The organism is Paenibacillus sp. FSL R5-0527, assembly GCF_038008055.1.
GTDB lineage: Bacteria > Bacillota > Bacilli > Paenibacillales > Paenibacillaceae > Fontibacillus > Fontibacillus macerans.
In genome coordinates this window covers 2,444,800-2,560,142 of record NZ_JBBOYI010000001.1, presented here as the reverse complement: position 1 = coordinate 2,560,142, position 115,343 = coordinate 2,444,800, and the positions used below count along the sequence as shown (strand labels likewise).

Genomic DNA, 115,343 nt, shown 5'->3' with positions numbered 1-115,343 from the left:
GCACCAAAGGCCATGCCCTGAAATTCCTGGCCGGCCATTTCGGCTGCGACCTGTCGCAAACGATCGCCATCGGCGACTCCTGGAACGATCACGAAATGCTCGAAGCCGCCGGACTCGGCGTGGCGATGGGCAACGCCATCCCGGCCCTCAAAAAAATCGCCGATTACGTGACGCTAAGCAACAATGAGGACGGCGTCAAACACGTCATCGACAAGTTCGTGCTGAATCCGGTAGCTCCGGAAGCTTAAATCCGCCCCTAATGAAAGAGGTTATCCTAGTAAAGCGCCGCGCATCCAATACGGCAAAACCAAGGATAACCTCTTTTTGATCTTGTCCGCCTAGCACAACTTCCTCCAAAAATAAGGACATAAAATGTCGCTAATGGAGATCAACATGCCAGGCTTCGGATAATAAGTACATAAATTGCCGCTATTTTGATGGCCGATCATCGGTCATTTCACTAGCTAGTCGTTTTCATTAGCAGGCCATTCCAACAGCCGGTCATTCCACTAGCAGATCGCTCCACTAGCAGGCCGTCCCTAGAGCTTGCCGTCAAGCGCCGCTTCCAGGTTGACCCCTTCTTACCGCTAACGCTGCCCCTCTTCAAAATTCCAATTCGATTATTCGCCAAGCCATACGCTCATCCCCGTTCTCGCAAACGCTACGCCGGCCGGCAAGCCGTAATCGCGGCGGAGGTCGATATCGTGGGACATGTGGGTGAACAGCGTCCGCTTCGGCCGGGTTTCGCGCAGCAGCTCCAGCGCTTCGGTGACGTCATATACCGATCTGGTGGAAAATTCGGCCTCTTCCCGGTAAAAGCTCGTGCCCAGCACCAGCAGATCCAAACCGTGCAGCGGGGCACGCTGTTCCTCGGGCAAAGCGATCGAATCGGAGCAGTACGCCCAGGCGAAGCCGTTTTTCTCGAAGCGGTACGCGTACGAAAACCCGTTTTTGCCGTGAAACACCTTCCAGCCGCGGATTTGCCATCCGCCGAGGGTGATCCCGTCATCCGCCGCATGCATATCGAGATTTCCGCCCAGCCAGGGGTACTGCCGGACGATCATGTCCAGCACCTCACGCGGCGCGTACAGCTGCCCTCTCCGGTTCAACCAGCGGCAGGCGTCGGCCCATTCCGGCAGCCCGCCGATATGGTCAAAATGGGCGTGAGTCACCAAAATCCGCTCGGCAAAACGCTGGCCTCTCCGCTCCATTCCCGTCCGCCAATCCGGGCCGCAGTCGATCAGAAAGCTCCCTTCTTCCCCCTCGACCGAGACGAGCGAACGGTACCTCCGATTGACGCCCGAGCTTCGGGCCTCCCCGCAAACCTCGCATTCGCAATATACTCTCGGAACCCCCATCGCGTCGCCGGTGCCGATAAATACAAGCTGATCCATGCAGGAGTCCGCTCCTTTCCAGCTAAATTTCCATACCCCCATTTTATCCCTTTCGATATATTCGCAACAAGCAAAAACGCCTTTTTTTATGCCGGGTAGTGGAAATCGACCTTACGGGCCGTGCGGCAATATCGTAAAATAAACCATGTCCCTTTCGAAGGAAATAACTATAAATGGTACAGAGCAGACTTGAATGCTAAAATAAAACAGAAATCATTAACGAGAAGAGTGAAAGCAGTGAGAATAGGATTTTTGGATTCCGGGATCGGCGGGATTACCGTGCTTCACCAGGCGCTGCGGCTGCTGCCGAACGAGGATTACATCTTTTATGCGGATACCTTGCACGTCCCGTACGGCGAAAAACCGAAGGAAGAAGTTAAAGAGTATATTTTTGATGCGGTGGACTTTATTGTGGGCCAAGGCGTGAAGGCGCTGGTCGTGGCCTGCAACACGGCGACCTGCATCGCGATCGAGGATCTCCGCCGGAAATACGATCTTCCGATCGTGGGCATAGAACCAGCCGTAAAACCCGCGGTACAAAAATGGGAGGGACGGCGGAAAAAAGTTTTGGTGCTGGCGACACAGTTAACGCTGAACGAGGAAAAGTTCCATAATCTAGTCAAAAGAATCGACCATGAGGACATCGTGGAGAGTTTGCCTCTTCCGGGTTTGGTCCGTTTTGCGGAGAAGTTCGAATTCGCCGAAGAGGTCGCCGTGCCCTATTTAAAAGAACAATTGTCTCCCCTGGATCTTACCCAGTATGGAACCGTTGTTCTGGGTTGCACGCATTTCCCTTATTTCGAAAATAGCCTTAGACAGCTGTTTCCGCCGGAAGTGGACATCATTTCGGGGAGTTTCGGAACCGCCAAAAACTTAAAACGCATCCTCGAAGCAAGAGGGCAATTGCACGAAGGTACGGGCGATATCGTGTTTTACCAGTCCGGCGCGAAAGTCGAAGATCAGGAAACGTTGACGAATTACAAAAATTTGCTGGCCATGCTGGACGAATTATATTACCATCCGAAACATGTCTGATTACCGAAAAGCGCGAGCCGTCAGGGTTATCCCCTTGCGCTCGCGCTCTTTTTGTGTCTATGCCCCATCCGGCCGGCGGCTACCGCCCCAGCAAATCCAAAGAGATTGTATGCAAAAGCGGCTTTCCTTCCGGCGCTCCGCCCGCCGGTTCGATCGTAAGCTCCAGGTTGTCGGCGTCGCTTAATGTTTTGTCCTTGACGTAAAGATGGGCCCGGTTGGCGTGATACTGCAAGAGGCCCAGGCTGTCGCGCATGCCCTCCTTGACGATCCATACCCTTACCAGTTGATTTTTATCCGGGACGAGCCCGCCGACCAGCATCAGCATCTCCCGGGAATCGGCATTATACCAAACCATGCCGCCATCCTGCTCCAGCCGCCCCATATCGATCTGATAAGATATCGTCCCCGGCTTGGACATTACCGGCAGCGCCTCGGGCTCATAGGTTTGTACATAGCGGTCCCACTTAGCATCCGGCTGCGTCAAGCGGCCGATACCAACCCCCATCCCAATCAGCACCATCAAAACAGCGGCAAACGATACCGTCCATTTCCAGCGGTGCGCAAAAAAACGGGAAACGCCGATCCGCCACCCGGTCATTTGTACCCGAAGGCGCAGTTTTCTGCGGATCGAGTCGGAAGGGACCTTGGCCGGCAGACCGTAATCTTCGCCGGCGTACGCCAGAGCATAAGCCGGTTCTTTCGTCTTATCCGCGGCGTCTTGGCCGCCGCCGCGAATATCCAAAATTTCTTCCCAGCGCCGCTTATGCTCAAGGCAGACCGCGCAGGAGGTTAAATGAGCCGCCATCTCCGAACGTTTCACCGCCGCCAGCGAGCCCAGCAGCCAGTCGATCCACTCTTGCTCCGAATACAAGCGGACGCAGGTACCCGGGTCGTCCTCTTTCCGTTTCGCCGCGCTGGTGCTAGGATCGATGTGTCGTCCGATCATGCGGATTCCCTCCCTCCAGTTGGTCTACCCAGCCCTGTTTTTCCAATTGCTTGCGCAAATTGTGCAGCCCGTACCGGACCCACGATTTCACCGTGCCGATCGGCACGCTCCAGGCCTCCGACATTTGGCGCTGGGTCTGCAGCGCGTAATAGGAGCCCATGATCGCTTTTTTCTGCGGCTCCGGCAGCGTATAAATCGCGGTGCGGATCGCTTCGCGCTCCAGCCTGGACAACACCTCGTCTTCGCCCGAACCGCCGGCCCCTTCCGTTTTCCGCTGCAGCGCCTCATCCCCAGGGTACTCCAACCGTGCCTTGCGCCGCATCCGGTCGAGGCTGCGGCTTCGCGTCATGACGGCCAGCCATGCCTTGATCGAGCCGCGGGCCGGATCGTAATCTTTGCCTCGGCGGAGCACTTCGATGAATACTTCGTGGCAAACATCCTCGGCTTCCATCCGTTCTCCGACCAAACGGCTGGCCACCTGCATCACAAATGGAGAAAACTCAGCGTAAAACGCATCAAACGCTTGCACCGAACCGCCGCACATCTCGCGCAGGCGCCGCGTCATCTCTTCATTTTGCAGGTCCATTCCCTTCCCTCCCGCAAGTTGTTCTCCTCTTCCTATTTAATTTTCGTTTTACCAAAAACGCTTCCTTTTGAAAACCCTAATTTTTTTTCGGCTCAAAACCGAGATCATTGCTTGACGAAATAAATGATGACTTTAGGCGGCTGTCCTGAGGGGCTGTCTATAGCGTTCGTGTCTTGGTGTCTTTGCCTGCTGCCTGCCTTTGCACGATTATCCCCTTCATTCAGGAGCAGGGACCAGGGGGTGGGGGCTAGAGCAAGGGTTCCAAAAAAATAGAAGAAAAAAACAAAAAAGATGAGGAAAAAATGAGGCGGTTCAGATGAGATTTTCGGCTTGATAAGGGAACATACGTTTGCTATAATGTAATAAATGGAACCTATGTTCGTACATTCTTGATTCGGGGGCGAGCGGATATGGAAGCCAATACGGGAACGGAACTTCAACCATTGAGCAGCCGTTTTAACAGCGAGCAGGACTGCATGGAGGCGTTGATCGCGATGAAATGGCCAAGCGGCTTCGTCTGCCCGCGCTGCGCTCACACCCGGTGCAACCGTCTGACTTCCCGGCATATCCCCTTATTTGAGTGCGGAAAGTGCAAGCATCAAACATCGCCTTTGGTTGGCACGATTTTTGAAGGAACGCATCTCCCCTTGGTGAAGTGGTTTCAGGCGCTGGAGTTGTTCCTGCTGGAGGGCGGCATCTCGGCGCTGCGGCTGAGCAAGGTGATCCAGGTCACCTACAAGACCGCCTGGTTAGTGCTACACAAAATACGTCATGCCGCCGGGGAGTTCGATGCCCGGGAGCTGCTCTCTGGAGACGTGAAGGTGAACAGCGATCAGTATGGGCGTAATCCGTCCCGGTGTCAGCTTTCGCATCCGTACGCCTCGGCGGTCGTAGCCGGCTGCACGGTCACGGAGTCGGGCGAGCCGGAGCAGGTCAAAATCCGCCTGTTGCCGCATAAGCGGGGAGGCGAAAAAAGGGCGAACCGTCACGAACTCGATGCGTTCATCAACGGGCATGTGGATGTCCGTACATCGACGGTGCAGTCCTTCCCTCTGGCCTTTCGGCTGTACACTCCCTTGCGGAAAGTGGTGAGAGAGGCGTGGGAATCGCTGAAAAGTACGTATGGAGCCTTGGGACTGAAACATCTGCAGGCGTACCTGAACGAGTACACCGTACGCCGCCGGCTGCGCCTGTCCGAAGCGGAAGAAACGATGCGGCAGCAGTTGCTGCACATGTGTGAGGCGGTGCAGGTGCTTCCCTACCGCCGGCTAATCGCGGGCCAACCGAATCAGCCCCTTGCGGCTGCAGCCTGATAGAAATGCTTGAACGGTACAGACGATGCGGCAAACGGATTTCAGGCTGCAGCAAGATCACGGTCTTTTCATTTTTCCCGGTGTCTCGCCCTATCCCTCCTGTCAGATCTGCTTCACTTCTCCTAAACCTTCATCCCCAAAACCTGTCTAATGATCTCGAACATAACTGCTTCTCCCGAACATTGCTTCTCCTAGACATATCTGCTTCTCCTAAACACATATCTACTTTTCGCAAATATATCTCCTTCACCTGAAGTTATCTTCTTCCCTGCTTCCTGATCAAACGGGATAATCGTGCAAAGCGTCCTGACAACGGATGTTGATTTGCCTTCAACGCTCTTCCGCCATTTCTTACCACAATCGGTTGCCTGCTTGATTGTCAAACACTGATTATTAGGTTGAGTTTTTTTCCCGGCGAATAAATCCAACCCGTTTTCCCGTTCGTATCCTTAATGAAATAACATTTTAACCATAGGGGGATCAAAGAGATGCTTCTATTTTTTCGAAAAGCGTCGCTGACGCTGCTCATCTTGTTTACCGCGCTCGGGGGCAGCGCTCTGACCGGCCCGGGCAAAGCTTCCGCAGCCGGCTCGCTGGAGCTGTACACCCCGTATCTCGAGTGGTCGGCCGCTCCCGGCGAAACCGTCTCTTATTCGATCGACCTCGTCAACCACGGGTCGTCCACCACTTCCGCCAGCCTGTCGCTGGAGACCGCGCACAAGGACTGGACCTATGACATGTCCGCAGGCGGGCGGGCCATTTCCCGGCTTGCCGTAAAACCCGGAGAATCGCAAACTTTTACCCTGGACTTGGAAGTGCCGCTGAAGGTCGATAAGGGCCGTTACGCCTTTAATTTGAAAGCCGATCAGACTACGCTTCCGCTCGTCGTCAACGTCTCGGAGCAAGGCACCTTCAAAACGGAGCTGACCTTGGATCAAGCGAACATGGAGGGCCATTCCGACTCCACGTTTACGTACAGCGCGGTGCTGCGGAACCGGACGACGCAAAAACAAACCTACGCCTTAACCGCCCAGGCCGAGCAAGGCTGGGACGTCCGGTTCAAAGCGGATTCCAACAGTGTGACCTCCGTGGAAGTCGAACCGAACGCGGAAAAAACGATCTCGATCGAGGTCAAGCCGCCGGAGCAAATCAAAGCCGGCACGTACGACATCCCGATCGCGGCCGCCAGCGGCGACTCGACGGCGAACGCAAGCATCGAAGCGGTCGTTACCGGTACCTACGATATGAAGTTTACGACATCCAATGAAGTCCTCAGCACGGATGTTAGAGCGGGCTCCGAACGCAAGCTGACGTTTGTGGTGCAAAACACCGGTTCGGCCGATCTGCAGGATCTTTCTTTTTCGTCGAGCGCGCCAACCGACTGGGAGGTTTCCTTTGAACCGTCCGCGATCAATGCCATCGCCCCTGGGGAGAGCAAGCAGGTCCAGGCCACGATCAAATCGAGCGAAAAAGCGCTGGCCGGAGACTACGTCGTCAGCCTGACCGCTTCTTCCGCCAATAAAAGCGCGAACGCCGATCTGCGGGTGACGGTGAAATCGTCCGTATTATGGGGATGGGTGGGAGTTCTCATCATACTGGCCGTCTGCGCGGGGATTTACTATTTGTTCCGGAAATACGGGAGAAGATAAACGATGGTGACCGGCATGAATCCCACAGCGGTTGCCGCCGATGATCAACCTGTCGTGCAGCTCAGCCAGTTAACCAAGAAATACGGAGAAGCCACCGCCGTAGACCACCTCGACCTGAGCATTTCGCGCGGGGAAATTTTCGGATTGCTTGGCCCGAACGGCGCCGGCAAAACGACAACGATCCTCATGATGCTGGGGCTGACCGAGCCGACTTCCGGGCACGCCCGGATTTGCGGCCTCGATCCGACCCGTGAAGCGCTCCGCGTAAAACGGATTGTCGGCTACCTCCCTGACGACATCGGCTTTTATGAGGACCGAACCGCGCTGGACAATTTGGTATACACCGCCAGACTAAACGGAATTCCGGAAAAAGAAGCCGTCCGGCGGGCCGGAGAGCTGCTGGAGAAAACCGGCCTTACCGCACACAGCGGCAAAAAGGTCGGGGCGTTCTCCCGCGGGATGCGGCAGCGTCTGGGACTGGCCGACGTTTTGATCAAAAACCCGGAGGTCATCATCCTCGACGAACCGACGCTCGGCATCGACCCGGAAGGGGTCCGCGAGCTGCTGGGGCTGATCTCCTCGCTGAGCCGCGACGAGAAGCTGACGGTGCTGTTGTCTTCGCACCATTTGCATCAGGTCCAGCAAATCTGCGACCGGGTTGGCCTGTTCGTTCAGGGCAAGCTGATTGCCGTGGGCGATATCCAAACGTTGTCGAAGCAGCTGGACGAAGACGGCAAAACCTACATCGAGGTCGGCACCAAAACCTGGCCGGAAGCGCTCGCGGACCAAATCAAGCAGCTGGACGGGGTGCAGGAAATCCGTTATCCGGAGGCGGGTGGCGCGGAGCATGACCAAGGCGTTACCGCGACGGTCGTCTGCAGCCGCGACCTAACGGCGCAAATCGCCGAAACCGTCATCCGCGCCGAAGCGGAGCTCGTGTATATCCGGCGCAAAGAGTATGGTTTGGATGACATTTACCATCGATACTTCGAAAGGAGAGGAGAGCGATGATGCCTAAGGGCAAGATGGCGTGGAACCTTTCCTCCATGAAGGAAACGCTGCATCTGAAAGACATACGGAAGCGGATGCAAAAAACGCTGCATGAGCTTCTTCCCCGCCGCGATGCGGAAGACGGAAGCGGCGCCCGGGTGCGCTCCTCTTCCTCGTTTTGGGTGATGGTGCAAAAAGAAATCGGCGATCATCTCCACAGCTGGAGGTTCGGCATCCTGATGGGGATCATCGTCCTGGCCTGCATCGGCTCGATTTATTCGGCGGTCACCGCGATCGCCGGCGGCAGCGCCACTAGCGACAGCGGGGGCGGAGACACCTTTTTGTTCCTGAAAATGTACACGCTGACCAGTTCCTCTCTGGCGGTGCCGTCCTTTGCCACCTTCCTGTCCTGGCTGGGGCCGCTGATCGGCATTACGCTCGGGTTCGACGCCGTCAATTCCGAGCGGAACAAGGGCACCTTGGGCCGGCTGTTGTCGCAGCCGATCTACCGGGACGATTTTATCAAAGCCAAGTTTGTGTCATCCCTATTCATGATCGGGATCGTGGTGTTTTCGCTTGGATTTCTGGTGATGGGGCTGGGCCTGATGACGATCGGGTATCCGCCGACGCCGGAGGAATTCGGGCGAATCCTCATCTTCCTGCTGATCGCGGTCGTCTATATCGGCTTCTGGCTGTGCCTGTCGATCTTGTTCTCGATCCGCTTCCGCCAGGCGGCCACCTCGGCGCTTTCTTCGATCGCTGTCTGGCTGTTCTTCACGATTTTTTACAGCATGATCATCAATATGATCGACAGCGCCACGGCCGTTTCGCAAATGGCGGCGGCGGACGTGCAGCTGCGGCAAATGAACTTTGTCCTGACGCTGAACCGGCTGTCCCCGACGGAGCTGTTTTCGGAGACGATCACAACGATGCTCTCCCCCGGCGTCCGCTCGCTGGGGCCGCTGACGATGGATCAGCTCATCGGGGCGATCGCCAGCCCGTTGTCGCTGGGGCAAAGCCTGCTGCTGATCTGGCCGCAGCTCACCGGTTTGCTCGCCGCCACGATGATCTGCTTCGGCCTGTCCTACGTGCTGTTCATGCGCCAGGAAGTGCGTTCGAGAGTGTAAATTTTGGAACAGATAGATTTGAAATAGATAGATTTGGAGTAGAGGTGTTTGGAGTAGAGGTGTTTGGAGTGTGCGGGAAACTTTGGTGCGGAATATTCAAAATAGAAATGGCGGCTTAAAAACACGCGGTTTCCGGGCAAATAGGCGGCCCCACACCGGCTTCTTAACGGGTGTGGGGCCGTCTATTTGTGCCTGCTAGGCGGGCAGGGTACGACGCCTGATTGGAAATATCCAATAGATTAGAAACTGAACGGAAAATACAGCAACTAGATTGGATATTTCCAATAGATGGGCTCGGCAAGATAATAAAACGGACAATTTGAGCGAATTCTATTGGATATTTCCAATGAGAGATCAATTTGTCGTTTGATATCCGCCAATCTATTGGATTTCTCCAATGGAATAATGTCAGATAATGACGCTAAGCGGGTTGCCTTTCAGCGGGTTTTCCAAGATCCAGCTGCGCTCGTCATTGAACAGATAAGCCCGGTGGACGAGCACGCGCACCTCTTGCCCGGGTTTCAGCGTCTCTTTTTCCAGCGAGCGGAAGGTCGTTAAAGTGTGGCCCCCGACTTCAACTTCCACCAGCCATTCGCTGCCGCGGAAATGCAGGTGCTTCACGATCCCCGGAGCCGTAGCGGAAAGCAGCGTAAACTCATGTTCGGCTCCCACCTCGATGTATTCCGGCCGGATCAGCGCACGCGTCCCGGGTCCGCCGCTTTCTTCCTCAAACCCTTTGAGGTCGGCCGCCCGCTCGACCAAAGTCGATTGCCCGATAAACGAGGCGACAAACGGGGTTTGCGGCTCCTTGTAAATATCCCAGGGCGTGCCTTTTTGCTCGAGGCGTCCCTGGTTAATGATCATGATTTCATCAGCCACTTCGATCGCTTCGTCCTGGTCGTGGGTGACGAAAATGGACGTAATGCCAACCCGCTCGATCAGCTCCCGCAGCCAGGAACGGAGCTCCTGGCGGATTTTCGCGTCGATTGCCGCAAACGGCTCGTCAAGCAGGAGCAGCTGCGGCTGGGGTGCCAAAGCGCGGGCAAAAGCGACCCGCTGCCGCTGCCCGCCGGACAGCTGATGCGGATAACGGCTCTCAAAGCCCTTGAGCCCGGTCAGCTCGACAAGCTCCATCACCCTGCCCCGCACCTCCGCTTTAGGTGCTTTTTTAACCTGCAGGCCAAAGGCAATATTATCAAAAACGGTCATATGCTTAAATAAAGCGTAACTTTGGAATACGAAACCGATGCCCCGTTCCTGGGGAGCGAGTTCGTTCACCCGTTTTCCATGAAACAGAATCTCCCCCGCATCCGGCTGCTCCAGTCCGGCCAGCATCCGCAAAATCGACGTTTTGCCGCCGCCGCTGGGCCCCAGCAAACCGATCAGCTGCCCCTTCTCGATCCCGAAGCTGACATTTTGTACGGCATGAAAAGCGCCGAAATGTTTATCCAGATTTCGTACTTCAACATGCATGTAAAGCCACATCCTTTCCAGATTCCGCAAGCCACCCGTGCCGTCAAACCGTTTCCCGAAAAAACATGAACCCCTTCATTATGTCTATTCTGATGTAAATACTCGGCTTTATATATATGGATAGATTACCAAACCCCTGGCCTTCCGTCAATCCGTAAATGGGCTAAGGCCAAGCGCTATGAGAAACATTTTTATGGCAAAAAATAAAACCGGCTGCTTGCGAAATGAGCTGGTTCATTTCACGTCCACCGGTTTTGTAAAGTAATGTTATAAAGTATTGATGCTATGATAGTGTAAATGATTAAAGCGTTAATTTAAAACAAAAACGCCTCATGACGTTATCCGGTAACAGCTGTGACTCAAAATTTTCACATGGGCCACCGCTGCGGGCTTGATTTCCTCAAAGGTCAGCCGATCCTGGATGTAGTAAGAGATAAATCCATGCATCCCCAAAAACATGCTGAGCGGAAGAGACGGATTGTCTTCCAGCGGGTGCTTTTCCTCCTGCAAAAAACTGCGAACGATGGATTCGAACATGTTAAAGCATTTGGTTTGCTCGCTGCGGCAATACGCCAATATTTCCTCATCCCTCAGCATGAACATGATTTCGTATTGGTGCGGATGCTCCAAGCCGAACTTGATGAATTCCAGCATCAGCTGCTCAGTCTTGGTCAAACCCTCCGCAGGCGGACGTTTGGCCACCTGCTCGCACAGATGGGCTAAAGATTCGAAATCCTTGACCACGATAGCGTAAAATAATTCGGCTTTTTCCTTGAAGTGATAATACAACGAGCCGTGACTGTAACCCAAATGCTGACCGATGCTCCGCATGGAAATTCCGCGGTACCCTTTTGTAATGAATAAATGCCGGGCCGCTTCCATAATTCTTTCTCTCGACAACTCCTGATCTACTGCTCTTCTTGCCATAGGCGTTATTCCCCTTCGATAAAGTAAACCTGGTCACCTTCCGCCATCAGCGCTTGTCCCCCCGTCAGATCCGTCATCCAAGCGATGAAGGCCTGCGCTTCATGATGAAGCGGCAGACAGCAGAGCGTCACCTTATCCGCAAACACCGTATCCCCCGTACGGATTCCACGGTTTCGCAGCTCATTTTCCACCTTGCCCAGCCAAGTATATTCCAGTTCCACAAACACTTCCTGGTGCAGTACCCGGGTTATGGCTTCCCCCGCTTCGATCGCCGCAACCGCCCCGTCCGTATAAGCGCGGATGAGACCTCCGGCCCCCAGCATGATGCCGCCAAAATACCGGGTAACGACGATGGCGACGTTTTTGAGGCCCTGATTTTTGATTACTTCCAAAATGGGCTTGCCGGCGGTGCCGCTCGGCTCCCCGTCATCCGACTGCTTCTGGATTTCATCCCGCTCGCCGATCATATAAGCGGAACAATTATGCGTGGCGTTCCAGTGCTTTTTCTTGATTTCCTCAATAAAAGCTATCGCTTCGTCTTCCGTTTCCACCGGCCTGACGTGTCCGATAAACCTCGATTTCTTGATGACGATTTCTTTCTCGCCGGCTCTTCGAACCGTCTTATACCGTTCCAGCATATGAATCCATCCTTATGAATGTGCCAAGAAGCAGCCCGGCCGAAACATGCGGCGAACTGCTTCCTGGCGCTGTATCTTTCCTTCGAAAAGGGGACCTGCTTCCGAAAAGCCGTTATTCGGAAAGTCTTGCTTCCAGTGCGGCCTTTTCCTTTTCGTATCCCGGTTTGCCGAGAAGCGCAAACATGTTTTTCTTGTAGGCCTCAACGCCCGGCTGGTCGAACGGATTGACGCCCAGCAGGTAACCGCTGATGCCGCAGGCTTTCTCAAAAAAGTACACGAGGTAGCCAAACGAATACGGCGTCAAATCAGGCACGTTGACGACCAGGTTCGGAACCTGTCCGTCCGTATGTGCGAGCAAGGTGCCTTGGAACGCCTTCTTATTCACGAAATCGAGCGTTTTGCCGGCCAGGAAATTCAGCCCGTCCAAATCGGCCGGATCGGATTCGATCGTGATGTGGCTCGGCACTTCCGTCACCTGAATGACCGTCTCGAAAATATTCCGGTTGCCTTCCTGGATAAACTGCCCCATGGAGTGCAGGTCCGTGGAGAAGTCGACCGATGCCGGGAATATCCCTTTAAAGTCCTTGCCTTCGCTTTCACCGTACAGCTGCTTCCACCATTCCGACACATAGTGCAGGGAAGGCTCGTAGTTCACGAGAATTTCCGTCACTTTGCCTTTGCGGTACAAAGCGTTGCGGACGGCCGCGTACTGGTAGCTGGCGTTCTCGGCCAGGTTCGGGTTGCTGAACTCTTTGGCCGCGTCCGCCGCGCCTTGCATCATTTCGTCGATGCTGATGCCGGCGGTCGCGATCGGGAGCAGGCCGACGGCCGTCAGCACGGAGTAACGTCCGCCCACGTCGTCCGGAATGACGAACGTTTCATAACCTTCCTCGTCGGACAGCTTCTTAAGAGCGCCTTTGGCACGGTCGGTCGTGGCGTAGATCCGTTTGCGCGCTTCTTCCTTGCCGTATTTCTTCTCCAGGGCCGCGCGGAAAATCCGGAAAGCGATCGCCGGTTCCGTTGTCGTTCCCGATTTGGAGATAACATTGACGGAGAAATCCTTGCCTTCGATCAGCTCCAGCAGGTGATTTACGTAAGTCGAACTGATGTTGTTGCCGGCAAAATAAATTTCCGGCGTTTTGCGCTTGTCCTTCGGCAAAATATTATAGAACGAATGGGACAGCGATTCGATCGCCGCGCGCGCGCCCAGGTAGGAGCCGCCGATGCCGATGACGATCAGCACGTCGGAATCGCTTTGGATCTTGGCTGCCGCCTTCTTAATGCGGGCGAACTCTTCCTTATCGTATTCGGTCGGAAGGTTGATCCATCCCAGAAAGTCGGCCCCGGCCCCCGTACCGTTATGTAACTGCTCATGAGCCGTTCGGACCTGCTCGGCAAGATAATCCACTTCATGCTGTCCGACAAATTGCAGGGCTTTGCTGTAGTCAAAGGTTACTTTTTTCGACATGTTTGAAAATACCTCCGTCTATTTATTTAACCCACTTTCCTATCCTAAGAGGCAACATTCAAAAGCTGAGGCGTGATCATTTTAACGTCTTGAGCTGAACTTTCCTCTCAAATAACTTAAACCTAGGATACTGTAAATTTCCAGCGAAAACAAGGGCACATTATACAGGTTTTAGGCCCTCTATGCTAAAATAATTAAATGCTGTTCAATTTTTCTTGAAAGGTGATCGTTTATGAAAAAAATCGGATTTATCGGACTGGGCACGATGGGCGCTCCGATGGCCTCCAACCTGCTGAAGCAGGGCTATGAGGTTGCCGTCTACAACCGCACCGCGTCCAAAGCCGCTGCTCTCGCCGAACAAGGCGCCGCCGTGGCCGCCTCGCCGAAGGAAGCCGCTGCCGCCGCCGACGTCGTCATCACGATGGTCAGCAACGACGCCTCCATCGCCGCCGTTTACGAAGGGCCCGAAGGCGTGCTTGCCGGCCTGCGCCCCGGGACTAAAGTCATCGACTGCTCCACGATCTCGCCCGCGCTCGTAAAACAGCTGGCGCAGCAGATTTCCGTGCTGGGCGGAGCTTTTCTCGACGCGCCGGTCACCGGCAGCTCGCCGGCCGCCATCGCCGGCACGCTCGTCTTTATGGTCGGCGGGCCGGCCGATACGCTGGCCGAGGTCATGGATATCTTTGAGACGATGGGCCAAAAGGTGCTGCATATGGGCGAAAACGGCAGCGGCGCGGTGGCCAAGCTGGCCCATAACACCATCGTCGGCATCAACAACTTGGCGCTCGCCGAAGGCTTCGCCATCGCCGCCAAATCCGGCCTGCCCGCCGGCCTGTTCCTGGAGCTGGTGCAGCTCGGTTCCGCGGGCAGCAAAGCGGCCGAGCTGAAAGGCCGGAAAATCATCGAACACGATTTTTCCAACCAGTTCTCCCTGGCGCTGATGCTCAAGGACCTCAAGCTGGCCTCGGCGCTGACCGACGGCTCGGGCATTCCCGCGCCGATGCTGAACCAGGCCAAAAGCCTGTTCCAGGCGGGCGAAACGCAAGGCTTCGGCGAAGAGGACCTCTCCTCCGTCGTGAAGCTCTACGAGGCTTGGATCGGCCAAAAAATCGGCGATAAAAAGGTGTAACGGTCGATCGGACTCTCCACGATATTTGTAAAAAGGCAGGTACAGCGCCATAACGCTGTTAACCTGCCTTTTTATTTGCTTTTTGCGGCATGCGCGCACCCGCCGCTAGACGTACGAGCAGCAGTAATCCGTGACGCTCCGCACTTCCAGCTTGAAGGAAGACTTGGCGGGAACGGTAAACGTTCCGCGGCCGCTGATTTCTCTCCACAATGTTTCGCCCGGAAGCAGGACCTTCAGGTCCCCGGACAAAATGTCCATCACTTCCAGCGAATCCGTTCCGAACTCGTATTCCCCGGGGAGCATGATCCCCAGCGTCAATTTGCTGCCGTCCTGAAGCCATACGGTCCGGCTGGTCACTTTGCCGTCAAAATAAATATTGGCGTTCTTCTCTACGGTAACATTTTGCAATTGCTGCGCCACGTTCCCCTCTCCCTTCGCGACCCGGCCGCCGAGATTATTTGTTCAATTGCGCTTTTACGTGCTTAACGACGTTTTCGATGGTGAAGCCGTATTCGGCGATAACTTTGTCTCCGGGAGCGGACGCGCCGAATTTATCGATGCCAAGCACGGTTCCGCTTTCGCCGACGTAACGTTCCCAGCCGAACGGATGCGCCATTTCCACGGCGACGCGGGCTTTGACGTTCGGCAGGATGACGGAGTCTTTGTACCCTTGATCCTGCTGGTCGAACAGATCCCAGCTCGGCAGGCTGATGACGCGGACGTGAATGCCTTCTTCGGCCAGCGCGGCTTGCGCTTTAACCGCCAGCTGCACTTCGGAGCCCGTCGCGATGATCTGCGCCACCGGCTTGCCGTCCTTCGCGTCGGATACGACGTAGCCGCCGCGTTTTACGCCGTCGCGCGCCAGCTCTGCCGTGTTCTCGAGAATCGGCAGGTTTTGGCGGGTTAATACGAGCGCTACCGGATTCGCTTTGTTCTCAACCGCATAAGCCCAGGCTGCGGAGGTTTCGTTGCCGTCGGCAGGACGGATGACCGTCAGGCCCGGAATGATGCGCAGGGAAGCGAGCTGTTCGATCGGCTCGTGGGTCGGGCCGTCTTCGCCGACGGCGATGCTGTCGTGCGTCAGCACGTAAGTTACCGGCAGCTTCATCAGGGCCGACAAACGCACCGCCGGACGCAAGTAGTCGGTAAATACGAAGAACGTGCCGCCGAACACTTTCAAACCGCCGTGCAGCATAATTCCGTTCATGGCCGCGGCCATGCCGAATTCGCGAACGCCGAAGTACAGGTTGCGGCCGTCGCGGGTTTCCGGCGTGTACATGGCAAGGTCGTTCAGATGCGTCATCGTCGAGCTTTCCAGGTCAGCGGAGCCGCCAAGCAGCTGCGGTACGTTCGGCGCCAGGCCGTTCAGCGCGTTGCCGGAAGCGACGCGGGTCGATACCGCCTTATCCGAAGCGCCGTATTTCGGCAGCTTCGCATCCCAGCCTGCCGGCAAATCCCCGGCTACCGCGCGTTCGAATTGAGCCGCAAGCTCCGGATATTGGGATTTATATTGGGCGAACGTTTCTTGCCAAGCTTTGTAAGTAGCGATGCCCCGTTCTTTGACTTTGGCAAAATGCTCGCGCACTTCTTCAGGGACATAGAAGTCTTCTTTATAGACCCATTTATAGAACTCTTTCGTCAATTGGGCTTCTTCCGCCCCCAGCGGGGAGCCGTGCGTACCGCCGTGGCCGCCTTTGCCCTGCTTGTTCGGGCTGCCGTAGCCGATGATCGTCTTCACTTCGATCAGCGTCGGGCGCTCCGTATCGCGTTTGGCCTCTTCGATCGCCGCTTCGATCGCGGCCAGATCGTTGCCGTCCTTAACGAGCAGCGTTTGCCAGCCGTAAGCATCGAAGCGCTGTCTTACGTTCTCCGAGAAGCTCAGGTTCAGCTTGCCGTCGAGCGAAATATCGTTGGAGTCGTACAGGAAAATCAATTTGCCCAGCTTCAGGTGGCCGGCCAAAGAAGCCGCTTCGCTGGCCACGCCTTCCATCAGGTCGCCGTCGCCGCAAATGCCGTAAGTATAGTGGTCGACGACTTTCAGATCGCCTTTATTGTAAGTCGCCGCAAGCTGCGTTTCCGCCAAAGCCATGCCGACGGCCATCGCCAGACCTTGGCCCAGCGGTCCCGTCGTGGCGTCTACGCCCGGAGTATGTCCGAATTCCGGGTGGCCCGGCGTTTTGCTGCCCCATTGGCGGAACTGCTTGATTTCTTCCATCGGCAGATCATACCCGCACAGATGCAGCAGGCTGTACAGCAGCATCGAGCCGTGTCCGGCGGACAAGACGAAGCGGTCGCGGTTGATCCAATTCGGAACGTCCGGGTTATGGTTCATCGTTTTGGCAAACAGCTGGTAACCCATCGGTGCGGACCCCATCGGCATGCCGGGATGGCCGGACTTCGCCTTTTCGATCGCGTCGATCGCCAGCGTCCGAATCGTCGTAATCGACAAATTATCGATCGTGTTGTTCTCTGAAATTGGCATTCATTTTCCTCCTTAATCATCAAAAGATCCTTGAAAACCATGAAAACTTAACTTTGCGATTACAAAACAATCAAATTGAAAAAATCATTTTGACTTTATTTATTGTATCATCATTTGTAACCCATTACCATATCATTATTCCCAAGGTGTTCACTCGAAATTACTTTGTAATCATTTTTGCCGCTCTTTCATGCAGGCGGCAATCTCCCCCCTCGAAACGTCACCATTAAATAAAAAAAGCCCCTTTAGAGAAAAGGACCTTCTATACGGCCTATTACTCAAAGGAGCTAAACCTGGTTATGGCCAATCCTTATTAAGGAGGTACACTCCTAAAAACACCGATAGATTGATAAAAGCAAAGATCGCCCTTTTAATTCTGTTTTTCAGTAAAACTCGAAAACTAAGAAATGTTCTAGCTATGATGAACGTAAACAAAAGACAGCCCTCCATATTGCTACATCTCGTAGGTTAAAATGGATAGTGAAAACCAAACCATTTCAGAGCTACATAGCAAAGGAGAGCTGATACTATGCAGTCTACCACAAAATTCGTCGGTTTAGATGTATCCAAAGAAAAAATTTCGGTTGCTATTGCAGATGCAAGCGGTGAAACTCCTCGCTATTACGGGAGCATTCCTCACACTCCGGCGGCGCTGCGCAAGCTGATCAAAGAACTGGGACCGGCCGAAACGCTATCGTTTTGTTATGAGGCAGGTCCGACAGGTTACGAAACCTATCGCTGGATCACCTCCATGGGAGCCCATTGCGTTGTCATTGCTCCGTCGCTTATTCCCAAACGCCCTGGTGATCACGTGAAGACGGATCGACGGGACGCCGAGCAGCTTGCCCGTCTGTTTCGTGCAGGAGAATTGACTCCTGTCTACGTCCCGGAGCGGGAAGACGAGGCTTTGCGGGAGTTGGTTCGCGCCCGGGAGGCCGCCAAAGAGGACGCGCATCGGGCACGCCAGCGGATATTGAAGTTCCTGCTCCGCCATCAAATCGAACCGCCGGCTACGATAAAGCGTCGTTGGACCCGGAAGTACCGTTCCTGGCTGGAGCAACTGACATTCCCTTATGAGCCCATGCAAGTAGCCTTCGACGAGATGCTCCATACCTTAAATGAGATCGAGCAGCGGATGGGGCGTTTGGAAAAAGCCTTGGTTCAGCAAGCCACGGTCGGCTCCAAGGCAACTCTGATTCGGGTGCTTCAGTCCCTGCGTGGGATTGGACTACTGACGGCCGTCACTCTAGCTGCTGAGATCGGTTCATTTACTCGCTTCCGCTCCCCGGCCCAACTCATGGCGTATTTAGGGTTGGTTCCTCGTGAGAGTTCAACCGGCCTGAGTACTCGGCGCGGAAGTATGACCAAAGCCGGTAACGGGCGCTTGCGCCGATCCTTGGTGGAATCCGCCTGGAGCTACCGTCATCGGCCTGCGGTGAAAGGAGATCTCGCCAAGCGTTTGGATGGCATGCCGGCCGATATACAACTGTTGTCGTGGAAAGCGCAAGAAAGATTGCATTACAAATACCGTCATCTCATTTTTGGAAAGAACAAACACAAAAATGTGGCCGTAGGCGCGGTGGCCAGGGAGCTAACCGGGTTCATATGGGCTGTTGCTCGAACGGTGGAACAACCGGTGGCTAACTAACGCCCCTTCCGTCCCCTTTGGGGAGACGCAGGGAGCGTTGCCCCCTGCACCCCCACACTCGCCGTGAGGCGTTCCTCATTTCCAATGAGGAATAGGAAAAGTGTTGATTTGAACCTAACCGCTTGTCAAGAAAAGCGCTTGACAAGCTCACGCCTGAGCACGAGGCCCGGGAGCAAACGAAGGTTCCGGGAGAGAATTTGCGTCAACCGTTTGCACTAGGTGAGTAACTGAACGTGCGCTTCTAGCTTGCAAGAGCTCTCCTTGACGAAGGCATAACATGTGGTACCAACCCACGGATAGCAGCGTGCCGACCGTCGCTCGCATTTTTGCTCTCGCGCCACGTGCTCAGGCACCTCTCACACGGAGGGCTTGACAAAAACGTTCATAGCAACGGTTGTGAGCGACGCTAATACGGCATAATCAAGGGGTTTTCCATTCTAACGGCACTAGCGCCTGCATTAAATCCGACAAGATACAATTTCTCGCCACCACATTCTAACGGTTGCCACAGCCGCTATTTGCTCTAATATCGCCGTTTTCAAATTCTAACGGTTGCCATAGCGCTTATTTAGCTAAAACCCGGCGATTTGGGCTCAGATTTGAGCAGATAACACCGCTCACAACCGTTAAAATTTAGAAACGGGCTTTTTTGGCAAAATAGCGACTATTACATCCGTTGCTATGAACGTTTTTGTCAAGCCCTCCGTGTGAGAGGTGCCTGAGCACGTGGCGCGAGAGCAAAAATGCGAGCGACGGTCGGCACGCTGCTATCCGTGGGTTGGTACCACATGTTATGCCTTCGTCAAGGAGAGCTCTTGCAAGCTAGAAGCGCACGTTCAGTTACTCACCTAGTGCAAACGGTTGACGCAAATTCTCTCCCGGAACCTTCGTTTGCTCCCGGGCCTCGTGCTCAGGCGTGAGCTTGTCAAGCGCTTTTCTTGACAAGCGGTTAGGTTCAAATCAACACTTTTCCTATTCCTCATTGGAAATGAGGAACGCCTCACGGCGAGTGTGGGGGTGCAGGGGGCAACGCTCCCTGCGTCTCCCCAAAGGGGACGGAAGGGGCGTTAGTTAGCCACCGGTTGTTCCACCGTTCGAGCAACAGCCCATATGAACCCGGTTAGCTCCCTGGCCACCGCGCCTACGGCCACATTTTTGTGTTTGTTCTTTCCAAAAATGAGATGACGGTATTTGTAATGCAATCTTTCTTGCGCTTTCCACGACAACAGTTGTATATCGGCCGGCATGCCATCCAAACGCTTGGCGAGATCTCCTTTCACCGCAGGCCGATGACGGTAGCTCCAGGCGGATTCCACCAAGGATCGGCGCAAGCGCCCGTTACCGGCTTTGGTCATACTTCCGCGCCGAGTACTCAGGCCGGTTGAACTCTCACGAGGAACCAACCCTAAATACGCCATGAGTTGGGCCGGGGAGCGGAAGCGAGTAAATGAACCGATCTCAGCAGCTAGAGTGACGGCCGTCAGTAGTCCAATCCCACGCAGGGACTGAAGCACCCGAATCAGAGTTGCCTTGGAGCCGACCGTGGCTTGCTGAACCAAGGCTTTTTCCAAACGCCCCATCCGCTGCTCGATCTCATTTAAGGTATGGAGCATCTCGTCGAAGGCTACTTGCATGGGCTCATAAGGGAATGTCAGTTGCTCCAGCCAGGAACGGTACTTCCGGGTCCAACGACGCTTTATCGTAGCCGGCGGTTCGATTTGATGGCGGAGCAGGAACTTCAATATCCGCTGGCGTGCCCGATGCGCGTCCTCTTTGGCGGCCTCCCGGGCGCGAACCAACTCCCGCAAAGCCTCGTCTTCCCGCTCCGGGACGTAGACAGGAGTCAATTCTCCTGCACGAAACAGACGGGCAAGCTGCTCGGCGTCCCGTCGATCCGTCTTCACGTGATCACCAGGGCGTTTGGGAATAAGCGACGGAGCAATGACAACGCAATGGGCTCCCATGGAGGTGATCCAGCGATAGGTTTCGTAACCTGTCGGACCTGCCTCATAACAAAACGATAGCGTTTCGGCCGGTCCCAGTTCTTTGATCAGCTTGCGCAGCGCCGCCGGAGTGTGAGGAATGCTCCCGTAATAGCGAGGAGTTTCACCGCTTGCATCTGCAATAGCAACCGAAATTTTTTCTTTGGATACATCTAAACCGACGAATTTTGTGGTAGACTGCATAGTATCAGCTCTCCTTTGCTATGTAGCTCTGAAATGGTTTGGTTTTCACTATCCATTTTAACCTACGAGATGTAGCAATATGGAGGGCTGTCTTTTGTTTACGTTCATCATAGCTACTAATCCCAGCCAAGCGCTACGTGACCTCCCATTTATGTTACGAAACTAAAGGGAAGGCTAACGCCTGCTTCGCCGCTTGGCCTCTAGCAGACGGCCAAGCGGCGAAGCCCCCGGCCCGCTGTCCTGCGGCGGGCCGGCAGGCGCCGAACCGGCTCCCTCCCGCGGGGGAGCCGGCGCTTCGGCCCGCGGCGCCTCGCTCGCGGGCCCCTGGCCCCCGCCCGCCCCGCTGCGCGGAGGGCGGGCCGGCGGGGCAGGCGCCGCTGGCGCCCTGTCGGCGGCATTCTCGCCGACAGCGCCGCCGCGGCGGGCGCCTGCCCCGCCGTAAAACGCGGCCGCGCGCGACTTGCGCGCCGCGAGCCGGGCCAGCCCGGCGTCCGCCTCCGCGGACGCGCCGGGCGCGGCCCCGTCCGCCGCGGTGCCCGGCGCGCGGCGGCGCCAAGGCATGGCGGCGCGCACCAGCGCCGCCGCCATGCGGTCCCACGGCAGCGCAAGGCGGCGGATCGCGATGTCCGCGAGCCATAGCAGCAGCGCTGCCGCCAGCAGCGGCCGCTGCAGATCATGCGGCGACGGGTAAGGCTTGGCCGCAAATTGAAAGGCCGCTTCGGGCTTGTTCCAATCCAGCACGCGGCCCCCCGTGCTGTCCGCAATCTTCCGCAGCGTGTCCGGCGGCGCCCCGCTCGGCAGCCGGTACTCCGGGGAATAAGGGATGACAAAACCGGTGCCGGTCCCACCATCCACCTGTTCCCCTTCGCTTTGGCCCTGCAGATGAACGAGGAACGAACCGGGTTCATCGGCTGGCATCGTTCCCCGGTAAACCCCCGGCGAGGTTTGGGCCAGCGGCACCCGCTCCTCCCGCAGATTTTCGCCGCTGACCACCGCTTCAAGCTCTTCCGGAGGAGCTTCATCCTCGGCGGTAACCTCAAATTGAACCTCGTTCCCGCGAATCGTCGTGTTTACCTCAAAAGGAGACGCCGAAAACTGCGGAAACGTCCATTTCACCATTTCTGTGAACAAGCCGGCATAGGACGGCCAATTCACCCAATCCCGCGACCATTTTCCGGTCAGATCGCTGGTCCAGGCCACGCTGCGGCCGGAGCCGTACTGCCATCTAACCAGCAGCGGGTCCGGCTCGGGGCTGGACAGCACCGTTTGAGCCGTCGCTTTAGGCGTTGCGGCCACATAACCGTAAATTTTCGGCACCCCGCCCGCGAACCATTTGCCCCAATCCCCCGGGGACACCAGGGCCGGCACAAACGGCTTGTCCACAATGTACGTTCGGGCGACCATGGCGGCCTCCCGGCTAAAGATCGCCGGCAGTGTCGTGGCATCCGTTACCGGATAGTACCGGCCTTTGGCCTCCTGAGCCAGCGACTGCAGCAACGCCGCATCCGCGTCTTCCCCCACCGCGACCGTGGACAGCGTGATTTTCGAGCTATTCATCGTTTCGAGCAGCGCGCCGTATCCCGAATCCGCGGCCGACTGCCCGTCGGTCAGCAGAATCAAGTGCTTGCGCTGCGCCTGGACATCCAGCAGCTTGTTCAGCGCGCCTTCGACGGCCGGGTAGATGTTTGTCCCGCCTCCGCTCGGAATGCCGTTAATTTGCGCCAGCACGTCTTTCTTATCGCCCAGCTTCTGCGGTTCGACCACCCACCAAGGCTGATCGTCGAAAGCGACGACGCCGACCGTATCCTGAGGACGCAGCAGCTCGACCGTGCGCTGCGCCGCCTCCTTGGCCAGCTTCAATTTGTCCCCGTCCATGCTTCCCGACCGGTCGATCACGAGAATCAGGCCGAGGGAAGGGATTTGCCGTTTGCCCTCCAGCTCCATCGATACCGGCAGCAGCTGCTCGATCGGCGTTTTGAAATAGCCGCCCATCCCGTAGCTGTCTTCACCGCCGACCATCACAAACCCGATGCCAAAGGAGCGGACCGCCTGCTCGATCAACTCCATCGTCTTCCCGCCAATCCGCTCGGCGGACACATTGTTAAAGACGATGCTGTCATAGCCGGCATACTTGGTCAAATCCGCAGGCAGCATCCCCGGATCGATCACGGAGTAATCGATCAGACCGGATTTGAAGGCGTTTACCAGATTGGCGGACGTCCCGCGCGCTCCTTCCACGATCAGCACCTTCGGACTTCCGGCGACCCGTGTAAACGCATAGTTCGCGTTGTTGGCCGACTGCTCGTCGCCGTCCGCGAAAATCTCCGCCCGATAGCGGTGCATCCCCTGCTTTTGCGCCAACCCCTGCAGCGTGAAGCGGTTGTCCCCGCGCTCCAGAGTCACTTTGTGCCGGCCGATCTCGCGGTTGTCCTCGTATAAGCCAAGCTCGGCGCTGCCCGAGAACGTGCTGCGAATCAGTACTTCAAAGGCAAACGATTCCGCCTGATACAGTTTCCCGGGCACCTGAAACTCCTCGACGGACGCATCCTTCCGCTCTTTGACGGGAACGGGCAGCACATCGACGGCAATCCCCCGCTCCTTCAGCAGACTGGCCGCTTTTAGCGCATCGCCTACGTTTTCTTCGCCATCGGAAATCAAAATGATCCTTTGGTTTCCCCGTCCTCCGAACAAGCTGCCGGATAGTTCCAAGCCCTGCTCCAGGTTGGTAAAATCGGGATGAACCGCCGCCTTCAGGCCATCTTCGGAGACGGATTGCGTATCCAGACTTTTGTCCACTGCGGCGTTCAGCCCGGCAACTACGATGCCTACCCGGTCTCCCGCTGCTTTTCCTTCCCCGGCCCGCTCAATCCACTCGCTAACGGGCCCCGTCTCCGGCATGCTGGCGGAGCGGTCCGTCAAAATCACGACTTCCTTGTCCTTCACCAAAGTGTACGTCTGGACGCCGGCCAGCACCGCTGCCAGCAGCACCAGGATCGCCGCGCGCAAACCGACCGCCAGCTTCCGGCGCCCCCCGCTTAATCTAAAGTCGGAGCGATAGGCGTAGAGCACACCGGCCGCCAGCGGCACAAGGAGCAGCAGAAACCAGGGATGATCAAATCGAACGCCCACGCTGATACACCCCCCACTCCGCCAAAATCACCATCAAAGCCAGCAGAGCCGCCAGCGGCACAAGCGATTGCCGCGATTGCGGCGGCGAAGCGCCCGATGGCTTGCTATGCTCAGCTTCTTTGAAACCAACGGCGTCCTCAGACCCATGGCTGTCCGCCGGTGCCGCCGAATCGCCGGAAAATCCAATCGGAAACGGCTGCCCTCCCCCGGGAATGCCCGATTCCGCAGGATCGGCGGCAACCTCAAGCTGATAAGCCGCAAGCTTCTCGCCGTCAGCTCCTTGCATCTCAAAGCGCCACAATCCCGGGATTCCCGGGGAGGTCTGCCGGGAGGCCACGCGGCCCATCTTGCGCGCTGCGGGAAGCTTCGCCGTGCCGGATCGCAAAGCATAACCGTCAACAGGAACCCAGGTGGCCTGCTCCGCCTCCGCAGGGACGGGAATATCGACCTCGGTTCCCGCCGTCAAGCGGCCGAGCCCGGCCGCTTGACCGGATTGCAGCCATTTTACGGCATTGCTCACCAGGATCGGAAATTCCGGGCGCAGCGGCAAATCGCTGTCTTCAAGCGCAAACAGAAACGCCAGCCTTTTCCGCCCGGCTTCCGTCCCGGCATATGCCGCCGGCTGTCCTCCGATCTCCAAAATCGGTTTCCCCCATGCCGGAACCTCTTGATCGAGAAGTTCGCCCGTTGGCGGAGTCGTGAACGATAAATAACGGGTGACCGGGTGATTGACCGGCTTCACTTCCCCGCTGGCCAGAGCCGCTTTTTTTCCATCGCCTCCCCAGGTCCACAGCGGCGTTTGACGAAGCAGCGCAGCCCACGGTTCCCCCTGCAGAAACGCAGGAGGAGCACCGTCGATCACGATCAGATCCGGCTTAATCCCGGGCAAAGCCGGCCGCCCCGCCGCTGCGGCTTCATCCGTTCCGGCCGGGACTGTATTCATCCGGGTAACGCGGGCCCCGGACAACTGCAGCGCCTTCTCCAGAAACAGATTCCCGGGGGAGATGAACAGGATGTCCGGCTCATCTCCACTCTCGAGAAAAGCAAAGGCTTCGTTGTCGGGCGCATAGTCGTCCTCGGGGCTTAAGCTGAGCCGGTATACGTCCGCCGAGGGCAATTCATCGAACGGAACCAGCAGGCTTTTTCCGCCTTCCACCGTAATTTGCTTGGAGGCGAGCAGCTTCCCGTCGCCAAACAAATCCAGATTGGCCTGGATGGAGACATTCCGGTAATTCCGCACCACAGCTGTACCCGCAACCATGTCTTGGCGACCGCCGCCGTGCTTTACCCCGAATTGCTCAACGGCCGCGTTCGCTTCCGCTCCTTCGTTCACGGCTGCGATCTCAACCGGTACGCCGCCCGCCGCGAGATCATCGGTACGTTCGGGCCAGCGGCCATCCGTATATACGATGACGCTCGCTTCCGGATCGTCCCGCGTCAAGGCTTCCGCAAGCGACAAAGTCTCGCGGTATGCCGCTTGCCCGTAATCGGGGGCAAGCCCGTCGACCGCCCGGTTCAGTGCGCTTCGGTCCCGCTCCCGGGACAACAGCACCTCCGGCTCGCGGCCCAATCTCACCAAAGTGATTTCCGCCCCCGTTCCCAAAGCGCCAATGCGCGAGCGCAATTGTTCCTTGGCCCGGTCCAGGCGGGAGCCCGGTTTGTTCTCCGCCTCTCCGCCGCCCCAAGCTGCGCTCATGCTGGCTGACGTGTCGACGACGATGACCGCATGTCCGGTACGGCTGCCGGAGGTCCACACGAAAGGCTGCATCAGCGCAAATACGAGCAAAGCGGCGACGAGCAGCTGCAGCCAGAGCAGCAGCCGATTCTGGAGCTTCTGCCACGGACGGTTGGCTTCGATGTTGCGCAGCACGCGGTTCCACAGCAAATGGCTGGGCACGAGCGTATCGATATATTTTCGTTTAAACAGATACATCAGTACGATCGCCGGAAGCGCAAGGCCAAACCACAGTCCCGACCAATCCAATACCCCCATGACTTCATCCCCCCACGTTGATGATCTAACATACCGCAACAAATCACGAGCGGCGTCCCGGATCATTGATGAGACAAAAAGAGGCCGCGACCTTGGTCCGATCGGCTACTTCCCCCCGGTTGTTCCCGCCTTGTCCATCATTTTCACAATCCCTTGCTCAAGCGGCACATCGGTTGGGGCAACCACATAACGAATCCCGCGCCCGCCGCAAAAGCGGCCGATTTCCTTGAAGTACTCATCCAGCTCGCGCCCGTACCTGTCCAGGATTTTGCCGGTTAACGCAATCTCTTTGCCGGTCCCAAGCTCGCTGTCGAGGAGCCGCAAGTCTCCGCTGAGCGCAGGACGAAGCTCTGCTTCCGACAGCACGTGGACGAGTACGATCTCCTGCCCGGCCGCCTGAAAAAAAGCCAACGTCTCCGCAAGCCCCTCGGCCCCGCTCTCCAGCCACAAATCCGAAAATATCCAGGTCATTCCCGGCTGCGCGGGAAGCGCTCCCGGCTGCCGCAGCGCCCCTCTCAGATCCCCCGGTCCGGCCGGCCCCATCTCCTGCAGGAACGAGAACAGCCTGAAAGCGGAAGCCTTTCCCCGCAGCGGCGGCAGCTTGCCCTTGATCTCTTCCGAAAAAGCGGCCGCCTGCACCACATCGCCGCCGGCCAGCGCCATATAACCGACGGAAGCGGCCAACCGCTTAGCGTACAGCAGCTTGTTCTCCGGCGCCTGCCCGGTTTCGGCGCGCCGCTCCGAACCGCCGCCGAAATCCATCGATGCGGAAATATCCACATACAGGTTGATCCGCAGCTCCTGCTCATCCCAATATTGACGGACAAAAGGGCGGCCCGTACGCGAATAAACGCTCCAGTCAAAGCGCCTGATATCGTCTCCGGGCGCGTATTCGCGATAATCGGCAAATTCGAGGGAGCTTCCGAAGCGGCTGGAGCGCCGTTTGCCCTGCAGCGTTCCCCGGATTCTCCTCCGGGAGGCGATCGACAACCGTTCCAACCGGGGCAGCAGAGACGGAGGCAGGAGGGAAGATGTCATTGCGCTCCCTCCAGCGCCGCCAAAATGTCTTCAATGATCCGATCCGTCGCCACGCCCGCCGCCTGACCTTCGAAATTCAGAAACAAGCGGTGCCGCAAGGCCGGCACGGCAACCGCCTTAATATCTCCGGTCGATACGTGCATGCGCCCTTTGGAAATCGCCCTTACCTTGGCGACCGAAACCATCGCCTGGATGCCGCGCGGCCCCGAGCCGAAACGGACGTAACTGCGCACCGATTCGGGCGCGTCCCGCTCCTCGGGGTGCGTCATCATCAGCAAGCGCACCCCGTACTCCAGCACTTCATCCGCCAGCAGCACCTCTTTGGCGGCCTGGCGGATTTCCAGCAATTGCTGCGCCGAAGCGATCGTTTCCGCCTTGGGCTGATCGGCCGCCGTCGTCCTTCTGACGATCTCCGTCAATTCCGCGGGAGACGGGTAACCCACATGAATTTTCAGCATAAACCGGTCCAGCTGGGCTTCCGGGAGGGGATAAGTACCTTCGTTCTCCAGCGGATTTTGCGTCGCCAGCACAAAAAAAGGCTGCGGCAGCCGCCGCGTCTCCCCGCCTACCGTCACCGTCTGCTCCTGCATCGCCTCCAGCAGGGCGCTTTGGGTTTTCGGCGTCGCCCGGTTGATCTCGTCGGCCAGCACAATGCTGCTGAACACCGGACCGGGCTGGAATACCGTATCGGTCGCGCCCTGCGGTCCGAACCGGATCACATTCGTGCCGGTGATATCGCTTGGCATTAAATCCGGCGTAAACTGAATCCGCGAAAAGGACAGGTCCAGGCAGTCGGCGATCGTGCGCACCAGCATCGTTTTTCCAAGCCCCGGAATCCCCTCCAAAAGCGCGTGTCCTCCCGCAAAAACACACCACAGGATCTGTTCCACGACCTCCTGCTGTCCTACGATTACACGCGAAATTTGCTCCCGCACGGCCGCGACCGTACCGCTCCACAATTCCAACCGGGCTTTCGCATCCTCCATCGTCTCTCCTCCTCGTTTACGCTCCTTCGCCTACGAACCCGGATCGATTTCGATAAAATAGTTCTCCACCAGGCTCTGCAGACTTTGCGGCAAATCGCCGCGCTTTAGCGACTCCTTGGCTTCGGCCGCATAATCGCTGTAAACCTCTTCATACGGTCGGCTCACCCCGTCAAATACTGGGGAGCTGCCCCCTCTCTGGACGCCGCCGCCCGTTGCCGGTCCGCCGTCTTGCTGGACGTTGCCGCTGCCGGCCAGGTCGCGCGGCGTAGTCACCAACGCCCGGCCTCCGCTGCCGAGTCCCGCCCCGGCCCCATTTCCGCCGCCCTGACCCTGGCCTTGTCCCGCGCCGCCGCCACCGGTGCCGCTGCCGGAACCCGAGCCTGAGCCCGAACCGGCTCCAGCACCTGGTCCCGTCCCGGCAGCGCCTCCCACCCCGGGACCTTGGCCTGCTCCGGGTCCGGCATCTGTGCCCGGACCCCCTTGGCCCATGCCAGGGCCGCCGCCTGCGGCCAGCTGTTCGGCGCTGCCGCCGATGCTCCACGTGTCCGATACGGCCAGCCCCGACGCTTGCATATTTTCCGCCAGGTCAAGCCCCTGCTCGGCAAGGGCCGATGCCAGGGCCGCCGCGGCGTCCGCCTGCCCGGACGATGCCTCCGCCGCCCGCATGTTTTGCAGCATAACCTCGTTTAAGTTCGCCAGCGCTTGATCCGTGGATAGCTGCTGACCTTCCTTCACCGCAGCGGCGGCTTTTTTTAGCGCATCCGCCAGTTCCTTCGCCCGCTCGTCATCGGGCGGCGCCGCTTCGGCGATCCGCTTCAGCTTATCGGCAAGCTCCTTCCGTTCCTGCTCCGTCAAGCCGGACAACTGCTTGCGAAAAGCCTCAGCTTGCTTGGTCAATTCCGCAGCGCTTTTTTTCCGTAAAGCGTTGGCCAGCTTTCCCGTCAGCGGATGAGCGTCCCACCGCTTGAGCCACTCCGTCCTTGCCTGCTGCCGGAGCTCCAGCTTTTCGGACATTTCCCTCAGCCGCTTCATCGTTTCCTCCACGTTTTTGAGCGCCTCTCCCGGCTTACGGCTCGTCTCCAGCGCCCGGTGCAGCTCGCTCAGCTCTTTAGCAAGGGCTTCCTTCGCCTTCGTGTCCAGCTTCAGGCGGTCCAGTTCGGCAATCTGCCCGTTCGTCTCTTCCTTCTGCGCATTGACCCATGCCCGCTCCTCTCGCGCCTGGGCGACCCGCTGATCCATCGGATTCGGCAGGATAGCCAGCAGCAAAGCGGCCAGAAGGCCAAGCACGGCGGGAATCCGCCATACGCGGCGGCGCGGCAGCGGCAGGCGTTGCTTGATATCCCGCACATAGGCCGCGCCGTATTCTTCGGCCTGCTCCCGCTCGAGCTGTGCCGGAAACGTCTGCAGCTTCGCGTAGACCAATGCCGTCGTCATCAGGTCCAGCCGCTCTTGCCCGGCCTCGGGACGATCCATCGTCTGCGCCGCCAAAATGACGGATACCCGGCGGAGCCGTCCCCACACCCAGCCTCCGGCAGTGCACAAAATGAGGCTCGCCGCGGCCGCGATTTTTCCGTATTCCAGCGGCCACAGCCTCCCCGCCGCAAGCCAGACAAGAGCGGCCGCCAAACCGGTCAGCAGGCCGTATCTGAGCCCGTCCAGCCCCCGAAACCGCCGGATGCGGCGGCGCACAACATCAAGCTGACGATAGATTGTTTCCACGCGCCAGGTCCCCTCCGTTTCGCGTTTTTTTGTACTATGACGTTCGTACCCGATGATCCCTTGCTCTCGCCCCTGCCGTCTACTCTTCCGTCTTGGTCTTGGTCATCGTCCCCGGTTCGGTTGTCTCGATCGCGCGGCTTTTTATTCTTCTTCTCACCGGGCGAACATGACGGATGGCCAGCCACAGAAACAGCGCAATCAACGGGCTGTACACCCCCAGAAATTGCTGCCACAGTTCAACCGGCGCGCCGGACTGCATATTGCCTCCCCGGACCAGGAACACGGATTCGGAAAAAGACGGCTCAAACAGGCTGATCAACGCTCCCGCGGGATTTAAGCCAAGAATGAAGCCTACCCATGAATAGGAGCGTGGAGGCCCCCCCGAATTGTAGTAGCTCGCCTGCTCGATCCCCATCGCAATGATATAGACAATGCCCGTCACCAGAAAAATGATCAAGCCCGTACCGTAAGTCATGATGACCGATACGATCGTTTTTTTGAACAAAGTGGAATAAAACACCCCGATCGAACCCAACAGCAGCATGACAAACAGATAGAACAAAAAGACGAGCGCCAGTTGCTTCGGCGAGAGTCCCCCGTATAAAAAAACGATGCTGTACACCGGCAAAGTCGCCAGAATAACAAGCGTCATGAAGCTCAAGGAAGACAGGAGCTTGCTCAAAATAATCGTTGCGGAGCTCTGCTGCGTGGTAAGCAGCATGTTCAGCGTCTGCTTCTCCCGTTCGCCGCTGATCACCCCGGCCGTCAAGGCGGGGGTCATGAACGCGATCAGCACCAGTTGGCCGATGCTGAGCACGTAAAAGATGATCCGGCTGACGCCGGGATCCAACCGTCCGCCGGCGCTAAACCCTTTAGAAGTCGTCATATAAATGATGGCCATCGCCAGCAGCCCCGTCACCAGAATATAGGCAAACACGATAAACGCCGAACGGGGCGTGCGCATCCGGAGACGAAACTCTTTGTCCAGCACGGGGTTGATCAGCCTTCTACGCCAATTCATCACTTGCCCCTCCTTTGGTAATCTCCAAAAATACATCCTCCAGGTTGGTCTGCGCTTCGTTAAAGGACAGCACCTGGAACCCCGAAGAGATCATGCGGGCCAGCAGCTGCGCCTGCTCCGCGTCCCCGCCTCCGAAATGAACATGCACGCCGGTTTCATCCTGCAGCACCTCGCTGACATGCATCTCATCCTGCAGCAGCCCGGCCAATTCATCGGCCCGGTCGAGCACGCGGATATGCAGCACTCTTTTGACGCGCAGACGATTCTGTATTTCCGCCACCTTGCCCTGAGCAATCAGCCTGCCCCGCTCGATCACACCGATTTCGTCGACCATCTCGGCCAGCTCCGGCAATATATGCGAGGAGATAATGATCGTTTTGCCCATCAGCTTCAATTCCTTCAAGATCTCCCGCATTTCAATCCGCGCCCTGGGGTCAAGCCCGGAGGCCGGTTCGTCCAAAATAAGCACATCGGGATCATGCACAAGGCAGCGGGCCAGGCAGAGGCGCTGCTTCATCCCGCGCGACAGGCTGTCCACGTATGCGTCTTTTTTGTCGCTCAGGTTCACCAGCTCCAACAGCTGCGGAATCAAGGCGTTGCGCTCAGCGCGGGGAATTCCGTAGCTGGCCCCGTAAAAGTGCAGGTACTCCGTCGTTTTGAACTGATCGTAAACCCCGAAGAAATCCGGCATATAGCCGATTCTTTTCCGCACTTCCTGCGGTTGTTCGGTAACTTCGAAGCCGCCTACTTTGGCCGTGCCTGACGTCGGCAGCAGCAGTGTGGCCAAAATCGACATCGTCGTCGTTTTCCCGGCCCCGTTCGGACCGACAAACCCGAACACCGTCCCTTTGGCGATGGACAGGTTCACCGCTTTCAGCGCCTCGAAGCTGCCGTAGGCTTTCGTCAGATTTTTGATCTCGATCATTCGCTGTACCTCCCTTGCAGGGAAAGCTCCGGTATATCAAAGCTCGTCCATTCCTCGGCTGTGATGCGGATCCGCAAGTTAGTTCCGTTTTGCAAATATTGATTTGCTTGATCCGCAAATTTAACCTCGCCGTTCTTCCAATTCAACTCTCTCCAGGCTTCTTTCTCCGCGTTCCAAATCGCCGCCGTCGTCCTGGTCCCCTTATCCTGCTGACGAATGGCTATCGACAGCTGTGAATAGGCCGGATTCGGCGCCGCCGGCAGCCGGTACTCGATCTGCATTTCTCCGGGAGCCATATTGACTCTGCCGCTGCCTTCCTCGCTCCATTGGCTTGAAGTTACGTTCAAAACCCGTCCTGCCGCAAAACCGTACGGCAGATACATTTCCCCATTCTGGCCGAGAGCCGGTTCGAACCGCTGCACCCACATGTTCAACTGGTCGGATTTTACGCTCTTTCCGTTCACCTTGTAGTCGCTTAGCTGCTCTTTGCTCCAGGCGATAAACAAATACTTGTCCTGTTCAAAAAGAACGTTCAAATAGCTGTTCACAAGTCCTCTTTGCCGCTCCAGCAGCACATTGTTCCGCCGGGTGCTGCTGCCGCTGTAAGGGAATAAACTCCCCCCGTAATCATCATAGTGAACCATCATCGAACCGGACGCAATCGGAACGGATTGCTGCTTCGGCAGCTCTCCCAGCAGAAACACTTTTTTGCCCACAATCAGCGCGGCATCGCTCAAATCCGCATCCGTGCGGTTCGTTACGGTGCCTTGCAGCCTGCCTTGTCCGTCGAATCCGGCTTCAACGCTGACCGCTCCGAATTCCCTGTCTTCCGGCTGATCCATCCACAGCTTGGCGAAGGAACGGTGGGTCATGCCCTTGAGCTTCACCGTCGTACGATCCGCCTGCACCCGGATGGACTGCAGGTTCGGCTCCTGATTCTGTCCGCCGGCGAGCAGACCGTCCTCCCGCTTCACCGACACGTACGTGCCGGCGGGCAATTCAACATCGTAATCTCCGCCTCTTGGGACGAACATAGCCGAGGCCGTCGTTCGTTCGGCCCGTCCTTTTCCGTCCAGCTCCATAATATTGAAGGTATGTGTCTGAACCGACGACCCTCCGGAGGTCCCGGCCATATAAATGCCGCCGCTCGCCGCAACGGCAATGAGCGGAATCAGCACCCAGGCCCACTCCCGCTTGTCCAGCTTTTTAAGTATGTAATACAGTAAAGGCGCAACGAGCACCGCATAACCCAACAGCAGCCATATCAATAGGGAGAAAGGCGGCAGGGTCACGGACGGAAAATAATCAAGCAGGCCGTCAATTCCCGAAAACAGTTCGCTTTTACTGCCTTCCGGCTTGCCGGTGCCGCTCGTTAGATCAAGCTGCAGGACCGAAAACCAGAGCCCGGGATGTCCGCTCCAGGCATTAAGCGGCTCCATCGCAACATCATAAGCCGCATAAATGACCTTGCCTTGCCCCACGGACCAAGACGCGATGAGCGGCTTGGAATCAAACTGCGCGATGGCCGCGGCCCCTTCCTTCAGCTTAGCCGCGGAAACGGGGAAAGGACGATCCAGGGGTAGCTTTTTCCCGCCCAGTTGTTCAAGCTCAGGCAGCTCGGATACACTCGTATTGCCGGCGTAATCGACCGGAGACAGGTCCTCGAAGCCTTTCGCGCTTTTGGGGTAACCGGCTCCGCCGCTGAGGATAAGCGTGCCGCCCTTATGAACCCAGGAACGAATGGCCCCGGTTCGCCCCTTGCCAAGCGTATCGGCGGAGTAATCGTTAATAAGCAGCACATCCAGCGAAGACAGCAGCGTACCGTCCGCGGGCACCTGCTCCTTGTCTAAAGGAACGACGGTCACGTTTCCGCCCGAACCGTTAAGCGTCCTTAGAAAGTTCAAGCTGTCCGGATCGGCGGCCAGGGTCCCGACCAGCGTCCCGTTCTTGGGGATCGTCTCCAAATAGGAGCTGCCCGCAGCGAACGGGATCATTTTCCCCGATTCCGCCGTTCCTTCGTAAAAACGAATCGAATTGTTATATTGGTCGAAACGGTTTCCAAGCACCGCAAAGGTAACTTTTTTCGGCGAGCCGGCCGGCAAATCCACCGCCTGGATATGGGTTGTACTCCCCCCGGTATACGGAATCTGCGCCCCAACAACCAGTTCCCCGCTTATATCGGCACTACTCGTAAGGGTAATGGTAAGCGGGTTCCATTCGCCCAGCTTGACATTACCGTTAAATCCAAGTTCGCTCTCTATGGTGATGGACGGCTTGTCCGCCGCTCGGGCCGGCTGCGGAACCGCATAAACGATCCCCGCCAGCAGCGCCGCACAGAGCGCAATCAGCGGTACGATCCGTTTTGCTTGAAACAACACCTGACACTCTCCTCCCCAATGATCGATAAATTTGGAAACTATCGTCTTTTATAATAACGTTAATTGGCTGAAAAGGTTACCCTATGTCAAAATAAAAAACGCCGGCACAGCGTGTAACGTTGCTGCACAGACGTTTATTTGCGTTGTTTTTTAGTTGAACACGACGGTCTTGTTCTGATGTACCAGGATGCGGTCCTCAATATGCCATTTGACGGCCCGGGCCAATACGACGCGTTCGATCGTCCGCCCGATGCGCTTGAGTTCGCTGACATTGTCGCGGTGCGTGACGCGCTGCACGTCCTGCTCGATGATCGGGCCGCCGTCCAGTTCCTCCGTCACATAGTGGGCGGTGGCGCCGATCAGCTTCACGCCGCGCTCGTAGGCTTGGGCGTACGGCTTGCCGCCGACGAAAGCCGGCAGGAAGGAATGGTGGATGTTGATCAGGCGGTTGCGGTACGGCTCGATCAAGGCCGGAGACACGATTTGCATATATCTCGCCAGCACGATCAAGTCGACTTTGCCGCCGACGAGCTCCAGCTGTTTTTGCTCGGCTTCGCGCTTTGTTCCCGGCGTCACCGGGATATGATAATACGGAATGCCAAAGGATTCCACGTACTCTTTCATGTCCGGATGATTGCTGACGACCATGGAAATTTCGGCGTCCAAATCCCCGGCCTGCCACTGCCAGAGCAGCTCCACCAGACAGTGGTCCTCCTTGGATACGAAGATCGCCAGCTTCTTTTTGCGGCTGAGCTGGTAAATATTCCACTGCATGCCGAACTGCCCGGCGATGGCGGCAAAATCCCGCTCCAGCCCGGCGATCCGCCCATCGAGATTTTCCAGATCAAACTCTATCCGCATAAAAAACATGCCGCCCTCGGGATCCATCGTATACTGGTCCGATTGCACGATGTTCGCCCCGTGTTCATGCAGGAAGCGGGACACCGCCGCCACGATCCCCGGTCCGTCCGGACAGGAAATCAGCATCCGGGCCCGGTTGCTTTCATAAGGTTTCACCGGCCGACGGCCTGAGTGAATATGCGTTTCCATTGCTCTCCAATCCCCTTGCTCCTAAGATGATGTCGATTATTTGTGCGCGCTCGCAAACCATGCGACCAGACGCTGGTTGATCTGTTCCTCCGATCGGTCCGTAAACAGCCCCGCTTCGGCGACCATGTCGTACAGCCGCTCCAACGGCTCGCGCGGGTCGGCCTTTTTCGCTTTGGCATCGTTTTTCAGCACCGTCCAAGTGTCCAGGACAAAACTGCGCGGATGGATATCCTGTTTGCCGAAAAAGTCCCCCAAACGCTCCACGTCGGTCAGGAACGCCTCGCCGAACCGCTCGGCCAAATCACCGCGCAGCAGCGCGATTTCCACCTCATACATCGGACGCTGGGTTTTCGCGTCCTTGCCGACCCACGGCGTCTCCAAAATAAACGGCCGCCCCTGCAGCGCCTCGTGATGCACGACCCGGTGGATCGCCTCGAACCCGATCCAGCCTGAACCGATCGGCGTATGCCGGTCTTTTTGCGCGCCGGCCGGATTTTTGCTGTCGTTGATATGGACGACTTCAATCCGGTTCAGTCCGATCGTTTGATCGAATTTGTGCAGGACGCCGTCCAAATCGTTAACGATGTCATAGCCGGCATCATGAATATGGCATGTATCCAGACAAATCGTCAAACGTTCGTTATGCTGCACCTTGTCGATGATTTGCGCAATCTCTTCGAAGCTGCGCCCCACTTCCGTCCCTTTGCCGGCCATCGTTTCCAGGGCAATATGCACTTCGGTTTCGTTCGTGCCGTTCAACACTTCATTTAGGCCTTCCGCAATCCGGTTCACGCCATACTCGGCATCCTTGTCCGTAAAAGCGCCGGGATGAAGCACGATATTGCGCACGCCCAGCGCGTGGGTACGGCGGATCTCCTCCTGCAAAAAATCAACGGCAAGCTGATAGGTGTTCGACTTATATGAACCTAAGTTAATGATGTACGGCGCGTGAACGACGATTTCGCCGATCCCGGCCTGCTCCATCGCCTTTTTGCCTTCTTCAATGTACATCGTATCGATGGGCTTGCGCCGCGTGTTTTGCGGAGCCCCGGTGTATATCATGAACGAACTGGAGCCGTAGGATTCCGCCTCGGCCGTTGCGCTCAGCAGGCCTTTGTCCGAGAACGAAACATGGGAACCGATTTTAAGCATGAACATTTTCCCCCTTTTGGACAGTAAATCGCTAAACAAGCCTATTTTAGCTTGAATGCTGAAATAAATAAAGAAATAAGGTATAATTTCAATTTGAAGTATATTGTAACGTAAAACGCGCAGAAAATCTAAACAAGCGCCTGAGGTGATGAATCAATGCTGCAAATGGGGGTTCAACTATTAACGGCGGAAGGGCCCAATCGCTGGTTTATGAACGGGATTGCGTTTTGGGGATTTGTGCTGCTCGGCATGATGACGATCGGCGGATTTTTCATGTTCCGCAAATTTTTAAAGGTGCTCCCTAAAGCGGACGGCATGTCCAAGCTGGACTGGCAAAATCATTGGGTCGAGAAAAGCCGCCATCTGTGGACCGACGAAAGCAAAGCCTTTCTCGATCAGCTCGTTGAGCCCGTGCCCGGACCGTTCCGGGACATCGCCAAACATTCCATCGCGGCGGAAATCGGCAAAATCGCCCTTGAGGAAAAAGCTCCCGCGGTCACCCGCGATCACTGCATCAAAGGGTATATCGTAGCCACGCCAAAACGCGACAATAAATTTCTGGTCCGGTTTCTGGAACAGAACCAGATCGATTACCAGCCATACCGGCATCTGTTAAATAAATAATCGCAACGCGAAAAAACATCCGGCACATGAATTAGCTATTCAGACAGCCGGATGTTTCTTATAAGGAGGCGTAAGGATGAAGATCGCGGTTTTCGGCGGCACGGGTTTTATCGGCCGGGCCTTAACCGCTTATTGGCTTGAGCGGGGGCATCAAGTGATCATCGTAAGCCGTGAAAAAGGCGGCGGCAATCCTATGCAGTCAAAACCCGATGATCAGGCCGCCTTTCAGCCGTCCCTACTCAGCTATGTCACCTGGAGTGAGCTCGAAAAGGACGTCTCTCCGCTCGAAGGAACGGACGCCTTCGTCAATCTGGCGGGGGCGACGCTCAACACGCGCTGGTCCGAGCGCAATAAACGGCGGATTTTGGAGTCCAGATTAACTGCGACGAAGGCAGTTGCGCATTTGGCGCTGGCGCTCTCCCAACCGCCGGAAGTGATTCTGCAAGCTTCAGCCGTGGGAATTTACGGCACCTCCTTAACCAGGGAGTTTGACGAGTTTTCCCCGCCCGCCCCGGGGCGTGCCGATTTTTTGTCCGAAGTTACCAGCGCCTGGGAGGCCGCCGCGGACGAAGGGTTTTCCGGGCAACGTCTGGTCAAGCTGCGCATCGGCGTAGTGCTGGGCAACGACGGGGGCGCTTATCCCCTTATGCGCCTTCCCTACTTGCTGGGGGCCGGCGGACCCATTGGAAGCGGACGGCAGTGGGTGCCGTGGATTCACCTCAAGGATATCGTTTCATTATTCGATTACGCCCTGACCCATCCGGACATTCGCGGCCCGGTAAACGCCGTCAGCCCGAATCCGGTCACGAATGAACAATTCGGCCGGATTTTGTGCCGCGTCTACCGGCGCCCGTTTTGGCTCCCGCTGCCGTCCGCAATGCTCAAAACGCTGCTCGGCGAGCGGTCGATGCTCCTGTTGGACGGGCAAAAGGCGCTTCCCGCAGCGGCTTTGCGCGCCGGATTCACCTTTGCTTATCCCGAACTGGAACAAGCGGCCGCTCACTTGCGCGATGAAAAATAAAGGCAGCAAAGCCCAGAACCCGATCACTTGGAGATTCTGGGCTTTTTTAGGAGCGCATTGCCGCATTTTTGTGGGGGTCGTGGAAATAACGGTAAAAAAGGTCCTTATCTTCAGCAAGAAAAGGACTTAAATAGAATTAGAGGAGTTTTTTACTCCTATTTTTAGAAGATGAGGGTAATAAGGCGCCTTATCCAAGTATGTCCCCCAAATAAGGCCAAAAAGTTCCGCTATGTTAGGGCACGAGGGGGAAATCTCAAAATAACGCCACAAATTACCTCTATTTCAGAGAAGAAGCTTCCCATTCCCGTACCATACTTTCCTGTACACCTAAAATATCGATTTGCGCATCCCGCCAAATCAGACCTTTTCTCCAGCTATACTCTCGACTTCGAAAGCAAATACAGGAAGTAAGGAGCCCCGATCACCGCAACGACGATACCGGTCGGAATTTCATGAGGCTGAAACACCCAGCGTCCCAGCGTGTCGCCGACAATAACGAGCAACCCCCCGGCCAGCGCGGAGGCCGGAAGCAAATACTCGTGTTTCGGCCCGACCAATCTTCTCGCCAAATGCGGTGCAATGAGGCCGACGAACGAGATGCCGCCCCCGACGGCGACGCAGGAGCCGGTTAGCCCGACAGCGGCGGCCAGCAGGCCGAACCGCGAGCGCTCCAGCGGCGCGCCCAGACCTGTCGCCGTTTGGTCTCCCAAGTTCATTACGTTTAGCGCGCGCGCTTTTGTAAATACATAAGGTATCAAAACAACGATCCACGGAATCAAGGCAAGCACGAATTTCCAAGACGTCCCCCAAATATTCCCTACCAGCCAAATTTGCAGGTTTTGAAAATTTTCCGGCCGCAGGCGCAATTGCAATACGATCATCGCGGCGTTAATTCCCGCCGCAACCGCAATGCCAACCAGCACCATACGAATGGGAAGCAACCCGTAATTTTTCCTGAACGACAATACGTAAATAAGCGCAGCCGCCAACGCCGATCCCAAAAACGCCAGCAAAGGCATCAAAAACACGGGGGCATCGGAAGTCGTCGGATAAAACGAAATAAACAAAGTGACGGCGAGCCCTGCCCCGGCATTAATACCCAGCACGCCGGGATCGGCCAACGGGTTGCGCGAAATTCCTTGAAAAATGCAGCCGGCAACCGCCATTCCCATGCCGATCAGGACGGAATTGACGATCCGCGGCAGGCGGAATTGGAATAAGGCCAGTTCCTGTTTATCCGTCCCCATGCCGAACAGCGTTTTGAACACGTCAACCGGAGAGAGACGAAAATAGCCGGTATTCATGCTAAAAATGAACACGCCGACGATCAGCAAAGCAAAAATGATCATAACGATATACGCTCTGCGGGATCTTTGCTGCAGATGCAGCGGATAATTCCCCTTGTTCATTCCAATCCCCCCTTCTGCTTCATAGCCAGATAGAGGAAGAAAGGAACCCCGATCACGGCGATCAACGCCCCGATCGGCGTCTCATGCGGAGGATGAACCATCCGCGCCAAAATATCGGCAAACACCAACAACAAACCGCCTAGCAGCGCGGAGGAAGGAATCACCCACCGATAGTCGACGCCCACCAGAAACCGGGCGACGTGAGGAATCATCAAACCGACGAAACCGATCGCCCCAACGATCGACACGGCGCTGCCGGCAAGGACGAGCACGATGAGCATCCCGGCGATTTTGATCGTTCCCGTTTTTTGACCCAGCCCTGTGGCTACCTCTTCCCCGAGGCTGAGCAGCGTAATGGATTTGGACAGGAGCACAGCGGCGATAAGCCCGGCACCGATCCAAGGCGACACCATTTTAATCTGCAGCCAGGTGGAGCCGGAAATAGCCCCTGCATACCAGAACGCAAGGTCTTGTCCTATCCTGAAATAAAGCGCGATTCCTTCGCTGATGGCAGTCAGCAGCATGCTGACCGCGGCCCCGGCCAAGGTAAGCCGGACGGGCGACAAGCCGCCTTTGGACAGGGAACCGACGCCGAACACCAGTCCGGCTCCCAGTCCGGCTCCAATGAATGAATAGAACATCATCACCAAAAACGGCGTCCCCGGCAGCAACGCAAAACAGACGGCCAGCGCCAAACCGGCCCCCGCATTAAGTCCGAGCAAACCGGAATCGGCCATCGGATTCCGCGTCATGCCCTGCATTATGGCCCCCGCTACGGCGAGCGCCGCTCCGATCAAGGCGGCCGCAAGCGCCCTCGGCAGACGCAGCTCCATAATGATTTGATGCTGCGTCAGTTCCGGCTGAAAATGAAATACCGCGTTCCAAACCGTTCCCAGTCCGATGTCCGCGGCTCCAACCGAAATCGAAAGGCAAACGGCAAAAACTAGCAGCGCCGCTCCGCCAATGAGTACAATTGTTGCCGCAAGCGGGCGAGAGCGGAATTGCGGCTTGGAAGATTGTGTGACTGCCGACATATGCTGAACCATCCCTTAAACAAAATTTATTGCCTATGCACCGATGAAACCCGTTAATTCACGTAATTGAGAATCATTCTCGTTAATTATAACTGCTTTTGGACGGATAATCTACGGGTAGCACAAATTTTAAAAAGGAGGTTCGTTGAACCAGGTTACAATCCTTGGCACCCGATACACGCTGCAAAATAAACTTAAAGCATTTCCTTGCCAAACTTGAAAGATACCTCCGCCAACGAAAAAACATCCCCGGTTTCGAGTTCATATTCTTTATAGGGAGCAATGAGTTCTCCCTTAAAACGCGTTCCGTTTCGGGACCCCAGATCCTTGAGGCAGCATTTCCCCGGCGTCACCATTACTTCAACATGAGCGCGGGATACGCCCGGCGTTTGCTCCACGTACTGGGCCATCTCCTCGGAGCGGCCGATCACAAAGCTCCCCGGCTTTAAGGTTATCCGTTCCGGGCTTACTCCGTCACCGCTAAACCTTTCCAAATAATACCGGGGTTCGATTGCGTGCTTCGACTCGCCGGAAAGCATCGGCTTGTTCAAAAGCATCGTTGCCGGTTGGCCGGCGCCACCGCTTGCAGCCTCCCATGAGGATGCCCCTCCATAGGCAGGCGAAAAATGCTCCTGCCCGGTTCCGGACATCGCTAATTCCACAGCCTCCCCCCCGTTCCCCGTACCCGCTTCGGACTCAGATCGGTTGACTTGAAGAAACGGCGAATCTCCAAAAAAGTCTTCGGGAAAGGTGCCGTTTCGATCATATGCGGGAATGGCATCGGGCTGCTCATCGATTGCGTTTTCACGCTGCTTTGCCCCGCTTGCGGATTGCAGAACGGGCAGCTTTCCGCTGCAAATGAGGTAGGCTGCCCCGGTCAATAGAAACGTTGCCGCGAAGCAAATGTAAAGGCCGATGTTCCATGGCCGGTCCAGGTAGAGAAACTTCCAGCACAGCGCGTCCAGCAGGATGGCCCCCAAAATGCAGGATGTCGGCGTTATCCTAACTTTGGGCCCGGCTTCTTCCTCCTCCAAGCCGGGCCACTGTTCCCGCCCGGGATTCACCGAAGCAGCCTTTGGGATCTCCGGCGCATATCCGGAGAAGAGACCGTCCGGCAAGTACTCTTTGATCACCGTATGCGATGATTTCAATTCAGCCGGCGCATTCTGGCGGCCCATATTTAAACGGTCCGGCTTCAAGCGCTCCTCCCTCCGCAGCGGCGTCCGGCTCTTCCTCGCGTTCTCTGAAGCGGCAGCGACTACGGCAGCAGCAGGCGCATTAGCTTGCACCTGTTTCCCTTGGTTTGGGCCGGCTTGCTGCGGCTTGAAACGAAGCGCTTCTTCCGGGAACGCTGGATTCCCTTCAGCCTGCTCCGCAGCGGTCAACAGCTCCAGCAGCATTTTTTTCAACCGGGGTAAGGAAAAATGCTCCTCGCTGCCGCAAAAAGAGATGATCTGCTGTATCCCGTTTCCCTCCACCCGGCTCACGCTAACAAGCAACCGTGTGATCAAAGCCAGCAGCGCTTGAGATAGCGGGACAACGGCCAGAGCATCGTTCAAAGGCAAATAAGCAAAGTAAAAAACTCCGCAGGATAAGGGCTCCTCCACAAAAATATGCTCCTCGTCGAGCAAAACATTGGCGGGAGATAACATGTATTTTTTGCAATCGTCCAACACGGCAACCACCTGAAGCAGCAAACCGTAAAATTCGGACATGCCGATTTTGTCGCTCTTCAGACAGTGTGAAAGCATTTTTTTGCCGGTGATATCGTAATGCAGGCTTACCTCGAAATCCACCTCGCGAATATCCAGCCGCAGCAAATTGGGCACCGAAACCGCGGCCAGCATATTCCTTTGAACCCGGCTCAACTCTTCCGAGCGCAGCCCCTCCTCGGCCTTTAAAAGCATGTAGATTCCGCCGTTCCTGACAAAATCGGTTTGAAGCTGCTTCCGCATGAATCAGGCACCTCCTTTTCCAAATGCATAGTCCTCTTCACTGATAACAAAACGAAAGGATCGCCCCGGGCAGCACCGCCAGCATAAACGGAAACTGCAGCTGCCCCTTGGCCGCGGACTGAATAGGCGTAATGCTGCGGAAAATGACCGCTCCCCATACGCCCCTGACAACCCGCCGCAGCCGAAACAGCGTCTCCCGCCGGCACAACAAAATGAAAAGCCCGATACACCCAGCGGCCAAAATCGAATACATCATAACGGATAACGTAAAACTAATGCCCGTCCACGCCCCAATTCCGGCAAACAGCTTAACGTCACCTCCTCCGACGGCCTTCAGCAGATACAGGATAAACATCAGACCGAATCCAACCGCCGCGCCTTTAAAAGCATCCCCTATTCCGTTCCATGCCCCGGTCAAGGCGTGAAACAAAAATCCGCTCGTCAAACCCGTCAGGGTAATCCAATTAGGGATTTTCATCGTTCGGATATCCGTTACGAAAGCCGCTGCCAGCATCAAAAAACAACCCCAATATTCCCATGGCATCCATTTATGCCCCCTTCACATTATTTGGGACTGGTTACCTCAAACTCCATCGCCGTCCGCAACCCGTCTTCCGTTTCCACAACAAACGTCCACGTTCCCGGCGTCGTGTTTCCCCCGACCAGCCAATTCCATTCCACGATGCCTTCGCCGTCCGCCGTAGTTTCTCCCAAATATTTAGCTTGGCTGACGCCGCTCTTGTAAAAGACGGTCAACTTGGCCGTCTGCCCCGCCCCTACCTTCGCCTTTACCGTCGCCCGATGCCCGGCGTAAGCCGGATCCGGCTTGGACAGAATGACCGGAGCTCGTCCCTTGCCGTCGCCCCCGGCTTCCCCCGATTCCAGTTCCCCGGTATCGCCGATCCAAATGCGTTCCTCGGCCCGCGATTGAAGCACGACGCGGTTTGATGTAAACGGTACTTTAATCGGAAGCTCATAGCTGATTTCCAGCCCGAAATAAGGCCGCTTTCCCGTTTTTAAGTCGGGCACGGTAACGCGGCTTACATGCAAACGCTTTTCGGTTAACAGCGTTCCTTCAAGAAACGGCAGAAGCAGCGGTTTAACCGCGGGATCAAGGACGCTTTCCGCAACGCCTGTTTTGATATGCTGCAGCGGCTCGTCTCCCTTCTCCGCGGCATCCATTACCCAATCGGAGATCGGTTCAGGCAAAACGCCGGCATATTGCTTGGCCCATTCGCTCATAGAAAGGCTTGGCATTTTCCAGTTAAAAGAAGATCCTTCGCCTGGCGATTCGTCCTCGCCCCCAGCATTTCCCGCAGATTCGCCTGAGCCGGCCGACACCGCCAAAGCAACGGGGTATATATGGGCGGAAACCTGCCTGACGGCATTGGATGCGACCGTATTCAGCTGGCTGGACAACAGCGTCATATGTACCATATAAATAAACCAGAACAGCACCATCACAAAAACGGGCATAACCAGTGCGGCTTCCAGGACAATGCTTCCTCGCGCCAAGCCACTTTTCCGGCCAGCAACTTGTCGTTCATCAATATGAGAAGTCCGCTTGTTTCTCGGCATAATACCGGCTTCCTTCCACATTTCCTTTCAGTACGCCCGCCACTCCCAACGCTCTGGCAACCCCCGGCAAAAACCATAGCGACATCGATACCGAAACTCTCCCGCTCGTATAGGTCGCCCGCTCACCCGTGTCAATCCCCGTGTTCATCCGGATTACTGCGAGCATGCGCGACAATCTGTTCTCGCTTCTTCCATGCAACAGCAAAAATATCCGTAAATGATCCCTGTAGGTAAGATCAACTTTGATGTACTCGCTCAGCTGTATTTTACCTTCGCGCGTTAAGGCAAGCATGTCCGACAGCGCATGTTCCGCGCCGTACAGCAACGCGGCGGCCAGAACCAGCAGAGGATGGCCCTTTGATGCGTTTTTGATGAATCCCTCCATCGTCCGGATTGCCAAACGCATCGCAAAGATTTCTCCGTAAGCGGCGGCGATATTGCCTACCGGATTGTGAAAGCCGTACAAAATATATTCGGCCTCCTGCCGATCAGGCGCAAATTGATCGCCCAGCGTACCCGGTTTGTCCATGCCGGAGCTCCCCTGCAGCAGCTCATTCAGCGCACTTAAATCCAAGCAACGGAAATAGCTGGCGATGTATTCGGTTTGAAAAGCGTTGTCCGTCATTCCGCCCAATAGTCCGGATAACCCTCCGAATAGGCCGTCCATGTCCGCCATCGCCGAACCCCCCGCCCGATAGGGATCGTTATCGATCGCGGCGCCCGCCGCCTCATCCCCGCCCGATGCGGCCCGGTTCATGTCCCGGTTCGCTTCATAATCCGCTTTTAATTGATTAAACCGCTCTTGCTGGGCTTTCAGCTTGTTGCCAAACTGCTTAATTCGCGCGAGTAGACCAGTTGCTTCTTTCAGCTTGGCCCTGGCCGTCTTCTCCGCCGACTTGCGCTCCTTATCGCTCCCTCGATGCGATTCCAGCAGCTGCATATTGGCCTCCAAAACATTCGCCGCTCCCCGGTCCACGTAGCTCCGCATATATTTATCCGCCTTCCAGCCAACCCGGCGTACAGCCGTTTGCAGCTTTCTTGAAGACGTTACCGCCGATAAGACCCCGCTTTGCAGGGTGCACAGCGAGGTGATTTCCTCGTTCAATTGCTGAAAAGCCGCGGCTTGATCGTCGGTATCCGATTCGAGATCCGTAAAAAGTTCCTCGGAGAGGACAAGCGAACCGCTTTGCTCCCGTATTGCAGCAATCTGCTCCATCCCGCTCACTTGGCCGTCCTCCCTGGTGCTTGGCCCTGCAGCCACTTCGTTGTACCCCTTCTGGGCGGCGCGCTGCCCCGCCTCCTCTATCGTTTGTTTCATCTGCTCATTGATTTGGCGTGCCTCAGTAAGCAGCGCTTTGGCCTGCAGCAGCAAATTTTCATGCTTTTCTTCGGCTTTGGCGCGAATTTTGTCCAATTGCTTGTATACTTTGGACGTTTCGGAACGGTAGATTTCAATCTTCCATCGGTACTTTGGGTTCCCTGGCCCAGGTTTCTTATCCAGCTCAACCTTTTCCTTGTAATCGTCATACTGGGCAGTAAAGTCCAGGACTGAAGAGATCTTGCCGCCCAAAGGTTCGTCGTCTATCGCGAGCGCCGAACCCCTGGGCAGCAATTCCCCGAACCCCTCCGCCGCGCGTGCTGCCTGGCGCTGCATCTCCAGCAGCTCGTCGAGTTTCGCTTCGCGCTTATCGTACAGCTTCTGCAATTTGCCGAGCAAATCGACCGTATTCGACGCTTCCTTCATCACTTGCGCCATCGGTTTGAAGCGATTTAGAATTTCTACCGTTAGATCAATCGGCGCCCGGTATTTCATCTGCTCCTGAATTTGCCGTTCAAACGCGGCGTAGGAACCAAGCGGACGAAGTTGTTCAATTGCCGAGGATTCCAGCTTCGCTCCAAGCAGCGGCAATCCCCCGCTTCTTCCCGCAAACTGCAAAGAATCCTGGAGCACTTTGGACATAATGTAATTGCTGTCGGTCTCTCCTAACGCAAACAAACCGTACCGCTCGGCCAATTCCCGGTCGTACGAAGACATCACGGATCTGGCCGCGGCATGGGCCAATGCTTCCGTCTCGGCCTGCAGCGCAAACATTCTGGCAAAGTCGATAAAAATAGCCACAAAGGCGAATATCGCCGCAAACACCACAATTAAAAAGACCGTAACCGCTCCTGACTCCGAGCGTCTCTTTGCAAACAAACGCTTCGCCTCCTTTCCATCCCCCATCCCTGAATCCCGGCCTATTTGCCAAACAGCTTCAGCGCGTTTCCGGCCTCCGTCCGGTCCATCGGGTCTCCGCCTTTGCCCTTAAACTTTGCCCCATAATAGCGCGCCAACTCGACGGTGCGAATAAATTCCATAGGTTCGATAACATAAGCGTAAGAAGATCCGGTTTGGGAAATATCGCCCAACCAGCTCTCCAGCGGCGGCAATGGAACAAGCCGTTCCATTGCCACTTTAACTTTGCGCAAAAGCATGCGGTTGTCATATTCCATTTCTCCCGAGATGTTCCCGGGCAGCCCGCTTCCTGTCCTGGCCAGCTTTTTGCCGGCCAGCGAATCGGCGGAGGCAGCTCCGGCAGGCAAGCGAAGCCGGACGGCTCCGTTGGCCTCGCCCCAACCGAAAATGCTCTGCAGCATACCGTCGTCCTTGAGACGCCAATATAAAGAGTCATATTGCCCCTCCTCAAAAGCTCCGGTCAAATCGTTACGATAGCTGTTGTCCCAAGTGTAAGCGCTGCGTTCCGCGGCTGCGGAAGCGGCCTGCCCAAGCAGAGCGTTCTGGTACAGATACAAGCAGAAGAACAGCAAGACCAATATCGCGTAAAAAATGACCGGCAACACCAAGGACGCTTCCAGCGTAAAGCTTCCCCTCGCATCCCGCAGGCAACGCCGCATGTTTCGCCTACTTCCCGTCCATAAAGTCTTCGGTTTTCGTTTTTGCTTTGCCGAGCAGGCTGCTTACGATTTCTTTCAGTTGCGAACGGAAGATCACGGCAATAATGACGATGACCGCGATAATTAAAATCATCTCAAGCATCCCCAAGCCGTCCTCGTCATGCAAAAAACCTTTAACTTCCTTGCTCATTGTCGTTAACATCGGCCTTTTCCTCCTTAAATTTCAAAATTCGATGCCGCATACACTCCATGTTCTTGCTTCGTGATCAAAAGATGACTTTTTGAACTGCCTCCTAAAGGTCCATGATCATAAATGCGGGGGCGCCAACCAGCAGAAGGATCGCCATAAACATCAGCACCATGGGAAAAACCAGCTTTGACGAAGCCTGCTCCCCCAGCGTTTTGCTGACGGCCTTGCGCTTCTCCCACAACGAATGGGACAAGTCGCGCAGCGCCAGGGCAAAATCATGGCCCCCGCGGCGATAGTTCAGCAGCACGGCGGTGGTGAAGGCGGAAACCTCCTGAATTCCGCAGCGCTTGCTGAACCCCTCCATGGCTTGCTGGAAGGAATAGCCCCCTTCCCATTCCCGCAGCATTTGGAACAGTTCCCGGTAAAGCGGATGGTTCTCCTGTTCGCGCTTGCGTTCCAGACAGAGCTTGATCGCCTGCTGAACCGTTGAGCCGGCGCCGACGAGAAGCACGATTTTGTTCAGCAGCTCGGGAAGCTCCAGAATAACGGCATGCTCCCGCCGGACCACCTTGCGATGCAGATCATGGATCAAGGCAGCCGGAAGCAGCAAGGCTAGAACCGCACCGATCACGAGCCCCGATGAATCACCGTTCATCAGCAGGGACAGGACGCACCCCAAAGTAAGCAGCAGCCAGCTGTAAGTGAGCGTTTCGGCGAGAAACAGGAGCGTAAACTCACCGCTGCGCCGGTCGCCGCATATTTTTTGCACCGCCCGGTTCACTTTAAAGAACACGCCCGGAAACCGCCGGGACACCTTGCCCCGTTCCAGCAAATACAGTATTGGCGGCGACAAGCGCTGCAGCCTCAGCCCCTCCATGACAAATCGGGTACATCCGCTATAGCGGCGGAAGGATATCCGGTATACCCATCCCCATCCTCCCAGCAAAACCAGCAAGATCCCCCAAAGCACCAGGAACATCCGGCAAATCCCTCCTTAAACCCGAATATCGACGATTTTAAGCATCAGCCAGGAGCACCCGGCAAAAACGAGCAGCGCGGCCGCCGAGATCAGCAGACCGGCTCCGCTGTGCAGCGGCTGCATATAATCCGGCGAAGTCATTTCCATAAACAATAAAAACAGAATAGGAGCGGCAAGCATGGCCTTCGCTTCAAAGCGCTTTTGGGCAATCATGACGCTGATCTCCTGCCCGATCTCCAGCTTCTCGCCAATCAGCGCCGAGGTCCGCCGGACGATGTCCACCAAATCCCCGCCGGAGCGTTTGCAGGTCGTAAACACGTCGGCAAAATTGCTGATATCCTCCATGCCGGCCCGGCGGCTGAAATCCAGCAGCGCTTCCTCGACAGGCTGTCCGTACTCCATCCGCGCGCAGATGATCCCGAGTTCCCTGATCAAATCGTTATCCCCGTCCGGGTACAGCAGTTTCAAATCATCGATCGCTTCGCGGAACCCGTTCTCCACCGATCGGCCGGCGGCCAGCGAAGAGGAGAGGGAATAAAGCGCCTGCTTAAAATGCAAGCTGAGATTTTCTCTTCTTTTTCTGAGTAAATGCCTGCTCCAGGGCTTCGGCACAAACAACGCGCCGGCGGACAACCCTAAAGCCAGCGGGATGGAATGAAAAAAAACGCAGCCGACGGCGAATAAAGCCGCACCGCCGAGCAGCATGCATAAAGCCTTCTGCCGCCCCGTCAAAACATACACACGGTAATCGGCAAGACCTTCGGAGCGGGCCCCGCCCGCTGCGTTTCTTTCCCCCGAAAAAACATCAGTCCGCCATTTCATGCGGTCCCTCCTCCTTCTGCCGGAGCTTCCGGCGGCATCCCCGCCATCCGCAGCTTGTCCGTATGCAAAAGCCCTGCCCCGGTACTTTTCAGTCGGCCGATGACTTTGCCCTCCCGCTCCCCTTCCTCCTGAAAGACAAACAGCGGCCGCAGCACCACCTCCCCTTTCATTAACCCCGCCACCTCGGAAATCTCCATCACCCGGCGCGAACGGTCGCGCAGCCGGGACAAATGCACAAAAACGTCAATCGACGAGGCGATCTGCTGGCGGACCACGCTGATCGGCAAATCCGCGCCGCTGAGCACCATCGTTTCCAAGCGGCTGATCATATCCCCCGTACTGTTGGCGTGCCCGGTCGATAAGCTCCCATCGTGACCGGTGTTCATCGCCTGCAGCATATCAAGCGCTTCGCGGCCCCGGACCTCGCCGACGACGATCCGGTTGGGGCGCATCCGCAGCGACGAGCGGATCAGGTCGCGAATGGCGATTTCTCCTTTTCCTTCCGTATTGGCATTGCGAGTCTCCAGCGACACCAGATTCGGCACGGTCACGATTTGCAGCTCGGCCGAATCCTCAATGGTAATCACCCGCTCGTCCGGCGGGATGAACTGCGAGAGCGCGTTTAAAAACGTCGTTTTGCCTGAACCGGTACCGCCGCTGATAAAAATGTTGTATCTGCTTCTGACGAGCTTCTGCAGCAGCAAAGCGGCCTCCTCGCTCAGCGAACCGATGGCGACCAGCTTCTCCATTGTCAGCGGCTGTGCCGGGAATTTCCGGATCGTCATGGTGGGGCCTTTCAGGGCGATCGGCGGCAACACGATGTTTACCCGGGAACCGTCGCGAAGCCGGGCGTCCACGATCGGCGAAGATTCATTGACGACCCGGTTTACGCCGGAGACGATCGATTGGATAATGTCCTCCAGCCGCTCACGGGATTCAAAACGGACGGGAAGCCTTAGGACATGGCCTTCCTGCTCGACAAAGATCTCCTCATGGCTGTTGATCATGATTTCCGTGATCGTCCGGTCTTCAACAAGCGGCTGCAGCACATCGAGACCGCGGAAAGAATCGTATAACCGGCGAACCCATTTGCGCTTGTCGGAAGCCGTCAAATCGGCCAAACGGGCATCGTTCAGCACATACCCTTCAATGTACTCCAGCAGCTGCGCGTCGCTCATTACCTTTGTGACATCGAGCCCCATGCGTATATCGCTGCGCAGCGCAGCGAATATTTCCTCCTTCACCTTTACCCCTCCTATGCCGGGCTAGTTTCCGCACCGCCCAAAAGCTCGCGGCACAACTTCAGCACATCCCGCTGAAACGCGGGGGAATACGGCAGTTCGCCCTGCCTGCTTCCCTGGCTCCAGGAAGGGACAAACGACAATGTCGCTTGAATCGAAAGCCCCGGCTTCGGCAATTCGGTTACGATATTTCCGGTGTACTTGTTTAGGACAAACCGCGTTTTTCCGAGCAATTCATGGTATAAAGCAGCCCGCGAGCGTTCCAGGTGGGACAGCCAACCCCCCGTCTTCCGCATCACGCCCCATTCATCCGTGACAAGCCACACCAATTGATCCGCCCGCTCAAACACGCCTTCCGTTCTTCCGCCCGGATAGGAATCAGGATCAATAATGACCGCGTCATAAAGTCCGCTCCCCGCGATGTACTCGATAAGCCCGACAGCATCCTTTCGTTCCATTTCCAGCATTTCGTTGATATTCTCCAGCGGGCCGAACGTATCTCCCTGCAGTACCGGATGCCTGTAAGCATACATGGAAATCGGAAATTCCGGGGCCGCCCGTTTGTCGTCGGCAGCCTTAAGGTCATACAACAACCGGGCCAGTCCGGCCGTCTGCCCTTCCCTGAACGAGGGTCCGGCAAACAGGCTGCCGCTGCTTAACGTCTCGAGGTTCAAATAAAACACTTTACCTCCTTCCGCGGCCAGCTGCCGGGCCATGTTCAGCGCTACGGTCGTTTTGCCGCATCCGCCGACGCTGGAGTAGACCCCGATGACCGCCGCTTGGCCTTCCTCCGGCGCCTTCCCGGCTTTGCCGCCGCGAACATAGTCCAGCACCGTTTGCAGAAGCAGGTGGAGCGGCTGATATTTCTCCACGCAAGGTTTGCCGTCATTTGCGCTGCCTTCTTCGCCGAGAACGATCCATGAAATCCCCCGCTTGTCGGCCGCATCCATCGCTTCCCGAAAAACCGCTTCTCCCAGCACAGCGTCAACAAACCCGGCGGACTCCTCCAGGTATCTGTCCAGCGCCTCCTTGCGGCTGAACGCGGTCAAGATCAGATTGCGGTTGAACTCCCCGCTGCGGGCGTAATATAAAAAAGCTTCGATATACTGCTCATCCTGCACGGCAAGCACAAGCCGGATCGGCCCCATAAGTCTTCACCTTCCTTTGGACGAAAACAAAAAAGCACCGCCCAAAACCCGACACAAATCGGATCATGGACGGTGCTACCGTTCCCGTTATTCCTGAAATTTACTGTAAGAATATCACAGTTTTGGGTCCTCGGCAAGTCCCAAATTAAAAGAAAAAAGCACGGGTTTCCCCGTGCCCGCAAACTCTTAAAAATTACTTCGACAAAAGCTTGTCAAGCCATTGTCCCTCATCGATCTGACGGTGAATTTCACCGGAAAACTTCTCCATGCACTGGCAAATAAAATCTTTGCGGCAGACCGGGCACGGCGTCTTTTGAAGCCGGTTGACGTTCGTTAACCGCCAGTTCGGATCGCGGTGGTAAAACACACGGCATTCCGTTCCATCGGCCAATTTGGCGATAAACTCGTATAATCCATCATTGTAGTTGCTTCCGGCCTTCGTCACGTTCACAACTTTCGGTCTGTAAGACATTCGATCACCCGTATTATCAAATTTCATTCCGCTCCAGAGATACTCTCTTTTAGAGGTTTGAACCCGCACTTTTAGTACTTAGACATATTAAATAATTTTCTCCGGCGTGTCAACTTAAAAAGGCGCTAAAAAAGCTTGTTTGGCATTATAATTCCTGCATTTGGATAGGATGCGCAAAAAAAAGCGATTTCATTCCTCATAAAGCCGTTTTTAAATAAAAAGCCCCCGTCTCCGTTTATTTTCAGAGCGGGGGTGCTTGTCATTATTCTTTGATCTCTTCAAAAGAGGCGTCGTACAGCCGGAACATCGTCTTGTAACCGGACTCGTCGATTTTGATGCCAACATCGAGCCGGCCGGTTATCTGCAGCGCCTCCGGCTTGTAGCGAAGGTTGACATCGTCCGGTACGAACACGATCATGATTTTGTTCCAATACGTCTCGTCCCCGTTGTCAAAAGGGCATTCCGCACCCGGCTCAGGAATGAGCAGAAACCAGTGGTTTTCAAACGACAGCACCTCGCCCATAAACCCCTTGATGGTGACCGTTGAACCGCTGAGATCCCAAAAGCGTTCAGAAGGCGTCGTCTGATCGTCCCCATCAAAAAACTCGGACCAGCCGATGGTCGTCACATCCGACTTTGCCCCCTTCGCTTTACCGGAAGCGGAAGCGCGGGCCGGTTCGCTTGCGCCGCCGGACGTGTCGGCTTTCGCGATTCCGCCCGAACCGGAGCGCTTGGGCGAAGCCGCCGCGGCGTTCTTGCCTGAGGCCTTGCTTTGCTCAGACTTCGCGGTATCGGACTTTTTGGAGCTTGAGGCGGAGGAGGCCCGGCCGGCGTCCGATGCCTTCGGCTTTTCGGCTGTTTCCCCTTCCGCCTTGCCCGATTCGCCCGCGCCCGCCGCAGACGACGCTGCATCCTGCGGAGCTCCGGCGGCCGTGTCCGGCGCAGCCGCCTTATCCGGTGTGGCGGCGGCTTTCAATTTGGAATCGGCCGCGCGCTCGGTTTCCGGAGCGTCCCCGTCCTTCCGGACGGCCGGATTATTGTTTGAAGCTTGCTCCTGCTGCGGCTGTTCGCTCTCCGCCGTACCCGAGCTTTGCACCTCATAACTGAAGGGCGTCCCCGCCGACGCCGCGGCGCCGAACGATCCGGCTCCGCCCTCTAAACTCTCATCCTTGCCGCAGGCTTGCAGCAGCAGCGCCGACAGCACGAACAGCAGCCACAGCAGGGATAACTTTTTTTTCACGCTAAGCCATCTCCTTTCGTTACGCCCGAAATAAAGCGAGCGGGTCCATTCTGTACAGCCGGATCGCCGGCCCCAGCGAAGCCGCCAGCCCGATGATAAGCGTCCCCGCGGCAATATACGCCTGGTCCGGCGAAGCGCGGAACGGTTCAATCTGAATCCCCCCGTAAGCGAACAGCGCGTCCTTCAAAACAAACCCGGCAATATGACCGGCCAGGATGCCAAGCACCAGCCCCGCAGCGGTGACGAGCAGCCCTTCCCCGATCATCGTCATCCAGACGTAAGCCTTCGACTTTCCCAGCAGGCGCAGCAGGCCGACATCCTTCGTCCGTTCGCCGGCAGCGGCAATCAGGGACAGCAGGATCGAAATCGCCGCCAAAATAACGCATAGCCAGGTCAGGATTTCAACGATTTCCGCCCCGCGGTCCACCAGGTTGACGACATCGGCAACGGCTTTGCTCGTATAGGCAACCTGCACTTGCCCCGTTTGCTCCAGAGCGTTTTTGAGCTGCTGCGCTCCCAGCAGCGTCGCCGGCTTAACCAGAATCGCCGTGATTTCCTCGTCAGCCTCTTGATGCACGGCCCAGGCATAATCGACCGTCGTGAAGACGGCGCGGTCATCGGGCGTGTTGAGTCTGGGAAGAATCCCTTTTACCGTATACCTGAAGCTTCCGTGCTCATCGTGCTCATCGTGCTCGCCGTGCTCCTCCGACTCTTCCTCCAGGTGATGGGCTCCCTCGATCAATCCGTGCGCTCCGGCAAACGTATCGCCCACTTGAAGGCCGAGCATGCTCGCCACATACGTCCCGACCACAACCTCGCCGGTTTTCCCGTAAAGCTCTCCGGCGGCTAAAGCGCGATCCCCGTAACGGGTCAAAAAATAGGACGGCTCGATCCCGACGATCGGATACCCGTTGTAGTTGTCCCCCGCCGTCATCGCATATGCCGCGTCGACGCCCGGGTCCTGCCGGACCGTCTCCAGCGTTGCCAGCGGGATGTTGCCGGTCGGCGCTCCGATATGATAAAACGTACTGAGCACAAGCTGCGTTTCGCTCCCCGCCGCCCCGACGACGATATCGAAAGGCCCGTAGCCTTTCTCGGCCCCCTGCTCCACGCTGTCCCGCGACAGCGAAAGCAGCACGGTAAAGGCCACGGTTGCCGCCACCGAAACGACGGTCAACAGCGAAAGAAACTTGCGGTGCCAAATATTGCGCAGCAAAATCTGAAACAAACTCATCCCGTCTGCTCCTCCAAGGCCGCAGGCGCGGAACCGCCGCTGCCGGCGGCGGATAGTCTCCGGCGCTCTGCGGACAATCGGTTGATTTCCGCGATATGCAGGCGGCGCGGAAACCGGTCCGCCAAATTGAGGTCATGGGTGACCGCCACAAGCGTATGCTGCCGGCCTTCGCACAGCCGAAGCAGCAGGTCCGTCACTTCCTCCGCCGTCTCCCAGTCCAGGCTTCCCGTCGGTTCGTCGGCCAGCACCAGCGCCGGATCGTTGATCAGCGCCCGGACGATCGCCACCCGCTGCTGCTGACCGCGGGACAACTGGGACGGCAAATGGCGGCCGCGGTCGCTTAAGCCGACCTGCTCAAACCAATGGTCGATCAGCTCCCGCCGCTCTCTTCTTCCTTTCGTGCGGGGCAGCGTAATTTCTACGTTTTGCCTGGCCGTCAAGGAAGGAATCAAGTGAAAATCCTGAAGAATGTAGCCGATATGCTTCGCCCGGAAACGGTCCCGGGCCGCTTCCGACATCTGCTGGAGCTCCCGTTCAAACACCTGTACCTCGCCTTCGTCGGGACGCATCAAGCCGCTGACGATATGCAGCAACGTGCTTTTGCCCGATCCGCTCGGCCCGGTAATCGCCAGCTTCTCCCCTTGGCGCACCTCCCACTGGGGAATATCCAGAATCGGAATGTTTCGCCCGGCAACCTGAAACTGTTTTCTCAAACCGCGAATGTTCAGCATGAGTGCTCTCTCCCTCCGTTAATCCGTTAAGATGGAAAAACAGGAGAACACGGATCGTTCCTCCTGTTTTTTCGGAAAATCTGCCTGCCGGATTACTGCAATGCGATCCGTTCGGAAAGCGAGTCCCATTTCAGCGATTTTCCGGTCAGTTCGTTAAACGCCGCCAGCGGCAAGTACAATGTACCGTTGTCCACGTCGACCGTCAGCTTATTCGGGGCCTCGTCGGTTTTTGCGGATCCCGCTTTGAGGTCCACCGTAATCGTCTTGCCGCCTTTTCCGCTCAACGTCGCCGTGTTGCCGGATTCATTGTATGTCCCGCCGAGCGCTTCCGTTAAAGCCTTCGCCGGATAGAGCACTTCATTTTCGCGGTTGATTTTGAATTTCGGATACACATATTTGGATTGCAGCTCAGCCGTCGCCTTTTGCAGGTCCACGCCCAGTACCTCGGCGCCGGCAAACGCGATCTGCGTGTTGTCGATCTGTCCTTTGACTTTGTCGGCGATCGGCCCGTACGCCCACACGCCTACATCGACGGCGGAATGTCCGTGGCCGGACCAGCCGATCAGCAGCCGCTTGGAAATAACGGCGTTATATCCGCCCTCGCGTTTGTAGGAGGAACCGTCGCCATCGAGAATCAGCTTGGCTTCTTCATCCGTCAAGTCGGTGATCCAGGTGTTCTCCGCAACGATTTTTTTCACGTCGGCAATCGTTTTCGCTTCATTCAGCGCCGTCACCAGATACTCGGAGGAATGCTTTTGCTTGTCCCACAGGTCGATGTTGACTTCATAAATATTGTCCCGGGACAGGGATAAACCGCCGGTCTCATGGTCGGCCGTAACGACGACGGACGTATTGCCGTCCTTCTTGGCAAAATCAAGCGCCACCTTAAAAGCCGCGTCGAAATCGAGCGCTTCCTGCACCAGTGTCGGCAAATCGTTGGCGTGTCCGGCATGGTCGATCCGGCCGCCCTCGATCATGATCGCAAAGCCGTTTTTGTCGGCGGACAAAATCTCGAGCGCTTTGGACGTCATATCCGCCAGGCTTGGCGTTTCGTCCGTACGGTCGGGCACATAGGCGACGTGCGAGCTGCCGAACAGGCCGAGCACTTTACCTTCTTTCGCCGGCAGAGCCTTCAGCTCCTGGGCCGTTTTCACCACTTGGTAACCTTTGGCTTTAAACTCGGGCAGGAGGTTTTTGTCGCTGCGTTTTCCTTTTTCTTCCTTGGTGACGAAAAACGATTCCCCGCCGCCCAGCAGCACGTCCACGCCGCTGTCGAGGTACTGCGAAGCGATCGCGTTTTCGTTATCGCGATTGCGGACATGGGAGGCGTAAACGGCCGGCGTCGCATGCGTGATCCGCGCCGTCGTCACCAGACCCGTCGACTTGCCGCCGCGCTCGGCCGCCTCGATGATCGAAGCGAACGGCTTGGAGACGTCTTCGTTCGATACGCTGATGCCGGCGTTATACGTCTTGTGTCCGGTGGCGAAAGCGGTTCCGGCCGAAGCCGAATCCGTGACGATCCCGGACACGACGGTGCCCCCGTCTTCCCCGCGGTCCGCGTATGTAGTCGCTTGACCGACATAATACGGATCCAGATTCAACGACTTCGTGCCGTGCTCGTACTGCTGGTAATAACGCGCCGCCGAGATTTGCGCCGGCCCCATGCCATCGCCGATCAGCACGATCAGATTCCGCGATTTTCCGTTTGCCGCGTTTTGCTCCGGCTGCTCCCCTTTTGCCATGACGAAGCTTCCCGCCGAGACGACGGACAGCGCCAAACCGCTGATGGCCAATCCTTTCCAAAACTTGTTCATTGCTTCCCCTCCCCAAAATGACGAACTAAAGAGAAGTTTAATTGGGGAGTATTAGCCCGATGTTATAAGATTGTTCTTGTTTGGTAAAAAATTTCAGCCTTAATATAGCAAAAACATAAAAAGAGATGCCCCGCAAGTTTGCACTTACGGGACATCTCCGTCATTTTTTCATATGATGCGGTCGAGAGGACTCGAACCTCCACGGGCGTACGCCCACTACCCCCTCAAGATAGCGTGTCTGCCATTCCACCACGACCGCGAATGGTTTAGAAACGAACATTACTATTATATCTTCGCGGCGGCTAAATGTAAAGTGGTATTATTCCCCAGACTGCTTTCCCCTTTGTTTCCCGTAGCGGGCAAATTCGATATACTCCCGGACGAAAGCCCGCTCCGATTCCGACAGCGCGGCAAAAAAGGCGTTCCAGTCGCCGTCCCGGGCCGTATATTTGGCTTTGCCTTCGTTTACGGCGGAAGCCTGTTTTTCCCGTCCGGTCATGAGCCAATCCAAACTCACGTCAAAAAAATCCGCAATTTCGATCAACTTATTCGAGCTCGGCGTTGACTTCCCGCGTTTCCAGTCGCCCAAATTCCCCGTGCTGATGCCAAGCTTCAAACAAAACGCCTTTTTGGTCAGACCCGCATTTTTAATCAGCAGTTCGATACGCTCGTAAATGGACAACTTCTTCCCCAACCTTCCCATAACACCGTAATCATCTCGCATTTACGTTATTTTTTCGATTGTTAATTTACGCATTTACGTATACAGTGTGGATGAAACAAAACTATTGTTCCTGCGTATTCGTGTAAAGAAGGGGTTTTTGAAGATTAAGAGGCTGCTTACATCTTAACACAGCGCCTTGAAGGACTTAATAGGTCTCTATGACTGCCCTTATTCCATTGACGGGAGCGCATCCGCCGTGAAAGAAATATCCCTGTGTGAAGCAGCAATTCATTCGCTAAGCCAAAGCATTGCCGTAATCGGTCCGGATGGAATCGTCCTGGCGGTGAACCACAATTGGGCCAAAAGGGCATGTCAATATGGCCAAACGCCCCTTTGGGACCGCCCGGGAATAAACGTGATTGAGTATTTTCGCAGCGCCGGACGCGACGACCCTGAGTCCCGCCAGCTTCTCCAACATATCCTCCAAATCCTCGACGGGACATGCGATTATTACGCTATGGAAATTCGGGCCGTTGGCCCTCAAGAAATTAACTGGTTTCTGGCGGAGATTAGTCCCTTGGGAAAAACACGCAATACTCCGGCGCAAGGAATGGTCGTCAGTTGTACCGATATTACACGCCTTAAGGAAAGGGAGCAGCATATGGAGCAAGCCTTGTCGCATGTTAATGCGCTGCGGGGTTTGCTTCCGATCTGTGCCGTCTGCAAAAAAATCAAGGACGAAAATGAAATTTGGAATTCGATCGAAGCTTATTTGCAAAAGCATGCCCATGCCGAATTTACCCATGACATTTGTCCTGATTGCATCCGGGTGCTTTATCCCAAATATTCGTCCATTTTGGAAAGGCAGGATGACACTTGACGGGCCCGCCCGGCTTTCTTCGGACGGACCTAACCCGGGGCGCTAAGCTGTCTCACTTTTGACGGCTGCCGCTTTTTTCCTCGTCCGCCGCACCATCTGCCCAAGGGTAGCGCCCGCCACCCCGCCGGCGACAAGGCCGAGACCGCCCATATTCACCATCTCCCCCAAAGTGGATAAAACGATACCCGTGCAGGCTGCCACCATGGAAGGCAAAGTTCGTTCGCCGCCGAACAGCAGCGCCAGGAATAACGCCGGCAAAGCGAAGCCGAGAATAGCCGCCGCCTCGGGCGTGACCAAACCACCGAGGCCGGTTCCGACAGCGGTTCCGGCAATCCAGGACCCGTAGATGGCCAAAGAAAACGTTATATAATAGGAAGGATTTAACGGTTCGCCGCTGGCTGCCCGGGTTGATGTAACGGCAAACCCTTCGTCTGTCAGCCCGATCGCCGCCAGCCATTTTGGGCCTTCCCGCCATCCGGTCAAATAAGGCCCCATCGTAGCTCCATAAAGAATATGGCGCATATTCACCAGCAAAATGGTCGTTATGATCGTAACAGGCGCAGCGGCGGAGGTAAACATGCCTAGCAGCATAAATTGCGCCCCTCCGGAAAAAATCCACAGGGAACTAAAAACCGTAAGCGGTCCGGAGAGTCCGCCGGCGGCCGCAAGCAAACCAAATGTCATGGATAAGGGAAAATAGGCAAGCATAATCGGGACGGCATGGCGCAGCGCCAGCCCTATTTCATCATAACGTTTCATCTCTACCGTCCCCCTATCCCATCAAATAATAAACCGCGGCATAAAAAGCAATCCCGGCCGCAACCGTCAGCAGTAAACGCCGCGACCACCAAGCTACCGCCATCGTCGGGATGGCGGCCAGCAGCATTTTATTTTCCATGAGCGGTATCCACTCCCCGTCGTCCAGCAGCAGCAAAGGACCGATCAGCGCTCCGAGCACGGCCGGGGAAACAAATGAAAGCCACTCCTTCGTGCGTTCGGACCATTTTATGCGGCTCCCGAGGACCAAAGATCCCGCGCGCAATAAATAAGTCCCCGCTCCAATCATCATAATAATCCAGAAAGCGCCGGTCACGTTTACCCTCACCCCATTTTGCATATGTATTTTGCCGAAATGAACGCTTTTGCCCGGGCCTGTTGACCTGAAATGCATTTCATAAACTATACTTTTATACGGAGATCAAAAAATATAAACCAATAGACCCGAAAGAGAGACACACTTGGGTAAGGAGGAAACCATTCATGAAACTGATCGCCGTTGATTTGGACGGTACGCTGTTGACATCCGAAAGCAAGCCGAGCACCGAGGGGCTGGATGCGATTCGCCAAGCGGCCGCCAAAGGCCACACCGTAACCCTATGCACCGGCCGGGCCAGCTTTGACGCTAAAGCTTTGACGGGCGGCCTGGCTATCCCGATTATCGGTTTTAACGGGGCCGCCGTTTATAACGAACGCGGACAGCTGTTGCGGGAAACGCCGATCGCAGCAGCCGCGGCCCTGGACGCGGTTCGATATCTGCTGGAGCAGCAAGTTTATTTTGAGATATTCTGCCCTGAGGCGATTTATTCCCCTTACGGCGGGGAGCGCAAGCTGCAGGCGGAACTGGATGTGCTGGCAAGCGCCAATCCGGCGGCCAGCCGCGAGCGCTTGTGGAAAAGCGCCCAAATCCAATTTGTCCAATTTGGTTTTCAACAGATCGACGACCCTTTGCAGCTATTGAAGCGCGGGGCGCCGGTCTATAAGCTGCTGGTATTTACTTACGACGAAACTAAGCTGGACCGCATCCGCAAGCACTTTGGCGGGCAGCGCCATCTTCACACGACGTCTTCCGCCGATCACACAGTGGAAATTATATCCATCGAAACCGATAAAGGGAACGCCCTGCGCTTTATGGCCGAGCATTTGGGGGTCCCCATGGCCGATACCGTCGTGATCGGCGACAGCTACAACGATATCTCCATGTTTCACGCAGCCGGGACAAGCATTGCGATGGGCAACGCGGTCGATGAAATCAAACAATTAAGCACCATGGTCACGCGCGACAACAATCACCATGGCGTGGCTTACGCTTTGAACCACCTGCTGGAACTGTAGCGGACGGTTCATGGCACACGTGAGCGTGGCGGCTTCAAGGATAGACCCGCAAAAAACTCGGGGGAACTAATCCATGCGAAATTAGCCGGTTTTAAGTGAATTAAGCGCCATGACAACCGTTACAATTTGAAATCAACGTTCCTGGAACAAATAGCGGTTGTGACAACCGTTAAATTTGTTCTGCGGTTAAAGATGTATCTTGTAAAGTCCTAACCAAAAGCTCGCTTTGCTAAATACTAATGCTTGGCCCGCGAATCGCCTTTGGTTATGCAGAAAGAACCTTGCGTTCTGCAAGGTTCTTTCTGCAATTTGATGCGGTCGAGAGGACTCGAACCTCCACGGGCGTACGCCCACTACCCCCTCAAGATAGCGTGTCTGCCATTCCACCACGACCGCATATTCATATGTTCAGGGCTTCACCCCTACTTGAAGCTTTGAAGAAGGTTTTGACCCGTTAGGGAATACTCTCGCCTCGCTCGAGACTGCGAAGTGTTCCTGCCGAAGCTTATGCTCCGACGAACCCCTATCAGGGCTTCTCACCCCTACTTGAAGCTATTAAGAAAGTGGTGACCCGTAGGGGATTCGAACCCCTGTTACCTCCGTGAAAGGGAGGTGTCTTAACCCCTTGACCAACGGGCCGCAGCCTCATGCCGCTTGGAAGCAGCGACAAAATTGAGTATAGCAAAAACATTTTCGCCTTGCAACCCCTAATTTTCAGGTTTACCTTTTAAAATTCTTTTTGAGAGAATTATAGGGAATTATCCTGCGCGCCAGTTCATCGCTGGATATCATTCTCATCCCTCTGCATAAAAGAACCTCCCGGATGAACGGGAGGTTCTTTAGATAGATATTTCAAAACGGAGAGAGAGGGATTCGAACCCTCGCACCGCTTACGCAGTCTAACCCCTTAGCAGAGGGTCCCCTTATAGCCACTTGGGTATCTCTCCAAGAATATGGCTCCCCGAACAGGACTCGAACCTGTGACAACTCGATTAACAGTCGAGTGCTCTACCGACTGAGCTATCGGGGAACATTAGAAATTGTGAGAACACCAATAAATTTATCACGATTAGGCGGCAAAGTCAAGATTTAGCGGCCATTCCCCTTAAGGACAAGCAATGGAAAATAAATATTGCAATCCGCAGGGAAATCAATAAAATAAACTTAACATTAAAATAATTTTAACGTTAAATTTATTTTTTAACGAGGTGATTGTTATGAGCGAAAAAGTCCTGGTCAAAAGAAAAGGATTAGGAGGTTTAAAGCAGGAGCTGACAGTAAGCAGACCGTTTACGTATCTCCTTCTTGCCCGCGTCATCTCCAGGTTTGGGGATTCGATCGATTCCATTGCCTACAGCTGGATGGTGTATATGCTAACGGGATCCAAGGTTTTAATGGGGACTCTATTCGCTTTGAATTATGTCCCCAACTTGCTGTTCAGCTTTTTTGCGGGAACCCTGGTGGACCGCTGGCCCAAAAGAAATGTCGTTGTTGCAGCCTATCTGGGCCGGGGAATCCTCGTCAGCGTCACCGCTTTGATGTATTGGAAAGGGCTTCTGGCTCCGTGGCACTTGTATATTTTTACCTTGTTGATTTCCACGCTTGAATGCTTCGCTTCCCCCGCCGAGACCGCCTTGGTTCCACAGCTCCTTTCCAAGGAAAAGCTGCTCAGCGGCAATTCACTCAGCGCCACTGCGTCAAGAATCGCCGAGTTGGCGGGTATGGCAGCGGCCGGCGGTATCATCGCCTTTTGGGGAATATCGGCCGCGATTTTAATAGACGGACTTACCTTCACGGCCGCAGCCGCGCTCCTGGCATTCCTTCGCGTTCCCCCGGCCTCCCTTCCCCCGTTAAACCAAGCAAGCAGCGCCTTTTTTCAAGAAGTCAAGGAAGGTCTGCGCTACCTTCAAGCGAACAAACTTGTCCTAACCATTATTTTCACCGCAGCTTATGTGAACTTTTGTCTGTCGCCGTACAATGTGCTGAATGCGGTATACGTTAATGAAATTTTACGATCCGGCCCCGAGGCCCTCAGTCTGTTGGGCATTAGCTTGATCATCGGGATGATCGCCAGCGGATTATGGATCGGCAAAAAGGGCGGCCACTTTAAAAAAAGCCGGCTCATCATCACCGGTTACTTGCTGCTGGGAAGCAATTACGCTTTGTTGTATGTCCCCGCTATTTTACCGGTACATCCGCTTTACCCGGCTGCGGCTTTCTGTTTTGGCATGGGCTTGGCCATCTCTTTAATCAACACCCCGTGCACAACGTACTTCATGGAATCGGTACCTAATGAATTGCTTGGAAGAGTAAGCTCCCTCAACAACATGGTCTGCACCTGTGCGATTCCGGCGGGGAGCGCCCTGGCTGGCGTGATAGGGGAATGGATGCAGGTCCACCTGCTCTATCTCGTTTTTGGAGTATTCATGCTGCTGCCCGTCTTTTACCTGTTGAAAGAGCGTAAGTTTATGAACATTTGACGAACCGCTAGCTGCTTTGCGCATTTCCATGGATAAGCTATACTAAATTAAACGAAAAAATAACCGGTTGTTAGTCTTAACATGGGGTGCGCGCACATGGAAATCAAGGAACTGAAAACGCTGGAGGAAATCCGCATTTATTCGGATCCGTATCGCATGCAGATCATAAACGAATTTCAGCGCTTAAATCGTCCGGCGACGATCAAGGAAGTGGCGGATGCGATGCGGGAGGTGCCTGCCAAAGTATATTACCACGCCAAAAAACTGGAGCGCATCGGGCTGCTGCAGCTGGCGGACACCAAACTGGTCAACGGCATTACGGCCAAATATTATGAGCCTTTTAAAGGGGCAATCCATATTAAAAAAAGCGAGATCGACGAGGTGATCGGGCAGGTCTTTCAATCCGAGACGGAAAAACTGCTCAGCCATCTTTACGATGAAAGCAAGCAGCGCTTTTTGAAAGCCTCCAGGCTCACCCCGCCTTCGGCGCAAATGACGAGTCCGAGCGTTTTTTTGACGAAGGAAAAAGCGGAGGAATTATTCCGGTGGATCAATGATTTCTGCGAACAGCACCAGGAAGATAACAAATCTCCGGATGCCGAACGTTATGAAATTTTTTTCACCATAGCCAAAAACACGGATTCTCCGGGAAAATAAAAAGAACCATCGTCTCCATAAGCGGAAGCGTGGTTCTTATATTTTTGCTTGTTCATTTGTTCCAGCTTCGTTTTCGTTTTACGGGTCCTCAAATCCGTGAAAACAAACGGGCTGCGGCTCAGTTCGGGATTTCTCTTCCCTTCGCGGATCTGCTTGTTGCGTTGCTTTTTGGCTTTGGATTGGGCCATCTTCAATCACTCCTCTTTCAAATGAAGGCGAAAATCGCGGCTTTTCAGCACCGAGAAGGTTGGATGAAGCCAGGGACTGAGTAGCGGAGCGTAGGATAATCCTACGTGAGCAACGGAAGGCCCGGCTGAATTCAAGATTCGACGCCGAATCCGCTTCCTTAGCATCCGCTTCGTGATCAAAAGCCGTGATTTTCGCTTCCTCTTTCAAATGAAGGCGAAAATCGCGGCTTTTCAGCACCGAGAAGGTTGCGTGAACCTGAAGAAGGAGGAGCGGAGTGTAGGGAAAACCTACATGAGCACCGGACTTCGAAGGTGAACGCAAGATTCGACGCCGAATCCGCTTCTTTGCACCGCTTCGTGATCAAAAGCTGTGATTTTCGCTTCCTCTTTCAAATGAAGGCGAAAATCGCGGCTTTTCAGCACCGAGAAGGTTGCGTGAACCTGAAGAAGGAGGAGCGGAGTGTAGGGAAAACCTACATGAGCACCGGACTTCGAAGGTGAACGCAAGATTCGACGCCGAATCCGCTTCTTTGCACCGCTTCGTGATCAAAAGCCGTGATTTTCGCTTCCTCTTTCGCATTATGATCAAAGTATATCATATATCGGACCAATGTTCCGCCTATTTGCCGAGGAGCTGGATTAAGCGCAGCCGTCCGGCGCATTTTCCGCAGCGGTAGCGGTTCGGATCCGCGCGGCGTTTGCGTAGATATTCCATGCCGCACTCTACGCAGACCAGTTTGTAACGGTAAGGCAAAGTTTTTCTTTGTTGATTTCCGGGCAAAGCATTGCAGAACCGGCTTCCTCCGACCTTTTTTAACAGAGCCTTAAATTCCGGGTCTCGATGCTGATAGCCTTGTCCCGACAAATGCAAATGGTAATGGCAAAGCTCGTGCTTGATGATCTTCTCGACTTCCTCTTGCCCATGAACGGCGAGCTGCGCGGGATTGATTTCGATGTCATGGGTTTTTGTAAAATAACGCCCCCCGGTCGTACGCAGCCGGCTGTTAAACCGGGCCCGGTGGCGAAAAGGAACGCCGAAATCACGGAGCGAGATTTGCTCGACCCAGGCTTGCAATTGGTCGTTGTTCATCGGGTTCTCCTTTCTTGCTGAACTTCGTCCCGGCGGGTTGTAGTCACCGGAATGGTCGGCTTGGGCCAGCGTGGACTTTTACTTGAAATTTAACTTCCTATTACGCTACACTGTCAAGTAGTTTAATAGAAAAGGAGATCATAAGCGATGTCCATGATGAGGTACGTGATTTTGCAGCAAGGCCAGGAGTTGAAGTTCGTGGAGATGCCCGCGGACTATGCTTATCAACTCAGCGCATTGAATTTGCGGTTAAATAAGGAGATCGACAAATTAACGGCCCGGGAGGTCCCGGCGCTGCCGCGTGCGATCGCCGAATGCGACCGGTTGGATCTATTGCAGGAATCGCTGAGGATTACGAGCGGACTGGATTATATCAATGAGCTGGAGGCCTCCTTTTCTTCCATCCAGGAAGAAAACTACCCGCTGATCTCACTGCTGACCGAAATTCGCGCTCTTCAGGCCCAGCTCGAGCAGTGGTACGAGGAAGAAGGCGCAAGCTGAATTCAGGGTTGAGTGTAGGGAAAGCCTACATGAGCCACTGGCGTTGCATTTAAATCTGGCAAGCTACCTTTTCTGGGCACACCAATATTCTAACGGTTGCCACAAGCGCTATTTGTTCCAATACGGTTGATTTCAAATTGTAACGGTTGTTATGGAGCTTATTTCACTGAAAACCGGCAATTTTTGCTTGGAGGCAGGCAAATAACGGCGCTCGCAACCGTCCCTCGTATTTAAGAAGTTTTCTCACGAATACTCACTTATTCGCAGGATTTCGCTACCTTGAAAAGCGAAGAGATGGGGGAGCTCCGGACAAAAAGCCGTGGTTTCTTGCAAAAGGGTGTGCAGGAACAGAAGTCGTGCATCTTTGCACTTCTCCAAAAAATGGTTTCCTGCACCCTCCACTCGGCCCCTGGAGGTTCACCCTCCCATGTCTCTACGGGTCTTCGCCCTTACATTCCTTCGTTGTACCTGTCCAAGGCGTGGAGACCGATTGCGTTTAAAAGATGGGTCATTTGCCCTTACGGTTGCGAAACTCGGTTCTGTGTTGCTTTCTTTGTTCGAATCCTGCGAACGAGTCAATCTTCGTATGACGACGGATTATCAGCCAGGCTCGGTTACGTCAATAGATTTAGGCTAGGCGACTCGGTGGACCGCTATCTCGGAGCGATACGGTTCCCCCTTCTGAACCATGCCAATGAGGATTCGAGCGAGTTTGCCGATTAACTTGGTGATTGAAGCCATCTTCTTCATTCCTTTCTTCAGGTTGTACTCATGCCATCGCTTAAAGTCCGGATGTTGGCCAACCAAGCCCAGCACGCCCAGGTAGAGATACTTGCGAAGCATGCTGTCCCCGCGCTTGGAGAGCTTGATCTGTCCTTTGAACTTGCCCGAAGTACGTTCCGCTAGATTCAGACCGGCCCGGCGCAGCAGTTGACGCCCATGGGCATAGTTACGCAAATCTCCGGCACAAGCCAGAAGGGCCGCGATCGTTATGGTTCCAAGGCCTTTAATACTTCGCAACTGCCCAGCTAGCGGAATACAGCCTAGTAACTTCTTGACTTCCTGCTCGATCTCCTCAAGCGACTTGACGGCATATTCATACGCATCCAGCAAACGCTGCAGGTCACGCCGCGCTTCTTCAAGTGCCTGTATATCGCCGATACTATGTGCAGCCACCAGAAGAAGCCGGGCGGCCTTCGCTTTGCCACTTACTCCGCCCGCACGTTTCATCCCTTGCTCACGCCAAGCTTCGATCACGTCATCCGTACGAAGACCCTGCAAGTCGGACGGCAACGGAAAGGCGCGGAGCGACGCCAGAGAACGCAAAACTGTCCAATCCGGGAAGACCGAACGGAATTCCGGAAACTTCAGATCGATCCAGCGGATAATGCGATTTCCCAGGCTCACCTGCTGCTTGACCCAAAATTCTCGATCACTCATAACCGCCTTGAGTCGTTTGAAAACAGCCGCCTCTGGCGTATAGTCCGTGTAGAAGCCTCGGCTAACTACGTCGGCAATGTTCAATGCATCCTTGGGATCGTTCTTGGACGGGCAATTGTCGCGATTTTCCTTATTACGATGCACTGTTACCGGGTTCACCAGTACCACCGTGATCCCTTGCTCCCGTAACCAATTCGCGAGATTGAACCAATAGTGGCCTGTGGGCTCCATGCCGACGATGAGTGAGGATAGATGGTGTTTGTCCTGTACGTCACACGTCCAGCGCAGAAGCTTCTCAAAGCCTTCCCGCGTGTTTGCGAACGACAGATGGCGTGGTGTCAGGACACGCCCCCGAAAATCGGTCACTTGGGCGGCATGAACATCCTTGGCGATGTCAATCCCGATGATCGCATGCTGCATGGTAATTCGTTCAATCCGTTGATTTGTGGTTTGAATTCGAGTAGACTTCATAGTAAGCGCCTCCTGATAGGTTTTAAGGGCTTTTGACCCGTCGACACCCCTATCATACGAGGCGCTCCTGTTTTTTTCAAAGACGAAATCTTAACCTACACAGGAATGTTTAGAGTTTAGAAAAGGCCTTTTTTCGGCAAATAGCCGCTGCTACAACCGTTAGATTTCGGATAGCTTTACGGGAAAGCTTGAGCAAAAGTTACTGCCAACGCCAGTGTACATGAGCACCGGACTTCGAAGGTGAACGCAAGATTCGACGCCGAATCCGCTTCTTTAGCGCACGCTTCGTGATCAAAAGCCGCGATTTTCGCTTCCTCTTTCAAATGAAGGCGAAAATCACGGCTTTTCAGCACCGAGAAGGTTGGATGAAGCCAGGGACTGAGTAGCGGAGCGTAGGATAATCCTACGTGAGCAACGGAAGGCCCGGCTGAATTCAAGATTCGACGCCGAACCCGCTTCTTTAGCACCCGCTTCGTGATCAAAAGCCGCGATTTTCGCTTCCTCTTTCAAATGAAGGCGAAAATCACGGCTTTTCAGCACCGAGAAGGTTGGATGAAGCCAGGGACTGAGTAGCGGAGCGTAGGATAATCCTATGTGAGCAACGGAAGGCCCGGCTGAATTCAAGATTCGACGCCGAACCCGCTTCTTTAGCACCCGCTTCGTGATCAAAAGCCGCGATTTTCGCTTCCTCTTTCAAATGAAGGCGAAAATCACGGCTTTTCAGCACCGAGAAGGTTGGATGAAGCCAGGGACTGAGTAGCGGAGCGTAGGATAATCCTACGTGAGCAACGGAAGGCCCGGCTGAATTCAAGATTCGACGCCGAGTACGCTTCTTTAGCACCCGCTTCGTGATCAAAAGCCGCGATTTTCGCTACCTCTTCCGGCGGGACGTGCACATCTTGGGGATTCGCCCCATAGTCTAAACATACCAAGGTGATTGCCGGAGGAGGAGATACATTTGCCTAACTGGCTCAGCAATCAGATCATGCGTGCCTTTAACAAAAGAGACCGCCGTCAAATTCGGCTGCTGAACGATTGTTGGTTCTTTTACTACAGCCGCCGGAACAGCCAAGGAGAAACGAGCAGTATGCAGTAAACGCTGGAAAAAAGCCGTCCCCTCCGCGTATGCGGATTGGGGACGGCTGCTTCATTTTATACTATTTCACCACTGGGCTGAGCACCCGGCAGCACATTTCGCCCCTCGCCTCTCAGTGGAAAAATCCAATAGATTGACGGACATCAAACGCGATTTCGAGCTCTCATTGGAATTCTCCAATAGATTTCGATCAAATCGCTTGTTCTGCTCTCTGCCGAGACCGATCTATTGGAAATATCCATTCAAGCCGCGGCATCCCCAACAAACCTCCAATTTTATTGGATATTTCCAATCAGAACGTTATTTCGGACCGATGGAAATAGCCGCCGCCCGATTCAACCTAAGCAGCCGTTCCCAACTTGCTCTCGGTCTTTCCCCCTCGCACCCAGCGAGGCGGCTCAACTCAAAGACGCCAGCTTGCCGTCGCGATACCGCGCCTGCCGAAGCGCCTCGCCCGGTTCGGCCCGCAGCACCAGCCCTTCCTCCCGCATGACAATTTGCCGCGGGTACGCGGCGTAACTGGTGATAAGCCAGCCATCCCCGTCCCCATCCCGTGTTAAACAGCCATTCGCGCAGCGGAGCCGCCCCAGCTCATCACGGTACAAATAAGCAGTCGTGCCGAACCCGAGCAGATACGCCACCAGTTCCTCGCCCATGTCCCAGTCGTCGCCCGAAGCATTCGCGAACAAACGGGCGAACAGCGGGTCGCTCGCGCCCCGGAACACCGATTGGCCGAACCGGTTGCGCGACAAGGACGGCATGTTCAGATTGGGGGCGGCGACGCTGTAGGTCGATGCGGCTTCGCCCGGCTGCAGGCGGCGCGGCGTCGACACCACGTTCCAGTCGTAACAGTTGAAGACGGCCATGCTGGCCCGGTAAGCCGCTTCCAGATACCGCGGGTCGCCCAGGTGCTCGTAAGCCGTCCGCGCCGAAGCCGCAACCAAACCGCCCCACAGGGAGTGAATCATATAGGACAACGCCTCCCACCAGCGGTCCGGATTTTGCCCCCGGTAATCGTTGCTGAAGCCGATGTTGGCCAAAATCAGCCGGGCGTACTTCTCTCCCTCGCCGGTCAAGCCGACACGCAGCAGTGTTTCGCAGGTCGGACCGAACCCCGCGTTGTCGTAAAAATGCTCGGTGACGGCCCCGGCAAACTGGCTGGCATTTCGCTTCAAACGGCCTCCAAACGCCTCCCACAGCGCCTGCAAACGGTCAAGCTCCCCGGTCAGGCCGCAAGCCGCCAAATCCGCCAGCAGGTCTAACACATACATAATAAACACGCCGTTTAAACCCGTCTCGTTTTTTTCCCGCTGCCCCTCATGACAGTCCGGATCCAGCCGTACGCACAAAACTTCGGCGGCCCACCGCAGGTACGTTTGCGGCGGATGGAGCTTCAGCAGCGCCGCGTCCATCCGGGAGAGCAAATAAAACACATGGGCGATATAATCCAGATCGAAAATCCGGTAAAACGTCCCGTACAAAACGCGGGGCCGGGAGAAATCGCCGCCCTCGAACCAATGGTGTTTCATATCCAACACCGCCGAGGCTTCCGCCATCGCCACCTGCTCCGGGACCGGTGCCGCCAGGCTGTTTTTCATCAGCAAAAAAGCTAGCTTGCCCAACGATTCGCCCTGGTTGGACAAAGGCAAAAAAGCATGCGGCCTGCCCGCTGTCCCCGTGGGATCGTAATTGTTCCGGCACAGCCATTCGGCCCGCTTCTCCAAAATGCGGTCAATCGGCTCCAGCACGTTCCACACCAGCACATCCTTGCGCCCGTCGTCCAGCGTCAGCTCCAGCTTATGTTCACCGGCCTCCTCCCGCCGTAAAGCTAAGCGCAGCACCTCCCCGTGTTCGCCATCCGCGGCAAACCGCTCTGTCACCGCTTCCTCTACGCCAGCAGCTAACCGCCCTGTCACCGCTTCCTCTACGCCAGCAGCTAACCGCTCTGTCACCGCTTCCGCTCCGCCCGCAGCTGACCGCTCCGCCACCGTTTCCTCTACGCCAGCAGCTGACCGCTCTATCACCGCTTCATCTCCGCCAGCAGCTAACCGCCCTGTCACCGTTTCCTCTACGCCAGCAGCTAACCGCTCTGTCACCATTTCCTCTACGCCAGCAGCTGACCGCTCCGCCACCGCTTCCTCGTGGCGGCGGAAGCTTCCAGCCGCAGCGGGAACCGCGGAAACCACGCGGATTTCCCGCACACGCTCCCCCGCCGGAAGCTCCAGCTCCGCCTCGAACATTCCTCCCCGGACCAGCACCGGCGTATATTCCCAGCGCGGATGACCGTACGCCATTGCCTGCCGGTAGAAATCATCCCGTCCCTCGCAGGAAGCGAAGGCGTACTCCCAACTCATATTCTGACCGGCCTCCAACACGACCGGATGATATCCTTCCCTATAAATCCAGTCTGCCGCCGCCGATTCCGGCATCGAGCCGCCGTCCTCCACCAGCGACAGCCGATGAAACAGCACCCCGTCCAGCGAGGGCGAAACCTGCTCCAAAAACCGGTTCTCGTAACGGCAGAACGAACCAAACGCCGCCGTGCGCCCTTTAACCCCGTACACCGCCAAATGGGGCGCCTCATCGCTGCGCCGGATCGCCGCAAACTTGGCAAAATCGCCGCCCAAATGGGCGAAAACCGCGCACGATTGCCGCATATTGCGCAGCACGTTTTCGTCCCGGAACATCACGTAAGCGAGCGCAAACCAAATATGCAGCCCCTCGATCCGAACACTCCTGTCCGCCCTGTTTTTGCACTCCACAATCCAGCGAATGCACTCCTCCTCCAGCGCATAGGTCAGGTTAATCTCCAGCTTCTCCGCCATAAACCGGACCCGCATCCGGCTATCGCTTTCCCGCGTGATTTCCGGCGTCAATTCCGCGCTGTTTAGCGTCCGGCCGTCCACCATCGCCGTCCATTCCCCAAACAGTTTATCCAGCGTATCCTCATACCCCGCTTCGGTCAGATACTCCGGATCCACCACCCAGTTCATAGCGGCGGGATCTTCTTTCATCAACAGCGCCGTCACCGCGCCGCGTCCGTTAAACTCCAGCTTAAACTTTGCATTGCTCAGTATGGTCATATTTCTCCACCCTCCGTCATGACGGCTCGTTATTTTTTGACACCGCTAAGCGAGATGCCCCCCAGAATCAAATTTTGCGTAAAATAGAACAGCGTGGCCGGAAACAGCACCGACAGGCAGGAAATCGCCATCAGCTTCTCGTATTCGATGTTGAACGCATTTTTGAACAGATTGATCCCCAGTGGCAGCGTATACATACTCTGGTCGTTGATAAAAATCAGCGGCGTCAAAAACTCGTTCCAGCACCACACGAAATGGAATACGCCGATAACGACGACGATTGGCCGGCATAACGGGAGGATGATTTTCCAGTAGATCTGCCAGCGGTTGCAGCCGTCGATTTCCGCCGCTTCGTCCAGGTCGCGCGGCACGCCCATAATAAACTGCCTGGCCAGGAAAATGAAAAACGCGGAACCGAACGCCCCGGGCAAAATCATCGGCCACAGCGTATTGATCATCCCCAGCTTGTTGTATTCGATATACAGCGGGATCGCCGTGACGTCCCAGGGAATCACCATCGTGCCGATGACGAGCAGAAACAGGGCGTTCCGGCCCCAGAAATTAATCCGTGCGAACCCGAAGGCGACCATCGTCGCGGACAGCATGGCAAACGGCGTCGAAACGCCCACCACGATCAGCGTATTAAGCAAAAACCGTCCAAACGGCTGGGCGTTCCAGGCGTCGGCAAAATTGCGGAACTGCCACGTATCGGGAATCAGCTCCGGCTTCGGCGTAAAAATATCCTCCGGCGCTTTCAGCGCGGTGGACAGCATCCAGGCGATCGGAAACAGGAACGCCGCGGCAAGCAGCAGGATCAAAATTTGGAACAGCAGCGTCTGAATTCGTTTTTTTCGCGCCAGCGTGTGCATCAGCGTCCACCTCCATCGGCTTCATAGTACACCCAATATTTCGACGATTTGAGAATAAGTCCGGTCAACAGCACGATCAGAACAAACATCACCCATGCCATCGCGGAAGCGTACCCCATTTTGAAATGGGTAAAAGCGTTGCGGTACACGTGCAGGGAATAAAAATACGTCGAGTTGGCCGGGCCGCCGCCGGTCAGTACAAACGCGAGCACGATCGTCTGGAAAGCCGAGATCAGGCTGGTCAGGATGTTGAACAGGATCGTTGGCGTGATCAGCGGAAGCGTAATGTTGAAAAATTTGCGGATCGGACCGGCGCCGTCGATATCGGCGGCCTCGTAATATTCCGACGAAACGGAACGCAGTGCCGACAAGTACAGCACCATCGGCGATCCAACGCCCCACAGCGCGATGAAGATCAAAGCGTATAAGGCGACATTCGGATCGGTCAGCCAATGCACCCGCGGCAGGCCGGCAAGCTCCAGCATGTAATTGACCGGTCCGAAATCATCGTTCAGCATCCAGCTGAAAATAAGCGCCAGGGTAACCCCTTGAATCAAGGAGGGCAAGTAAAAAACGGCCCTGAACAGCTTGATGCCGTACGAAGCCCGGTTCAGCAGCACGGCGATAAGGATCGCGAAAATCACCTGGAGCGGAACCATAATAAACACATATTTGAACGTGACGGTCATGGCATTCCAATAAAAAGGATCGGCCGTAAACATCTGCGCATAATTCTGAATCCCGATAAATTCGGGGCTGCCGACCATATTCCACTCGGTAAAGCTGATACCTAACGAAAACATCATCGGGAAAAACATCAACAGGAGGAACCCGATCAGCCACGGAGAGATAAAAAACAGGCCTGCGAAATTTTCGCGCCGTTTTTTCCGTCTGGCCGCACGGCGCAACATGGCGGCATCCGAGCCGGCTGCTTGCATTTTGTCATCACCTCGTTTGGGGGAACGCGGGAAACGCTAGGGGCACTTCCCGCAATTCCGTTACTTTAATACCGCTTGCGCTTGCTTTGATGCGTCATCCAGCGTTTTCTGAATATCGGCGTTGCCGTAGAAAATCGCCTGCACCCCGGCGCGGATCAAATCTTCCGCTTGGCTCCACTTCTCATTGCGCATGCTGGCGATCAGCTTATCGGTGCCTTCCAATTCCTTGGCGAAGGACTCCAAATAAGGATCTTTGGCGTAACCGTTCTGTTCATCCACGGAAATGACCGGTGAAAAAGCGAATTTGTCGGCCGTAATGATTTTGATGCCTTCCTCCCCGGACATGAACTTGATCAGTTCCCAGGCGGCTTCTTTGTTTTTGCCGGCTTTCGGCATGGAATATCCTGAAGTATGGATGATGCCTTTCAGACTGCCGCCTTCGGGAAGCGGATGCGTTACGGTCCCGATATCCAGCTTGCCTTCCTTCAACATATCCCCCAGCGGCCACATGCCGTTGTCAAACATGGCGATCTGCCCGGTTTGGAAAGACTCCAGCCCGTTGTTGGTGCTGAATTTGCCGGCCGAATTGATTTTGGAGGAGGCGTCGTACAGCTTTTTCAGGAACGTCATCGTTTCCACATTTTCCGGGCTGTTCAACACTCCATCGACCGTTTTGCCGTCATCGCTAACCATATCTCCGCCGTTGCTCCAAAAATAAGGCTGCATGGTCATTACGTCGTCCGGCGTCATAATAAAGCCGTATTGGCCCGGTTTGGTCAATTTTTGCACCGTCTCGACGAACTCGTCCCAGGTCCAGCCGTCCTGCGGATAAGCAACACCCGCTTCGTCAAACAGCTTTTTGTTGTAGTAAATCGCCCGCGTGGAATAGGTCGTCGGAAGCCCCCACAGTTTTCCGTCATATTTCATATAATCCATAATGATGGGGTAATATTTGTTTAGATCGTAGTTATCTTTGTCCACCCAGGTTTGCATATCCTCCAGCGCCCCTCCCGGGACATAAAGCGGATAATTCCAAGCCATAAACACATCGGGCGCCGTCTCGGAAGCAAGGGAAGTCAGCAGCTTCTGGTCGTAGTTGTCCGGTACGGATTCCACTTTGACCTTGATGTTCGGATGCTTTTCCATAAAAGCGTTGATCGCGTTTTGATAAGGCTGCAGCGTTTGGCCCGAATCCCAGGTCATAAACCGCAGCGTCACTTCCTCCGCCCCATTTTCTCCGCCGTTTGCCGCCCCGTTCGGATTGGCACCGCTTTCATTTTTGCCCCCGCAAGCGGACAGCAGACCGAGACATAACGCGCTGACCAAGGCAAGAATGACTAACCATTTTTTGCTCTTTTTCATACGAACCCCTCCTTGAAATTTATGGTTGATGTTATATGTGAACTTGCGGGGGCGAGCTTTGGCTTTTGGCTTCACTTCCGCAAGACATCACCGCAGCAAAATCTAAACGTTTAGATTTTTTCGGTTAAAGAAACCTTCAGCGCGAAAGTTTCCCGTAAAAGCCTTCGTTTCGAAGTTTCCGTGTTATAGTTTCCGTGTTATAGTTTCCTTGTTTAAGTTTCTATATCAAAGTTTCTATATCAAAGTTTCTATATAAATTTTTCATGTCAAAGTTTTCATGTCATGGCTTTCCGCCTTTGGAGGCGCCACGGAATCGCGCTCAATCAGCCGGCACACCGGCATTTCCGGACGCCAGGCCTGCTTTCCGTTGATCACTTCATGCAGCGTCTCCATCGCACGGTACCCCATTTCATGGAGCGGCAGATCCATAGTCGTAATCCGCGGGCTTAAATAATCGCTAAACTCCCGGTTGTCGAACCCGATGACGGACAAGTCGGCCGGGATGTTCACTCCCGCTTCGTTCGCAGCCTGCAGTACGCCAACCGCCATCACGTCGTTCATCGCCAGAATCGCCGTAGGCGGCGCGGGCAAGGATAGCAGCTCCCGAGTCAAGCGATATCCGGATTCCCGCTCCCAATCCCCCATTTTAATCAGCACCGGGTCAAAAGGAAGCTCGAATTCAGTCACCGCCTTGTAGTAACCGTTAAGGCGCAGCCGGGATGGAATGGAGTCCATTAAACCGCTGATGATCGCGATTCTCCGGTGCCCCCTGGCAACCAGGTAAGACATCGCCTCGTAAGAAGCTTGTTCATCATTGTATTGGATAGCCATGTCGTTTTGGGTATAGGCGTACGTATAAACGATCGGCTTGCCTTCGCTGTCGATCAGTCCGGTTAAATCCCGGGGATGCACGCCGATGTATATCATGCCGTCAACCTGCTTGCTGAGCAGTTCGGAAACCGCGCTTGCCGCATATTTCCGGTATTTGTCCGTATGTTCGAAATCCCGGCCGATCCGTTTGTCGAGCCGCAGGTTCGTCAGCAGGATATGTAAATCGTGGCGGTCGCCGTAATCGTTGATTCCGTCGATGATCTCCGGCGTGTTGAACACGGTGACGTCCTCGGCGATCACGCCGATCGTGTCGGTACGCCGCCGCTTTAAGCTTTTGGCGATGTCGTTCGGCTTGTAATTCAGCTCCTCGATCACGGCCAGCACCCGTTCGCGGGTTTTGGGACGGACGTTCCGCGTGCCGTTCAGCACGTAAGAAACGGTTGCCGTGGATACGTCGGCTCTGGCGGCAATATCTTTGATGCTAGGTTTGGAGCTAGGATTGGACATTGTTCTTGTTCCACCTCCCCCGGATTTGCTCCGCAAAACAAAATTTAATCGTTTAGATTTATAATCCTTTTATATCACAACCCGTTTTAGGTTGCAAGCGGTTTCTTATTCGGTATTTTCAAATTTGAAGGAAGTTGTCGATCTTACGCGAATTATTTCTCATTAATGTGATAAGTGGCGGGACGAACGTATTTTTTGCATAGGAGGCAATGCGATGAACGAATTGGAGTGGAGTTTATTCGGAGCCCTTCCTGCAACTACATCCAAACTTCTGTGCCAGTCCTGCGAATGGCAGATCAATATCCGCTGTCCGGACGCTTTGCACGATTATCCCGTTTGATCCGGCAGCAGGGAGGAAGATAAATTCAGGAGAAGAAAATAGGTTTGGGAGAAGCAGACATGTTCGAGATCGCTAGACAGGTTTGTGAGAAGGAGGTTTGTGAGAAGGAGGTTTATGAGAAGTAAAGCAGACCTGACGGGAGGAACGGGGCAAGATACCTGGATAGATGAAAGGGTCGTGATTAACCCCCCACCCTCTCCCCCCTGAACAAGAGGGATAATCGTGCAAAGAAGCATGCAGGGATACCAAGACACGAACGCTATCATAATTTATTTTGCCAAGCACTAATCTCGGTTTTGAGCCGAAAAGTCTAAAGACTTTCTCAACAGCCCCAATAATAACTGCATCTTTTACAACTATTCTTACGGCATTCCCACTATAATTTTAAAAAAGCGCCGGGCCGCTAAAGATCAGCGTCCGGCACATTGAAAAATTTAAACACTTAAACGTACTGTGGCTAAAGATTAAGCCTCTATCCCGGCCGGTTTGCGCATCGTTAATCCGACCCGGCCTTTTTTGACATCCACATTCAGCACCCATACGGTGACGTTGTCCCCGACCGAGACGACATCCATCGGATGTTTGACGTACCCGTTGCTCATCTGGGAGATGTGCACGAGCCCGTCGTTTTTGATGCCGATATCGACGAAAGCACCGAAATCGATCACATTGCGGACAGTGCCCTGCAATTCCATGCCGGGCGTCAAATCCTCAATTTTCAGCACGTCGGTGCGGAAAATCGGCAGCGGGAGCTCTTCGCGCGGATCCCGACCCGGACGCCGCAGGCTGTCCAAAATATCGCGCAGCGTCGGTACGCCGACGTCCAGCCGGGCGGCCAACTCCTGCGGATCAAGGGCGGACAACCGCTCCGCCAGCTCTTTGGAGCCAAGCTGATCGAGGCTGACCCCGAGCTCCGCGAACAGCCGGTTCACCACCTCGTAAGACTCGGGGTGGATCGGCGTCTGGTCAAGCGGATTTTCGCCTTCATTGATCCGCAAGAAACCGACGCATTGCTCGAATGTTTTAGTCCCGAGCCGCGGCACCTTCTGCAGCTGCTTGCGGCTACGGAAGCGGCCGTTTTCCTCGCGGAACTTCACGATGTTTTTCGCCGTCGTGGCATTGACCCCGGAAACGTAGGACAGCAGCGCCGGCGAGGCCGTGTTGACGTCCACCCCGACATGGTTAACGGCCGATTCCACGACATTTTTGAGGCTTTCGTCGAGCAGCTTCTGGGACACGTCATGCTGATATTGCCCGACGCCGATCGCCTTCGGCTCGATCTTGACCAGCTCGGCGAGCGGGTCCTGCAGCCGCCGCGCGATCGAAGCCGCGCTGCGCTCGGCAACGTCCAGATCGGGAAACTCCTCCTGGGCGAGCTTGGAGGCGGAATACACGCTGGCCCCCGCCTCGTTGACGATCAAATACGCCAGCTTCCGGTCGCGCCGCTCGGCGATCACCTCGGCTACGAACTGCTCCGTTTCGCGGGAAGCGGTGCCGTTGCCGATAACGATCAGCTCCACGCCATATTTGTCGATCAGCTCGTTGAACTTGGCGGCCGCTTCCCGCTTTTTGTTGTTCGGCGGCGTCGGATAAGTCACCGCGACCTCCAGCAGCTTGCCGGTATCGTCCACGACGGCCAGCTTGCAGCCGGTCCGGTATGCCGGGTCGACGCCAAGCACGATCTTGCCGCGAACCGGCGGCTGCAGCAGCAGGCTGCGCAAATTGGCGGCAAAGATGGAGATCGCCTGGCGTTCCGCCTTCTCCGTCAATTCCCCGCGAACCTCCCGCTCGATCGAAGGGGCAATCAGGCGCTTGTACGCATCTTCGATCACCGTCTTCAACACGTCTTCCGTGGCCGAACGGCCTTTGATCACTTTGCCGGCAATATGGCGGAGAATAGGTTCCGTCTCCACCTCGAGCGTCACTTTAAGCACGTTTTCCCGCTCGCCGCGGTTCATGGCCAAAATGCGGTGGGAAGGCATTTTTTTGGCCGGCTCCCGATAGTCGTAATACATCTCGTACACGGATTCCTCGCCAGGCGTTTTGGCTTCGGACACCATCAGACCGCGATCCATCGTGTGCGCGCGAACCCAGGCCCGGACCGCGGCGTCGTCCGCGATGATCTCGGCGATGATATCCATCGCCCCCTGCAGCGCCTCCTCCGGCGTCTCCACGGGGTGCTCCGCTTCGGCGTTCACGTATTTGGCCGCTTCCGCCAGCGGCTCTCCCTGCTTCGGCTGGGACATTAGCCATTCGGCCAGCGGCTCCAGCCCTTTCTCCTTGGCAACGCTGGCCCGCGTCTTGCGTTTTTGCCGGTAAGGGCGATACAGGTCCTCCACTTCCTGCAGCTTCACCGCCCGGGCGATCGCCGCCGCCAGCTCGTCCGTCAGTTTTCCCTGCTCGTCGATGATTCGGACGACTTCCTTTTTCCGTTCCTCCAGATTGCGGAGATACTGCGTGCGTTCCTCGATACTGCGAAGCTGATTCTCATCCAGCTCCCCCGTCATCTCCTTGCGGTAGCGGGCGATAAAGGGGATCGTGTTGCCTTCGTCAAGCAGCCCGATCGTCGTGCGCACCTGCTTCAAGGACAAGCTTAGCTCCTTGGCGATTTGCCCGGCAATCCGTTCCTGTTCCCCTGCATCCATGACTTGCTGTCCGGCGGTTCCGTTCGATTCCGATTGCGACAATGTGGATCCCTCTTTCATAAAAAATAGCGATTGTTTCTATTATAAGTAAAACATCCATCAACGTAAAATTCAAAGCAGACAGACCGCAATTAGCGCTAGTTTTTCCCCGCGATTATATCTCGGTCCATTGACGTGTCATGGAGAAGGAATAGGAGGGGTTGGGGCCCTTTTTTACAGTTAATCCCCCGACCTCTCAAAACGCTGGCAGCGTGCCTATAATGACGAAAAAACACCGGGCCCTAAGGCACCGATGCTCTCTCCCTCTCTTAACACCATACTAAAAGTTCGTGTACAAGTCCGGCGTTGCCGCAAACGTAATAGCTAAGATGACAAATAACAGCAGGATAATTCCGTATAATGCCGTTCCGATAATGCCGCAGACGAGTCCCGCTACGGTTAAACCTTTCCCTTGTTCATTCGTCTTTTTGAGTTCCTTGAAGGCCAACGTGGAAAACACGATAGCGACAATGCCCAAAATAAAGCCGATGTAAGGGATAACGATCGACAGTATGCCAAGCACCAGCGAAGCGATCGATTTGCCGTTCGTTTTGGCTGGCAGCGGCGGCTGGCCTGGCGGGTAATTGCTGTTGAATGATGCGTACGGATAAGATGTGTCAGACGGATGTTGATCCATGTAAAGCGGTCCTCCCTAGATTTTTCCTTATAATTTATTGTACTTGATCTTTGGGAATGACGCCATGAATATTTTCCCGTTTTCTGTTTATGGAAAATCTTTTCAGAAAATTAAGCTCCGATTCAGGTTTGCTTCTAAACCAACACAAAAAACGCCCCGGAAACACTCCGGAGCGTCTGTCCGCGCATCAAACTCGCGCGCACATATCAAAAATCGATCAAACCGAGACTAATCAGCAGCGAATCGTTAACTTTTTTCATCGTCTCTTCGTCCAAATGGGTAATTTTATCGGTAAGTCGTTGTTTGTCGATCGTACGTATCTGTTCCAGCAAAATCACGGAATCCCTGTCAAATCCGTGCGTAGCCGCATCGATCTCCACATGGGTCGGCAGCTTTGCTTTTTGGATTTGTGCCGTAATAGCGGCAACAATGGCCGTAGGGCTAAATCGATTGCCGATATCATTCTGGATGATAAGCACAGGTCTTACCCCGCCCTGCTCTGATCCAACGACAGGAGAGAGGTCTGCAAAAAAAACGTCGCCGCGCTTTACGATCAATGTTTACACCCCGCTTACTAGGCGGTCCAGAGTGATGTCTGCATCTTCCTCCGCATGGAATGCTTCCGAGGCCATGGACAAATTGATTTTAGCCATCTCCATATACCCGCGCTGCATCGATTCGCGAATGAACCGCTTCTTGCGTTCGTTCAGATACAGCTTCATGGCCTGTCTGATCAACTCGCTGCGGTTGGAATTTTCCATCGCAACGATCCCATCCACTTCCTGCAAAAGATGATCCGGCAAACTGATCATGATTCTTTTGGTGTTGTGCATATTGGCCATCCTTAACTTCCACCCCCAAAACCTTGTCGACCCTGATTCCCTGTCATCAGTATAGCATTATTCAAGGGAATTTATACAAAAATATATGCCATTGGTATATCAAGTATGCTGCATTTCATTATAAACAAAAATGACAATGCCGTACATACCTGAACAACTTCCATCTATTTGCTATTTCGATGGACCTGGCACAAAATCCTTCATGCGGGCGAAAAGTTTTGTTGAATTTTGTCTGCGGAAACGAATGTTTACAGCAGCGGATTGATCAACACGTCAGGCTGACCCTTGCGTTTGTATACCCGGGGTACACGGTGAGCAAGCATACACACCACTTCGTAATGAATGGTTCCAAGTGCGGAAGCCAGCTCGCCGGCGCTAATTTCCTCGCCGGACTGCTGACCGATGAGCACAACCTCCTCGCCGGCTTGAATTACTTCGGCTTCATCAGCCAAAGTTTGAAGCGAAACCATACATTGGTCCATGCAAATCGTTCCGACCACAGGGACGCGGCGCCCGCGTATCAGTACTTGCGCCTTGCCGCTCAGCATCCGGGAATATCCGTCCGCGTAACCGACCGGCAGGGTGCCGATCAGCTCCTCCCGCCGGGTTACGTATCTCGCCCCATAGCTGACCGCGGAATGAGGGGGCAGCGTTTTCACCCAAACCAACCGCGTTTTGAGCGACAGCACCGGGGTGAGCTGCACCTCGCCCTTCCGCACTTCATCGGACGGATAAAGACCGTATAAAGCGATGCCGATTCTTGCCATCCGGAGCGACAATTCCGGCAAGTCGATGGAGATCGCGCTATTACCCGTATGTATGATCGGGATCTCAATTTCATGCTCCCGCAGCGCGTTTACCACTCCCTGAAACCGGCTGAACTGTTCCAATGTATAGCTTTTGTCTGCATCGTCCGCCGTGGCGAAATGGGTGAACAACCCCTCCACTTCCACCTGCGGAATCTGCATGGCCTTGCGTACGAAGGCAACCGCCCCATCTCCCGGCAGCAGGCCCAAACGCCCCATCCCGGAGTCGATTTTGACATGGACTTTCAGCTTATGCGGGAATTCCGCCGGATCAAGCGTAGCGATTTCCTCCAGCACCTCGTCGCTGAACACGTTCAGCGTGATGTCGTGCTCCCAAGCGGTACGGACGCCATGCGGGGGCGTATACCCCAATACGAGAATCGGAAGCTTGATCCCGGCGCTCCGGAGTTCAAGCGCCTCATCCAAAAACGCGACGCTGAGATAATCCGCGCCGATCCTTTCCAATTCTTTCGCCACAGGCACGGCACCGTGTCCATAAGCATTAGCTTTTACACAAGCAAGCAATTTCATGTCTGCGGGCAATCTTCTCCGCAGCGCCAAGAAATTCGCTTCAAGCGCGTCCAAATCAATTTCTGCATGGGTAGGTCGATACTTCACTTGCACTTCTAGGTCACCTTCTCTAAAGATTGAAAGTCCAAAAACATCCTGAGCATTACACTAATCGTAATGGTCAGGGGGGCGGCTGTCAATTCTGCAGAAGCACCCATTTTAAGGCAAGTGAAGGCGGCCAAACAAAAGCAGGCGAAAAGACGGGCCCGGCCAAATCGGTCACGATTGCCGGAACAGCCGTAATCCGCCTGTTCATATCATTATTTACCCGTTTGATCCTGCATAGAAGCGGCGACTTTAACCATTTCATGGACAGGCAGGTTTTCGCTTGTGATCCGGAACTCCAAACCGTCCACGGTCCAGGTCAAGGTTTGCAGCCCCTCGCCGGTCAAGAAGCCCCAGGTAAAGCCCATGTCGACCAGTTCGCCGGGCACCAGCGAGGCGGTGCGGTCCGGGGAACGCGTCTCCGACAGCGTAAACTGATATGTACCGTCATAACGCTGAAGCACGGTGATACGCTCGCTGCCTTCCACAACTTTATCGTCCTTGTACTCCACGCCGTCCGGCAAATAGGTGGGAATAATGACGCCGAATGGTTCCGACAGGGCCGGGCTCGACAGCTGCTCCGCACTGGCTCCGCCGGCGGATGCGGTTCCGGTTCCGTCCGCTTGTTCCGAGGCCGGCTTCTCGACGAGCATGCCGTTCTCATCGACCTCCAGCAGCGTCCCTTGGGCGTTCTGTGCCGCCGCGTCGAGGTTGTGCTGCATGTCGAACGATTTGTCGTTGAACTTCGCATCAAAATCAAATTTGTCGAATTTCACTTCGACGACAACTTTGGCTTCGGCATCGGAGACCTGAACTTGTTTCGGCGCATAGTTGTCTTTGGCCAGCCAGATTTTTTGCCGTACGAGCGCATGGGTGTTGTAGTTGGCGGCCACTTCAAAAATATAGCTGTCCTTGTCGGTTTCGAACTGCCTCGAGCCGTCGGTCAAAATGCTGCGGGCCAGCGTCTGATACAGATAAACCTGGCCTTGGTTTTCCGGCCAATCGCTCTGGAAGCGGAAGCTCTTGTTCAGGCTTGGCGTGAGCACGTAAACGCCCTGCTCGTTGCGGAGCACGATTTGCGTAATATCCTTCTGCGCATTCGTCAGCGCGATCCGGTAGAACGACGGGTTCTGATACCACACCTCCACCTTATACTCCTGCGGCTTGTCGCCGGTATAAAGCGTCATCGTACCTGAACCTTGATAACTCTTTAATCCGGCGACCACTTTGTCCAAATCCTTGACGACGCCGTCAGCGTCCTTTTTCCCGCATGCAGCCAGCACAACGCTTAAAGCCAGCACGATGGTCAGCATCCCCAACCATGAGAAACGGCGCATGAGATCATCCCCTCTGCAGTTTGATTTCCTAAACTGATACATGTCTATGAGGGAACTTGGCCGATTATGCAGACTAGCTCCGGCTCGGCCAACGTTGGCCAAGCAGGCGGATGCATTTAACCCCGCCCGAAATTACAAGATGGCGCAAGCCTTACCCCGCCGAACAGGCGAACTCGCTCACGCATCTTACCCCTTTCAGCGTGCAGCTTGCCTGCGGCGGTATTGCTTCCGTAAAAATCGCCGTGATATGGTTAACTCACCAATAGATAAGTCTACTATTTCGATTCCATCGACGACAAAAATTTGTCGCGGAAAAACAAATAAGCCTGGCCGCGGGCATAAGCCGTAGCGGCGTAACGACTCCCGCCCAGTCCGCCTACTTCTCGGCCACATTCATTATCGAGTCCAGGTGATGCACCAGGACGCGGCTGATCTTGTCTGCGCCGAGCCGCTGCGGATCGAGCAGCGCATGGAGCGCGATCCCGTCGATCAGGGCGTACAACCGCTCCGCCTCCAGCTCTTGATCCGCTCCCGCTTTCAGCAGCTCCCGCTCATCCAAATAAGCGATGATCTGCCGCATCATTTGATATATCCCGTCATGCTGCGCGTCAAAGCCGGGCTGCTTGTGCCGGAAATAGGACGTAAACGCCAGCCACACCTCCATTTCCGCCCTGGTTTCCCCGCGGGTCGGCACGATCTCCAGCAATAGTCTCAGCACTTTCTTCTTCGGCGGCAGGTCCAGCTCAGCGATCTCGTTAATCCGGGCCGCCGCCTTCTCCTTCACCAAATTCATGGCATAGCGAAGCAGTTCCTCCTGCGAGGAAAAATCATGGCGCAGCGCGCCGGCCGACAACCCCGCCTCCTTGGCGATATTGCGCACCGACGCCCCTTCCATCCCCTGCTGCAAAATAACCCGCCACGTCGCTTCGGCGATCGTTTGTTTTCTTTGATCATGATCTACTTGTTTTGGCATATCTTCAGTTTACCAGCCCTGGGCCAACAACACAATTTATTAAATACAGTTGTATTAAATAAATAAGAATGCTACAATACTTCAAGACTTTGCAAATTGCAGGAGGGAAAACACGCATGAACACGGTGGCCTGGACAATCGTCGCCTGCGAAATCGCCTTTTGGGTGGTCATTGCCGCAGGATTAATCGTTCGTTATTTATGGAAAAGACCCAAGCTGGGGTTGGCCTTGCTTGCTCTGACTCCGGTCATCGACCTGGTCCTGTTCGTCATTACCGGCGTCGACCTGTACAACGGAGCAACGGCCACGACGGCCCATGCGCTTGCCGCCGTATATATCGGGGTATCGATCGCCTGCGGAAAAAGCATGATAGACTGGGCCGACGCCAAGTTCCGCTACTACGTGGCCAAAGAGGAAGCCGCCAAGCCGGAAAAGCGTTACGGCATGGACCATGCCAAACATGAATTGAAAGGATTTATCCGTCACGTCCTCGCGTTTCTGATCGGAGGTCTGCTGCTCGCCGGGATGATTTATTTCATCAACGATTCCAGCCGGACCGAAGCTTTGCTTGGGGTGCTGCGAGTGTGGGGTGTTGTCCTGTGTGTGGATTTGGTCATTACCGTCACATATTTCATTTGGCCGAAACAACTCAAAAAATAATCAAGGGCCTAAGCCGAAACGCTTTTACTATGCATAAAACCCATCATGCCAACGCACCCTACTGTTGACTTATCGGGAGCTCGAAGGAGGGTAGCAGTATGGAGAAAAAGTCTCAAGGTCCTAGCAAATATGAAGTGCAAAGAGACGAGTTCAACAAAATGCCGGTTCCGAGCAAGGAAAGGGAAGAGTTTGCCGAAGAAATGGCGGAAGATGCCAAAGCGGCTTTCGGCCAAGGCCAACAGCAATCGGAGCGTTAAAATAAGCATTCAACTTCAATCGCGTTATGAAAAGAAAAGCCAACCGCATTGGCACGAAGGCGGTTGGCTTTTCTGCTTGCGATAGATCCCGCTTAGATGTTCTCCAGCGGCGCGGTGTTCCCGTAAACCGGCGTCGGTCCTTGAACCGGAGCGGCCCAATCCACCGCGTTCGAAATCACTTTGAGCACTTCGGGCTGATGATAGATCGGGAACGTTTCATGGCCCGGTCTGAAATAGAAGATCTTTCCCTGCCCCCTGCGGTAGCAGCAGCCGCTGCGGAACACTTCTCCGCCTTCAAACCAGGAGATGAAGACGAGCTCGTCCGGCGCCGGGATTTCAAACCGCTCCCCGTACATTTCTTCATTCGGGATTTCGATGTATTCCCCGAGGCCGCGGGCGATCGGATGACCCGGCTCGATCACCCAAATCCGTTCCTTCTTCCCGTCTTCGCGCCATTTCAGCAATTCCGTGTTCGTTCCCATCAGCTTCCGGAATATTTTCGAAGCGTGTCCCGAATGGAGCACGATCAGCCCCATCCCGCCGAGCACTTTTTGCCGCACCTTTTCCACCACTTCGTCGCTGACTTCATCATGGGCCACATGCCCCCACCAAATCAACACGTCCGTTTGATCCAGCACATCATCGGTCAGTCCATGCTCCGGATCGTCCAGGACGGCCGTCTTCACCTCGTAATCTTCATTGTTCTTCAAATAACCCGCGATCGCCATATGAATGCCTTCGGGATAAATCGCTTTGACCTGATCACTAAGTTTCTCGTGACGAAACTCGTTCCATACCGTTACCTTAATGGTTGACATGCCAAACATCCTCCTGCTGAATAGTGATCCATTTCTCTTCCGTAAACGAAGCGATGATGGAGTCGATCGTTCGTTGGTTCATATAACCGTCTTCCAGCGTGGCGTCAAATCCGTCGCCCTTGCCCTGGACGAGGTTGATAAACGACTGCATCTGACCGGCCTGATAGGAATCCGGGATGTCGACTTTGCGGAAATCTTTGTCTCCGTCTTCGTCAAAGCGGACATAAAGGGCATCCTCTTCCTCCAAATCGTAAATGAGCGCCCCGGCGCTGCCGTAAATCTCTATCCGCTGGTAATTGCCCCGCCCGTAAGCGAACCTAGAGATCGCCATCGTCGCGGAAACGCCGCCGCTGAGCCGGGCCAGCACATGGCAGAAGTCGTCTACGTCGACCTCGCCTTTGCCTTCGCCGTCCAGCAAAGCGCGCTCTTTCACGATCGTGTCCGCGTCGGCGATCGCCCGCTCGACGTTGCCGACCAGGAGGCGCTGCAGATCAAGGATATGCGAGCCCAAATCGCCCAGCGCTCCGGAGCCGGCCAGATCTTTGCGGAATCTCCAGACCAGCGGGATGTGTTCGTCCAGCCCCCAGCCTTGGAGATACTGGCTGTACACATGTTTAATTACGCCCAAACGCCCCTGGCTGAGCAGCGACTTGGCATATCTGACCGCTTTTTTGTAGCGGTAGCTGAAACATACCATGTGGGGCAGCGGTGCGGCAGCGATCGCGTCGCGCAATTCGGCCGCCTCGCGCGTATCAAGGGATACCGGCTTCTCCAGGGCAAACGGCTTGCGCTGCCGGATTGCCTCCCGGGCGATCGCAAAGTGGCTTTGGTTCGGCGTGGCGATCGTCACGGCATCCAGCTCGGGGTCGTCAAGCAGCCGCAAGTAACTTTCATATCTCCGCGCTGCGGGAATATTCAGCTCTTCTCCCCGCTTCGCCAGGGCCTCCTTATTGGCATCGCAAATGGACCATATTTCCGCGTCCGGGCTGGCCAAAATACCGGCGATGTGAGCCCCCGCAATTCCGCCCAAACCGATCACGCCGATTTTCAACTTTCCCATGCTGCCTCACCTCTTCACACAAAATCGCTTTCAATTTCTACTCCAGTATAGGCTGTGATAGAATGAACGGGAATGCCTAACACATACTCTTTTTGTACAAAAACGACTTTTTCATTTTGCCCAAGGGGGATATCCGTATGCTTGCCATCAACATCGAGGTGATGCCCAAAATCAAACTGATGGGGTTCGTTTCTTACCCGAATCCGTGGATTCATTTTAAAAGAACGATCAATGAGCATATTTTGTACTTTATTAAAAGCGGGGAATTGCATATCCGGGAGAACGGGGTTCCATATATATTGAAAAAAGGGGATGTGTTCATCCTTGAACCGGACTTGGAGCACGAGGGGATCGAAAAACACGCCTGCGACTATTATTACATTCATTTTGAGCATCCGGACATGAAGTCCGTCGAGATTCCCGATCTGCTCACGCTGGCCCGGCATTTGATCGTGGAGGAAGGCGCCGAGCAATCGGGGCCGGGCAGCCCGCTTTGTTATTTTCCCAAAGCCTACACCTTGTCCAAAAACAGCCAGCCGCTGTCCTTTCATGCGATGAACGACATGCTGCAGCTGTACAGACGCAAATATTTCAACCGGGGGCTGACCGCGCTGAAGCTGACCGAATGGCTGATCGAGGTGTCCCGGGAGCATTTTATGAACGCGCTGCAGGCGGACCCTAGAAACAACTCCAAATCGTTCATCAAAGTGCATGCCCTGCTCGATTATATCCATCAAAACTATGCCGGCAAAATAACCAGCTCGGACATCGAGCAGGAATTCGACTGCAACTACGACTATATCAACCGGGTCTTCAGCAAGTTCACCGGGCACAGCATCATGCGCTACGTGAACCTGATCCGCATTAACCATGCCAAGGAACTGATCGAGGCGACCCATCTCAGCTTCGGCGAAATCGGGTATTTGACGGGGCTGGACGATCCGTATCATTTCAGCAAGCTGTTCAAAAAATACGCCGGCGTCTCGCCAACGCAGTATTACAAAAGGCACCGGGGCATAACTTAGTCAAACGCAGCCAACTAAATGTTGAACTATTAATTGTACGTGATAGGGCAGCCGTGTGAAATGTTCTTACGATCGCTGTTGTTCGCGGATTTCTGTGATCAATTAAATTCAAATATTGTAGAAATCCGCTCACAAAGGCGACCACTGCCGTTTCTTCAGAATCGTTTCACACTTTTGTCTAACTCCCTCATTTCTTCAGTTCAACTTGTATAGCAACGGAACTACTTAGCCAATTGGGCCGGGCCAGCGCCGTCTTAGCTTTGCGCCACAGCCTCGGCAGCTTCGGCCGCCTTGGCCGTTTTGGCCGGCCTTCCGTCCCCCGAATGGCGGTTGGCCAACAGCAGAAACGGCACGCCGCAGGCGGTCGTCAAGGCAAGGATCGCGAAAATGGGCAGCGCCGCCCCGGCGCCCAGCGAATCCAGCAAAAATCCGCCGAGCAGCGGGGCCAGCGTGTTCCCCAGGTTGTTGAACCCGAAAACGCCGAAATAAGTGCCGCGCAGCTCCGGCTTGGCGATCTGGTCGACCAGCACATCCGTCATCGTAAACATCAGCACTTCCCCGATCGTAAAGATAACGACCCCGAGGATAAACGCCCAAATCGTATGGAACGATCCGAACAGAAGCAAACTGCAAGAAACGAACAAATTGCCGGCGATGATCGGGACGATCGGCGAAAAACGGCTGGCCAACCGGACGAGCGGAAACTGCACGGCCAATACGACGATCGCGTTGAGCGACAGCATATAGCTGAACCACTTGGCCCCGTTTTCGATATCCGGGCTCATTTCCATATACTGCGCCAACGTGGAGTCGAAATGGCCGTAGCCCAGCACGCAAAAGATCATCCCGATCAGCACGTACACAAACGTCCGATCCCGGCCGGTCACCTGCAGGGCCCCTTTTAATGTCAGGCGCTCGCCGGCGCCCCGTTCGGCGGTACCGATATTTTTATGGGCCATGAACTGGATCAGCAGCACGATGCCGTACAGGAAATAGACGAGGCCGGCAAAATAAAAAGCGATGCCCGATTCCGAAGCGCCGAGCTGCATGCCGAGAATCGGCCCGATGACCACGCCCAGATTGATCGCCGCGTAACGAAGATTAAATACGAGTATCTTGCTCTCCTGCGTCGTAATGTCGGCCAGCAGCGCCCGCGAGGTCGGCTCGAACATCGCCCGGCACAGCCCGTTGAGCGCGTTCATGACGAAAAATACCCATACCTTGTCCGCCAAAGCAAAGCCGACGAACACGAGCGCCCAGCCGAAAATGGATATATACAGCACTCTTTTTCGTCCGATGACGTCCGAGATGTATCCTCCGTAAAAGCTGGCGAACACGCCGATCAGCGAACTGACGGCGACGACGATCCCGGTTTCCGAGGCGGTCGCGCCCATCGATTTGATCAAATAAATGGATAAGAACGGAATGCTCATGGATGTGGCCATCCGGCCAAAGATTGTGCCAACAATAATAGTCCAGGATAAAGGATGAATGTTTTTGAGATGCGTATTCATGGAGTTCGCCTTTCTTTGTTCACATTTATGCGAAAACTATTTACCTATTAAACCCCGGCTGTAAAATATTTGTCAAGACAAAAGACGAGGTTTGTCATTTCCTATCTCCGCCGATTTGCAGTAAGATTAGTAAATATCCATTTACGACCAACATCCTTTTCAGGGGGCCTTTAGCGTTATGAAATCCAACAACCACACCACTTTGCAAAAAAAATTGCTGCCGCGCCATATCAGTTTTATGGCGATGGGCGGCGTGATCGGCACCGGCATTTTCAAAGGCAGCGCGGAAACGGTAAGCCTGGCCGGTCCAGGCGTCATTTTTTCCTACGTTTTCGCCGGCTTGCTGCTGCTTGTCGTGATGGGGGCGATCGCCGAAATGGCCACCGTTTATCCGGGCCGGAATATGAAAGACTTCATTCGCCAAGCGTTCGGGGAACGGGTATCTTTTATCATCGGCTGGCTGTATTGCTTTATGTGGCTGGCCGTCTGCGTCATCGAGGTCATCGCCGCCGGCAGCTTCCTGCAGTTTTGGCTCCCGGGCGTGCCGCTCTGGGTTTTGAGCCTGGCCAGCGCGGCCTTCATCCTGGCCGTCAACACGATGAGCGTCGGCGGATACGGGGAATTCGAATTTTGGCTCGCCGGCATCAAAATCGCCATGATCGTGGTGTTCATCGTGCTGGGCGCGGCCATCCTGTTCGGCTGGATTCCCGGGGCCGGGGCGCCGTTCCCGTACAACTACACCGCTTACGGCGGCTTTTTCCCTCACGGCTGGACCGCGATTTTCTCGGCCCTGCTGGTCGTCATGTTCTCTTACGGCGGCTCCGAGCTGATCGGGCTGACGTTATCGGAAGCGCAAGATGCCGAAAAGGTGCTGCCCCGGGTCGTCAAAAGCTTTATTTTGCGCGTCGTCCTGTTTTATACGCTGCCGATTCTCATCATCTGCGGGCTGGTTCCGTGGAACAGCCTGAACGAACAGACCAGCCCGTTCGTCCAGGTGCTGGCGTCCGCCGGTTTGCAGGGCTCGGCGCACCTGATGAATTTCATCCTGATTACGGCCGTTTTGTCGGCCGCCAATTCCGGCATTTACGGCGCTACCCGCATGCTCCACTCCATGGCGGCGGGCGGCGAAGCTCCGTCTTTTCTCGCCCGAATTTCGGCCAAAGGGGTTCCGGTCAACAGCCTGAAGCTCTGCGGCAGCGTGCTGATCCTCGGTTCGCTGGTCGCCTATTTGAATCAAGCCGGCTTATTTCGCCTGCTGATGGCCGTGCCGGGTTTCGTCGTGGTGCTCGTTTGGATTACGATCTGCTTGTCCCAGCTTAAGCTGCGCAAATCCTATCCGGGAACGCCGGGCTTTAAAGTCTGGGGGTATCCGTATATTACGATCTTAACGATTATCTGCTTATCGGTCATCGCCTTGATGTTTTTGTTTGATGCGCAAAACCGGATCAGCATATCGGTCTGTCTCGCCGTGCTGATCCTGCTGATCGTCTGGTCGGCGGTGCGGTTTCGCTCCGGCGCCGGCGGCGGCCGCTAGAAAACGCCGTTAACCTGCGAACCTAAGCGAAAGGCAGTTTGCCCCTGTTCCTCCGTCCATGCCCGGCATGTTACAATAACGGCAGAAGTCTAAACCGGGTTTGGGGGAATTATGGAACTTCAGGTACTAACCGAACTTGTTCTGCAGAAACCGATGCTGCGTTACCGGCTGATCCGCCGGATTCAAGGCGCTTACCGATACGATACCGCCTATTGGCGTTTTGCCGCAGCCGGTCCATGGGGCGCGGGTATGTTCGCTTTTATGCTGCTGGCTTTGGGCATGCCTACAGGCCTCGGGTCCGCCTTCGACATGCTGTTGTTCGTATTGACGGGGACGATGGGAATGTTCGCCGCCGCGCACGCGGCCGCGGCCCTGCTGGCGCTGATCGGAATACCGGTCCCCCGCCTGTTTGCGGGAACCGTGTTGTATGATCTGATCGTCATTTTTTTCATTTTCTATTATAATGATGTGCCTCTTGCCGCTGCGGCGGTAATATCCGGCGCGGCGACGCTGGCCGGAGCCATCGCCGGCTTGATTACCGCATGGATCGTCCGCCTGCGTGTCCCGCTTCGCGCCAAAACCGGCCTGCTTGCGGCGTTTGCGCTGTTTGGGCTCACCGCCGCCGTCTGGCCGGAGGTTTCGCCGCAAACCGATCTCATGCCGGTTTCCCTTTCCGCTTCCGGCGCTTTCGAACCGGCCGATAATCCGGCCAATCCGGGATCTTATCGAGTTTCTACATTATATTATGGGAGCGGTCAAGACCGCTGGCAGCTGGAATTCGGGAAAGAGACGGATCTGCGGTCCGCATCCGTTGACGCCTCCGCTTACATTAAAAACTGGCCGAGGCTGCGCACCTGGTTTTGGGGTTATGACCAGCGCGCGCTGCCCGTCAACGGCCGGGTATGGATGCCGGATGCGGGCAAAGGAAATTCAGAGTACGCCGGGCCCTATCCGCTCGTTCTGATCGTTCACGGCAACCATTTGATGGAGGACTTTTCCGACGGGGGATACGCTTATTTGGGCGAGCTTTTGGCCAGCCGGGGATATGTGGCCGTTTCGGTGGACGAAAACTTTTTGAACTATTCGGCATGGTCGGGGATTCCCGACAATGACATGAAGGTGCGCGCCTGGATGCTGCTGAAGCATTTGCAGCAAATCGGAGAGTTTGCCGGCGAGCCGGATAATCCGCTTTACCGGAAAATCGACTTCGGGCAAATCGCCCTGATCGGCCATTCGCGCGGAGGGCAAGCGGCCGCCATGGCCGCCGATTACCGGAATTGGTTCGGTTCCGACGCGTCGCTGCAAAGCCTGGACTCGTTCCGGATTCAAGCAGCGGTTGCCATTGCCCCCACCGACAAAAAGGTGGACAACAAATACACCAGGCTGCGGGACGTCAGCTACTTGACGCTGCAGGGCGCTCGGGACGGCGATGTCAACGATTTCGACGGCGACCGCCAGTATATGAGGACCACGTTTTCCCGCGGGTCGGATAAATTCAAAGCTTCGCTCTATATCGCCGACGCCAACCACAGCCAGTTTAACAGCAGCTGGGGCGCAAGCGATGTCAGTTATCCGAAAGGCATCCTGCTTAGCCGAAGCGGCATGCTGGCTCCCGACGAGCAGCGGGAAATCGCCAAGGTGTACATTTCCGCATTTTTGGAGGAAACGCTGCAGCGGCAGGAGCAGGAACAACAGGAGCAAGAGTCATACCTTGCCCTGTTCCAGGACTATCGCGCCGGAATGTCGTGGCTGCCGGATACGGACTATTATAACCGGTTTGAGAGCGGATCATTTATCCCATGGGCCCGCTTTGACGAGGACACAAACAGGGCATCGATTCCCGGCGGCGGAAAAGCGGAGGCCAGCGGTCTCATCTGGACGGAGCAAAACGCCAAAAACCGGCACAACGTCAGCAAACCGACCCGCGGCATCGTGCTGGAGCGCAGCGAAAGCGCGGCAAGGAGCGGCGCCGGCTCCGTTTACGCTCTGCAATGGGAGCAAGGCGCCCCCGTCCCCGCGGCGGGCGGGTCCGCTCCCGAATGGTTGTCCTTTTCGTTGGCGGACTTAAACCATAAACTTGAACCAAACGATTCGGGGGCTGCCGATGCGGCCGCTTCTCCGGAGATCAGCGTAGAGCTGACCGACGGCCATGGCACAACCGCCGTCCTGCCATTATCCGCATTTATGGACAGGGCTCCGCTTCCGGAGACCACTTTCACGATTCATCCGTGGCTGGAACGGAACCTGTCGGAAGGCAAATACAAGCATCCGACCGAAGCGGTATTCCAAACCTGCCGCCTGCCGTTAGCGGCCTTCGCCGCGGCGAAACCGGGCTTTGACCCGTCGGCGGGAATTGCCCGCCTGGCCTTCCGCTTGAATGGCGGCCCGGCCAAAATCATGCTGGACAACATCGGGGTATATTAAAAACGCTTATTCCCTTCGGCCAACCTTCAGGCCGGATCCGGGAATAAGCGTTTTTTTACAATAAAGCGCGTATTATTCAGGTTTAGGTACGAGCTGGTAGATGTCCCCGCTTTCCATGGCGTCGATCAGGCGGTCCAGCCACTCGTAATATTTTACCGCTTCCCTCATTTTGCGAGCATCTTCCTCCAGCACCTTGCGAAGCGGTCCTTCCGGCTCGCTCGCCAGGCAGCGGTTCAATTCTTCCAGGGAACGGCGCAGCACCAGAATGTTGCCTTCCACGGCTTTTCTCCATTTGATGGCGAAAAAATCCGTAAACGTCTGATACCAATCGTATTCGACTTCATATAGGTCCTTGCGCGAGCCTTTCTCCCATACTTTATTCACCATTTTGAGATCAAGCAGCGTTCGCACGCCCGTGCTCATGCTGGTCTTGCTCATACTCATTTCGACGCCCATCTCATCCAGGGTCATCGGCTTATCCGCAAAAAAAAGCAGCCCGTACAAATGGCCCGTAGAGAGAGAAATGCCATATAAGTCCATATTTCTGCCAATCGCTTCTATAACACGCTTGCGTACCTTCATTAATGACGCATGCTGTTCCTCCGTGAGCTGGTCCAAGCTCATGCTTGCAACCTCCTATTCATTGCGAACCATGATTCTATGGTGTTGGCGCCATTTTAACACTGCGTAGTCTAACGCTTATTCTATCTTAAGAAAAGCCTGCCTAAAAGTAAAGCAGCGACTTCGGCAGGATATGGGAGCATACGGGAGTTATCTGTAGATTCGTTACGTTCAGTTTTTTCTGTACGTTCCTTACGTACGGATTTAAGCTTTGATATTAGTTCGTTGTACCTGTTACACTGTTATACATAGGTTGATGCGATGCTGCCGCTTCGCCGAGCTTTTTGCTGCAGCGAAGTCAGGCATCGGAGGGCAAAGTTGCTAAGAAGAGGAGTGAATATATGAGTAAGGAAATATTGCGTGTCCATGAAGTAAGCAAATTGTTTGGCCCTCACGCGGAGCAGGGCATACCTTTGCTGAAGCAAGGTTATACGAAAGAACGCCTGCTTAAAGAGAAGGGCATTACGATTGGCGTCGGCCAGGTAAGCCTGGATATCCGCGAAGGGGAAATTTTCGTCATCATGGGCCTGTCCGGCAGCGGCAAATCGACGCTTGTCCGGATGCTGAACCGGCTCATCGAACCTACGGCAGGCAAAATCCTGCTGCACGGGCAGGACCTGCTGAAAATGAACAAATCGCAGCTTCGCGAAGTGCGGAGAAAATCGATCGGCATGGTGTTCCAGAAATTCGCCTTATTCCCGCACCGCACGGTGCTGCAAAACGTGGAATACGGGCTTGAAGTTCAAAAAGTAAACAAACGCGAACGTAAAGAAAAAGCGCTGCGGGCGCTGGAGCTCGTCGGGCTGAAGGGCTGGGAAAATCAATATCCCGAGCAGCTTAGCGGCGGGATGCAGCAGCGGGTCGGTCTGGCCAGAGCGCTGGCCAACGACCCGGAAATATTGCTGATGGACGAGGCGTTCAGCGCGCTGGATCCGCTGATTCGCCGCGACATGCAGGACGAACTGCTTGAACTGCAGGAAAAAATGAAGAAAACGATCGTCTTTATTACGCATGATCTTGACGAAGCGCTGCGCATCGGCGACCGGATTGCGCTCATGAAGGACGGCGCGCTGGTGCAGATCGGAACGCCGGAGGAAATGCTGACGAACCCGGCCGACCGCTACGTCGAGCGGTTCATCGAAGACGTCGATCTGTCTAAAGTGCTGACCGCCGCGCGCGTGATGCGGCGTCCGGAGACGATCTACCCGGACCGCGGGCCGCGGGTGGCCCTGGAGCTGATGCGCGAACGGGGAATCTCCAACCTGTTTGTCATCGACCGCAGCAAGCGCCTGCTCGGCGTCATTACCGCCGAGGACGCCTCGTCCGCGGCGAAAACCGGAGCTTCGCTCAGCGACATCCTGATTCAGGACGGTCCGCGGGTTATGCCGGATACCGTGCTGAGCGATTTGTTCGAGGTCACTAGCTCGTCCAAAGTGCCGCTGGCGGTCGTGGACGAACAGGAACGCCTGCTTGGCGTTATCGTGCGGGGAGCCGTGCTCGGCGCGCTTGCCGGAGAAACTCATCATGAGACGAAGGAGGTGACCGGTCATGAACTCGATTCCGAAGTTGCCGCTAGCCGACTGGATTGAGTCGATCGTCGATTGGATGAGCACGTATTTGGGAGGATTTTTCGACGGCTTGTCCCTGGTGATCGAATCGATCGTGAATTTCTTTGCCGGTTTGTTTTTGCTGCCTCACCCGCTTCTGTTTATCGCCATCATCGGCATTCTCGCTTATTTGGTCGGCAAATGGAAGCTTGCCTTGTTTACGGTGATCGGTTTTCTGCTGATCGATAACCTCGGTTATTGGCAAGAAACGATGAACACGCTTGGCCTTGTCATCACGTCGGGGCTGATTTCGATCCTGCTGGGGATTCCGATCGGGATTTGGAGCGCCTACAGCAAAGTTACCCACCGGATCATCGCACCGCTGCTTGATTTCATGCAGACGATGCCGGCGTTCGTGTATTTGCTGCCGGCCGTTACCTTTTTCAGTCTGGGGGTCGTTCCCGGCGTCATCGCCTCGGTCATTTTTGCGATCCCGCCGACGATTCGGCTAACCTATCTGGGCATCAAGCAGGTATCCGGCGAATTAACCGAAGCGGCCAACGCTTTCGGCTCCACGTCCTGGCAGAAGTTGTTTAAGGTCGAGCTGCCTTTGGCGATGCCGACGCTGATGGCCGGGGTGAACCAAACGATCATGCTGTCGCTGTCCATGGTCGTCATCGCGTCCATGATCGGCGCGCAGGGAATCGGGGCCACCGTTTACCGGGCCGTGACCCAGCTTAAAATCGGTCAAGGCTTCGAGGCCGGTCTGGCCGTCGTCGTACTCGCGATCGTGCTGGACCGCTTTACGCAAAATTTGTTGAAATCCAAAAAAAGGGGAGATTAAGATGAAAAAAACGAGGAACCTGATGATGCTGGTAGGATTGGCCGGAACGCTGCTGCTGTCCGCCTGCGGTCAAACGGGCGGCACCGGTGCCGGAAGCAATGCCGGCGGAAACGCGGCGGCCGGCTCCATCGGCAAACAAGTGAACTACGAAATCATCGGTATCGATCCCGGCGCGGGCATCATGAAAGCGACGGCCAGCGCAATCGAACAATACGGACTTAGCGATTGGAAGCTGATCGAAGGCTCCGGCGCGGCGATGACCGCGATGCTGGACAAAGCGGTTAAAGCCGAAAAACCGATTATCATTACGGGCTGGACGCCCCACTGGATGTTTGCCAAATACGATCTGAAATATTTGGATGATCCGAAAAAAGTGTACGGGGAAGCCGAAGAAATCCACACCCTGGCGCGCAAAGGCCTGAAAGAGGATCAGCCGACCGCCTATGAATTCCTGGACCGTTTCGAATGGACTTCGGACGAAATGGGCGACATGATGACGGCGATCCAGGACGGCCAGGACCCGGCCGCAGCGGCCAAAGCTTGGGCCGACAGCCACGAGGACCGCGTGAACAGTTGGACCCAGGGCTTGACGCCGGTGAACGGCGATAAGCTCAAATTGAGTTACGTCGCTTGGGATTCGGAAATCGCCAGCACGAATTTGCTGAAATACATCCTTGAGAACAAGCTTGGCTATAAGGTAGAAGCGCTGCAGGTCGAAGCGGGACCGATGTGGACCGGGGTTGCCGGGGGCGACGTGGATGCGACCGCGGCCGCTTGGCTGCCGCTGACCCACGCGGACTACTGGGATAAGTACGGCGATCAGTTGGAAGACCTTGGCCCGAACATGACGGGTGTAAAAACGGGGCTTGTCGTTCCAAGCTACGTCGATATCAATTCGATTGAAGATCTGAAATAAACATGATCCTTAAAAGAAGAAGCCGCCCCTATTCGGGACGGCTTCTTCATATATATCAATTAAGAAGAGGGAGTATATAAAATATAGCATTCCTTGCTTAAAGGAACCTTACGGAAAGCTGAAAATTACCTTAAATTACGTGTTCAAAAAGTCGGCTTTTCAGCACCAAGAAGGTTGGATGAAGCTAAAGACTGAGGAGCGGAGCGTACGTTTTGGGTACGTGAGCACCGGAAGGCCCGGCTGAATTCAAGATTCGATGTCGAATCCGCTTCTTGACCTGCTTCGTGATCAAAAGATGACTTTTTGAACTTCCTCTTAAATTATAAATAGCCAATTCCAAAGCTAATCGATTGGTTTATAGATGCCGATAAAACCGGGTAGGAGGTGAGAAGATGGATATCGCAGCAGCGTCAACCGCTATGAGCCAAGCCAAACTGTCCCAAGCCGTCGGCATCCAAGTGCTGAGCATGGCCAAAAACCAGGCCGAAATCCAAGGCCAGAACCTGGTGAAAATGTTGGAGCAAAGCCAACTGGATCCCAACCTGGGCAAACATTTGGATATTAGAGTATAGAATCGTAACCGCAAAAAACCGTCCGATGATGAAGTCGGACGGTTTTTAAATCATTGCCGCAAATTTTCCGCTTAGGACATAACGCCGTTCGCCGGGATTTGCTGCCACGAATAAAATTTGCCTTTTTTGTTGATTTTGCCGACCAGCGTGGGAGCTCCTTTTTTGGTAAACGTATATTCGTTAGCTTTGATCGTTACCGAGTAGCCTTTCAGATTGATCGAAAAGATGGATTGAACCGCCGGTTTGGCCACGGACAGGGCTTTAGCCTTGCTCAGCTTCGGTTTGGCAAACGATTTGGCAAAATCCTTCTCGTCGGTCCAATCCTCTCCCGTGATATTCAGAACTTCCCAAACTTTGCCGGTCTTCGCCCCGATCAGAACATGGTTAAAATCGTTGTCGTCCTGATAATTCCATATGAACTTCTTATCCCCTTCCTTCTCGCGAGTGACGAAGTTGAAAGGTTTGGTGGAGCTGATCCCCAGCGCTTTCAGGGCGCGGGAAGCTTTGTTGTTCAACTGCGCATTGGCGCTCTTCAAAGAGTAGGAAATACTTGCTTTAATGGCATTGTTATTGTCCAAGTCGATGTACAGGTTTTGGGCATTGCCGAAAAATACCCAGTAATTGCGCAGCTGTTTATCCTCTTGGTACGGGGAGTAGGACCGCCAGAGCGCTTCGGGTTTGAATTTTTTGTCGGTGTCAAAAGTTTTCAGAAAGGACGTTACACGAGAACTCAAAGTTTTGTCCATCACTTTATCCATATCGTCGGCCTTATAAATAATCGACGTGGACTCCACCCGGTTTTTCTCGGGGTTGTAGAGTTGGCTGAAGCTCGCTTCGGTCTTCCCGCTCAGCGTCCCCTCAAAGACCCAAAGATTTTCGTCTACGCTGGTAAACGTAATTTTCGAATTCGGAGCCAGCTTGTTCAGCGCATCCGTAAGTTTATCCGAGACGGCCTGATCGATGTTCGGCGCGGTTTGCCCGTTTTGCTCCATCGATTGGGACAACTGTTCCTCGGCGTGGATCGGGACCGCGGTAAACATAAGCGACAGTGCTGCGGCGGTTGCTGCGATTGATCTCCATTTCTTCATACTCCTTAAATTCCCTCCTGTGCTAAATGTGAGTCATCCATTTATATAACGTATGAAGTGAGGAGAATGTTGCCAATTCGCTAAAAAAGCCTTTTATTAATCTGCTAATGGTAATGACTAGGACAGCATTTTCCGGCTGTACGTATACTATCTAAAGATTAAGAAGATCCGAGGTTAGCTAGTTTGATATAACTCTTAAGGCTCAACCTAATAATCAGCGCTTGACAGGGAGGACCGGTAACCGATCGTGGCAAGAAATATCGGCAGATCAATATCCGCTGTCCGGACGCTTTGCACGATTATCCCGTTTGATCCGGAAGCAGAGAGGAAGAGAAATTTAGAAGAACATAATAGGTTTGGGAGCAGCAGACCTGTTCGAGATCGTTAGACAGGTTTGTGTGAAGGAGGTTTAGGAGAAGTGAAGCAGGCCTGACGGGAGGAATGAAGCAAGACACCGGGAAAAAGGAAAGGGCCGTGATTAGCCCCCCTCTCCCCCTGAACAAGAGGGATAATCGTGCAAAGCAGCAGGCAAGGATACCAGGACACGAACGCTATCATAATTTATTTTGTCAAGCACTGATCTCGGTTTTGAGCCGTTTTGTCCTAATTTTATTTTCAAAGGGCCGAAGGAAAAGTATAATTGGGTTATTAAGCAAATCCCTCAACCGATGAGGAGTTTTGTAAAATGAGCAACGCGGAGCTAAAAGAAATGCTACAATTCGTCATAAACGAGTCCTTACAGCCGGTAAAGGATGACATTCGTTCGGTAAAGAATGACATTCGTTCAGTGAAGGATGAAATCCGTTCGGTAAAGGATGAAATCCAACTGCTGAAGACAGGACAAGAAGAGCTGCGGCTAATCACTAGCGCGATTCGCGACCGGCAGGAAGAAACCGACGCCAAGCTTGAAGCGTTAAGCATGGACGTGAATCATATGCACGGCGATCTGGTCCGGATTGAGCAAAAGCTGGACGAAAACGAGTCCGAACTTCGGGGGGATGTCCGGTTCCTTAACCATCGGATCGCCGATCTCGAAATGAAAGTCGAAAAATTAAAAAAACGGTAATGCGAACCGCCAGGGAAATTGCTCTGGCGGTCCTTTGTTCCGGCGAGAAACATAAGGACAAAAAACGCCGCTATTCCGGTGATATCCGTCCATTTGAGAGAAATAGCGGCGATTTATGCCGCTATTTTCTCGAGTCGCCTAGGAATGCCCGCGTTCAGGGCCCTTCATAGGAAAATAAGCACCAAAAATGCCGCTATTGGGGATGGACAGGCCTGGCTCCGGATAATAAGTACATAAAGTGCCGCTATTTTGAAGACCGACGGTTGTTTTGTTCCGATAGCCCGCTTTCAAGCCCCCGATTTTTAGGTTGAGCCCTTTTATACCCCGTTAATTCCGGGCCGCCGCTCGTTCAGACCGGAAAGCTGCAGTTAAGCGGCGCCGGTTATTACGGAAACAATGGTCTTCCGCAGCTGCTCCGCATTCCGCGCCTGATAAGGATCGGCGTTGAAGAGGATCGCATCCGCCAGGTAACCTTCCGCGATCCTTCCCAATTCGCGGCCGCTGCCGAGAATCTCGGCGGCGGTTGTTGTGGCGGCCTGCCACGCATCTGACCAAGACAATCCGTATTCCGTCAAAGTATCCAATTCCTGAAGATTGTGCCCGTGAAGCAGAGGGGTGGCGTAATCCGTTCCGAAACCGATCCGGACTCCTGCCCTTTGGGCGTATGCGATCGCCTTGGGATGGGCTTCAGCCGCCCGGGCTGCGCGGTCGCAGATCGTCTGGTTCAAAGCCAACACACCTTTGGGGTCGGCGGCAATGCGGTAAATCGATGTCGTGGGGACAAAAGCGACCCCGGACGCGGCAAGCCGGCCGGCCTGATCCTCCGCCAAAAACATGCCGTGCTCTATAGATTCCACCCCCGCAGCAATAGACCAGTCTATGGTCACTCCGCCCCAGGTATGAACCAAAACTTGTTTGTGATGAGCTTGCGCATGGCGAACGATGAAGGCGAATTCTTCTTCCGAAAAAATCGGATCGAGCACCTTTTCCGTTGGCGCCCCAAGGCCGCCTGTGGCCATAATCTTGATCCAGCCCGCGCCGGTGTCAAAAATCTGCTGCAGCCGCTGCTCCAGGTGCCCCAGGCCGCGGCGGGCATCGGCGGCCCCAAGCATATCGCTGCAGACGTGCACCCTTAAAGGATGGCCATAGTGCTGCACGATATGCCGTACGGTGCCGGGCCGGATGCCGCCGGCATCCCTCGCTGTCGTCACCCCGGTACGAAGGGTGGCTGCAAAAGCCTCCGCTTGCATCACTTCAATCTCATGCGGGTCTCGCTTCAATTGATCGGCATGGTCAAAATCGGTCCAGGCCAGATGGGTGTGCAAATCGATGACCCCGGGGCTTATCCATAGATCCTGGCCCGGGGACTCCGCCTCGGCACGACGCGGGCCGGTTTCGACGATCGAGGCAAAGCGGCCGTCCTGGATTGTGATATCAAAACGTTTACCGGCAATCCCCGCTATATAGACTTGATTCAAGATTTGCGGTTGGCGGCGGGAGCTTTTATCGATCAAGTTCATCCCCCCAAACCTGCGAAACGGCCGCGATGGCGTGTTCCGGCTCTTGGCCTAACAACCGGGCGAGCGTCCTGATAGCCTCTTCTACGCTTGGCCGGCAGGCGTTCGCTCCAAAATGGTTGATCCGCAGCAGTTGCCCAAACAATTCTCCATCTCCGGGAGCGACGATGCCCACGGGCTGATCGATCAGCAAACCCGGTTTCCCGGAAATCCGCACCGTTGTCGTGAGCGTAGAATAAAACCGGCTGTCCTTCTGCCAAGGCACAAGCCCCAGGGCTCTTATTCCCGCAATCGCGGAGGCTGCGGCCAATTCATGACGCCGGATCACCCGCTCCAATCCCTCCTCTTCCACAAGCGTCAAGGCGGAGATCAAAGCCCTGGCTTCCAAAGCCGGAATGTTGGGCGGAACCCGCACCGGTGCCGTACCATTCCCGTCCGGCTTCAAATCCAGCAGGGACAGGATCGAATTGCGCGGGGCATGCGGGTTCGATTCAAGGAATTCCCAGCCGCGCGGCGAAACGCTTACGGCGCTGACGCCATTCGGACCGGCCAACGCTTTTTGCGCGCCGATCGCTGCGAAATCCACGCCCCATTCATCCACCGGCAGGGCTTCTCCTCCCACCGCCGACACGGAATCCATCACCGTGATGAGATCGAAGTCGCGCGCGATTTTCAATATTTCACGAGCCGGATTGGATCCGCCCGTCACTACTTCAGCCTGCACAAAAGAGAGCGCGCACGGCTTATGCTTTTCAATCGCCGCCAATATCGCTTCGGCAGTAACCACCTCATCAAAGGGGACGGCAACTTGGGCGACGGTGGCCCCGCCGCGTTCCAGCCACTTGCCGAACAGACTTCCGTAAGGACCGGTCACGACATTCAAAATCGTCCGGCCTGGCGCGGAAATCCCGGCGGCCACCGCCTCAATGCCCAGGATCGCCTCCCCGGGGATGATGACCGGAGCGTGCTCTGTAAACAACAATTTGGAAAGCTGATGTTTAAGCGTGTCATACTCGGAGCGTGAAAGCGGTACGTATCCTTTAGGTTCTCGGCTCATGCTCAGGCAAACCTCCTGTGGTATTTAGTTTCGGCATTCTCGGAACAGCGGACAACAGCTCGCGGCTATACGCCGTTTCAGGACTGGCGAAAAACCGCTCCTTGGCATTGATCTCCACCAGCCTTCCCTGCTTCATTACCGCCACCGTATCGCTGATTTCATGGATAACCCCTAAATCATGGGAAATGAACAGCATCGTAAGGTCAAGCTCGGCCTTAAGCGCGTTAAACAGGTCAAGCACGCTCCGTTGGACGGAAACATCCAAAGCGCTCGTCGGTTCATCCGCGATCAAAATGCTTGGTTCCACGCTTAGTGCGCGGGCAATGGCGATCCGCTGCCGCTGGCCCCCGGAGAATTCATGGGGAAACCGGTCCAAGGCGCTGTCGGCAATGTGCACGCGGGCCAGCAGCTCCTTGCAGCGTTGCTCGACTTGAGCGCGGTCCACAATCCGATGAAACAATAACGCCTCGGACAAAATCTGCCGGATCGAATGCTTGGGATTCAGCGACGCATCGGGATTCTGAAAGATCATCTGGATCTTTTTGCGCTGCTCGCGGCTCCTCTTTTTCTTCAAAGGCTCCGACTCCAGCACAATCTGCCCCTCGTCAGGCACAATGAGCCCGGCAATCACCCGCGCCAGCGTGGATTTTCCCGAGCCCGACTCTCCGACAAGCCCAAGCGTGGTATGCATCGGCACACTCAAATCGATGCCGTCCAGCGCCGTAAATCCGCCGTAACGCACCTTGATATTTTTGACTTGCAGGGCTAATTCCATCTTCAAACGCTCCCTTCAAGGTCAGGTACAGGAAGCACCGAGTTCATCAGCATTTGGGTATAAGGGTCTTGAGGGGTTTGCAAAAGATTACGCGCCTCTCCCTGCTCCACAATTTTTCCTTCCTTCATGACGCACAGCTTGGAGCACAACGCCGCCGCAATGGCCAAATTATGCGTAACAAACACCATGGCAAAACCCAGCTCCTGCTGCAAAGCCGAAATCGTTTCGATGATTTGCCGCTGCACGGTTACGTCGAGCGCGGTTGTAGGTTCGTCACAGAGCAGAATCCCCGGTTTGCACGCCAGGGCGATGGCGATGACGACGCGTTGACACTGGCCGCCCGACAGCTGGCTCGGATAGCGGTCGGATTTCTTCAAGGAATCCGGCAGACCCAGCATTTCAAGCAGCTCCAGCGCTGCTCTACGGGAAGCTTTGCGGCTCAATCGCTGCCGGTAATACACGACTTCCGTCAGCTGCTGTACAACCGGACAAAGCGGGTCCAGCGCCCCTCTGGGGTCCTGAAAAACCATCGCGCTACCGGCCTCGCGCTTAATGACCCCGCCGGCCTGCTCGACACCGCGCGGAAGCAGTCCCAGAATCGCGCGGAGCGTAAGCGATTTTCCGGAGCCTGATTCCCCTACTAGCCCCAACGTTTCTCCCTTGCTCAACGAAAAGCTGACGTTATCGACCAATTTGGGGTTTGTTTTGGACGCTAGGGACAGTGACTCTATTTCAAGGATCGGAGTTGTTGACATTATTTTTTCCTCCATATGTCGGCCAATCCATCTCCCACAAGAGACAGTGCGATTCCCGTATACACTACCGCAAGGCCCGGAACCGCCGAGAGCCACCAGGCTGTGGTGATGAACGGCTGGCCGTCGGAAATCATCGTCCCCCAATCCGGGGTTGGCGGGGTGATGCCGATGCCCAGATACCCGAGCGTCACAATGGCAACAAGCAGCCCCACCATATCCGTCATGAGGACGACGATCGCTTGGGGGAGCACATTGGGCAAGATATGACGCAAAATGATTTTTACACCGGGCAATCCCAAGGTTTGCGCGGACGCTACCCATTCCTGCCGGCGAAACGAAGCGGTCAGTCCCCTGGTTACCCGGGCGAATACTATCCAGCCGACCAGGATAAAGGTGATATAAATCCCGCGCTGGCCGGCACCGCTGGCAAAAGCGACGATAATCACCATCAAATAGAACGGAAAAGCGATAAATGTATCGGTAATCAGCGAAATGACGGTATCCACCCATTTTCCGTAATACCCCGCGACCATGCCGAGAAAGACACCGGTGCAAAACGGAATGATTTCAGCCAGAACCATAATGGTCAAATCCGTCCGCGCCGCATAAATCAGCCTCGTAAACAAATCACGGCCCAATTGGTCCGTCCCCAGCCAATGCGCGGCCGACGGAGGCTGCAAAAAAGCGCTCAAATTTTGCCCGGAAGGATCATAGGGACTAATAAACGGAATGAACACCGCCAGCAGGGCAAGCACCGCCAGCATCACACTTCCCGCCAGAAGCGAAGGAGTACGCCGGATCCGGGCGAAGACGCCCGCTCTTTTACCGCCTTCCTGCAATTCGGGGTTTATGGTTATAGGTCTCATTGTTTTCCTTTCGTTCTGGGATCAAGCCACCAGGAGATGATTTCAACCAGAAGACTGATCATCACGACACCGACCGCACAATAAAGCGCGATGCCTTGAATGACCGGGAAATCCCGATTGGAAATGGAAGTGAACAGCAGGCTGCCGATCCCCTTGATGCCGAACACCTGCTCCACGACCAGCGTGCCGCCGATCAGATACGAAATATTTACGCCAAGCAGCATCAGCGTCGGCAGGGCCGCATTCCGCACCACATGCTTGAACAAAACGACTCTGCTTGGTATTCCCGCGGCTTTCAAGGTGACGACAAAATCCGCTTCCAGCACTTCAAGCATCTGCACTCTTAACGACCGGACAAGGGTGGGGATCTGCGAAAACGCGACCGTAATCGCCGGAAGCGCAAGGCTGTGCAATGTCCCGATCCAGCCTTCGCGCACCCCGCCTACCGGGAACCAGCCCAGCCGAACGCTGAAAGCCAGAATCAAAAGTAAGCCAACCCAAAAGATTGGCATACCCAAGGTTACCGTAGGAAAAATACGGATCAAATGATCCGGCAGTTTATCCTTCTGTGTAGCGGCAAGCACGGCCAGCAAAAGGGCGATCACGATCGCCGCAAAACAAGCCATCCCGATCAGAAGCAAAGTAATCGGCGCCCGCTCGGCAATCAGCTCCCTTGTAGGAGTGCCGGCAATGATGGAATTGCCGGTGTCTCCTTGGGTGAAGAGCGTCTTCACAAACCGGGCGAACTGTTCCCACACGGGGAGGTCCAGCCCGAGAGTATGATGCATACTCTCGATGGCCTCAGGCGTACTGTACTCTCCCAGGATCATTTTCGCCGGGTCCCCGGGCACGATTCTGATCAGGAAAAAAACGGCGGTCATCACACAGAAGATCACGGCGATGGCTCTTACGGCAGCAGCCCCCAGCCACCTGTACGAGGACGGGGCGCCCGCCGCCGGATTTAACGTTTTGCTCCGTTTCATCATTTTTGGATACGCACATCTTCAAAGCGGAGGCTTCCATTAGGCAAAACCACAAGCCCCTCCACGGAAGAACGGACGCCTTTCAGAATATCCGGATAATAAAGCGGAATATACGGTACTTCATCCGCCAGCGTTTGCAGCAGTTTGGAGTAGACCTCGGCACGGCCTTCCCCATCCGGCGTTGTTTGGCCTTCATGCAGAAGCTTGGTTACTTCATCGTTTGTATAATGCGTCCAGTAGGATTTGCTGAAGCCCTCCGGATCGGTTTGGAACGCAATAATCGAATTCGCGTCGGGCGAATCGGCTTGCCCGCTGTTCAGCATGGCCGAGAAATCATAAGCGAAAAACCGCTCGCGGAAGGTCGCCAACTCAATGGACTCAATCTCGATGTTAATCCCGATTTCCTTGCCGGCCGCCTGGATAATTTGCGCTTCCTGCGCTCTTGTGCTGTTGCCTGACGCCACCAGGAGTTTGGTTGTGAAACCGTTAGGGAAAGCCGATTTGGCCAGCTCCGCCTTGGCGGCTGCTAAATCGAAATTCAACGGTTTGATCGTATCGTTGGCGTTATAAGGAATCGCCGTCGGCAGCAAGGAATCCGCGCGGTTCGCATATCCGAAAGTAAGCGCATTGGTCAAACCATCCCGATCAAGGGCCAAAGCCAATGCGCGGCGAACGTGGACATCGGAAAAATGCTCATCCAGCGTGTTGAAGAACAGCTGCTCCGTCACCCAGCTGCCATTGGTTAATACGGTGGTGTCGGGGCCTTGCTTGATCTCATTCGCATTTTGCAGCGCCAGGGACTCGATCGCGTCCACTTCCCCCGCCTTAAGCTGGTTGATCGCCTGACTGTCATCTTGAATCAGCTTGTAGACAAGCTTATCAATATAAGGCTTGCCTTCCTGCCAATAGTAGGGATTTTTCGTAAAGGTTACATCGCCTGCCGGATCCCACTTTTCAACAACGAACGGTCCCGTGCCTACCGGTTTTTTGAAAAATTCTTCCTCGGAAACGCCGCCGAAATTGTTCGGAATGATCCCGTTGGAGAAATTGGACAGCTCCGAAATAAACGGGGTGTACGGCTCCTTAAGCGTAATAACCAGCGTGTAATCATCCTGCGCTTTAACGGAATCCACCTTGGCCGCGATCGCAAGCGGACCGCCAACCTCCAAATGCCGTTTCAGCGAAAATACAGCATCCTCCGCCGTTACATCCGTGCCGTTGGAGAATTTCAAGCCGTCGCGCAGCACAAACGTATAGGTCAATCCATCATCACTAACGTTATGGGACTTTGCCAGCCAATCGATAATTTTGCCGTTGCTGTCGAACGAAACCAAGGGTTCGAATACTTTGTCAATGGCAAAAGCATTGTTCGCCGTAATCTGATTATGCAGATCAAAGGAGGTGACCGATGCAGGCCGTCCATAGACGAAGGTTCCTCCCGCCGCGGGCTCTTTCGAATTTGCGCTTTGATCCGCGCTTTGATTGGTGTTTTGCTGTGCTCCATTATTTTGATCCGCAGCATTTTTAGCTCCGGAGCATCCGGCGACCCATACCAATAATAAAATGGCCGACAAGCCTAACCCTAATGATTTCTTTAAAGATGCTTTGTACTTTAACACAGCTGCCCCCTCCTTAACTTATAATTCCCATTAATTTAGTATGAATAGTATTATGAACCTCAGCTCCATATCTGTCAAACAAAAAATCACGATAAGGATGCGGGTTTAGTTTATTTTTTCCATTGCAGGAAATGAATTTGTTTTAGCGACATTCGGTTTTACTTATTTATACAATTCAACACTTTTTCGGAGACAACAAAAGCTTTAAGAAAAAAAATACGGCCCCGAGAATCTCGGGATCCTCGCTGTACGTTTAATTGACGGAATCGATATAAGTTTGAAGCTGCTCCTCGCTGCTGATTTCCCCGATGATCGGGTGGGCGATGTTCCCCGCTTGATCGATCACATATGTAGTCGGCAGGGCGGTAACCTTGTACAATCCCGATATTTTGCCGGTTGCGTCGATAATGACGGGGAAATCCAATTGATGATCGGACAAAAATTCATTTACGGTCCCTTTCGACTCCCCCACATTCACAAACAAGGTTACGGCATCCGGGGCGTTGTTTCGGGAAATACGATGAATGAGCGGCATTTCCTTAACGCAAGGTCCGCACCAGGACGCCCAAAAATTAAGTACGATAACTTTGCCGCGATATTCGTCAAGCGACAGCTTCTCGCCGTAAGTATTTACCGCCTGGAATACGGGAGCGGTGCTGCCGATCCTCAGTCTCTCATGGCCCTGATGAGCCTCGCTGCTATGACGATTGGACAGGGCAACCCAAAGTACGGCACCGGCGCATAAAAATACGATCAAATAGGTTAACGTTCTATTCATCCTCTATCCCGCCCTGCGGCGCATCCGCATCCAAACTATGCTGAAAAGCTTTATGGAGCGGAAAAGAGCCGTATATCTCACGAAACTGCCGCACGGAGCCTTCGCCGCAAATGCGTCCCGAGTTCAGAAAGATGACGTAGTCCGCCAACTCTTCGGCAATATCCAATTGGTGGGTCGAGAAGAGAACCGTTTGGCCTTCGAGCTTTACGGCTTTCACCAGGCTTACAAACTGTTTCATCCAGTAAGGATCCAGGCCATTGGTCGGCTCATCCATGATGACCAAAGGAGGTTTCGACAGCATCGCCTGGGCAAAAAGAACGCGCTGCCGCATCCCTTTTGAAAAGGTGCTGACCAGTTTGTTTTTCTTTTCTTCCAATCCAACAAGGCTTAATACTTCCTGCACGCTTTGCCCGGGCACCTTGCGCAACGCAGCCCAAAAAGCTAATATTTCTTCCGCCGTCATTCCCTGCGGAAACTGAAAATCATCGGGCATATAACTTATCTGTCCGGCGAATTTCTTTCTGTCTTGTTTCCACTGCAGCCGGTTGACGTAAATTTCTCCCGAGGTGGGTTGAAGGATCCCCGCGACCATACGCAGCACCGTACTTTTTCCCGCCCCGTTGCCGCCGCATAATCCGACGATACTGCCGGGTTCAAGCCGGAAAGAAACATCCCGGACGATCCTTTGCCCTTTGATCGTTTTGTTTACACTCTCGGCTATCACAAAAGCTTCAGCCACGCCGTCTCCCCCTTTCCCAAATCCAGCAGACAACCGTCAAGGAGATGACCAGCCAGACCACAAACAAGACCAAAAACATCAGACTGCCGCCAGGACGTTGAATCCAGCTTACCCATTGGTAATATTCCGGCCCGAGCACGGAACCGCCTCCAAGCTTAATCACCACAAACAGCCTGACAAATTCCGCCGGGTTCAAAAACGTCAGAAACACGAGCAGCGGTTTTATCCATAAATACGGCAGGAATCCAAGGACAGCGATTAATATCGTCGGCCAGCCAATCACCGCAAAAAACCAGATCATCACCGAAATGGTCATGGCCTGCCAGCGATTTTTGGATAATGACCCGATCAATAACGCCAGCGTTAGAAAAAGCAGCACCAGCCCGCATGAAAACAGAAAAAAGAGCACATACGTATTTACTTCAAAAACGATCCCAAAAAGCGCGGTGACCAGGCCCATTAAGCCATAGCCAAATGAAATAATGGTCAACACGACGATGGATAAACCAAAGTATTTCCCAAGCAAAAACGGGATGGTTCCCAAAGGAAATGTCGATAACAGCTGCCAGCTGCCTTCTTCTTTTTCCGCGGTTAATGAAAACGACCCTAGAAAAAGCGCCATCAATGGGAGCAAGTACAATATTAAACTTAACATCGAGCCGGTTACCCCGGAATACCCGCTAATCTCATTTTGCGAATTTACCAGCAGCAAACAAAGGCTAAACACGGAGAATAAAGCTAAAAATGAGTAAGCCCACGGGTTTCGCAGTCCAACCTTGATTTCTTTCTTCGCAACCTGCAGCATATCTGACATGGCTATAACCTCATCTTTTAAAATTAATGACCATGGGCTTCCCCTTCGCTGTGCATATGCATGTCCATGTCCATCATTCCTTTGCTTTGCTCCCAGGTGTGATTATTCAAATCCGCCGCGCTTAACAATTGTCCCACGCCCTGCTCCTTGATAAATTCCTCCGCGGATGCCTTGTCTTTAAAGCTAATGATCCCGTAAGCCATGGGCGTGCGGATCGAAGGATCATAGACGTATGTCGCCTTGGCGAACTCGATCCATGCTTTATCGTTGTAATCGCGTACAAAGTCCATTCCGATATCGTCCGTACCGTTTTGCTTTTTCCATTCATTCATACATCCAATGTCATCGAATTTCAAACTCTTGCCTTCCTTCGTCACGATCTGGGTGGCATAGGCATCGTCCTTGACCTGCATGTTGCAAATGACGCAAACATCGACATCCTCATTGACGGGCTGCGCCGTGTACGCCTTCTTTCCGCAGCCGGCCAGCGCTAGCATAGCGATCAAAATTAAACTTAAAGCAGTGAATCCCTTTTTCATGATTTGTTTACCCCCGCATAGATTATGGTTATTACCGATGTGAAAAACAGCAAAGAAGCCACGATGAGCATGAAGCTTTTGCCCGAAATATATTCCCCCTCCGCTGATGAATCCCCGGTGATCACCGGCGTATTCAGATTCATGCGCGGTGAACTGTCCGTAGTCCAGCTGGTCCGATCATTCTCATACATGCCGCTTAAAAAGCTGATCCCGGGCGATTGAAAAAAAAGCTGAAAGGCGGAATCTTTAGCGGTTAACTCCCGGTAAAACGGATTGATCGAATAGGCGATTTCGCTAATCCCGTCATTGTTCAAGTCCAAGACACGGGACGAATCCCAGAAATTCCGTTCCACTTGGTTTATTTGGCTGTCCGCCGCTTCCGCTTCGATCACATTAGCCACAAAATCGTTTTCATGAATGAGGTTGTTTTCCGCATCCACAAACTGGATACCTACGAAATTCCGGTATATCGAATTGTTTCTTATCTCATTCCGGCTGGACTGCTCAAGATACAATCCTACCCGGTTTCCGTCCACCACATTCTTCTCAACCAGGGACGTTTGCACATCATAAAGCAAAATGCCTTGCGAATTGACGTTATTGCTTTGTTTAGCGAAGGAGTTGCCCGAGACCAGCACATCTCTAACCCCCATAATCATGGCCCCGGTGATGTTAAATTCACCCCGATTTCCGACGATTTTCGTTCCATCGATATACATGCAATGAATACCGTAGCGTGAGCCGAAAATTTGGTTGCCCGTGATGTCCAAGTTCTTGCTGTCCTCCAGATATACACCGTCTCTCATATTCACGATTTTATTTTGATCAATGACGGTATTATCCGCATTGTACAGATCGATCCCATTGCCTTTTTGCCCCATCTTGGCGGCCCCCAAGCTTCTGTCCCAAGAAATGAAGTTGCCTGTGACCACGCCGTCATTGGAATCGCGCAGGACAATTCCGAATCCGCGGGTGGTAATCCGCAAATCTTGTACGGTTACGTTGTCACCTCGTACATCGACAGCCGCCAGCTCTTGCCCGGCTTGTTTCTGAAAAATGCGCAGTCCCTCAACCGTTACCCCGTCAGCTTGTATCGTCATCGCCGATTCGGGTTCTTCATTTAATAACGTCGCCTTGCCCAACCCCTGAATGATTAACGGCTTATTAATAAGGACCGGCCCCGAGTAGTTCCCTTCCGGCAACACAATGCGGTCCCTCGGTTTGGCTTGATCAACGATATCCTGCAGAGAAGGAGCGGATTCATGTAAAAGCCCGTTATCGCCCCCGGAGGCATGTACAACGAACGTTTCCCAAAATGGATAACCTAGCAGAAAGACGCCGGACAGAATAAAAATTATGAATTTACTTTTGACATTCATCTTTTCCTCCCTATTCGGACACTCCCCTCACAAAATATCCCAATAGCATCATAAGCTATAACTGTTGATTCTTTATATAGCCCATCCGAGTGATAATAATCATAAATACCCGATGTTTTATGTCTTTTCTATGACAATTAGTTGGGGCGATTATCGATCTGAACGGGCGAATCCATTCGTTCTATTTACGTATTCGATTCCAACATTGTCACCGCCATGTCACCGAAAACCGCCTGCACTTTTGCATTTCGTGGGATTTCCCTTCTTCCCTATACTGCAACGTGAAGGATGTGGCATATAGTGTAGTTCTTTTCACACAGGTTATAACTCAACTTTCGCGGCAAAAATCGGCAGACAAGCCTTGATGCAGCAGGGCTGCTTCGTTGAGGAAGCGTCAACGATGTGGAAGCGTCACGACCGGCGGGGTCAGCGTATCTACCTTTTGCACCGTAGCCGTTTCGAGTCGTGACACAAATCGACGCCAGGTGAGGTGCTGTCTAAAGGGTTCGTGTCTTGGTGCTCGTGTCTTGGTGTTCGTGTCTTGATGTTCGTGTCTTGATGTTCCTGCCTGCTGCCTGCCTTTGCACGATTATTCCTTTCGTTCAGGGAGCAGGGGGTGGGGCTAAAGCAAGTCATGGGTTCCAAAAAAGAGTAGAAAAACAAAAAAGATAAGGAAAAAATGAGGCGGTTCAGGTGAGATTTTCGGCTTGATAAGAGAACACATGTTTGGTATAATGAAATAAATGGAACTTATGTTCGTATATCCTTTATTCGGGGGCGAGTAAACATGGAGATCAATGCGGGAACGGAACTTCAACCATTCAGCAGCCGTTTTAACAGCGAGCAGGACTGCATGGAGGCGTTGATCGCGATGAAGTGGCCAAGTGGCTTCGTCTGCCCGCGCTGCGCTCACACCCGGTGCAGCCGTCTGACCTCCCGGCACATCCCTTTGTTCGAGTGCGGAAAGTGCAAGCATCAAACATCGCCTTTGGTCGGCACGATTTTTGAAGGAACGCATCTGCCCTTGCTCAAGTGGTTCGAGGCCCTGGATTTATTCCTGCTTGAGGGCGGCATCTCGGCGCTGCGGCTGAGCAAGGTGATCCGGGTCACCTACAAAACCGCCTGGTCGCTGCTGCACAACATACGCCATGCCGTGGGGGAGTTCGATGCCAGGGAACTGCTTTCTGGAGACGTGAAGGTGAACAGCGATCAGTATGGGCGTAACCCGTCCCGGTGTCAGCTTTCGCATCCGTATGCCTCGGCGGTCGTGGCCGGCTGCACGGTCACGGAGTCAGGCGAGCCGGAACAGGTCAAAATCCGCCTGGTGCCGCATAAGCGGGGAAGCGAAGAAAGGGCAAACCGTCACGATCTAACCGCGTTTATTGGCGGGCATGTGGATGTCCGTACATCGGTGGTACAGTCGTTTCCTCTTGCCTTTCGGCTGTATGCGCCCTTGCGGAAAGTGGTGAGAGAGGCGTGGGAATCGCTGAAGAGCACGTATGGAGCCTTGGGGCTGAAGCATCTGCAGGCGTACCTGAACGAATACACCGGGCGCCGCCGGCTGCGCCTGCCCGGAGGACGGCCCGGAGCGAAAGAAACGATGCGGCAGAAGCTGCTGCGCATGTGTGTGGCGATTCCGGCGCTCCCTTACCGCCGGCTGATCGCGCGCCAACCGAACCAGCCCCTTGCGGCTGCGGCCTGATCGTGGTGCTTGAAAATATGGGGGGAGTTTGATGCAGATCAACTTAATGGGTCCTTGATCTCCTGTCCTGATCTCCTGTCTTAATCTCTGGTCCGGTCTGTTTCACCTCCTTGAAACCCTAATTTCTTCTCCTATGGCCTATGCCCGTCTAGATTATCTCGAACCTGTCTGCTTCTCCACCAAATTTTCTTCTCCCGAGCTTATCTTTCTCTCTGCTACCTGATCAAACGGGATAATCGTGCAAAGCCTCCGGACAGGGAGTGTTGATCTGCCGTCCCTTCCCCCCACTTCCCTGTCCTCAAGCTTTCGGGCGGCCTTCCGCGTTTCTTGCCACAATCGGTTTTCGACTTGACTGGCAAGCAAGGATTATATAAGGTTGAGCCAGACACCTCTTCCGTCCGCCTATCTTAATTCTTTGAACAGCTTCAGCTCAGGGACTCAAGCTGATTTTTGCTCTGCGAAAGTTGAGTTGTAAATTCTATAATGTTCGCAAAAAAGCTTCTCACGGGCATATGCCCGGAGAAGCTTTTTTTAATATTTTATGCGGTTAAACGGAGTTTCCGTTTACGGGAACTTTTGATAATAAGAGCGGGTGGCCCTTATTACATCATACCCATGCCGCCCATTCCGCCCATGTCCGGAGCGGCTGGTTTTTCCGGTTCCGGTTTGTCGGCGATCACCGCTTCGGTCGTCAGGAACAGACCGGCAACGGATGCTGCGTGCTGCAGCGCGGAACGAGTTACTTTGGCAGGGTCAACGATACCGGCTTCGATCATGTTCACCCATTCGCCGGTAGCGGCGTTGTAGCCGATGCCCACTTTTTCTTTCTTCAAACGGTCCACAATCACGGAGCCTTCTTCGCCGGCGTTAGCGGCAATCGTGCGAACCGGTTCTTCCAGTGCGCGAAGCACGATGTTCACGCCGGTTTTTTCGTCGCCTTCAGCTTGAACGGAAGCCACCGCACCATATACGTTCACGAGAGCCACGCCCCCGCCGGATACGATACCTTCTTCAACGGCTGCACGCGTTGCGTTCAGGGCGTCTTCGATGCGCAGTTTGCGTTCTTTCAGCTCGGTTTCCGTAGCCGCGCCGACCTTAACAACCGCTACGCCGCCGGCCAGTTTAGCCAGACGTTCTTGCAGTTTTTCTTTGTCGAACTCGGAAGTCGTTTCTTCCAGTTGCGCGCGGATTTGGTTGACGCGAGCTTGGATGTCGGCTTTGTCGCCGCTGCCATCCACAATTGTCGTGTTTTCTTTCGTAACGATAACTTGACGTGCGTTACCGAGTTGATCCACAGTCGTGCTCTTCAGGTCAAGGCCGAGTTTTTCGGTGATCACTTGACCGCCGGTCAGAGCGGCGATGTCTTGCAGCATCGCTTCGCGGCGGTCGCCGAAGCCAGGAGCTTTAACGGCTACCGCGTTGAACGTGCCGCGCAGTTTGTTCACGATCAGCATCGCTTGCGCTTCGCCTTCGATATCTTCAGCAATGATCAACAGCGGTCTGGATTGTTGCACGATCTTCTCCAGCAACGGCAGGATTTCTTGTGTGCTGCTGATTTTCTTGTCGGTGATCAGGATGTACGGATTGTCAAGGACGGCTTCCATTTTGTCCGTATCGGTGATCATGTAAGGAGATACATAGCCGCGGTCGAATTGCATCCCTTCCACCACTTCAAGTTCGGTGGCGAATCCGCGGGATTCTTC

101 protein-coding genes and 5 tRNA genes (2 of these 106 only partly in view) are annotated in these 115,343 nt (G+C 54.8%); 28 read left to right on the top strand and 78 right to left on the bottom strand.

What is annotated here, in order from left to right:
* Positions 1-248: the end of a Cof-type HAD-IIB family hydrolase gene (locus NYE69_RS11235; RefSeq protein ID WP_340926232.1), read on the top strand. It extends 565 nt beyond the left edge of the window; only the last 248 of its 813 coding nucleotides appear in the window; its start codon lies off the left edge, out of view; its stop codon occupies positions 246-248.
* Positions 249-620: 372 nt separating this feature from the next.
* Here NYE69_RS11235 and NYE69_RS11230 read toward each other — a convergent pair whose 3' ends face one another.
* The gene (locus NYE69_RS11230; protein WP_340926229.1) at positions 621-1,394 is read right to left on the bottom strand and encodes an MBL fold metallo-hydrolase; all 774 of its coding nucleotides are present in this window, start codon (positions 1,392-1,394) and stop codon (positions 621-623) included.
* Positions 1,395-1,631: 237 nt separating this feature from the next.
* Between NYE69_RS11230 and murI the strand changes: the two genes are divergently transcribed.
* Entirely contained in the window at positions 1,632-2,429 is a 798-nt protein-coding gene (gene murI / locus NYE69_RS11225; protein ID WP_340926227.1) for a glutamate racemase, read from the top strand.
* 79 nt (positions 2,430-2,508) lie between these two features.
* Here murI and NYE69_RS11220 read toward each other — a convergent pair whose 3' ends face one another.
* Positions 2,509-3,375 (bottom strand): anti-sigma factor, encoded by an 867-nt coding sequence (locus tag NYE69_RS11220; protein ID WP_340926225.1) that lies wholly within the window; start codon positions 3,373-3,375, stop codon positions 2,509-2,511.
* Positions 3,350-3,961: an RNA polymerase sigma factor gene (locus NYE69_RS11215; RefSeq protein WP_340926223.1), complete on the bottom strand. Its 612-nt coding sequence runs from the start codon at positions 3,959-3,961 to the stop codon at positions 3,350-3,352. Before NYE69_RS11215 ends, NYE69_RS11220 begins: the two co-directional genes overlap by 26 nt.
* A gap of 410 nt (positions 3,962-4,371) precedes the next feature.
* Between NYE69_RS11215 and NYE69_RS11210 the strand changes: the two genes are divergently transcribed.
* The 4 genes from NYE69_RS11210 (at position 4,372) to NYE69_RS11195 (ending at position 9,040) form a co-directional block, all read left to right on the top strand.
* Positions 4,372-5,274 carry an IS1595 family transposase gene (locus NYE69_RS11210; protein ID WP_340926222.1) on the top strand — a complete coding sequence of 301 codons (903 nt, stop codon included), beginning with the start codon at positions 4,372-4,374 and terminating at the stop codon, positions 5,272-5,274.
* A 488-nt stretch (positions 5,275-5,762) separates the two neighbouring features.
* Complete coding sequence (locus tag NYE69_RS11205; protein ID WP_340926221.1) at positions 5,763-6,923, top strand: COG1470 family protein; 1,161 nt, start codon at positions 5,763-5,765, stop codon at positions 6,921-6,923.
* Positions 6,924-6,926: 3 nt separating this feature from the next.
* A complete protein-coding gene (locus NYE69_RS11200; RefSeq protein ID WP_328272024.1) occupies positions 6,927-7,934 on the top strand; it encodes an ABC transporter ATP-binding protein in 1,008 nt (335 codons plus the stop codon).
* Complete coding sequence (locus NYE69_RS11195) at positions 7,931-9,040, top strand: ABC transporter permease (protein ID WP_340926218.1); 1,110 nt, start codon at positions 7,931-7,933, stop codon at positions 9,038-9,040. Before NYE69_RS11200 ends, NYE69_RS11195 begins: the two co-directional genes overlap by 4 nt.
* Before the next feature lie 408 nt (positions 9,041-9,448).
* On the opposite strand, the gene NYE69_RS11190 is transcribed toward NYE69_RS11195, so the two are convergent.
* From NYE69_RS11190 to NYE69_RS11175, 4 genes are all read right to left on the bottom strand, one after another.
* Positions 9,449-10,513 (bottom strand): sulfate/molybdate ABC transporter ATP-binding protein, encoded by a 1,065-nt coding sequence (locus NYE69_RS11190; RefSeq protein ID WP_340926217.1) that lies wholly within the window; start codon positions 10,511-10,513, stop codon positions 9,449-9,451.
* 330 nt (positions 10,514-10,843) lie between these two features.
* Positions 10,844-11,440, bottom strand: coding sequence for a TetR/AcrR family transcriptional regulator (locus NYE69_RS11185; protein ID WP_036625094.1), 597 nt, complete (start codon positions 11,438-11,440; stop codon positions 10,844-10,846).
* A gap of 5 nt (positions 11,441-11,445) precedes the next feature.
* Positions 11,446-12,078 carry a YigZ family protein gene (locus NYE69_RS11180; protein ID WP_340926214.1) on the bottom strand — a complete coding sequence of 211 codons (633 nt, stop codon included), beginning with the start codon at positions 12,076-12,078 and terminating at the stop codon, positions 11,446-11,448.
* Positions 12,079-12,190: 112 nt separating this feature from the next.
* Entirely contained in the window at positions 12,191-13,546 is a 1,356-nt protein-coding gene (locus tag NYE69_RS11175) for a glucose-6-phosphate isomerase (protein WP_340926213.1), read from the bottom strand.
* A gap of 232 nt (positions 13,547-13,778) precedes the next feature.
* Between NYE69_RS11175 and NYE69_RS11170 the strand changes: the two genes are divergently transcribed.
* A complete protein-coding gene (locus tag NYE69_RS11170; RefSeq protein ID WP_340926212.1) occupies positions 13,779-14,675 on the top strand; it encodes an NAD(P)-dependent oxidoreductase in 897 nt (298 codons plus the stop codon).
* Between the two features lie 105 nt (positions 14,676-14,780).
* Here NYE69_RS11170 and ppnP read toward each other — a convergent pair whose 3' ends face one another.
* Together ppnP and tkt are read right to left on the bottom strand one after the other, a co-directional pair.
* On the bottom strand, positions 14,781-15,095 hold the full coding sequence (gene ppnP, locus NYE69_RS11165; RefSeq protein WP_036625106.1) for a pyrimidine/purine nucleoside phosphorylase: 315 nt from the start codon (positions 15,093-15,095) through the stop codon (positions 14,781-14,783).
* Between the two features lie 34 nt (positions 15,096-15,129).
* Entirely contained in the window at positions 15,130-17,157 is a 2,028-nt protein-coding gene (gene tkt / locus NYE69_RS11160; protein WP_340926209.1) for a transketolase, read from the bottom strand.
* 529 nt (positions 17,158-17,686) lie between these two features.
* Between tkt and NYE69_RS11155 the strand changes: the two genes are divergently transcribed.
* The gene (locus NYE69_RS11155) at positions 17,687-18,805 is read left to right on the top strand and encodes an IS110 family transposase (RefSeq protein ID WP_036623922.1); all 1,119 of its coding nucleotides are present in this window, start codon (positions 17,687-17,689) and stop codon (positions 18,803-18,805) included.
* 1,067 nt (positions 18,806-19,872) lie between these two features.
* Here NYE69_RS11155 and NYE69_RS11150 read toward each other — a convergent pair.
* The 11 genes from NYE69_RS11150 to NYE69_RS11100 all read right to left on the bottom strand — a co-directional run bounded on the left by NYE69_RS11150 (position 19,873) and on the right by NYE69_RS11100 (position 36,382).
* Positions 19,873-20,991 (bottom strand): IS110 family transposase, encoded by a 1,119-nt coding sequence (locus tag NYE69_RS11150; RefSeq protein ID WP_036623922.1) that lies wholly within the window; start codon positions 20,989-20,991, stop codon positions 19,873-19,875.
* A 174-nt stretch (positions 20,992-21,165) separates the two neighbouring features.
* Entirely contained in the window at positions 21,166-24,120 is a 2,955-nt protein-coding gene (locus NYE69_RS11145; protein WP_340926206.1) for a VWA domain-containing protein, read from the bottom strand.
* Positions 24,104-26,113: a vWA domain-containing protein gene (locus NYE69_RS11140; protein ID WP_340926204.1), complete on the bottom strand. Its 2,010-nt coding sequence runs from the start codon at positions 26,111-26,113 to the stop codon at positions 24,104-24,106. The genes NYE69_RS11145 and NYE69_RS11140 overlap by 17 nt, the downstream gene beginning before the upstream one ends.
* 105 nt (positions 26,114-26,218) lie before the next feature.
* Positions 26,219-27,151 carry a DUF58 domain-containing protein gene (locus tag NYE69_RS11135; RefSeq protein WP_340926203.1) on the bottom strand — a complete coding sequence of 311 codons (933 nt, stop codon included), beginning with the start codon at positions 27,149-27,151 and terminating at the stop codon, positions 26,219-26,221.
* Positions 27,148-28,137 (bottom strand): AAA family ATPase, encoded by a 990-nt coding sequence (locus NYE69_RS11130; protein WP_340926201.1) that lies wholly within the window; start codon positions 28,135-28,137, stop codon positions 27,148-27,150. Before NYE69_RS11130 ends, NYE69_RS11135 begins: the two co-directional genes overlap by 4 nt.
* A 30-nt stretch (positions 28,138-28,167) precedes the next feature.
* Positions 28,168-29,856 (bottom strand): phage tail tape measure protein, encoded by a 1,689-nt coding sequence (locus NYE69_RS11125; RefSeq protein WP_340926200.1) that lies wholly within the window; start codon positions 29,854-29,856, stop codon positions 28,168-28,170.
* 79 nt (positions 29,857-29,935) lie between these two features.
* Positions 29,936-30,877 carry an ABC transporter permease gene (locus tag NYE69_RS11120; protein WP_340926198.1) on the bottom strand — a complete coding sequence of 314 codons (942 nt, stop codon included), beginning with the start codon at positions 30,875-30,877 and terminating at the stop codon, positions 29,936-29,938.
* Entirely contained in the window at positions 30,864-31,802 is a 939-nt protein-coding gene (locus NYE69_RS11115; protein WP_340926196.1) for an ABC transporter ATP-binding protein, read from the bottom strand. The genes NYE69_RS11120 and NYE69_RS11115 overlap by 14 nt, the downstream gene beginning before the upstream one ends.
* Complete coding sequence (locus NYE69_RS11110; protein ID WP_340926195.1) at positions 31,799-34,180, bottom strand: DUF7408 domain-containing protein; 2,382 nt, start codon at positions 34,178-34,180, stop codon at positions 31,799-31,801. The genes NYE69_RS11115 and NYE69_RS11110 overlap by 4 nt, the downstream gene beginning before the upstream one ends.
* Before the next feature lie 150 nt (positions 34,181-34,330).
* A complete protein-coding gene (purU, locus tag NYE69_RS11105; RefSeq protein WP_328273388.1) occupies positions 34,331-35,230 on the bottom strand; it encodes a formyltetrahydrofolate deformylase in 900 nt (299 codons plus the stop codon).
* A 36-nt stretch (positions 35,231-35,266) separates the two neighbouring features.
* Positions 35,267-36,382 carry a deoxyribonuclease IV gene (locus tag NYE69_RS11100; RefSeq protein ID WP_328273387.1) on the bottom strand — a complete coding sequence of 372 codons (1,116 nt, stop codon included), beginning with the start codon at positions 36,380-36,382 and terminating at the stop codon, positions 35,267-35,269.
* 156 nt (positions 36,383-36,538) lie between these two features.
* Here NYE69_RS11100 and NYE69_RS11095 point away from each other — a divergent pair, with 156 nt between their 5' ends.
* Both NYE69_RS11095 and NYE69_RS11090 read left to right on the top strand, forming a co-directional pair.
* Entirely contained in the window at positions 36,539-37,006 is a 468-nt protein-coding gene (locus NYE69_RS11095; protein ID WP_213511254.1) for a DUF2621 domain-containing protein, read from the top strand.
* A gap of 76 nt (positions 37,007-37,082) precedes the next feature.
* The gene (locus NYE69_RS11090) at positions 37,083-38,027 is read left to right on the top strand and encodes a TIGR01777 family oxidoreductase (RefSeq protein ID WP_328273386.1); all 945 of its coding nucleotides are present in this window, start codon (positions 37,083-37,085) and stop codon (positions 38,025-38,027) included.
* A gap of 374 nt (positions 38,028-38,401) precedes the next feature.
* Here NYE69_RS11090 and NYE69_RS11085 read toward each other — a convergent pair whose 3' ends face one another.
* The 19 genes from NYE69_RS11085 to NYE69_RS10995 form a co-directional block, all read right to left on the bottom strand.
* Positions 38,402-39,436, bottom strand: a complete 1,035-nt coding sequence (locus tag NYE69_RS11085) for a FecCD family ABC transporter permease (RefSeq protein WP_340926193.1) — start codon at positions 39,434-39,436, stop codon at positions 38,402-38,404.
* The gene (locus NYE69_RS11080) at positions 39,433-40,482 is read right to left on the bottom strand and encodes a FecCD family ABC transporter permease (protein ID WP_155620547.1); all 1,050 of its coding nucleotides are present in this window, start codon (positions 40,480-40,482) and stop codon (positions 39,433-39,435) included. Before NYE69_RS11080 ends, NYE69_RS11085 begins: the two co-directional genes overlap by 4 nt.
* A 182-nt stretch (positions 40,483-40,664) precedes the next feature.
* Positions 40,665-42,425 (bottom strand): DUF6382 domain-containing protein, encoded by a 1,761-nt coding sequence (locus tag NYE69_RS11075; RefSeq protein WP_340926192.1) that lies wholly within the window; start codon positions 42,423-42,425, stop codon positions 40,665-40,667.
* Positions 42,426-42,462: 37 nt separating this feature from the next.
* Positions 42,463-42,969 (bottom strand): A24 family peptidase, encoded by a 507-nt coding sequence (locus NYE69_RS11070; RefSeq protein ID WP_340926191.1) that lies wholly within the window; start codon positions 42,967-42,969, stop codon positions 42,463-42,465.
* A gap of 20 nt (positions 42,970-42,989) precedes the next feature.
* Positions 42,990-43,940 carry a TadE/TadG family type IV pilus assembly protein gene (locus tag NYE69_RS11065; protein ID WP_340926189.1) on the bottom strand — a complete coding sequence of 317 codons (951 nt, stop codon included), beginning with the start codon at positions 43,938-43,940 and terminating at the stop codon, positions 42,990-42,992.
* Between the two features lie 31 nt (positions 43,941-43,971).
* Positions 43,972-46,200, bottom strand: coding sequence for a hypothetical protein (locus tag NYE69_RS11060; RefSeq protein ID WP_340926188.1), 2,229 nt, complete (start codon positions 46,198-46,200; stop codon positions 43,972-43,974).
* Between the two features lie 41 nt (positions 46,201-46,241).
* Positions 46,242-46,898, bottom strand: a complete 657-nt coding sequence (locus tag NYE69_RS11055; protein WP_340926187.1) for a TadE/TadG family type IV pilus assembly protein — start codon at positions 46,896-46,898, stop codon at positions 46,242-46,244.
* Between the two features lie 7 nt (positions 46,899-46,905).
* On the bottom strand, positions 46,906-47,100 hold the full coding sequence (locus NYE69_RS11050; protein WP_328273445.1) for a Flp1 family type IVb pilin: 195 nt from the start codon (positions 47,098-47,100) through the stop codon (positions 46,906-46,908).
* Positions 47,101-47,191: 91 nt separating this feature from the next.
* A complete protein-coding gene (locus NYE69_RS11045; protein ID WP_340926185.1) occupies positions 47,192-48,067 on the bottom strand; it encodes a type II secretion system F family protein in 876 nt (291 codons plus the stop codon).
* A 15-nt stretch (positions 48,068-48,082) separates the two neighbouring features.
* Complete coding sequence (locus NYE69_RS11040) at positions 48,083-48,889, bottom strand: type II secretion system F family protein (protein ID WP_340926184.1); 807 nt, start codon at positions 48,887-48,889, stop codon at positions 48,083-48,085.
* Positions 48,886-50,133, bottom strand: coding sequence for a CpaF family protein (locus NYE69_RS11035; RefSeq protein ID WP_340926183.1), 1,248 nt, complete (start codon positions 50,131-50,133; stop codon positions 48,886-48,888). Before NYE69_RS11035 ends, NYE69_RS11040 begins: the two co-directional genes overlap by 4 nt.
* A gap of 11 nt (positions 50,134-50,144) precedes the next feature.
* Positions 50,145-51,278, bottom strand: coding sequence for a nucleotide-binding protein (locus tag NYE69_RS11030; protein ID WP_340926181.1), 1,134 nt, complete (start codon positions 51,276-51,278; stop codon positions 50,145-50,147).
* Between the two features lie 193 nt (positions 51,279-51,471).
* Positions 51,472-51,750 (bottom strand): hypothetical protein, encoded by a 279-nt coding sequence (locus NYE69_RS11025; protein ID WP_340926180.1) that lies wholly within the window; start codon positions 51,748-51,750, stop codon positions 51,472-51,474.
* A gap of 262 nt (positions 51,751-52,012) precedes the next feature.
* Entirely contained in the window at positions 52,013-52,990 is a 978-nt protein-coding gene (locus NYE69_RS11020) for a hypothetical protein (RefSeq protein WP_270619671.1), read from the bottom strand.
* A gap of 19 nt (positions 52,991-53,009) precedes the next feature.
* Positions 53,010-54,224 (bottom strand): ABC transporter permease, encoded by a 1,215-nt coding sequence (locus tag NYE69_RS11015; RefSeq protein ID WP_328273993.1) that lies wholly within the window; start codon positions 54,222-54,224, stop codon positions 53,010-53,012.
* A complete protein-coding gene (locus NYE69_RS11010; RefSeq protein ID WP_155620555.1) occupies positions 54,221-54,955 on the bottom strand; it encodes an ABC transporter ATP-binding protein in 735 nt (244 codons plus the stop codon). The genes NYE69_RS11015 and NYE69_RS11010 overlap by 4 nt, the downstream gene beginning before the upstream one ends.
* A 92-nt stretch (positions 54,956-55,047) precedes the next feature.
* Positions 55,048-56,769: an alkaline phosphatase gene (locus NYE69_RS11005; RefSeq protein ID WP_270619673.1), complete on the bottom strand. Its 1,722-nt coding sequence runs from the start codon at positions 56,767-56,769 to the stop codon at positions 55,048-55,050.
* A 176-nt stretch (positions 56,770-56,945) separates the two neighbouring features.
* Positions 56,946-57,028 (bottom strand) — tRNA-Leu (locus NYE69_RS11000).
* Positions 57,029-57,088: 60 nt separating this feature from the next.
* On the bottom strand, positions 57,089-57,472 hold the full coding sequence (locus tag NYE69_RS10995) for a helix-turn-helix domain-containing protein (RefSeq protein WP_340926179.1): 384 nt from the start codon (positions 57,470-57,472) through the stop codon (positions 57,089-57,091).
* Between the two features lie 217 nt (positions 57,473-57,689).
* Between NYE69_RS10995 and NYE69_RS10990 the strand changes: the two genes are divergently transcribed.
* Positions 57,690-58,313: a PAS domain-containing protein gene (locus NYE69_RS10990; protein WP_270619674.1), complete on the top strand. Its 624-nt coding sequence runs from the start codon at positions 57,690-57,692 to the stop codon at positions 58,311-58,313.
* Positions 58,314-58,355: 42 nt separating this feature from the next.
* Here NYE69_RS10990 and NYE69_RS10985 read toward each other — a convergent pair whose 3' ends face one another.
* Together NYE69_RS10985 and NYE69_RS10980 are read right to left on the bottom strand one after the other, a co-directional pair.
* Positions 58,356-59,072, bottom strand: coding sequence for an AzlC family ABC transporter permease (locus NYE69_RS10985; RefSeq protein WP_270619676.1), 717 nt, complete (start codon positions 59,070-59,072; stop codon positions 58,356-58,358).
* A 13-nt stretch (positions 59,073-59,085) separates the two neighbouring features.
* Positions 59,086-59,406, bottom strand: coding sequence for an AzlD domain-containing protein (locus NYE69_RS10980; RefSeq protein WP_270619677.1), 321 nt, complete (start codon positions 59,404-59,406; stop codon positions 59,086-59,088).
* 167 nt (positions 59,407-59,573) lie between these two features.
* Between NYE69_RS10980 and NYE69_RS10975 the strand changes: the two genes are divergently transcribed.
* Positions 59,574-60,425 carry a Cof-type HAD-IIB family hydrolase gene (locus NYE69_RS10975; RefSeq protein ID WP_328269981.1) on the top strand — a complete coding sequence of 284 codons (852 nt, stop codon included), beginning with the start codon at positions 59,574-59,576 and terminating at the stop codon, positions 60,423-60,425.
* 313 nt (positions 60,426-60,738) lie between these two features.
* Here NYE69_RS10975 and NYE69_RS10970 read toward each other — a convergent pair.
* The 4 genes from NYE69_RS10970 to NYE69_RS10955 all read right to left on the bottom strand — a co-directional run bounded on the left by NYE69_RS10970 (position 60,739) and on the right by NYE69_RS10955 (position 61,455).
* A tRNA-Leu gene (locus NYE69_RS10970) sits at positions 60,739-60,821 on the bottom strand.
* A gap of 168 nt (positions 60,822-60,989) precedes the next feature.
* Positions 60,990-61,064: transfer RNA gene (locus NYE69_RS10965), tRNA-Glu, on the bottom strand.
* Positions 61,065-61,283: 219 nt separating this feature from the next.
* Positions 61,284-61,372, bottom strand: a tRNA-Ser gene (locus tag NYE69_RS10960).
* A 7-nt stretch (positions 61,373-61,379) separates the two neighbouring features.
* Positions 61,380-61,455, bottom strand: a tRNA-Asn gene (locus tag NYE69_RS10955).
* 187 nt (positions 61,456-61,642) lie between these two features.
* On the opposite strand from NYE69_RS10955, the gene NYE69_RS10950 reads away from it, so the two are divergent.
* Positions 61,643-62,905 (top strand): MFS transporter, encoded by a 1,263-nt coding sequence (locus NYE69_RS10950; RefSeq protein ID WP_340926178.1) that lies wholly within the window; start codon positions 61,643-61,645, stop codon positions 62,903-62,905.
* Between the two features lie 96 nt (positions 62,906-63,001).
* Positions 63,002-63,562 (top strand): winged helix-turn-helix domain-containing protein, encoded by a 561-nt coding sequence (locus tag NYE69_RS10945; protein WP_328269979.1) that lies wholly within the window; start codon positions 63,002-63,004, stop codon positions 63,560-63,562.
* A 78-nt stretch (positions 63,563-63,640) separates the two neighbouring features.
* On the opposite strand, the gene NYE69_RS10935 is transcribed toward NYE69_RS10945, so the two are convergent.
* Together NYE69_RS10935 and NYE69_RS10930 are read right to left on the bottom strand one after the other, a co-directional pair.
* Entirely contained in the window at positions 63,641-64,072 is a 432-nt protein-coding gene (locus NYE69_RS10935; protein ID WP_340930604.1) for a hypothetical protein, read from the bottom strand.
* A gap of 297 nt (positions 64,073-64,369) precedes the next feature.
* Positions 64,370-64,840, bottom strand: a complete 471-nt coding sequence (locus tag NYE69_RS10930) for a SprT family protein (protein WP_340926177.1) — start codon at positions 64,838-64,840, stop codon at positions 64,370-64,372.
* A gap of 147 nt (positions 64,841-64,987) precedes the next feature.
* Here NYE69_RS10930 and NYE69_RS10925 point away from each other — a divergent pair, with 147 nt between their 5' ends.
* Positions 64,988-65,341, top strand: coding sequence for a hydrolase/acyltransferase (locus NYE69_RS10925; RefSeq protein WP_340926176.1), 354 nt, complete (start codon positions 64,988-64,990; stop codon positions 65,339-65,341).
* A gap of 633 nt (positions 65,342-65,974) precedes the next feature.
* On the opposite strand, the gene NYE69_RS10920 is transcribed toward NYE69_RS10925, so the two are convergent.
* A complete protein-coding gene (locus tag NYE69_RS10920) occupies positions 65,975-67,252 on the bottom strand; it encodes an IS110 family transposase (protein ID WP_326045729.1) in 1,278 nt (425 codons plus the stop codon).
* Between the two features lie 958 nt (positions 67,253-68,210).
* Between NYE69_RS10920 and cmpA the strand changes: the two genes are divergently transcribed.
* Positions 68,211-68,348, top strand: coding sequence for a cortex morphogenetic protein CmpA (gene cmpA, locus NYE69_RS10915; RefSeq protein ID WP_115311231.1), 138 nt, complete (start codon positions 68,211-68,213; stop codon positions 68,346-68,348).
* A gap of 398 nt (positions 68,349-68,746) precedes the next feature.
* Here cmpA and NYE69_RS10910 read toward each other — a convergent pair whose 3' ends face one another.
* From NYE69_RS10910 to NYE69_RS10890, 5 genes are all read right to left on the bottom strand, one after another.
* Positions 68,747-71,431, bottom strand: a complete 2,685-nt coding sequence (locus NYE69_RS10910; protein WP_340926174.1) for a hypothetical protein — start codon at positions 71,429-71,431, stop codon at positions 68,747-68,749.
* A gap of 29 nt (positions 71,432-71,460) precedes the next feature.
* Complete coding sequence (locus NYE69_RS10905) at positions 71,461-72,300, bottom strand: carbohydrate ABC transporter permease (RefSeq protein ID WP_124331776.1); 840 nt, start codon at positions 72,298-72,300, stop codon at positions 71,461-71,463.
* Entirely contained in the window at positions 72,300-73,238 is a 939-nt protein-coding gene (locus tag NYE69_RS10900) for a carbohydrate ABC transporter permease (protein WP_328273120.1), read from the bottom strand. Before NYE69_RS10900 ends, NYE69_RS10905 begins: the two co-directional genes overlap by 1 nt.
* A 60-nt stretch (positions 73,239-73,298) precedes the next feature.
* A complete protein-coding gene (locus NYE69_RS10895) occupies positions 73,299-74,600 on the bottom strand; it encodes an ABC transporter substrate-binding protein (protein WP_340926172.1) in 1,302 nt (433 codons plus the stop codon).
* A gap of 261 nt (positions 74,601-74,861) precedes the next feature.
* Entirely contained in the window at positions 74,862-75,938 is a 1,077-nt protein-coding gene (locus tag NYE69_RS10890; RefSeq protein WP_340926170.1) for a LacI family DNA-binding transcriptional regulator, read from the bottom strand.
* A gap of 214 nt (positions 75,939-76,152) precedes the next feature.
* Between NYE69_RS10890 and NYE69_RS10885 the strand changes: the two genes are divergently transcribed.
* Entirely contained in the window at positions 76,153-76,278 is a 126-nt protein-coding gene (locus NYE69_RS10885) for a hypothetical protein (protein ID WP_340926169.1), read from the top strand.
* 464 nt (positions 76,279-76,742) lie between these two features.
* On the opposite strand, the gene NYE69_RS10880 is transcribed toward NYE69_RS10885, so the two are convergent.
* The 7 genes from NYE69_RS10880 to NYE69_RS10850 form a co-directional block, all read right to left on the bottom strand.
* On the bottom strand, positions 76,743-78,923 hold the full coding sequence (locus NYE69_RS10880; protein WP_270619696.1) for a Tex family protein: 2,181 nt from the start codon (positions 78,921-78,923) through the stop codon (positions 76,743-76,745).
* Between the two features lie 319 nt (positions 78,924-79,242).
* Positions 79,243-79,599: a DUF4190 domain-containing protein gene (locus tag NYE69_RS10875; RefSeq protein WP_270619684.1), complete on the bottom strand. Its 357-nt coding sequence runs from the start codon at positions 79,597-79,599 to the stop codon at positions 79,243-79,245.
* A gap of 206 nt (positions 79,600-79,805) precedes the next feature.
* Positions 79,806-80,156 (bottom strand): type II toxin-antitoxin system PemK/MazF family toxin, encoded by a 351-nt coding sequence (locus NYE69_RS10870; RefSeq protein WP_009226461.1) that lies wholly within the window; start codon positions 80,154-80,156, stop codon positions 79,806-79,808.
* Between the two features lie 3 nt (positions 80,157-80,159).
* Positions 80,160-80,441 (bottom strand): CopG family ribbon-helix-helix protein, encoded by a 282-nt coding sequence (locus NYE69_RS10865; RefSeq protein WP_018750966.1) that lies wholly within the window; start codon positions 80,439-80,441, stop codon positions 80,160-80,162.
* A gap of 248 nt (positions 80,442-80,689) precedes the next feature.
* Positions 80,690-81,871, bottom strand: a complete 1,182-nt coding sequence (gene alr / locus NYE69_RS10860; protein WP_340926166.1) for an alanine racemase — start codon at positions 81,869-81,871, stop codon at positions 80,690-80,692.
* A gap of 206 nt (positions 81,872-82,077) precedes the next feature.
* Positions 82,078-83,199, bottom strand: coding sequence for an outer membrane lipoprotein-sorting protein (locus NYE69_RS10855; RefSeq protein ID WP_340926165.1), 1,122 nt, complete (start codon positions 83,197-83,199; stop codon positions 82,078-82,080).
* A gap of 376 nt (positions 83,200-83,575) precedes the next feature.
* On the bottom strand, positions 83,576-84,172 hold the full coding sequence (locus NYE69_RS10850; RefSeq protein ID WP_340926164.1) for a TetR/AcrR family transcriptional regulator: 597 nt from the start codon (positions 84,170-84,172) through the stop codon (positions 83,576-83,578).
* 116 nt (positions 84,173-84,288) lie between these two features.
* On the opposite strand from NYE69_RS10850, the gene NYE69_RS10845 reads away from it, so the two are divergent.
* On the top strand, positions 84,289-84,831 hold the full coding sequence (locus NYE69_RS10845) for a hypothetical protein (protein WP_340926163.1): 543 nt from the start codon (positions 84,289-84,291) through the stop codon (positions 84,829-84,831).
* 98 nt (positions 84,832-84,929) lie between these two features.
* The gene (locus tag NYE69_RS10840; protein WP_340926162.1) at positions 84,930-85,088 is read left to right on the top strand and encodes a hypothetical protein; all 159 of its coding nucleotides are present in this window, start codon (positions 84,930-84,932) and stop codon (positions 85,086-85,088) included.
* Positions 85,089-85,180: 92 nt separating this feature from the next.
* Here NYE69_RS10840 and NYE69_RS10835 read toward each other — a convergent pair whose 3' ends face one another.
* Both NYE69_RS10835 and NYE69_RS10830 read right to left on the bottom strand, forming a co-directional pair.
* Entirely contained in the window at positions 85,181-85,906 is a 726-nt protein-coding gene (locus NYE69_RS10835; RefSeq protein ID WP_036625205.1) for a ThuA domain-containing protein, read from the bottom strand.
* Positions 85,893-86,966, bottom strand: coding sequence for a Gfo/Idh/MocA family protein (locus tag NYE69_RS10830; protein ID WP_340926161.1), 1,074 nt, complete (start codon positions 86,964-86,966; stop codon positions 85,893-85,895). Before NYE69_RS10830 ends, NYE69_RS10835 begins: the two co-directional genes overlap by 14 nt.
* 137 nt (positions 86,967-87,103) lie before the next feature.
* On the opposite strand from NYE69_RS10830, the gene NYE69_RS10825 reads away from it, so the two are divergent.
* Positions 87,104-87,991: an AraC family transcriptional regulator gene (locus NYE69_RS10825; protein ID WP_340926160.1), complete on the top strand. Its 888-nt coding sequence runs from the start codon at positions 87,104-87,106 to the stop codon at positions 87,989-87,991.
* A 254-nt stretch (positions 87,992-88,245) separates the two neighbouring features.
* On the opposite strand, the gene NYE69_RS10820 is transcribed toward NYE69_RS10825, so the two are convergent.
* The gene (locus tag NYE69_RS10820) at positions 88,246-89,505 is read right to left on the bottom strand and encodes an MDR family MFS transporter (RefSeq protein ID WP_340926159.1); all 1,260 of its coding nucleotides are present in this window, start codon (positions 89,503-89,505) and stop codon (positions 88,246-88,248) included.
* Positions 89,506-89,683: 178 nt separating this feature from the next.
* On the opposite strand from NYE69_RS10820, the gene NYE69_RS10815 reads away from it, so the two are divergent.
* On the top strand, positions 89,684-91,039 hold the full coding sequence (locus tag NYE69_RS10815; protein ID WP_340926157.1) for an amino acid permease: 1,356 nt from the start codon (positions 89,684-89,686) through the stop codon (positions 91,037-91,039).
* 111 nt (positions 91,040-91,150) lie between these two features.
* Positions 91,151-93,463 (top strand): alpha/beta hydrolase family protein, encoded by a 2,313-nt coding sequence (locus tag NYE69_RS10810; RefSeq protein WP_340926156.1) that lies wholly within the window; start codon positions 91,151-91,153, stop codon positions 93,461-93,463.
* A gap of 72 nt (positions 93,464-93,535) precedes the next feature.
* On the opposite strand, the gene NYE69_RS10805 is transcribed toward NYE69_RS10810, so the two are convergent.
* Positions 93,536-94,087, bottom strand: a complete 552-nt coding sequence (locus NYE69_RS10805) for a GbsR/MarR family transcriptional regulator (protein ID WP_328273599.1) — start codon at positions 94,085-94,087, stop codon at positions 93,536-93,538.
* Between the two features lie 338 nt (positions 94,088-94,425).
* Here NYE69_RS10805 and NYE69_RS10800 point away from each other — a divergent pair, with 338 nt between their 5' ends.
* The 4 genes from NYE69_RS10800 (at position 94,426) to NYE69_RS10785 (ending at position 97,963) form a co-directional block, all read left to right on the top strand.
* Positions 94,426-95,673, top strand: coding sequence for a quaternary amine ABC transporter ATP-binding protein (locus tag NYE69_RS10800; protein ID WP_340926154.1), 1,248 nt, complete (start codon positions 94,426-94,428; stop codon positions 95,671-95,673).
* Positions 95,633-96,475, top strand: a complete 843-nt coding sequence (locus NYE69_RS10795) for an ABC transporter permease (RefSeq protein ID WP_328271825.1) — start codon at positions 95,633-95,635, stop codon at positions 96,473-96,475. Before NYE69_RS10800 ends, NYE69_RS10795 begins: the two co-directional genes overlap by 41 nt.
* Position 96,476: 1 nt before the next feature.
* Entirely contained in the window at positions 96,477-97,391 is a 915-nt protein-coding gene (locus tag NYE69_RS10790) for a glycine betaine ABC transporter substrate-binding protein (RefSeq protein WP_328271826.1), read from the top strand.
* Between the two features lie 392 nt (positions 97,392-97,783).
* On the top strand, positions 97,784-97,963 hold the full coding sequence (locus NYE69_RS10785) for a YjfB family protein (protein ID WP_036625221.1): 180 nt from the start codon (positions 97,784-97,786) through the stop codon (positions 97,961-97,963).
* A 71-nt stretch (positions 97,964-98,034) separates the two neighbouring features.
* On the opposite strand, the gene NYE69_RS10780 is transcribed toward NYE69_RS10785, so the two are convergent.
* The gene (locus NYE69_RS10780) at positions 98,035-99,051 is read right to left on the bottom strand and encodes a hypothetical protein (RefSeq protein ID WP_328271827.1); all 1,017 of its coding nucleotides are present in this window, start codon (positions 99,049-99,051) and stop codon (positions 98,035-98,037) included.
* Positions 99,052-99,736: 685 nt separating this feature from the next.
* On the opposite strand from NYE69_RS10780, the gene NYE69_RS10775 reads away from it, so the two are divergent.
* Positions 99,737-100,117, top strand: a complete 381-nt coding sequence (locus tag NYE69_RS10775) for a hypothetical protein (protein ID WP_340926153.1) — start codon at positions 99,737-99,739, stop codon at positions 100,115-100,117.
* Positions 100,118-100,485: 368 nt separating this feature from the next.
* Here the strand turns inward: NYE69_RS10775 and NYE69_RS10770 are convergent, their stop codons facing one another.
* The 12 genes from NYE69_RS10770 to NYE69_RS10715 all read right to left on the bottom strand — a co-directional run bounded on the left by NYE69_RS10770 (position 100,486) and on the right by NYE69_RS10715 (position 111,938).
* Positions 100,486-101,631, bottom strand: coding sequence for an amidohydrolase family protein (locus NYE69_RS10770; protein ID WP_340926152.1), 1,146 nt, complete (start codon positions 101,629-101,631; stop codon positions 100,486-100,488).
* Positions 101,621-102,691 (bottom strand): pyridoxal-phosphate-dependent aminotransferase family protein, encoded by a 1,071-nt coding sequence (locus tag NYE69_RS10765; protein ID WP_328271831.1) that lies wholly within the window; start codon positions 102,689-102,691, stop codon positions 101,621-101,623. The genes NYE69_RS10770 and NYE69_RS10765 overlap by 11 nt, the downstream gene beginning before the upstream one ends.
* Positions 102,675-103,466 carry an ABC transporter ATP-binding protein gene (locus NYE69_RS10760; RefSeq protein WP_328271832.1) on the bottom strand — a complete coding sequence of 264 codons (792 nt, stop codon included), beginning with the start codon at positions 103,464-103,466 and terminating at the stop codon, positions 102,675-102,677. Before NYE69_RS10760 ends, NYE69_RS10765 begins: the two co-directional genes overlap by 17 nt.
* Before the next feature lie 2 nt (positions 103,467-103,468).
* Positions 103,469-104,221 carry an ABC transporter ATP-binding protein gene (locus tag NYE69_RS10755; RefSeq protein ID WP_340926151.1) on the bottom strand — a complete coding sequence of 251 codons (753 nt, stop codon included), beginning with the start codon at positions 104,219-104,221 and terminating at the stop codon, positions 103,469-103,471.
* Complete coding sequence (locus NYE69_RS10750; protein WP_328271834.1) at positions 104,221-105,087, bottom strand: ABC transporter permease; 867 nt, start codon at positions 105,085-105,087, stop codon at positions 104,221-104,223. The genes NYE69_RS10755 and NYE69_RS10750 overlap by 1 nt, the downstream gene beginning before the upstream one ends.
* Positions 105,084-106,073 (bottom strand): ABC transporter permease, encoded by a 990-nt coding sequence (locus tag NYE69_RS10745; RefSeq protein WP_340926150.1) that lies wholly within the window; start codon positions 106,071-106,073, stop codon positions 105,084-105,086. Before NYE69_RS10745 ends, NYE69_RS10750 begins: the two co-directional genes overlap by 4 nt.
* Positions 106,070-107,689: an ABC transporter substrate-binding protein gene (locus tag NYE69_RS10740; protein ID WP_340926149.1), complete on the bottom strand. Its 1,620-nt coding sequence runs from the start codon at positions 107,687-107,689 to the stop codon at positions 106,070-106,072. The genes NYE69_RS10745 and NYE69_RS10740 overlap by 4 nt, the downstream gene beginning before the upstream one ends.
* 253 nt (positions 107,690-107,942) lie before the next feature.
* On the bottom strand, positions 107,943-108,467 hold the full coding sequence (locus NYE69_RS10735) for a TlpA family protein disulfide reductase (protein ID WP_340926148.1): 525 nt from the start codon (positions 108,465-108,467) through the stop codon (positions 107,943-107,945).
* Entirely contained in the window at positions 108,460-109,206 is a 747-nt protein-coding gene (locus NYE69_RS10730) for an ABC transporter ATP-binding protein (RefSeq protein WP_340926147.1), read from the bottom strand. Before NYE69_RS10730 ends, NYE69_RS10735 begins: the two co-directional genes overlap by 8 nt.
* Positions 109,199-110,020, bottom strand: coding sequence for an ABC transporter permease (locus NYE69_RS10725; protein ID WP_340926146.1), 822 nt, complete (start codon positions 110,018-110,020; stop codon positions 109,199-109,201). Before NYE69_RS10725 ends, NYE69_RS10730 begins: the two co-directional genes overlap by 8 nt.
* A gap of 23 nt (positions 110,021-110,043) precedes the next feature.
* Positions 110,044-110,559, bottom strand: coding sequence for a nitrous oxide reductase accessory protein NosL (locus tag NYE69_RS10720; protein WP_340926145.1), 516 nt, complete (start codon positions 110,557-110,559; stop codon positions 110,044-110,046).
* Positions 110,556-111,938 (bottom strand): right-handed parallel beta-helix repeat-containing protein, encoded by a 1,383-nt coding sequence (locus NYE69_RS10715; RefSeq protein ID WP_340926144.1) that lies wholly within the window; start codon positions 111,936-111,938, stop codon positions 110,556-110,558. Before NYE69_RS10715 ends, NYE69_RS10720 begins: the two co-directional genes overlap by 4 nt.
* Positions 111,939-112,725: 787 nt before the next feature.
* Here NYE69_RS10715 and NYE69_RS10710 point away from each other — a divergent pair.
* Positions 112,726-113,640, top strand: coding sequence for an IS1595 family transposase (locus tag NYE69_RS10710; RefSeq protein WP_340926143.1), 915 nt, complete (start codon positions 112,726-112,728; stop codon positions 113,638-113,640).
* 602 nt (positions 113,641-114,242) lie between these two features.
* On the opposite strand, the gene groL is transcribed toward NYE69_RS10710, so the two are convergent.
* Positions 114,243-115,343, bottom strand: the 3' portion of a protein-coding gene (groL, locus tag NYE69_RS10705) for a chaperonin GroEL (RefSeq protein WP_328272150.1). Its footprint extends 525 nt past the window's final position; only the last 1,101 of its 1,626 coding nucleotides appear in the window; its start codon lies off the right edge, out of view; the stop codon is at positions 114,243-114,245.

Coding starts and splice junctions, on each gene's coding strand:
- NYE69_RS11230 (WP_340926229.1), bottom strand. CDS start 1,394: ATGGATCAGCTTGTATTTATCGGCACCGGCGACGCGATGGGGGTTCCG.
- NYE69_RS11220 (WP_340926225.1), bottom strand. CDS start 3,375: ATGATCGGACGACACATCGATCCTAGCACCAGCGCGGCGAAACGGAAA.
- NYE69_RS11215 (WP_340926223.1), bottom strand. CDS start 3,961: ATGGACCTGCAAAATGAAGAGATGACGCGGCGCCTGCGCGAGATGTGC.
- NYE69_RS11210 (WP_340926222.1), top strand. CDS start 4,372: ATGGAAGCCAATACGGGAACGGAACTTCAACCATTGAGCAGCCGTTTT.
- NYE69_RS11205 (WP_340926221.1), top strand. CDS start 5,763: ATGCTTCTATTTTTTCGAAAAGCGTCGCTGACGCTGCTCATCTTGTTT.
- NYE69_RS11200 (WP_328272024.1), top strand. CDS start 6,927: ATGGTGACCGGCATGAATCCCACAGCGGTTGCCGCCGATGATCAACCT.
- NYE69_RS11195 (WP_340926218.1), top strand. CDS start 7,931: ATGATGCCTAAGGGCAAGATGGCGTGGAACCTTTCCTCCATGAAGGAA.
- NYE69_RS11190 (WP_340926217.1), bottom strand. CDS start 10,513: ATGCATGTTGAAGTACGAAATCTGGATAAACATTTCGGCGCTTTTCAT.
- NYE69_RS11185 (WP_036625094.1), bottom strand. CDS start 11,440: ATGGCAAGAAGAGCAGTAGATCAGGAGTTGTCGAGAGAAAGAATTATG.
- NYE69_RS11180 (WP_340926214.1), bottom strand. CDS start 12,078: ATGCTGGAACGGTATAAGACGGTTCGAAGAGCCGGCGAGAAAGAAATC.
- NYE69_RS11175 (WP_340926213.1), bottom strand. CDS start 13,546: ATGTCGAAAAAAGTAACCTTTGACTACAGCAAAGCCCTGCAATTTGTC.
- NYE69_RS11170 (WP_340926212.1), top strand. CDS start 13,779: ATGAAAAAAATCGGATTTATCGGACTGGGCACGATGGGCGCTCCGATG.
- tkt (WP_340926209.1), bottom strand. CDS start 17,157: ATGCCAATTTCAGAGAACAACACGATCGATAATTTGTCGATTACGACG.
- NYE69_RS11155 (WP_036623922.1), top strand. CDS start 17,687: ATGCAGTCTACCACAAAATTCGTCGGTTTAGATGTATCCAAAGAAAAA.
- NYE69_RS11150 (WP_036623922.1), bottom strand. CDS start 20,991: ATGCAGTCTACCACAAAATTCGTCGGTTTAGATGTATCCAAAGAAAAA.
- NYE69_RS11140 (WP_340926204.1), bottom strand. CDS start 26,113: ATGGGGGTATTGGATTGGTCGGGACTGTGGTTTGGCCTTGCGCTTCCG.
- NYE69_RS11135 (WP_340926203.1), bottom strand. CDS start 27,151: ATGACATCTTCCCTCCTGCCTCCGTCTCTGCTGCCCCGGTTGGAACGG.
- NYE69_RS11130 (WP_340926201.1), bottom strand. CDS start 28,137: ATGGAGGATGCGAAAGCCCGGTTGGAATTGTGGAGCGGTACGGTCGCG.
- NYE69_RS11120 (WP_340926198.1), bottom strand. CDS start 30,877: ATGAATTGGCGTAGAAGGCTGATCAACCCCGTGCTGGACAAAGAGTTT.
- NYE69_RS11115 (WP_340926196.1), bottom strand. CDS start 31,802: ATGATCGAGATCAAAAATCTGACGAAAGCCTACGGCAGCTTCGAGGCG.
- purU (WP_328273388.1), bottom strand. CDS start 35,230: ATGGAAACGCATATTCACTCAGGCCGTCGGCCGGTGAAACCTTATGAA.
- NYE69_RS11100 (WP_328273387.1), bottom strand. CDS start 36,382: ATGCTTAAAATCGGTTCCCATGTTTCGTTCTCGGACAAAGGCCTGCTG.
- NYE69_RS11095 (WP_213511254.1), top strand. CDS start 36,539: ATGCTGCAAATGGGGGTTCAACTATTAACGGCGGAAGGGCCCAATCGC.
- NYE69_RS11090 (WP_328273386.1), top strand. CDS start 37,083: ATGAAGATCGCGGTTTTCGGCGGCACGGGTTTTATCGGCCGGGCCTTA.
- NYE69_RS11085 (WP_340926193.1), bottom strand. CDS start 39,436: ATGAACAAGGGGAATTATCCGCTGCATCTGCAGCAAAGATCCCGCAGA.
- NYE69_RS11080 (WP_155620547.1), bottom strand. CDS start 40,482: ATGGTTCAGCATATGTCGGCAGTCACACAATCTTCCAAGCCGCAATTC.
- NYE69_RS11075 (WP_340926192.1), bottom strand. CDS start 42,425: ATGCGGAAGCAGCTTCAAACCGATTTTGTCAGGAACGGCGGAATCTAC.
- NYE69_RS11070 (WP_340926191.1), bottom strand. CDS start 42,969: ATGCCATGGGAATATTGGGGTTGTTTTTTGATGCTGGCAGCGGCTTTC.
- NYE69_RS11055 (WP_340926187.1), bottom strand. CDS start 46,898: ATGCGGCGTTGCCTGCGGGATGCGAGGGGAAGCTTTACGCTGGAAGCG.
- NYE69_RS11050 (WP_328273445.1), bottom strand. CDS start 47,100: ATGTTAACGACAATGAGCAAGGAAGTTAAAGGTTTTTTGCATGACGAG.
- NYE69_RS11045 (WP_340926185.1), bottom strand. CDS start 48,067: ATGTTCCTGGTGCTTTGGGGGATCTTGCTGGTTTTGCTGGGAGGATGG.
- NYE69_RS11040 (WP_340926184.1), bottom strand. CDS start 48,889: ATGAAATGGCGGACTGATGTTTTTTCGGGGGAAAGAAACGCAGCGGGC.
- NYE69_RS11030 (WP_340926181.1), bottom strand. CDS start 51,278: ATGGGGCCGATCCGGCTTGTGCTTGCCGTGCAGGATGAGCAGTATATC.
- NYE69_RS11025 (WP_340926180.1), bottom strand. CDS start 51,750: ATGTCTTACAGACCGAAAGTTGTGAACGTGACGAAGGCCGGAAGCAAC.
- NYE69_RS11015 (WP_328273993.1), bottom strand. CDS start 54,224: ATGAGTTTGTTTCAGATTTTGCTGCGCAATATTTGGCACCGCAAGTTT.
- NYE69_RS11010 (WP_155620555.1), bottom strand. CDS start 54,955: ATGCTGAACATTCGCGGTTTGAGAAAACAGTTTCAGGTTGCCGGGCGA.
- NYE69_RS11005 (WP_270619673.1), bottom strand. CDS start 56,769: ATGAACAAGTTTTGGAAAGGATTGGCCATCAGCGGTTTGGCGCTGTCC.
- NYE69_RS10995 (WP_340926179.1), bottom strand. CDS start 57,472: ATGGGAAGGTTGGGGAAGAAGTTGTCCATTTACGAGCGTATCGAACTG.
- NYE69_RS10985 (WP_270619676.1), bottom strand. CDS start 59,072: ATGAAACGTTATGATGAAATAGGGCTGGCGCTGCGCCATGCCGTCCCG.
- NYE69_RS10975 (WP_328269981.1), top strand. CDS start 59,574: ATGAAACTGATCGCCGTTGATTTGGACGGTACGCTGTTGACATCCGAA.
- NYE69_RS10950 (WP_340926178.1), top strand. CDS start 61,643: ATGAGCGAAAAAGTCCTGGTCAAAAGAAAAGGATTAGGAGGTTTAAAG.
- NYE69_RS10945 (WP_328269979.1), top strand. CDS start 63,002: ATGGAAATCAAGGAACTGAAAACGCTGGAGGAAATCCGCATTTATTCG.
- NYE69_RS10930 (WP_340926177.1), bottom strand. CDS start 64,840: ATGAACAACGACCAATTGCAAGCCTGGGTCGAGCAAATCTCGCTCCGT.
- NYE69_RS10925 (WP_340926176.1), top strand. CDS start 64,988: ATGTCCATGATGAGGTACGTGATTTTGCAGCAAGGCCAGGAGTTGAAG.
- NYE69_RS10920 (WP_326045729.1), bottom strand. CDS start 67,252: ATGAAGTCTACTCGAATTCAAACCACAAATCAACGGATTGAACGAATT.
- NYE69_RS10910 (WP_340926174.1), bottom strand. CDS start 71,431: ATGACCATACTGAGCAATGCAAAGTTTAAGCTGGAGTTTAACGGACGC.
- NYE69_RS10905 (WP_124331776.1), bottom strand. CDS start 72,300: ATGCACACGCTGGCGCGAAAAAAACGAATTCAGACGCTGCTGTTCCAA.
- NYE69_RS10900 (WP_328273120.1), bottom strand. CDS start 73,238: ATGCAAGCAGCCGGCTCGGATGCCGCCATGTTGCGCCGTGCGGCCAGA.
- NYE69_RS10895 (WP_340926172.1), bottom strand. CDS start 74,600: ATGAAAAAGAGCAAAAAATGGTTAGTCATTCTTGCCTTGGTCAGCGCG.
- NYE69_RS10890 (WP_340926170.1), bottom strand. CDS start 75,938: ATGTCCAATCCTAGCTCCAAACCTAGCATCAAAGATATTGCCGCCAGA.
- NYE69_RS10885 (WP_340926169.1), top strand. CDS start 76,153: ATGAACGAATTGGAGTGGAGTTTATTCGGAGCCCTTCCTGCAACTACA.
- NYE69_RS10880 (WP_270619696.1), bottom strand. CDS start 78,923: ATGGATGCAGGGGAACAGGAACGGATTGCCGGGCAAATCGCCAAGGAG.
- NYE69_RS10875 (WP_270619684.1), bottom strand. CDS start 79,599: ATGGATCAACATCCGTCTGACACATCTTATCCGTACGCATCATTCAAC.
- NYE69_RS10865 (WP_018750966.1), bottom strand. CDS start 80,441: ATGGCCAATATGCACAACACCAAAAGAATCATGATCAGTTTGCCGGAT.
- NYE69_RS10855 (WP_340926165.1), bottom strand. CDS start 83,199: ATGCGCCGTTTCTCATGGTTGGGGATGCTGACCATCGTGCTGGCTTTA.
- NYE69_RS10850 (WP_340926164.1), bottom strand. CDS start 84,172: ATGCCAAAACAAGTAGATCATGATCAAAGAAAACAAACGATCGCCGAA.
- NYE69_RS10845 (WP_340926163.1), top strand. CDS start 84,289: ATGAACACGGTGGCCTGGACAATCGTCGCCTGCGAAATCGCCTTTTGG.
- NYE69_RS10840 (WP_340926162.1), top strand. CDS start 84,930: ATGGAGAAAAAGTCTCAAGGTCCTAGCAAATATGAAGTGCAAAGAGAC.
- NYE69_RS10835 (WP_036625205.1), bottom strand. CDS start 85,906: ATGTCAACCATTAAGGTAACGGTATGGAACGAGTTTCGTCACGAGAAA.
- NYE69_RS10830 (WP_340926161.1), bottom strand. CDS start 86,966: ATGGGAAAGTTGAAAATCGGCGTGATCGGTTTGGGCGGAATTGCGGGG.
- NYE69_RS10825 (WP_340926160.1), top strand. CDS start 87,104: ATGCTTGCCATCAACATCGAGGTGATGCCCAAAATCAAACTGATGGGG.
- NYE69_RS10820 (WP_340926159.1), bottom strand. CDS start 89,505: ATGAATACGCATCTCAAAAACATTCATCCTTTATCCTGGACTATTATT.
- NYE69_RS10815 (WP_340926157.1), top strand. CDS start 89,684: ATGAAATCCAACAACCACACCACTTTGCAAAAAAAATTGCTGCCGCGC.
- NYE69_RS10810 (WP_340926156.1), top strand. CDS start 91,151: ATGGAACTTCAGGTACTAACCGAACTTGTTCTGCAGAAACCGATGCTG.
- NYE69_RS10805 (WP_328273599.1), bottom strand. CDS start 94,087: ATGAGCTTGGACCAGCTCACGGAGGAACAGCATGCGTCATTAATGAAG.
- NYE69_RS10800 (WP_340926154.1), top strand. CDS start 94,426: ATGAGTAAGGAAATATTGCGTGTCCATGAAGTAAGCAAATTGTTTGGC.
- NYE69_RS10795 (WP_328271825.1), top strand. CDS start 95,633: ATGAACTCGATTCCGAAGTTGCCGCTAGCCGACTGGATTGAGTCGATC.
- NYE69_RS10790 (WP_328271826.1), top strand. CDS start 96,477: ATGAAAAAAACGAGGAACCTGATGATGCTGGTAGGATTGGCCGGAACG.
- NYE69_RS10785 (WP_036625221.1), top strand. CDS start 97,784: ATGGATATCGCAGCAGCGTCAACCGCTATGAGCCAAGCCAAACTGTCC.
- NYE69_RS10780 (WP_328271827.1), bottom strand. CDS start 99,051: ATGAAGAAATGGAGATCAATCGCAGCAACCGCCGCAGCACTGTCGCTT.
- NYE69_RS10775 (WP_340926153.1), top strand. CDS start 99,737: ATGAGCAACGCGGAGCTAAAAGAAATGCTACAATTCGTCATAAACGAG.
- NYE69_RS10765 (WP_328271831.1), bottom strand. CDS start 102,691: ATGAGCCGAGAACCTAAAGGATACGTACCGCTTTCACGCTCCGAGTAT.
- NYE69_RS10760 (WP_328271832.1), bottom strand. CDS start 103,466: ATGGAATTAGCCCTGCAAGTCAAAAATATCAAGGTGCGTTACGGCGGA.
- NYE69_RS10755 (WP_340926151.1), bottom strand. CDS start 104,221: ATGTCAACAACTCCGATCCTTGAAATAGAGTCACTGTCCCTAGCGTCC.
- NYE69_RS10750 (WP_328271834.1), bottom strand. CDS start 105,087: ATGAGACCTATAACCATAAACCCCGAATTGCAGGAAGGCGGTAAAAGA.
- NYE69_RS10745 (WP_340926150.1), bottom strand. CDS start 106,073: ATGATGAAACGGAGCAAAACGTTAAATCCGGCGGCGGGCGCCCCGTCC.
- NYE69_RS10735 (WP_340926148.1), bottom strand. CDS start 108,467: ATGAATAGAACGTTAACCTATTTGATCGTATTTTTATGCGCCGGTGCC.
- NYE69_RS10725 (WP_340926146.1), bottom strand. CDS start 110,020: ATGTCAGATATGCTGCAGGTTGCGAAGAAAGAAATCAAGGTTGGACTG.
- NYE69_RS10720 (WP_340926145.1), bottom strand. CDS start 110,559: ATGAAAAAGGGATTCACTGCTTTAAGTTTAATTTTGATCGCTATGCTA.
- NYE69_RS10715 (WP_340926144.1), bottom strand. CDS start 111,938: ATGAATGTCAAAAGTAAATTCATAATTTTTATTCTGTCCGGCGTCTTT.
- NYE69_RS10710 (WP_340926143.1), top strand. CDS start 112,726: ATGGAGATCAATGCGGGAACGGAACTTCAACCATTCAGCAGCCGTTTT.